We start from the raw sequence: 114060 nt of genomic DNA, 5'->3' as shown, positions 1-114060 counted from the left end.
GCCGTTTCCACCGCCGCCAGGCCCTTGCCCTGCACGTCCCCCACGATCACCCGGATACCGTGCGGCGAGGCCACCACTTCGTACAGGTCGCCTCCGATCCGCGCCTCGGCGACGGCAGAGGTGTACGACACCGCCGCCTGCAGCGGGCCCGCGGTCAGCGGCACCGGCCGTAGCAGCACCCGCTGAGCGACCTCGGCGATCGACCGCACACTGGCCAGCTCCACTTCCCTGCGCGAGCGCATCACGGCGGCCGTGATGCCGACGCCGGTGACGCCGGCCACCGCGGCCAGCGCGGTGTATCCCCGACGCTCCTCGAACAGACCGTCGTACAGCCCCAGCCCCACACAGAGCACGAGCGCCACCAGCCCGAAGACGGCCGTACGACGCCACCCGCCGACCAGACCGGAGAAGGCGGGTCCGAGCGACACAAGGGGCAGGAAGCCTACGCCCGGCCCCGCGACCACGTCCGCGACCGCCACCACCGCCATCACTACAACGGGCATGGAGGACAGCACCGTCGATGTCGGTGGCGGCTTCGTATCGGTCATGGCGTACTCCAGGATGTCGAGGCGCTCAAGAGCCGCCCCTCACTTCCGTGGGCACGCCTCCCCCTCACCTTTAGACTATGCAAAGGTGGGTCGCGTGACACGGCTCTCAACCGTGGTCCTTTACTCAATCGAGTCCGAGAGCCGACATTTCCGACCACCCCCCGGAAGGCAACGATGGCCCCCAGAGACACCGCCTCCCCCCGCCCTCGACTCCCCGCCGGATGGCGGCGCCTGGGGTTTCGGTTGCCGATCCTTCTCTTTCGCGTGGGGCTCGGGCCGCTTCTCGGAAGACGGCTGCTCCTGCTGCACCACACCGGCCGCCTGACCGACCTCGACCGGCGGGTCGTCCTGGAGGTCGTGTCCCACGATGCGGTGACCGAGAGCTGGATCGTCGCCTCCGGCTTCGGGGCGCGGGCGGACTGGTACCAGAACCTGCGGCACCAGCCGAAGACCCTCATGCAGATCGGCAATCGACTGCACGCCGTGACCGCCCACTTCCTCCCACCCGACGAAGGTGCCGACATCATGGCGGACTACGCCCGGCGGCACCCTCGAACGGCCGGCCACCTCTGCGCCTTCATGGGCCTTCCCTCCGACGGCAGCGAGGCGTCGTTCCGCGAGGCGGGGCGCTCCGTCCCGTTCGTGCGACTCGACACCGCCCACGGGTTCGATGGGCGCGGACCCGGTCGTGCGTGACGCCCTGGATCGTCATCCGCGGCGCCGGGCCGCGGCGGCCACAGGCGGTGACGCGCCTTCGCGAGAGAGATGCGAGCCGTCTTCGGAAGGGATCACGGCTTGCGCGAAAAGGTCCGAACCACTGGCGATCCGTTTTTGCACTGTGCAATGATTCATTCGGGGGGTCGAGCCGACGGTCGCTTGCCGTCCGGCGCCCAGGAGTGACACCGGCAACGTTACGCGGCACGGGGCGGCATACCGGCCGTCGGCGGCCCCTCCTCCAGTGCCCCGTGGCTGACTGCTCCGGGTTGGACCGGCCTGCCTTCCACGGATCAGGACGGCCTACCCTTTGGCAACCGTACCGCGCAGGAACACTTCGCCCCGGCACTCGGCATGTGGGCAAGAGGGGAAAAGGCAACCGTGACCATGCACGGAGAGGGCGGCAACCCAACGCCCGAAGAGCCCGACGGCACGTCGCACGTCCCCGACGAGGTCTGGCTCAAGTTCCTCTCGGACACCGAGTGCGCCATACGCGCGTCCGCCCCCAAGGAAGCCTCCGCACGGGAGCGGGCGCCAGGGTGGCCCGCCGCCGCGGCTCCCGACACCTCGAATCGGTGGAGTCGGCACCGCGATCCGGCGATCGGACGGGCGGACTCCGTTGGTGACCTGTGGCAGCCGGTGGAAGCGTCCCGACCGGCTTGGCGGGACCTCGACAGCCGAGGCAGACTCCGACGCGTCGGCAGCCTGATCGTCACGGCCGCCGCCATAACACTGGCCCTGATCGCCTGGTCCCAGATGGCCACCAGTGCGGGAACACCGCACCACGGGCCGGGCGACATCACCTTGCAGCAGTCCGAAGAGGCTCCCGGCGAAGTACCTGCGGCGCCTTCCTTCCCGACCGGGCGGGTCTCTCCGGAGCCCTCGTCGTAGGCCCCACCGATTCGGGTCATCGCCGATCCCCCGGGACGAGGCCTCACCTGAGCGCTCCCGAACCTCACAACAGGGCTTCGCCGAGCGGCATACGGCTGACGTAGTCGACGAGGACGGCGCCGAGGGCTCCTTCGACGCGCACCGCCCTAGTGAGCGCGACGTTGATTCAGGTGATGCCCACCGAGGTGCGGCGGCGGCCGGTCGTCCGCAGCGGGCAGGCCACCGGATCGCCGCCAAGGGCGGTGCCGCGCCACATGTCGTGACAACACACAGCGGCTTCACTTGGGTGGCAAGCCCGCCGCGAAGGCACGTCCCTCGTCGACCCAGGCGGCGAGCGCCGCGTCCTCCGCGACCGCGGTGCCGTCCACCACGACCCAGCCGCGCATCGGGCGACCGGTCATGTCGAAGATCCGCGCCCCCGGCCGGGCCAGGGCCGCGTCCGTCGCATCCGGGCCGACCCTGACCATGAGGTCGTCGCCGGTGACCCCCACGGCCATGTTGCCGCGGTGGAAGAAGGCCAGCCCGCCGAACATGCGCTTCTCGCTCATCTCCGCGTCCTGGCCCAGCCGTTCCCGGATCCGTTCGGCCAGCCCTTCGTCGTACCCCATCGCCGTCTCACCCCGGTCCCGTCGGCATCGGGCCAGCCGCCGAGACCAGGTCCGGCGGCGCGGGAGGGTCGAACGCGGCGACCCGCGGCACATTGTCGATGCGGCGCCCCAGGAGGTACGCCGTGCGGGTGACCTCCGCCGCCACGTCAGAGCCGCCGCCTTCGGCCTCGCGGGTCAGCTCGGCCGTCACCTCGATCGTCATGCCTTCACCTTCCTCGCTCCCGCGCGATGTCACCACCCGGTGAACGGGAGACGGTTGAGGACGAGGGCTGATACGCCAGGACGGTGAGCCGGGCCAGGCGTCGCGGAGCATACGGCCGTCCGGGCCGGATTCCGGCGTTTCGGCGCGGGTCGTGTACCGGTGTGCAGGGTGTGCCGGACCTACGGTCGAGCCATGACATGGTCTCCCTCCACGCCGGGCTTCTGGCGCAGTTCCCCGCGCGTTCCGTGCCCGATCTCGGTGCCCGGCTCTGTCCTGCCCGGTGGCACGGCGCTGTGCGTCACGGGGCTGGTGTCCCACACCGCCCCCAACCCGAACCTGGCATCCGTGTACGACCGGCTTCCGGAGAAGGGGATCCTCGGCATCACACTGTTCCTCGACCTGGGCCGACTTGGCAGCAGGCCCGGTCCGATCCGGTCTTCCCGCGCCCGGATCAGCCGACCGTCCTTCCGCGCGCTGTTCAAGACGGTCCCGTGCGCCGGGTTCGACGCGCCGGAGACGGGTGTGCCCGCGGCACCTGGCATGCTGAACGCCAGGTGCTCGGCCCGCAGCACGTTCGGAGACCTCTGATGCGCCGGCCCCGGATTCCTGTCGGCAGCCCGTTCCAAATTCTGCTGCTCGCCGCCTCGTTCGCCCTGGCCGGCTATGCGGGCGTTCGCCTCCTCTCCGACGACTGGCTCATGGTGGGGGCTTGGTTCGTCGGGGCGGCGCTCGTGCACGATCTCGTCCTGCTGCCGTTGTACGCGATGGCGGACCGGGCCGTCGTACAAGGGCTGGGTGCGGTCGGCCACCGGGAGTGGGTGATGTACGTCCGTGTCCCGGCGGCATTTTCCGGACTGCTCCTGCTCGTGTGGTTTCCGCTGATCAGCGGGAGGGTGGAGCAGTCCTACCGGATCGGAACCGGACTGTCCCCGGACGGCTTCCTCACCCGATGGCTGCTGATCACCGCCGTGCTCTTCGCCGGCTCGGCGCTGCTGCTCGCTCTGCGGCTGCGCAGGGCGGCGAAGCAGCGGCCTCCGGAGATCCACTGACCCACGTAAGTCCACCGCTTGGGGCGTGCGAGCCGCAGCAGGGCCGGGGTGCCGAGCCTCGCCCAGGGGAAGGCGCCGTCGGACCCGGGGCTGTCGAAGACGTCGACGACCTGTACCTCGACGCGCTCGTCGATGTCCACCGCAGCAGTCTCGGCGATCAGGAGGCCGCCAGGGCAGAGGAGCGCGGCGACCCGGTCCAGCAGGACGCGCGGGTCGCCGCCGATGCCGATGCTGCCGTCCATGAGCAGGACGGTGCCCCAGAGTCCCTCGCCGGGCAGCGGATCGAAGACGGAGCGCCGCAGTGCCTCGCCGCCCAGCCGTACGGCGCTGTGGACGGCGGTCTCGCTGACGTCGATGCCGAGGCCGGTCCGGCCACGCGCGGCGAGTGCTGCGACCAGCCGCCCGGGGCCGCAGCCGACGTCCAGCACCGCACCCTCACACCGGTCCAACACGTCCAGATCGACCGGGTCGGCGTGCGCGCACCAGCGTTCGACGTCGAGGGGCAGCAGCCAGCCGTCGGTGCGTCGCAGGAACAGCGGGCCACGGCCGGCGCGCAGAGCCGTCGCGTAGGGGTCGGCGCCCGCCCAGGCCGCGGGCGACGTGGTCATCGTCACGTCGCCGCTCGGTACCGGGACGGCTGGGCCGGGAACTTCCCGTACTCCGGGTCGGTGGTCACGGCTCTCACCCTACGAAAGAGAGCGGCGCATATCTGTCCGTGCTCCTTGCGAGTCGCGGATGCCGGGGCGCAGGGAACCGGTGGACCCGACCTGCAACGGAAAAGCGTGCAGAGCCCGAAAGACCTCACGGGCTCTGCACGCCGTCAGTTACCGGACTAGTACTTCGGGTTGTACACCCGCCCCTGCTCCTGGCAGACCTCGTCGTCCCCGTCGGAGTGGTCACGGGCTCGGCGCAGACCGCCTTCTGGAGACAGATGCGATGCGCAGTCCGAAGCGGGCCCAGAGCAACCGTTGAACCAGCAGTGTGAGGATGCCGGCGATGGCCATGCCCGCGAGGTTCACGCCGAGCTGCTTGAGTGACGCCCCCACCTCTCCCCAATGTGCCAAGGGGATGGCAACGGCGATGTTGCCCGCAGCCGGTACCGTCGTGACGGAGATGAAGACGCCGACCAGTGCGGAGGACTTCCCCGCGGTCAGCGACAGGATCCCGGCGATGCCGGCCAGGAGCGCCACGATGAAGGACCAGCGGTCGGGATGCGCGATGAACTGCGTCATCGGCCTGTTGTCCAGCATCTCCGGCGTGATCCAACCGAGGAGGCGGCTCACGCCGGCGCACGCTGTGGTGACGGCGATCGCGACGGCGAAGCCGACCACCAGCGCACGTACGGCAGCGCCCATCAGTGCGGGCCGGCGCCGCAACATGCCGAAGCACAGGGCGGCCACCGGGCCGAACTCGGGACCGAGCACCATGGCGCCGACGATCAGAATCGGCTGGTCCAAGAGCACTCCGATGCCCGCGATTTGCGTGGCCAGAGCCAGAAACGCCAGATAGGACCAGCTCAACCGGGTATCGGCGGTGACGCGGGCAGCCAACTCGTCCCAGACCACGGCGTCCTGCGGGTCGCCCGGCGCGGCCTCCTCGGCTTGCTCAGCCGCTGCCGAGATGGAGAGGTCGATCTGTTCGACGGTGATCGAGCCGCTGTCCCTGAGCCCCAGTTCTCGTAGCTCGTCGAATACTGCGTTGGCAGCTTCCCTGGCGAGACTGAACTCGACCACGTCGCCCTCGGGCGAGGTGGCGGCGCCGAGGAACTTCACGACATTGACGGCTCCCGGACAGCCCAGAGCGATCCGGAGCACCTCTGCCGTCAGGTGGGCGGGGCTGATGACTCGTACATGCAACACGCCCCGCATTGTGCCCGGTGCTGCCGAGTCTCCCGCACCTTCTGTTGCCTGCCTCAGACCTGCATTGCCGGTGTCAGAGTTCCTTCGCCGGCCAGTCCAGCAGCCGTGCACCGATCACCGCGGTCTGCAGCATGTATCGGTGGGCCGGATCGGCGGGATCCGCGCCGGTGAGTTTGTGGATGCGCTCCAGCCGGTAGGTCAGGGCCCGCACGCTGAGCGACAGACGCCGGGCGGCCTCGGCGGCCACGCAGCCCGAATCGAAGTAGCTGATGAGGGTGCCGAGGAGAGGCTCGGCGCCACCGCGAGCCGTGGTGAGCGGGCCGAGGGTGCTCACCACGAGGTCGGCCATGGCTTGCCGGTCACGGGTCAGAACGGGGTACACGAGCAGGTCGGCGGCGCGCAGGACCGGGTCCTCCAGCTCCAGACGTTCGGCCAGTTCCAGGGCGTTGAGCGCCTCTTCGTACGAGTGGACGACTCCGCCGGGGCCGGGTTGTGCACGGCCGATGGCGACCTGGCCGCCGTCCGTGGCCGCGTGCGCCTGCTTGGCGAAGTACGCGAGGACCTCGTCCTGGTGGCCGGGGGCGATGCACAGGATGCGGCCGTCCTTGGTGGTGAGGAGGACGCTGCGGTCGCCGAAGCGGGAGATGAGCGCGCGTTCCACCCGCTGGGGAACCTTGTCGCCTTCGTCGTAGGCGGTGGGGCCCTGGGCCACGGCTACGGCGTGGGCGTGCGAGAGACGCAGACCGAACCGTTCGGCGCGCTCGGCGAGGCGCCCCAGGTCGGCGCGTCCGTAGAGGAGGTCGTCGATGAACTCCCGGCGGGCGGCCTCCTCCTGACGCACGGCGTGGCGTTGGGCCCGTTCGTAGCCCTCGGAGAAGGCGTCTATGACCTGGTGCAGGGCGGCCAGGGCGCTGTCGGCCGTGCCGGGAGCGGTCGGCCACGCCGCGCGGGCGGCACTGAGATGGGCGCTCACGAGGGCCCGCAGCCCGTGGCCCGCGTCCGCCGCCTGCTCACCGAGCTCCCTGCGCGAGGTGAGCTCTTCCCGGGTGAGGCGCCGCCCGGTGGCCGAGACCTCGGCCAGAATCCGGGCACAGCCCTCCACATAGTGCTCGGAAATCTCCCGCTCCGTCACAGCGCCCCCAGGGTTCTTAACGCGCCGATGACGGTTCCTTAGCGGTTCACCGGCATGCAGACCCTAATGAACGTTGCCGGAAACCGGCAATGCGTGGGCGTGCCCCCGCCGTGCACCATGAACCGCGGGGAGCACTGCGGAGGGCTCCGGTGCCGGACACCGGCAGGTGTCCGGCACCGGAGCTCGCGTGCGGCCACCGAACACGGCTGACGAGCACTGCGGGCGGAAAGGGGGACCAGCCCATGCGGACGTTCCTGGCGGTCGCCACCGGCCTGCCCACGATCTTGCTGACAGCTGCCCTTGTGGTGATGCTGTGCTTCTGGTTCCTCGTCGCCGCGGGCTTCACCACCGCCTACAGCTTCGACGCGGACCTCGACCTTCGCGCGTGGGGCATGGACGGCGTACCGGTGGCGATCGCCATCTCCTCGCTGACCGTTCTCGCATGGGGCATGAGCGTCGGCGGGACCCTCGTCCTGGTCGTGTTCACGTCGCCGGGTCCCGTCACCGGACTGCTGCGCATGGTCGTGCCGGTCCTTGCTCTGCTCGCCGCTTGGCAGCTGACTCGCCTGTTCGTACGGCCCCTGCACCGTCTCTTCCCCGATGAACCCGGTCCGGTGTCCGGCCTCGGCCCGGCACCGGACCGGGACCGCTTGGACCACGCGGCCTGACGCGCGGCGCCACCGGGCTGCGGCTCCGCCCTCTTGCCTGAGCGTCACCTTCCTTATGCGTCACCTTCCTTATGCCTCAAGGACGTATGCCATGAATGCCATCACCCTGGGCGCCGGCGTGCTCATCGCCGTCACCACACTCACCCTCCTCGTCGTCTCTCAGCTGTTCCGCAAGGTGGAGCAGGGCAAGGCGCTGATCGTCTCCAAGCTGCGCAAGGTCGATGTGACCTTCACCGGGCAGGTCGTTCTGCCGGTGCTCCACAAGGCCGAGGTGATGGACATCTCGGTGAAGGCCATCGAGATCACGCGGACCGGCAAGGACGGGCTGATCTGCCGGGACAACATACGCGCCGACATCCGGATCACGTTCTTCGTCAAGGTCAACAAGACGGTCGAGGACGTCATCAAGGTCGCCCAGGCGGTCGGCACCGCTCGGGCGAGCGACCGGGACACGTTGCAGGAGCTGTTCCACGCGAAGTTCTCCGAGGCGCTGAAGACCGTCGGCAAGCAGCTGGACTTCACCGACCTGTACACCAAGCGCGACGAGCTGCGGTACCGGATCATCGAGGTCATCGGCGTCGACCTGAACGGCTACCACCTGGAGGACGCGGCGATCGACTACCTGGAGCAGACGCCGCTGACCCAGCTCGACCCGGCCAACGTCCTCGACGCCCAGGGCATCCGCAAGATCACGGAGCTGACGGCCATCGAGCACGTGCGCACCAACGAGGCCCAGCGCACCGAGGAGAAGGAGATCACGCGGCAGAACGTCGACGCCCGCGAGGCCGTCCTGGAGCTGGAGCGCCGGCAGGTCGACGCGGAGACCAAGCAGAAGCGGGAGATCGCGACCGTTCGGGCCCGGGAGGAGGCCGAGACGGCGCGGGTGGTGGAGGAGGAGCGGCTGCGGGCGCAGGCCGCTTTCCTGGCCACCGAGGAGAAGCTCGGCGTGCAGCGTGAGAACCAGGCCCGCGAGGTGGCCGTCGCCGCGAAGAACCGCGAGCGGGTCATCGCCGTCGAGAACGAGCGCATCGAGAAGGACCGGCTCCTCGAAGTCATCGCCCGGGAGCGCGAGACGCAGCTGACCCGGATCGCCGCCGAGAAGGAGGTCGAGGCGGAGAAGCGGGAGATCGCCGAGGTCATCCGCGAGCGGGTCGCGGTGGACCGTACGGTCGCCGAGCAGGAGGAGTCCATCAAGAGGCTGCGGGCCGTGGAGGAGGCGGAGCGGCAGCGGCAGGCCGTGATCATCGCCGCCGAGGCGGAGGCGCAGGAGAAGCTCGTCAAGGACATCAAGGCCGCCGAGGCGGCCGAGCAGTCGGCCACGCACCGCGCCGCCGAGGAACTGACACTGGCCGAGGCCCGGTTGAAGACGGCCGACCTCGACGCCCGCGCCAAGCTCCGCCTCGCCGAGGGCGTCCAGGCCGAGGCGGCTGCCGAGGGGCTCGCGGCGGTCCAGGTCCGTGACAAGGAGGCCGACGTCATCGAGAAGGCCGGCCGCGCGGAGGCCGAGGCGGCGCAGGCCCGGATGAGGGCCGAGGCGGAGGGCACCAAGGCGCAGGCGCTCGCCGAGGCCGAGGGCATCGGCGAGAAGCTGAAGGCCGAGGCGGCCGGGCTGACCGAGAAGGCGGCGGCGATGGCTGCCCTCGACGACGCGTCCCGCGGTCACGAGGAGTACCGCCTGCGTCTGGAAGCCGAGAAGGACATCAGGCTCGCGGGCCTGGACGTACAGCGCCAGGTCGCCGAGGCGCAGGCCACGGTGCTCGCCACCGGGCTGGAGAGCGCCGACATCAACATCGTCGGCGGCGAGTCGGTGTTCTTCGACCGGCTGATGTCCTCGATCGCGCTCGGCAAGGGCGTCGACGGCTTCGTCCAGCACTCCGAGACCGCGCGGGCGCTGGCCGGGCCCTGGCTGGACGGCACTTCCAGCTTCACCGACGACCTGAGCGGCATCCTCGGCTCGGTCTCCACCTCCGACGTGCAGAACCTGACCGTATCGGCGCTGCTGTTGAAGCTGATGCGGACCGGCGGAGCCGACTCCGGGCAGCTCCAGCAACTCCTCGACAAGGCCGGCGAGCTGGGACTGGCGGACAAGCCGCTCACCGCCCTCAACGGCAAGGCCGTCCACGCCTGACCCGCCCTCGGTCCGGAGCCGTCGCGCAGGGGGCGGCTCCGGACCGTTTGCTCTTTTCGACTTCCTGAGAGGGAACCATGACGACCGGCCCGGACACCGCCACGTACGAGCCCTTGGACGCAGGTGCCTACGAGGTGCTGCGCGACCGTCTCACCACGCAGGCCGCGGAGCTCGCCCGCCGCACCGAGGCGCTCAACGCCCGCCGCGGCGAGGAGTTCGGCTCGATGCGGCTGGAGCTGACCGGCACCGAGCGGTTGCGCACCGAGCACGCCGTGGTGCCCCGGGACATCGTCGCCATCGGGGAGACGCTGCTCTTCGGTTTCAACGCGGTCCCGAGCCGCGAGGCGGACACCGGCGTCGGCGATGTGCTGACCCTGCACGACCGCACCCTTGGGCGGCTGCCCGACGAAGCCGTGCCCGGCCTGCTCGACGACCCCGCCTTCGTGCGGGAGTTCGCGGCCCTGCACCGCTACTACCGCCAGGCCCGGCTCCTCCGTCTCCGCCTCGTCGAGGACAAACTGCTCGCCGTCTTCCGGACCGGAGAGAAGACGGACGACATCCGCGTCCTGCGCTGGACCCTGTCCGCCGACGGCCAGGTCACCTTCCTGGACGCACGCGGCGACCGCGACCACGTCCTCCCGCCCTCCCACGACGTCGGCTGGACAGCGACCACCCGTGAGGACCACGTCCTCGGACGCCATCCCCATGTCTCCATCGGTGGCGAGGTGTTCGTCTCCACCGTCGGCGGCACCCTCACCGTCAAGACCGCCGACGACACCGAGACCGGGGAGGGCATCCACACAGAGCCGGTGGCCGAGCCGCTGCAGTCCCTCGCGGACGCGGACGTCGCCCACGCGCGCGTGGGCGCCCTGATCCTGCTGCGCGTCCGTCCCTACAAGGAGGACACCGACCGCCACCTGGTGTTCAACACCCTGACCAGGACAGTCGTACGCCTGGACGACATCGGCAGGGCCTGCCGCCGCCTGCCGGACGACCAGGGCGTCGTCTTCCCCGGCGGCTACTGCCTGGCCGCCGGCACCCACAAGACGTTCGACCTCGACACGGCGGACCTGGAGTTCGAGCGGGAGATCCGCTCCCCGAACGGCGAGGACGTGCTGTACGCCTTCCACGCGCGCGCCGAGGGCCGCAGCCTGCTCCTGCCCTACAACACGATCCGCAAGGAGATGGCCGCGCCGCTGCCCTGCCACGGCTGGGCGCTCCTGGACGACGGCGCGCTCGTGGTCCTGCGCGCCGACGGTGAGGAGCCACAGCGCATTCATCCCGCACAGCTGTGGAACTCCCCGTACGCCTCCGACACCCACGCCGCCGCCCAGCCGGTCGGCACCGGCCCGCTGGCCCGCGTCGGCAACGCCGACCTCGTACGGGGCATCTCCGACTGCCTGTCCATCGCCGGTGCCGTCGCCGAGACGGCCCCCACCAGCGAGGTGTACGAGGCGCTGGTCGCCGCGTGCGTCCGGGTGGCGGACACCCACCACTGGCTGGCCGACCCCCGACTCGGCGACCTGCACACCCCGCTGGCACAGGTGCGTGCCACGGCGGAACAGGTCCTGGCAGAGTTCGAGACCGTTCAGACCCTGACCCGGCAGGCCGCCGACTCGCTCGACGAGGCGGCGGACCGGATCGCCGCGGTCGTACGACGGCTGCGTGGTGAGGCACCACGCGCGGCCACCGCCTGGGTCACCGGGCTGACCGAGCTCCGCCGGGCGCAGGGCCACCTGCTGACGCTCAGGGAGATGCGGTACGCGGACACCGCCCGCATCGACGCACTCGCGTCCGCCACCGAGGCGGACCTGGCCGCGTTCGGGCAGCGGGCCGTCGCCCACCTGGCGCGCGAGGACGCGTTCGCCGGCCACCACTCGGACGTCGAACGGCTGGTCGCGGACACCGAGGCCGTCACCACCGCCGCCGAGGCCGGGCCTCTCGTGTCCCGCCTCGACGAACTGACCGAAGGAATGGGTGTGGTGACCGAGGTGGTCGCCGGGCTCGACATCGGTGACGCCACGGTCCGTACGTCCGTGCTGGAGCGCATCGCCGAGGTCCTCGGCGGAGTCAACCGGGCCCGCGCCGTCCTCGAAACCCGTCGTCGCTCTCTCCTCGACCAGGAGAGCCGGGCCGGGTTCGCCGCCGAGGTCGCGCTGCTGGGCCAGGCCGTCGCCGGGGCCCTCGCGGTGGCCGACAGCCCCGACGCGTGCGACGAGCAGCTCGCCCGCATCCTGGTCCGGGTGGAGGGCCTCGAATCCCGGTTCGCCGAGTTCGACGACTTCCTCGACGTCCTTACGGACAAGCGCGACGAGGTCCATGAGGCGTTCTCCTCACGCAAGCAGACCCTCGCCGACACCCGGGCCCGTCACTCCGAACGACTGGCCGACTCCGCGGCCCGCGTCCTCGGCACGGTGGTCCGCCGGGCGGCCACCCTGACGGACGCGGACGCGGTGACGACGTACTTCACCTCCGATCCGATGACCGTCAAGGTCCGCCGGATCGCGGACGAACTGCGCGACCTCGGTGACCACGTGCGGGCCGAGGAACTGGACGGCCGCCTCAAGGCCGCCCGGCAAGAGGCGCTTCGCGCCCTGCGGGACCGCACCGACCTGTACTCCGACGACGGCCGCGCCCTGCGCCTGGGCCACCACCGTTTCGCCGTGAACACCCAGCCCCTCGATCTCACCCTCGTCCCCCACGGCGAGGGGCTGGCCTTCGCGGTGACCGGCACCGATTACCGCTCGCCGGTCACCGACCCCGACTTCACCACCACCCGCCCGTACTGGGAGCGTCCCCTGCCCTCGGAGTCCCCCGAGGTCTACCGCGCGGAGCACCTCGCCGCCCGCTTGCTGGACGAACACGGCCCCGAGACCCTCGCGGAGGCCGACCTGCCGGTCCTCGTACGGCAGGCCGCGGAGTCTGCGTACGACGAGGGCTACGAACGCGGCGTCCACGACCACGACGCGACGGCGATCCTCACCACGCTCCTGCGCCTGCACGACGACGCGGGCCTGCTCCGCCACGAGCCCCGCGCCCGGGCGGAGGCCCAGCGATTCTGGGCGCACGGGACGACGGCCGAGGCGCGGGACAGCTGGACCCGGCGCGCGATGTCGCTGGCCCGGGCCAGGGACACCTTCGGCCGCACGCCCGCAATCGCCGATCTACGGGCGGAACTGGCGGAGGCGATCGGAGGCGAGCGCGCGAGCAGCGCCGCGGCCTACCTGTTCGAGGAGCTGACCACCGGACCCGCCGGCTTCGTCATCAGCGCCGGAGCCCGCACCATGCTCGACAAGTTCCGCCGCACCGTGGGCACGTCCACCTACGACGACGACCTCACCGCACTCACCGACCTGACCGTCCGCGAGCAGCTCGTCGAGGCATGGCTCTCCTCGTACGCCTCCTCCACCGGCCTGGACATCACGCCCGGCGACCTGGCGGAGGCGGTAGCGGCAGAGCTCTGCCCGGACCTGGTCCGGTACGAGTCCGACGCGGCGTTGACCGCGACCGTCGACGGGCTGCTCGGTACGCACCCGCGCGTCACCGGCCGCACGCTCACCGTCCGCATCGACGAACTCCTGGCCCGTACAGAGCACTTCAGACTCCACGAGGTCCCCGCCCACCGTGCGTACCAGCGCCGCCGGACGGCCCTGGTCGCCGCCGAGCGCACACGGATCCGACTGGACGAGTACCGGCCACGGGTGATGTCCGCTTTCGTGCGGAGCAAGCTCATCGACGAGGTGTACCTCCCCCTCATCGGCGACAGTCTCGCCAAGCAGCTCGGCACCACGGGCGAGGCCAGGCGCACCGACACCGGCGGTCTGCTCCTGCTCATCTCCCCGCCCGGCTACGGCAAGACGACCCTCATGGAGTACGTCGCCGACCGGCTCGGCCTGATCCTGGTGAAGGTCAACGGCCCGGCGCTCGGCCACACCGTCACCTCGCTCGACCCGGGGCAGGCGCCGAACGCCACCGCCCGCCACGAGATCGAGAAGATCAACTTCGCCCTGGAGGCGGGCAACAACACCCTCCTGTACCTGGACGACATCCAGCACACCTCCGCGGAGCTGCTGCAGAAGTTCATCCCGCTGTGCGACGCCACACGCCGTGTCGAAGGTGTGCGGGCCGGCCAGCCGCGGACCTATGACCTGCGCGGCAAGCGGTTCGCCGTGTGCATGGCCGGCAACCCCTACACCGAGTCCGGCAGCCGCTTCCGCGTGCCCGACATGCTCGCCAACCGAGCCGATGTCTTCAACCTCGGCGACGTCCTGACGGGCAAGGACGAGGCATTCGCCCTCAGCTTCACCGAGAACGCCCTGACGTCGAACCCGGTGCTCGCCCCACTGGCCGGCCGCGCACGCGCGGACCTGGACCTCCTCATCCGGCTCGCCCGAGGTGACGGGTCCTCCCGCGCCGACCGTCTCACCCACGCGTACTCCCCCGCCGAGCTGGAACGGATCCTGGCCGTCCTGCGCCACCTGCTCACGGCCCGGCAGACGGTTCTGGCGGTGAACGCGGCCTACATCGCCTCGGCGGCCCAGTCGGACACCTCTCGCACGGAACCGCCCTTCCAGCTCCAGGGCTCCTACCGCAACATGAACAAGATCGCCCAGCGCATCCAGCCCGTCATGAACGACACCGAGCTCGCCGCACTCATCGACGACCACTACACGGCCGAGGCCCAGACCCTCACCGCCGGCGCCGAAGCCAACCTCCTCAAGCTGGCGGAGCTGCGCGGCACCCTGACGGCGGAACAGGCGGTCAGGTGGACAGAGGTGAAGGCGGCCTACGTCCGCTCCGAAGCGCTCGGTGGGCCGGAGGACGCCCCCCTTTCCCGAGCGGTGGCCGCGCTCGACCTGCTCGCCGACCGGATCGCCGCGATCGAGACAGCCATCGACCGGGCGGCAGACCCCCGCCACCTGTCGGCGAACGCCCGGGCCCTGGATGCGGCGGGGCAGCAGGCTGAATAGACGGGTGGGCCGTTCCGGCACCACCGCGCCGACGCCAGACCCCCGCCGCAATGGCGGGGAGGGTCAGTCCCTGCGCCCCGTCCACCCGGAACCCGCGCCGCGCGCTCCGCCCCGGGGCGGTCGGCCGAGGAGTTCGGCCAATCCCTGTCGGGTGGCGGCGAGGACCACCCGGTCACGGGGCCGTAGGACATAGCCCGGGTGGACGTCCCATACGAGCCCGGCCGAACGGTCGGAGTCCTCGTGCGCCGGGTTGGCGGCGAGGTCGGGGAGTCGGTCGTCCGGGGCGGCGGTGTCCAGGGCGAGGACCCGCCAGCCACCGGCCCGGAAGGACTCCGCGACGGTACGCCCCTCCAGTTGAGGGTGTCCGGCCACGTTGAGGGCCGCGAAAAGCAGCACGCGGCGTTCGACCGGGATCGCGCCGAGGATCTGGCGGCCCATCATGGCCCCGGCGAAGGCGGGCGCCGCGAGTGTGGAGACGCTGCGGCTGCGGGTGAGGGCCTGCGGGTGGGCCGCGCGCAACGTGCGGTACACCGCGGTGGCGAACTCGTCGTCGTACAGGCGCAGTGCGACCCGCAGGTCCGGCTTGACGGAGCGTGCGTACAGGGCCGCTTCGAGGTTCGTGGTGTCGCTGCTGGTGAGGGCGAGCAGGGCGTGCGCGCGGTGGATCTTGGCCGCCTCCAGGACGCCTTCCTGAGTCACGTCGCCCAGGACGGTGGGGACCCGGAGGCGGCGGGCGAGAGGCAGGCCACGCGCCTCCGGGTCCTCCTCCACGCACACCACAGGGATGTCGAGTTCCCGCAGCCGGGCCAGGACACGGGTGCCGATCTTGCCGAGACCGAGCAGGACGACATGACCGGACAGACCGCGGGGCGGGCGTCGTAGTGCCGAGACGGTGCGGAAGGTGCCGAGCCCTTCAAGAACGGCCGCGAGCAGGACGGGGAGCAGCAGCAGTCCGGTCAGGCCGGACAGGAGTTGGAGCACCTGGCGGGCGGTGGGTTCGCCGGTCGCCGGGTCGCCGATCGCGAACAGGTCCAGCAGGGTGAGGTACGCGGCGTGCAGGGGGTGGTAGTCGGTGGTCAGCCAGCTCGCCACGGCCAGGCCCAGCACACTGGCCACCAGTCCTGCGAGCGACCAGCGGAGTCGACGCGAGAACAGGGAGGCGAGTGGAAGCCCCCGCCCTGCCAGGCGTCCGGGGGCGGAGGCGGGGCCGGTGTGGGCGACCGTTTCAAGGACGACCGTGCCACGGCCCGTCGCGGCGGCGACGGCGTCCATGTCCGGCAGCAGCATCGGTCCGTCCTGCCCGCTCGCGTCCGAACCCTCCGCTCCCGCTGGGTCGGTGGTGGTCGACGACAGCAGGGCCAGCGTGCACAGTCCGGGGTCGGCCACCTCGCCGCGACCTGGCGGGGTGCGTTCCACCGCCCGTAACAGGAGTCCGTCGGCCTGGACCACCTTGCTGGTGCCGGCGACCGCGGTGGCCGCGAGCGCCGGCGCCGACGTGTCCGCGTCCGACAGGACCGTGGTGGATGTGTCCAGGGCATCAGGGTCCAGGCCGGGGGCAGCCAGGGCGGCGGCCTGGTCGAGGAGTTCTTCCAGGTGCTGGCCGAGCTTGCGGTTGTAGAGCCTGATCACCAGACGCAGCCGGGGGTTGAGCCGACGGGCGGCGAGGGCCGCCTGGATGTTGGCCGCGTCGTCGTCGTGGACCAGCGCGAGCGCGGCTGCCTCCCGCACGCCGGCTTCGACCAGCACCGCCTCCGTGATCACGGGCGCTTCCAGCATGCGGGGAGCCGCTGCGCTGCCGCCGGGCGCGTCCGCCGTACGATTCATGACGGCCTGCATCCGGCCGAGCAGGGCGGACGCACGCGTCAGGTTCGTGGCACCCGTGCTGTCCATGGTCGGAACGACCAGAGTGACCCGTTCCCGGTACACCGTGGTGAGTTCGGCCGCCAGGCGTCCCGCGAGAGCGTCGTCACCACATACGATCATGTGCCCCGGCCGGGGCTCGCCGGGCGTCGGCTGAGCGAACAGGGCCATGTCGTCGCAGTCCTCCGGTCGAACGGGCGCGCAGCGAAAGCGTGATTACCGGGTGCGGGACAGGCTCAGGCACCCACCTCCTGAGACTGACCGGTCGTACGCGATGCCGCCTCAGCGTCGCTCTCCGGCACGCCGGCGATGTCCTCGACGTGGAAGAGCCGTGCGATCGGTACGTCGGTGGAGCTGTGCGCGATGATCGAGAAGGCGATGCAGACGGCGATGAGAGTGAACGCCTCCTCGCCCTGCGGGATCCCGGCCTGGAGCACCAGCAGCCCGTACACCACCGAGGCGAAGCCCTTCGGTCCGAACCATGCCGCCACCAGCTTCTCCTGGCGTGTGAACCGCGTGCCGAGCAGCGACAGCAGCAGCGAGGCCGGGCGGATGAGCACGATGGCGAGGACCACCGCGACGTAGCCGCCGAAGGACAGGTCGCCGAAGAGCTGTGGCGTCAGCAGCGCGCCGAACACGAGCAGGGCCGCGAACTTGGCCAGCTCCGCCAGCGCTTCGCCCAGCGGCTCGAACGCTGCCTTCGCTTCCGGGGAGCGTGCGGTGAGCACGGCTCCCGCGGAGAACGCGGCGAGGTAGGGGTTCGCGTGCGTGAGGTGGCACAGGGCGTACAGGATCACGCCGATCGCGAGCGGCAGCAACGGCTGCAGCTTGGGCTCGGCGCCCAGCAGCCGGAACCGTACGAGCTCGTTCACGATGAACGGCAGGGCCACTCCGAAGACCAGCCCGAGGACCAGTTCCAGGGCGATCTTCCCGGGCGACGCCTCGGCATCGCCGGCTGTCGGCCCGGCCGCCGCGATGAGGATGAGTACGACCGGCAGGGCGAGCCCGTCGTTGATGCCGCTCTCGACGTTCAGCAACTGCCGCAGCTTGGAGGGGACTTCCTTGCGCCCGACGATCGCCGAGGCGAACACGGGGTCGGTCGGCGCGAGAACGGCCCCGACCAGGAACGAAGTCGTCCAGTCCATCCCCGCCACGAAGTGCGTGATCAGAGCCATGCCGACGAAAGCGAGCGGCATGCCGAGCCCGAGGGCACGCGCCGGGTTGCGCCAGTTCTGACGCAGCTTGGGGAAGGAGACGTGCATGCCGTCGGTGAACAGCACGGCGAACAGCGCGAGGTCCGCTGTCACGGACACGATCTCACTGTCCGGGGTGATGTGGATCAGCCCCAGAAACCCGTCACTGACGAGCGCCCCACCGACCAGGAAGAGGAACGACGTGGAGAGCACGGTCCGGGCGGCGAGCCCGGACAACAACACCGCGATGAGCAGCGCCACACCGAACACCACAACGAGCACCATGACCTGGCCCCCCGATCGACGAAGAGTTCTCTGTCCACACCGCCGACCAGACTTCCCGGCACACCGGTGACGATCTTACACTTCCTTTACGCGTTCCTGACAGGTCCTTGATGCGCACTCCAGGACGGCAGAACCTTGCCGGATCCCGGCAATCCGGGGGCAGCATGCGGACCGTCAGCGCTCAGCGCGTCGGCCCATGACCTGGGCCACCAGGAGACCGGCGAGCAGAGCCCACGCCGCCAGGCCGTACCCGCCGTACGCCCAACCCGCGGCGCCGACGACAAGAGCTGTCAGCGCACCGCCGGCCAACGCGACTCTGTCCGCGAGGAAAGCCCACTCCCGCCGTGCGCTGCCGGGATCCCGCAGCTCCAGCACCGCGGTCTTGATGACCAGGACCGCGGCGACGACGAGTGCTGTGACCAGCGAAGGTTCCACACCCCACCCCCCTTCGGGTCAGCGTTCGGCGGTGGCGTCGACTTGGTAGATGTCGGGGATGCCGTCGTGGTCGTCGTCGCGGTTCTCCTCCTCGCAGAGGCGCCGGTAGACGGCGTTGCGACGCTTGAGCAGTATCGCCGCCAACACGGCTGCCGTCAGTGAGCCGATGAGGACCGCGGCCTTCACGGGGCCGGCAGCGGCAGGGTCGGGGAAGGCGAGTTCGCCGATCAGCAGGGCGACGGTGAAGCCGATCCCGGCCAGTGCCGAGAGGGCGAAGACGTCGGCCCAGGCCAGTTCGGGGTTGAGCCTGGCGCGGGTGAAGCGGGCAGCCAGGTAGGTCCCGGCGAAGATCCCGACCGTCTTGCCGACGACAAGTCCGAGTACCACACCGAGCGGTTCGGGCCTGGTGAACACGTCACTCAGGGACGCGGCCGAGACGCTGACGCCGGCGGCGAAGAGCGCGAAGAGGGGGACGGCGACGCCTGCGGAGACCGGGTGCAGCAGGTAGGAAGTGCGCTCGCCGGGAGAGCGATCCTCGTCCTTGTCGCGGGTGGTGCGCAGGATGAGGCCCATGGCCACACCGGCGACGGTGGCGTGGACGCCGCCGTTGTACATCAGCGCCCAGATCGTGAGTCCGAGCGGGGCGTACCACCACCATCCGCGGACGCGGAACCGCTGCAGCAGGTAGAAGACGACCAGTCCCGCGAACGCCCCGCCGAGGGCCAGGAAGTTCAGGTCGCTGGTGAAGAAGACGGCGATGACCAGGATGCCGCCGAGGTCGTCGACGACGGCGAGGGTGAGCAGGAAGGCGCGCAGCGCGGCGGGCAAGTGTGTGCTGAGTACCGCGAGTACGGCCAGCGCGAAGGCGATGTCGGTGGCCATGGGCACCGCCCAGCCGTCCGGACTGCCGCCCCCCGTCGAGGCGGTGAGTGCGTAGAACGCGGCAGGGATGATCATGCCCGATACGGCGGCGATGACCGGCAGGGCGGCGGTGGCGGGGGTGCGGAGCTCACCGACGACCAGTTCACGCTTCAGTTCGATGCCCGCCACGAGGAAGAAGAGCGTGAGCAGGCCGTCCGCGGTCCAGTGCCCGACGGAGAGGTCGAGGCCGAGGGCCGGTATGCCGAAGTGGAAGTCGCGTATTCGCTCGTAGGTGTCGACCCACGGGGTGTTCGCCCACACCAGCGCCACCACGGCCGCGCCCAGCAGGACCAGTCCGCCGACGGTCTCCGTCCTCAGGGCCTGGGCGATGGCCGTGCGCTCCGGCAGCGGCAGGAGGCCGAGGAAGGGGGAACGTTCGCGCGGCGCGGCAGCCATGAAGGAGTCCTCCGGGGATCGTCTTTCGGGCATACGAGCCCCTGACGCCGACCAGACTTCCCGGCACACCGCGCGTCGGTCGCAGGCCTCCGAGGTCTGCGCGTTGACGCGTTCTTAACACCCTAACTGGCGCGATTCCGTTTCGCCAGGTGCCCTTTCACCTGCGGAAACAGCGGGGCAGGGAAGGACGAGCGGGCCCGTGTCCACCAAGGCGCGAGGTGGACACGGGCCCGCTCAGAAGCCGGGCCGCGGGGGCGGTCAGACGGTGGTCTTCACCGACTCCTCGTCTTCGTCGCCGTCGGTGATCTCGCCGGCCTTGCGGGCACGGACGAACTCGAGGAAGGAGTTGAGTTCACGCTTGACGACCGGGGCCAGCAGGTACAGGCCGATGATGTTGAAGACCGACAGCAGGAAGAGCGCGGAGTCGGCGAGGCTGATCAGCGAGTCGAGGGACATCAGGGCGCCCAGGATCACGAACAGGCTCCAGATGGCCTTGAAGACGGTCTCGCTGGCCTTGCTCTTGCCGAACAGGTACGACCAGGCCTTGAGGCCGTAGTAGCCCCAGGTCAGGATCGTGGAGAAGGCGAACAGCAGCACCGCGATCGTGAGCACGCTCGGGAACCACGGCAGTACGGTCTCGAAGGCGTCGGAGGTGATGGTGACGCCACCGATGCTCTTGCCCTCGCGGGCCTCGCCCCAGCTGGCCGGGTCGGCGATGACGATGGTCAGCGCGGTCATGGTGCAGATGACGACCGTGTCGATGAACGGCTCCAGCAGCGCGACGAGGCCCTCGCTCGCGGGGTGCTTGGTCTTGACCGCGGAGTGCGCGATCGGGGCGGAGCCGAGGCCGGCCTCGTTGGAGAACGCGGCGCGCTGGAAACCGACGATCAGGGCACCGAGCACACCGCCGGCGACACCGTCCGCCTCGAACGCGCCCTGCAGGATGGTCTGGAAGGCGTCGGGCACCGCGGTGACGTTGCCCAGGATGACGACCAGGCAGGCCACGATGTAGATGCCGGCCATCGCGGGCACGAGGCGGCTGGTGACCGAGCCGATGGAGCGGATGCCGCCGAGCAGCACGAGACCGACGAGCGCGGAGACGACCAGGCCGAAGAGGACGGCGCCGGCGGAGGAGGCCAGGAAGCCGTCCTCGCCGCCGAAGGTCGAGGAGATCTGCGCGTAGCTCTGGTTGGTCTGGAACAGGTTGCCGCCGAACAGACCGAAGAACAGGATCATGATCGAGGCGGCGACGGCCAGCACCTTGCCGAGCTTGGCCCCACCGTTGCCGAAGCGCTCCTTGAGGCCCTTGGGCAGGTAGTGCATCGGGCCGCCGGAGACAGTGCCGTCGGCGTGCACCTCGCGGTACTTCACACCGAGGGTGACCTCGACGAACTTGGTGGCCATGCCGAGCAGGCCGCAAAGGATCATCCAGAAGGTGGCACCGGGGCCGCCGATGGACACGGCGACGGCCACACCGGCGATGTTGCCGAGGCCTACGGTGCCGGAGACGGCGGCGGTCAGGGCCTGGAAGTGGTTGACCTCACCGGCCGACCCCTTCTCGTCGTACTTACCGCGCACGACGTCGAAGGCGAGCCGGAACTTGCGGAGCTGTACGAACCCGAACCAGCCGGTGAAGACGAGACCCGCGACCACGAGCCAGGCCACGATCAGAGGAAGGTCGGTCCCGCCTACGGGGACCGCGTAGAAGACGACTTCCCCGAGCCACGTGGCTATGGGCTCGAAGAATCCGCTGACTGCTTCGTCGACGGACGTGGTGATGGAGTCGAGTGACACTATGGCTACCTCGGTGGCGCGGGGACGGGCGCAGAAACCTGCGCCGCGGGAAGAGCGGTCTTTGAGCGAACGCCGTTGTCCGATCGGCGACCCGGGATGACGTATCCGTGGACTCGGAATGTCACGGCCCTGGTCCGTCGTCGGCACATTCACCGACGTTCCGCACAGCGACGATGGGTCGCGCCGCCGGCGGATTTGCGAAGTTCTACCACGCCCTTTATCGAAAATTTAGTGATGCATGTCACATCTCCGGCCGCAATCGCGAAAGCTCCAGGCGACGAGATCAGACCGTTATCCGGAAACGGAAGTCCGTTCATCGGACACATACCTCTGTGCGACGAGGCCGTGACGGCGCGCCCACTCCGGACCACCGGTCGTCGCCGGTCTCGCGGCGGACAGGGCGTAGAGGGATCGATCTCATGCTTGACGGATCGCGCCCGTTCATCCGGGGGCGACATGGCCGGCCGCGTAACGAGCCCTGGACATCAGTCTGCCTGGGACGGCGTACCGGCAGGGCACCTGCGGAGGGTACACAGGAGCGAAGTGGCGAACCAAGATCCCAGGCGCGCGAAGGGAGTCGTCCGAGCTCCTTGACCAACTGGCCGGACAGGCCGCTAAGGTGGCGATGAGTCGATCATGGTTTGCTGACGTGCAGTCCTCATGTATCAGCGCGTCACATGCCCGGGGGAAACGATGAGTTCTGGCACAGGTGACGTACGTCCCGCATCCGCACCGAGCACAGGCCCGGACCCACGTACCGCATACCGAATGCCGACGCCTGACGCGGACAGGACGTGCGGGACATGGATCTCGCGCCCGGCACCCGTCCCACGGGCCCGGGGAGCGGTGGAATCCAGGCGATGCCGAGCGGCGGCAATGGCGGTGTGCAGACCACCGGGTTCAGCGGGGTCGACGATCCGGTGGCGCTGAACCGAGCCGGTGAGAACTCCAGCCAGCTCGCGGCGAGGCGGCGACGGCCCCTTCGGCGACCAGAACGCCCATATGCCCCCAACTCGGACACGCTGATCCGCATGATGCGCCGGATCTCCGAGGACCCGGAGGCCTACGGCACCATGCACAAGGCCGACACGGCGTACATCGCCAAGCAGATGGAGGACAACGGCGGCAACACCGCCGACTCCGTACCGACGACATCCCCAGGTCCCGGGCCCGGCAATGGCGCTCGGACGTCCTGCTGCACCTCAAGGGCACCGTCGGCAGCCCCCCGTCCTACGAGGCCGACGCCGCGCGGCACATCGCGGACAGCCGGCAACGGGGCGTCATCGAGGAGGCCGACGCGGATCAGACCCTGTTCCTCCAGAACGACAGCACACGGATCATCAGGATCTGGACCACCGCACGCGGCGAAGACATCGACTCCAAGGCGGTGAACGTCCTTCAGGACAAGGCCGCGAACGGCGCCGGTACCAGCCTCGCGGAGACGCGGAAACCCTGCGATGCACCAGGAGTCCCACGGAACGCGGGCAGATTGCGAAAGCAACGGAATCCGGAGGGCTCCTACCGTGCAGGGCTGCCGGCCACCCGCCGACGCCGTCTGCTGCTCATCTCCCCCAGCGACAGGATGACGACCGCCAGGTTCAGTGGGAACGCGATCGTATTCGCCACCGCCGGCATGTCGAAGGCGCGCAAGAGGCTCGCTGAAGCAGCAATCAGGAAAAGGGCGAGCGGCAAGAGCCTGCGCCACACCGGTAGTTCCTGCATCCGGGCGACCGCGACGGAGCACCAAAGGGTGAGGCAGAAGAAGGCGACCCCGAAAGCGACGACTGCGGGAAGCATGCGTATCTCCATCAGGGGAGCCGAGGCCATCCTCAAGAACGAGGTGATCTACGGCATCGCGAGTGAGGGTCAGGCAGGTGATGCTCCGCGACGCCGGTCGCGGAGCACCACACTATGCACTATGACGTCCTCGCCATCTGCAGCGGCGGGAGGGACAGGTCTTCCTGCGGAGCGTCAGACGACGAATACGGCCTGTTCTCCCGCGCTGTCGGCGTCACTCAGGGCGGCGAGGTACCGCTCGGCGTCCAAGGCGGCGGCGCAGCCGGAGCCGGCCGCCGTGATCGCCTGGCGGTAGGTGTGGTCGACCACGTCGCCCGAGCCGAAGACGCCGGGGATGTTCGTACGGGTGGAGGGGGAGGCGACCTTGAGGTAGCCCTCGTCGTCCAGGTCGAGCTGGCCGGTGACCAGGTCGGTGCGCGGGTCGTGGCCGATGGCGACGAACAGCCCGGTGGCCGGGAGTTCGGACGTCTCGCCGGTGACGGTGTCGCGCAGGGTGAGTCCGGCGAGCTTGCCGCCGTCATCGTGGATCTCGGCGACTTCTCGGTTCCAGGCGAAGGAGATCTTCGGGTCGGCGAAGGCGCGGTCCTGCATGGTCCTGGAGGCCCGCAGCGTGTCGCGGCGGTGGACGATGGTCACGGAGCGGGCGAAGCGGGAGAGGAAGGTGGCTTCCTCCATCGCCGTGTCACCGCCGCCGACCACCACGATGTCGTGCTCGCGGAAGAAGAAGCCGTCGCAGGTCGCGCAGTACGAGACGCCGCGGCCGGAGAGTGCGTCCTCGCCGGGCAGGTTCAGCTTGCGGTGCTGCGAGCCGGTCGCCACGATGACCGTCTTCGCCCGGTGGACCGTCCCTCCGCTGTCGGTCACGGTCTTGACCAGGCCGGTGAGGTCGACCTCGACGACGTCGTCCGGGACGAGTTCGGCGCCGAAGCGTTCGGCCTGAGCCCGCATGTTGTCCATCAGCTCGGGGCCCATGATGCCGTCACGGAAGCCGGGGAAGTTCTCCACCTCGGTCGTCTGCACCAACGCACCGCCGGCCGTGACCGCGCCCTCGAAGACCAGCGGACTCAGCGAGGCGCGGGCGGTGTAGAGGGCGGCGGTGTAGCCGGCGGGACCGGAGCCGATGACGATGACGTTGCGTACCTCGCTGCCGCTCACGCCGTCTTCTCCGGCGCGATCTCCTTGATCAGGCCCTCGACCAGCACCTTGATCTCGTCCCGGATCGGGCGGACGGCCTCGACGCCCTGGCCCGCCGGGTCGTCCAGCTGCCAGTCCAGGTAACGCTTGCCGGGGAACACGGGGCAGGTGTCCCCACAGCCCATGGTGATGCAGACGTCCGACTCCTTCACCGCATCGACGGTCAGCATCTTGGGGACCTCGGCGGAGATGTCGATGCCGACCTCGGCCATGGCCTCGACGGCGGCGGGGTTCACCCCTGCTCCCGGGTTGGAGCCGGCCGAGCGGACCTCGACGCGGTCCCCGGCCAGATGGGTCAGCCACGCGGCGGCCATCTGGGAACGGCCGGCGTTGTGGACGCAGACGAACAGCACGGAGGGCTTGTCGGACATCAGAGGTCTCTCTTGTCTCGTAACAGAACGGGCATGTCATGTCAGCACCCGATGGTGTCAGTCACCGCTGATGTGACAGTATCAGTGCATGATGACGTCAGTCGACACTGATCTGATCCGGGTTCTGGCCGACCCGCTCAGGCTCCGGATCGTGACCCTGCTCGCCGAAGAGACCCTGTGCACCACCCACCTCGTGGAGGAGACCGGAGCCCGGCAGACCAACCTCTCCAACCACCTGAAGGTGCTGCGCGAGGCCGGGGTCGTCGAGACGGAGCCCTGCGGCCGGTACACCTACTACCGGCTCAAGCCCGATGTCATCGCTTCACTCGCCGGTCAGTTCGCCGACCTGGCCGAGTCCGCTCGCGCCGCCGCACAGAACAAGAGGGCCTGCCCGTGACCGCCGCCGAAGCCGCCCCGCCCACGGAGTCCGCCTCGGCCGCACCCGAGCCCGAGTCCGTCGCTTCAGCACCGGGTGCCACCCCGCCGCGTACCCCGCTCGTCGCCCGGGCCGCGGCGGAACTCATAGGCACCGCCTTGCTGGTGGCGGTCGTGGTCGGGTCCGGTATCCAGGCCACCGAACTGACCCAGGACGTCGGCCTGCAGTTGCTGGCCAACTCCACGGCCACCGTCTTCGGCCTCGGCATCCTCATTCTCCTGTTCGGCCCTGTCTCCGGCGCCCACTTCAACCCTGTGGTCACGCTCGCGGAGTGGTGGACCGCCCGGCGCGGTGGCGCCGGCGTCACGCTGCGCGAGGCGGCCGTCTACCTGCCCGCGCAGATCACGGGGGCCATCGCGGGGGCGATCCTGGCCGACGCCATGTTCGGCGAACCCCTCGTGAAGTGGTCCACCCACGACCGCTCCGCCGGACACCTGCTCCTCGGCGAGATCGTCGCCACCGCCGGCCTGATCCTCCTGATCTTCGGCCTGGCCCGCGCCGACCGCCTCCAGTACGCACCCGTGGCCGTCGCCTCCTACATCGGCGCCGCCTACTGGTTCACCTCGTCCACGTCCTTCGCCAACCCGGCCGTGACCATCGGCCGCGCCTTCACCGACACCTTCGCGGGCATCGCCCCCGGCTCGCTCCTGGGCTTCATCGGCATGCAACTCATCGGCGGCATGGTCGGACTGGCCCTGGTGGCCCTCGTCTTCATGCCGGGCCGCACAGCCTCCGAGTGACACGTGCTGCCCCTGGCGTCCGGGGTGGAGCACGGCCCGGGTGCCCAGGCGGCGGCGCACACCGCCGCCGCCACCTGGGGCTGTCCGACTTCGTCTTCCCGTCGGCCTGCGCCGAGAAGTGCTCCGGGCGGCGCGAAGTCGCCGCACTCCAGGACAGCTCCTGGACATCCCGGCCGACATGTGTGAAGTGCCCGCCGACGAGTGCGCGTGGCTCCGGCGCCGTTCCATCGACCCGTCCGGCGCCCGTCAGCCCGTCTTCGGATGTGCCACGCGCTCCGGCCGCGAAGTGCGGCGGTACACCCGGTTCTGGACCCTCCGCCTGCTGACCCTGCCTGAGCGCGGCCGCCAGCTCACACTCGGACCTCGGCGCTCGATGAGCACGACGTCCCGTCACGGCCGTGATCCCAGGTCGATGAACCCGTACCGCTGAGCTGCCGTGTCAATGGCTGCCGGCGAGTTCGCCCGTGAGCTTGCCGTGGAGGTCGGCGCTGGGGTCGTTGAGGCCGGTGATCTCAACGGTCTTGCCGCGCTGGGCGTACTTCGTCTCGATGGCGTCGAGGGCGGCGACGGAGGAGGCGTCCCAGACATGTGCGGCGCTGAGGTCGACGACGACCTTGTCCGGGTCACCCGCGTAGTCGAACTGGCCGACCAGATCGTTGGAGGAGGCGAAGAAGAGCTCACCCGTCACCCGGTAGACGACCGCGCTGCCGTCGGGGTCGGTGACGGCGGTGACCTCGGCGAGGTGGGCGACGCGCTTGGCGAAGATGACCATCGCGGTGATGGAGCCGACGACCACGCCGATGGCCAGATTGTGCGTGACGACCACGCAGGCGACGGTGACCACCATGACGGCGATCTCACCGGCGGGCATCCGCTTGAGGGTCTTCGGGGCGATGGAGTGCCAGTCGAACGTCGCGAACGACACCATCACCATCACCGCGACCAGGGCAGCCATGGGGATGTCGGAGACGACCGGCCCGAAGACGATGCACAGCACCATCAGGAACGCGCCCGCCAGGAACGTCGACAAGCGGGTTCGGGCACCCGACACCTTCACGTTGATCATCGTCTGGCCGATCATGGCGCAGCCGCCCATCCCGCCGAAGAAGCCGGTGACGATGTTCGCGATGCCCTGGCCGATCGACTCGCGGGTCTTGTCGGAGTGGGTTTCAGTGATGTCGTCGACCAGCTTGGCAGTCATCAGCGACTCCATCAGGCCGACCAGCGCCATCGCGAAGGCGTACGGGGCGATCGTCGTCAACGTGTCCAGGGTCAGCGGTACGTCGGGCAGGCCCGGCACCGGCAGGGAGGACGGCAGGGCGCCCATGTCGCCGACGGTCGGCACCGCGATGGCCGCGGCGACGGTGATCACGGTCAGGACGACGATCGAGACGAGCGGGGCGGGGATCACGGTGGTGACCTTGGGGAAGAACACCATCAAGGCCAGACCGCCGATGATCAGTGGGTACACGGCCCACGGCACGTCGGTCATCTCGGGGACCTGGGCCATGAAGATCAGAATGGCCAGCGAGTTGACGAAGCCGACCATCACCGAGCGGGGGATGAACCGCATCAGCTTCGCCACGCCGAGCGCGCCGAGGACCATCTGGAACAGACCCGCGAGGATGACCGCGGCGACCAGGTGGCCGAAACCGTGTTCGCGGTTGAGGGGTGCGATGACGAGGGCGACGGCACCGGTCGCGGCGGAGATCATCGCCCGCCGTCCGCCGACGACCGAGATCACCACGGCCATGGTGAAGGAGGCGAACAGGCCGATGGCCGGGTCGACACCGGCGATGATCGAGAAGGAGATCGCCTCGGGGATCAGTGCGAGGGCGACCACCAGGCCGGCGAGGACTTCGGTGCGCCAGACCTTCGGATCGGAGATCCAGTCCGGCTTCAGGCCGCGCAGGCGCGCGGTCGGGGACACGGCAGTGGCAGCAGAAGGCAAGGGAGACGGAACCTGTCGTGCTCGGGCACACCCCTACGGCGGGCCGGGGCGTGCGGGAGGATGCGGAGAGGCCGGGCCGGCACCCCGCGGGTGGCTCCGCGCAATGCGGAGCCGGAAGTCGAAAACGGCAAGAGCGGAGTCCGCGCGGCGGTGCGGACTCACATACGGGGGCCAAGCGTCACGGCGGGCAGGCGGCGGCGCCGGGCGTCAGGGGCTCGCGCACGCTTCCCTCCTGCAAGAATCGGACTTTCGCCGGGGGCGCCATCGGACCCGACACGGCAGCGGCCGGGAGGGACCGCCCCTGACCACCAGCAACCCTACCCTAACGTTAGGGTAGGGATCGGCGGCGCATGCCGGGTCGGGACCGCTGACGACGACAAGGGCCAGAGGATCACGGGCGTGGACGGCAAGCACATGCAGATCGGCGAGGTCGCTGCGCGCACGGAACTGTCCCTGCGCACGATCCGCCATTACGAGGAGACCGGCCTGGTCGTCCCCTCCGCACGCTCCCAGGGCGGCTTCCGCCTCTATGCCGAGGCCGACGTCGCCCGACTCATGGTCATCCGCCGCATGAAACCGCTGGGCTTCACCCTGGATCAGATGCGCGACCTGCTGGACGCGATCGACCGCCTCGACTCCGACGCGGATCTCGGCGCGGGAGAGCGCGACGCTCTGCTGGAGCGCGTCCGCGACTACGAGCGGACCGCCGTCGAGCAGGTGGAGAGGCTGCGCGTCCAGCTCTCCCGGGCCGAGGACTTCGCCGCCACCCTGCGTCGCCGTCTCGAAGCCCCAGAACCGTCACGGACATCGGGTTCTCAGGGGCTCTGACGCCTGGGTGCGCCCGCGGTTGCGGGTTGCCTTCAGGCCGAGGTCGGCACGATGGTCAGCAGCTTGCCCATCGCGGCCAGCACCGACGGCTCGACCCGGTAGTAGACCCAGGTGCCACGCCGCTCAGAGGTGAGCAACCCGGCCTCCTTGAGCTTCTTCAAGTGATGGGAGACGGTCGGCTGGGACACCCCGACATCGGAGATGTCGCATACGCAGGCCTCGCCACCCTCGTGCGAGGCCACCGCCGAGAACAGCCGCAGACGCACCGGGTCGCCGAGCGCTTTGAACATCCGCGCGGCCGTCTCGGCCTCCTCCGCGGTGAAGGGGCGCTCGGTCAGCGGAGGGCAGCAAGGAGCCACGACCTCGGAGACCTCGCGATCCAGCAGCGGCAGCACCTTCGCATTCGACATGCATCTATGTTGACACACATCGACCAGCCCGGCGAGGGCCACCCCCACCCGGATTCGACAGATGTCTATGTTGACGAACGTCTAATCAAGTGCCATCCTGGCCGGGCAGGACATCGACAAACATCGAAGCAAAGGGGAAACTCGTGGCTGCGCCCATGAACAACACGCCGTCTGCGGACCAGCTGCCCGTTGCGGTCATCGGAGCCGGCCCGATCGGCCTGGCCGCGGCCGCCCATCTTGTCGAGCGCGGCATCGAACCCCTTGTCCTGGAAGCCGGCTCCGCCGCGGCCAGTGCCGTACGCGACTGGGCCCACGTCCGCCTCTTCTCGACCTGGGGCGAGGTGGTCGACCCGGCCGCCGAGAAGCTGCTCGCCCCGACCGGCTGGGTCCGCCCCGACCTCTCCACCTACCCGACCGGCGGTGACTGGGCCAAGCACTACCTGCAGCCCCTGGCCGACGCCCTCGGTGGCAGGGTCCGCTACGGCACGACGGTCACCGGCGTCGCCCGCGCCGGCCGGGACCGCATCGTCGACGCCGGCCGCGACGAGCAGCCCTTCACCGTGCACGTCCAGTCCTCCGACGGACACGAGGAACGGATCGCCGCGCGCGCCGTCATCGACGCCTCCGGCACCTGGTCCGTCCCGAGCCCGATGGGCGCGGACGGCCTGCCCGCACTCGGCGAGAAGTCCGCGGCCGACCGCCTCTCCTACCGCGTCCCGGACCTCAAGGACCCGGCCGTGCGCGCCCGTTATGCAGGCAGGCGCACCGCCGTCGTCGGCTCCGGCGCCTCCGCCTTCACCGCCCTGGCGCTCCTCGCCGACCTGGCCAAGGAGGAGGACGGCACGCACGCGGTGTGGATCCTGCGCCGTGGCATCGGCGCGAACACCTACGGCGGAGGCGAGGCCGATCAGCTTCCCGCCCGGGGCGCCCTGGGCCTGCGTGCCAAGGAAGCGGTCGAGTCCGGCCGCGCGAGCGCGGTCACCGGCTTCCGTACGCAGGCTGTGGAACGCGACGGCGACCGAGCCATCCTCATCGCCGATGACGGCCGTCGCCTCGACCCGGTCGACGAGGTCGTCGTCCTGACCGGCTTTCGCCCGGACCTGTCCTTCCTCTCCGAACTTCGTCTCGGCCTCGACGAGCGCCTCCAGGCACCCGCCGCCCTGGCCCCGCTGATCGACCCGAACGTCCATTCCTGCGGCACGGTCTACCCGCACGGGGTGAACGAGCTCTCCCACCCCGAGGAGGGCATCTACATGGTCGGCATGAAGTCGTACGGCCGTGCCCCGACGTTCCTCGCGATGACCGGCTACGAGCAGGTCCGCTCCGTCACCGCCGCGATCGCCGGCGATCGTGAAGCCGCCGAGCGCGTCGAGTTGACCCTCCCGGAGACCGGTGTCTGCGGCGGCGCCGGACTGTTCGACGAGCCGGCGAGCGCCGAACAGTCCGGCGGCGGATGCTGCGCCACCCCCACCACCCTCCAGATCGGCACCGGAACACGGGCCACCGCCTCCGGCGACTGCTGAACACTCAACCCACTGAAGGACGTTCGCCTTGGTGCCCCCGTACCACGCATCCTCCGCCTCGCCGCGAAAATCGGTCCGGTATCGAAGGCCGAGGGGGGTGACCGTCACGCCGCACGGCTCATGGCCGTCCCCACGTCAGCCGGAAGGCGCCGTGGTACGGCGGTCGGCCGCCCGCAAGGTCACGGTGGCCGCGACGCCCGCGACGGCACCCCAGAGCAGTGCGGCGGGCACCCCCTCACCGAGGCCGGACGCCACGTACAGCAGCCCCGAACGCATCCGTGTCCCGTCCATGGCCATGCGCAGCGTCTGTGCGGCCAGCAGCCCCAGGACGACCGCGCAGACCCCGCCCGCCGCCATCGCCCAGACGGACGCCCTGGTGAGCAGCCCGGGCAGCCACCGCAGGGCGCACCAGACCACGGCGAGGAGCAGGACGTCCCCCAGCCGGTACAGGAGCCAGTCACCGAGAGGTGCGCCGCCCGGACCGGACCACCCTCCGAGCAACAGCCACTGGCGCAGCAGGTCACCTGGCTCACCGAGCAGCCCGCCACCGGTGAAGGCCGTCTGGAGCATGGCGGCGTTCGACTCGTACGACAGCACGATCAGGGACACCGAGACCACCACGGTCCCGACGGTGGCGGCCAGCAGGGCGGGCCGCGCCGGAACGTTTTCGCGCGGCTGGGGTTCGGCGTCCTTCAGCGCCAGCCGCGCCACGAGCACCGTCCATGCCGCTGCGGCCAGCGCCACCGGCACCACGATCGGACGCCCGGCCGAGGACAGGGACGCCAGCTGCGGCAGGAACCGGTAGCTGCCGTGTCCCCCGGCCGCGATGAGCCAGGGGGCCGACACCGTCACCGCCAGGGTCGCCGCCACCAGCCCCCAGGCCCACAGCGCGAGCAGTACGGCCCACGTCCGGCCGCGCTCCGGGGGAAGCCGCCGGATCAGGAGGAGCACCCCGGCCGTGTAGAAGACGAACAGGGCGCCGTAGCGGATCTGGATCGCTGTGTGGTGCAGGCCGAGATAGCGGGAAGCACCTGTCCCGTCGAGGTAGCCGCCCGCGGTTCCGCCGGAGGGTTCGTAGGCCCAGGGCAACAGCCAGTTCTCCAGGCCGACGACGGCCTCACGGCCGAGAACGCCGGTTGCGCCCTCCAGACGCAGCGCGTCGACGCTCGCTCCCGCCCACCACAGGAGCAGCGTCACCATCACCCCGCCCGCCACCGCCGGTGTCACCGCGCGCCGGTACTCCATGTCCTGCCCCCGTGTTCGCTTCCCGTCGCCACGACCCACCCTGGCCACACCGGGGACCTTACGGGGCCACGGTCACATGTGGATCACGACCTCGCATTCCCCTGTGCGCACCGCCGCTCCGTCCGGCCTTGTTCCTGAACGCCGCCGGACCGCGACTGTCGTGATCTGGGCAGTGGTGGCCGCCGAGTTCGTCCTGCGCTGCGCCCGGGCCGTGCAGCCGATGGCGATTCCTCAAGGATTCATCTCGGTCCTGCGATGCGGCAGTTCCTCATCGACAGCGGCACAACGCGGCGCCGTGATCGAGGTGCACAGTGCCATCGAGAGCCCTGGAAGCCTCAGGGCGGTCGCTGGGCTCAACCCCCGGATGTCTGTTCTCGGCGCGGCACCTGGGACTTCGCAGCCTCGGCCTCCGCCTTGGCGTCGCTCACCGCAGCGGCCGCCTGCTTCTCGACTTCGTCGGCAGCCGATGCGGCGTCGAGCGAAGCCGTCCAGCCCGCACCGAGCTCCGGAGTCCGGCCTTCGTGCGACGTGTCCTCGGAGTCGGCGGAGGCTGCTTTCTCAGGTTGCGCGGGACCGGGAGGAACAGCCGTCGACTGATCGCCGAACGCATGAGTGACAGTCCGAACCGCCTCGGTCAGCTCCCCAGGGATCACCCAGAAGGTGTTGTTGTCGCTGCGGGCCAGGTGCGGAAGTGTCTCCAGGTACTTGTAGGCCAGAACCTTCGGGTCGGCGTTGTTGCGATGGACCGCCTGGAAGACGAGCTCCACCGCCTTCGCCTCCCCGTCCGCCCGCAAGATCATGGCTTGCTGCGTGCCCTGCGCCTCCAGGATGTCCTTCTGCTTGGTGCCCTCCGCGGTAAGGATCTTGGCCTGCCGCTCCCCTTCAGCGTGCAGAATGGCCGCGCGCTTGTCTCGCTCGGCCCGCATCTGCTTCTCCATCGCCTCCTTGATGGTGTGCGGAGGGTCGATGGCCTTGATCTCGACACGGTTGACGCGGATGCCCCACTTGCCGGTGGCATCGTCGAGAACGGCGCGGAGCCGGGAGTTGATCTCCTCACGCGAGGTGAGCGTTTCCTCCAGGTCCATACTGCCGATCACGTTACGCAGCGTGGTCACGGTGAGCTGATCGATCGCCTGCAGATAGTCGGCAACCTCGTAGGCCGCCGCCCGCGGGTCCGTGATCTGGTAGTAGAGCACGGTGTCGATGTTCACCACGAGGTTGTCCTCGGTGATCACCGGTCGGGGGTCGGACGAGTAGACCTGCTCGCGCACGTCGAGTTTGGTGTTGACGCGATCCGCGACCGGCAGAACCAGATTCAGGCCGGGCTGCAGCGTCCGGCGGTATCGGCCGAACCGCTCGATGTTGTAGCGGCGCGCCTGCGGGACGATCCGTACCGCGGAGGCCACCAGGAAGACAACGACAATGGCCGCCACAAGAATGGGGATGACAACTGGATCCACGGTGCCTCCGTCACGTCGCTATGTGTCAACCGTTCACGGAAGGAGTTCACGGGGGTACACGATGGCTGTGGCGCCTTCGATCTCCATCACATCGACGAGTGCTCCCACTGGGATCACCAGGCTCTCATCGAGGGCGCGGGCGGACCACTCCTCGCCGGAGAGTCTGATCAGGCCACGGGTCGCGGAGACCTCCTGCATGACCTCGGCTCGCTTGCCTATCAGCGCGTCCGTTCCCTCGCGCGTGAGGGGTTGCTGGGTCATGTGCCGCAGAGCGACAGGACGGACGAGGAGCAGACCCGCCGCCGCCGCTCCCGCCAGGGCCAGAAGCTGGCCGAGAAGACCGACGCCCACACCGGCGACCACGGCGGCAACCAGCGCGGCGCCCGCCAGCAACCCGAAGACCAGTGTCAGGGTGAAGAACTCCACGACACCCAGTGCCGCGGCGGCGAGCAACCATACGAACCACGGCATCGAATCGCCCTCCTTCATGGGCTTACTCAGCAACTACCTCCCGGACCACAGGGCGAAACAGATCCGAGAGCTGTGGTGCCGGATCGTTGCGCGCCTGCCCTGCGAACTGTTCCAGCGGGTGCTGCCGGCGGGGCCGTCGCGGTCTCGGGCGGTGGCCGGAGTCGGCGGGGCGACCGTGAAGTGATTGCCGCGATCGTGTTCGTGCCGACCTCGGGCCGCAGAGGCATCGAGCCGTCCGCGACCGCAGGCGCACCAAATGAGTGACCCCTTAGGAGCGAGCTGTCCGCGTACGGTGCGGGCTCAGTCGCGGTCGCGTTGGCAGGCGGCCAAAAGGAACAGCCAGATCTCGCTCACGGTCGGGAAGCACGCGATGGCATGCCCTACCTATCAACGATATCGCGTTTGCGATGCCATCGTTAGTATCAGTGATACGCTCCGAATGTTTTCATCGGAAACGCGACGTGGAGGAGCATCGCATGTTCGACCGACTGCGGTTGATCGCCTTGGAAGAGCACGTGGCCCTGCCGGCGATCATGGAGGCATGGTCGCGGTCCGGGGTGCCGGAGCTGCCGAACCTGGGGTTCGGTGACAGCCCCGTCGCCCGGCGACTCCGGGACACCTCGGAAACGAGGCTCGCGCACATGGACGACCAGGGAGTCGACCTGGCAGTGCTGTCGATCTCGTCACCGGGCGTGCAGAACCTGCCAGACTCAGATGCGGTCGCCGTGGCCCGCGACACCAACGACCAGCTGGCGGCGGTTGTAGCGGGCAGCCCCGACCGGTTCCGGGCGTTCGCCGCGATCCCGACGCAGTCGCCGTCGGCCGCAGCCGCGGAGCTGGAGCGGGCGGTCACCGAGCTGGGCTTCCCCGGCGCCATGCTCTACGGGCGCACCGGATCCAGGCTCGCCGACGACCCCGGGTACGACGAGCTGTACGCCACTGCCGAGCGGTTGCGGGTCCCGCTCCACTTCCATCCGCAGATGCCGATGCAGGCGGTGACGGACGCCTACTACTCCGACATCGGCCCCATCGGGACCGCGCTGGCAGGGCCCGCGATCGGCTGGTACTACGACCTGGGCGTGCAGTACCTGCGGATGATCTTCTCCGGCGTCTTCGACCGGTACCCCGATCTCCAGGTGATTGCCGGCCACTGGGGAGAGGTCGTGCTCTTCTACCTCGACCACACCGGGTTCTTCGCCGACGCCGGCGGCCTGGCCCGCCCGCTCGCCGACTACTTCAAGCAGAACTTCTGGGTCGCCGGCAGCGGTACCGTCAGCCCCCGCTACCTCCGCTGGACAGCCGAAGTCGTGGGGACAGAACGGATGCTGTACTCCACCGACTACCCCTTCACCTACGGATTCCGCCCTGGCGGCTTCCCCTTCGTGGACACCAGCGCCGGCGTCGCCCGGTCCTTCCTGGAGAACGCCCCTTTCACCGACGAGCAGAAGGCCGACATCGCACACCGCAACTGGGAGCGCCTCACTTCCCGCGCCTCGCAGCACATCGGGTGACCTGGCGCAAGGGAAGTACTCCGCAACTTGCCGGCACGATTGCCCGGGCCGGCAGCTGAGCAGGTCAGGCCCAGGACGTCACGGGCGTGAACGAACTGTCCTGACGGAACAGATCCGTGCCGTCCGCCCGGTCCACCCGCAGTTGGTAGTTGTAGTGACGCAGGTAGTGGCCGGGAAAGTTGTACGACTCCCAGCGGATCGAGCCGGTCGCCGTACCCGTGCGGGCGATGAACGTGGCGTCCTCGGCGAACGTCGACGTGCCGTCGTCGGTGTCGAAGCGGGCGCGGAAGTCGTAGTGGCGAAGGTACTGCCCGGACGCGTCGCGGAAGGAGTAGCCGTTCCCGTCGGCGAGGCCGGCCACGACGGTGAAGGTCGACGCCTGCTTCTCGGCGGTGGTGCTGGAGCCGCTGACCACGAGGAGGTTGAGCAGGGAGGACTGGGTCTGCCAGTAGCGGGCGGTGTAGTTGCCGGACCGGAAGGAGCGGGTGACGTTCCTGGCCAGGGCCGGGCCGCCGGAGACGGTCTCCTTGATGACCGTGAAGTGGCGGGCCGTTCCGGAGACGGCGGGCAGGGCGGCCGGGGCGGACCAGGTGGCGAAGGTGTCGTAGCTGTCGCTGTAGTAGTAGGTGCCGTCGCCGTAGCCGTCGAAGAAGAGCCGCCAGCCGCCGTTGTCGAGCTGGATGAGGGCAGGACCCTCTCGGTAGCTGCCCCAGCCCGCCCAGTCGCCGGTCCTGGAGATCGTGTAGGGGCCGGTCAGAGAGGTGGCCGTCGCGTACTCGATGTACTTCGTCGTCTCGTTCTTCGTGAAGGCGTGGTAGATGGAGCCGGTCCGGACGAGGAACGTGTCGATGTGGTTCTTCCCGATGCCGGCCAGCGCCACCGGTGAACTCCACGTGGTCAGCGCGGAGTTGGTGGCCTTCAGCAGATACGGGGTGAAGATCCACTCGTCGTCGGTGGTGGAGCAGGACACGATGACGTTCACACTGCCGTCGCTGTCGACGAACCACTCCGGCGCCCAGGCGCGGGAGAGTCCCGCGATCGGGACCGTGTAGTCGTACAGGAAAGTCCAGTTGACCCGGTCGGTGCTGCGCGCGAAGCCGATGGTGGTGCTGGTGTCCTGCCAGGTGTGGGTCGTGTAGGTGATGTAGTAGTAGCCGTTGGTGTGCCTGAAGAGGCTCGCGTCGCGGATGCGGTTGCCCGGCGGCGTGTAGGCGGAGGCGCGGGCCAGGCGGAAGTCGGCCGCGTCGTCCGACTGATAGACGTTCACCGTCCCGTCGTTGCTGTTCAGGAACGGCACGATGGTGTACCGGGTGGCCGAGCCGCTCGGTGGCGCGGCCGCCGTCGCCGTGCCGAGCAGGCCCGGGGCTTCGCCCAGGGCCAGCGCCGAGGCGGGCAGGACGGCCATCGCGCGGAGCAGGGTGCGGCGGGACGGACTGTGGGGGCGTGTGGTCACGTGCGGCTCTCCCTACGACTCAAGGGACGACTCCGAATCCACGTATGCCGGCCATGTCGTTCGTCGTTTCGAACGTGGTTCGGGAATTCGATCAGAAAGTAGGGGTGGCGTCCGGGCGCGTCAATGGTTTGCGCACGCGGAGGCGGGGGCCTGGGAGAAACCTGTGGAGAACCTCGGAGCCGCACCGGGCGAAAACGTTCCGCCGCCCACCCACCGGAGGTTACCGTTCGGTAGACAACGTCGTCCCGGAGGTGCCCGTATGACGCCCGACCGTGCCGCAGGCCTCGCCGAGTCCGCCCGTGCGCTGGCCGACGGGGAGGTGACGTCGCGGACCCTGGTCGAGGAGGCGCTCGCACGGATCGAGGCGACGCAGGGGTCCCTCAACGCCTTCCGGGTGGTGCGGGCCGAGGCCGCGCTCGCCGAGGCCGAGGCCGCCGACCGGGAACTGGCCGCCGGAGTGCGCCTCCCGCTCCTCGGCGTGCCGGTCGCGGTGAAGGACGACACGGATGTCGCGGGCGAGCCCACCGCGTTCGGCTGTTCGGGCCAGTTCCCGCCCGCCGCGGAGGACGCCGAGGCGGTACGGCGGTTGCGCGCGGCGGGTGCCGTGATCGTCGGCAAGACCAACACCTGCGAGCTGGGGCAGTGGCCGTTCACGGAGGGGCCCGCCTTCGGCGCGACCCGCAATCCCTGGCACCGGGACCACACTCCGGGCGGCTCGTCGGGCGGCTCGGCCGCCGCCGTCGCCGCCGGACTCGTCCCGGCGGCCCTCGGCTCGGACGGCGCCGGCTCGGTGCGGATCCCGGCGTCGTGGACCAACCTGATCGGCATCAAGCCGCAGCGCGGCCGGGTCTCCACCTGGCCGCGCGGCGAGTCCTTCAAGGGCATCACGGTCAACGGCACACTCGCCCGCACGGTCGCAGACGCCGCCCTGCTGCTGGACGCCGCCGCCGGCAACCACGAACTCGACCCGCACCGGCCGCCGTCGATCGCCGCCTCCCGGGCCGTCGGCCGCGACCCGGGCCGGCTGCGGATCGCGCTCGCCCTCAAGCCTCCGTTCACGGCCCTGCCCGCCCGGCTCGACCCCCGGGTGCGGGCCAGGATCGTCGAACTCGGTGAGAAACTCGGCGCGTTGGGACACCACGTCGAGGAGGCCGATCCGCCCTACGGCCAGATCGGGCTCACGTTCATCCCGCGCGCCACGGCCGGAATCGCCGAGTGGGCCGACGAGGTGCCCTCCCCCGCGCTGCTCGACCCGCGCACCAGGAGCGCCGCCCGCCTGGGCCGGCTCCTTCGCGGGGCCCCGCTGCGGGCGGCCCGGCGCGCGGAGGCGGTCCTGCACGGTCGTATCGGCAGGTTCTACGAGTCGTACGACGTCGTCCTCGCGCCCACGACGGCCGCTCCCCCGCCCCGGATCGGCGCGATGCTCGGCCTCGGCGGCTTCGCCACCGACCGGGCGATGATCGCCGCCTGTCCCTACGCCTGGCCGTGGAACGTGCTGGGCTGGCCCGGCGTCAACGTCCCCGCCGGATTCGCGGGCGAACTGCCCGTCGGCGGCCAGTTGCTCGGGCCCGCGAACAGCGAGCCGCTGCTGATCTCGCTGGCCGCGCAGCTGGAGGCGGAGCTGCGGTGGCACGAGCTGTGGCCGCCGCAGCAGGACGAGGCGGCGCCGAGCGCGGTTGCCTAGAGACATCGACGTCCCGCCCCCAGGCCCTGCTCTGTGACCATGGACAGCCAAGGGGCTCGCGGAGGCGGAGGCCGTCAAGGCCCGTGCCGCCGCCCTCGCCGAGAACCGGGAGCTCGCTCGTCCCGCAACTCACCGAGAGCCGGCCGGAGACCGGCCGGGCGGGCGCGTCCGCGTTCGGCAACGTCGACAGCATGGTGGTGCTCAACGGCGCCGACGGCATGGCCGGCATGTTCGCCAGGGCGCTCCGCATCGGGCGGCACGGGGCTCGGCCCGGCGCGCCGGCTGCTCGCGTCGATGAACCAGGACGGGCAGGTGCCGGAGGGCAACTCGCCGCTCAACGGGCTCGTCCAGAAGGTGCCGACGGACGAGCAGTGCGGTTTCCCGTCTGATGTCGACCCTTCACGCTCGGCTCACGGGGGCAGCCCCTAAAGTGCCCCCGTGAGCACGTACACCGACGAGAACGTCCCGGGCCGCTACGGTCCCACCGCCACGACCGAGGCCGACCCGCGCGCAGTGGGCAGGGTGCGCACCGAGTACTCCCCCGCGCACGACGGCGACCCCGACCCCGGGGAGATCGTCTGGACCTGGGTCCCCTATGAGGAGAACGACGGCCGGGGCAAGGACCGCCCGGTGCTCGTCGTCGCGCGGGAGCCCGGTGGGACCTTCCTCGCCGTGCAGCTCTCCAGCAAGCGGCACGACGGGGATCGCGAGTGGGTGGCGATCGGCAGCGGCCCCTGGGACCGCACGGGCCGTGACTCCTGGGTGGACGTGGACCGTATCCTGCGGCTGCACGAGCGGGGCATGCGCCGCGAGGCGTGCGCCCTGGACCGAGGGCGGTTCAACCTGGTCCGGAAGCGGCTGCACGAGCGCTACGGCTGGACCTGAGCGCCGACGGCGCCGTTCACGCCCCGGGGAAGGCCCGGGCGAACGCCGCTCGCACCGGGCTGTCCGGCGTGCGGTCGAGGATCCCGAACACCACCTGCTCGAAGGCCCCGGCGAACCTCCCGCCGGGCCCGAGCAGTTCACGGAACGCGCCCGCCACCTGCGCGGGGTCGTTCTGGAACACCCCGCAGCCCCAGGCGCCCAGCACCAGTCGCCGGTACCGGTGTGCGGCGGCCGTCTCCAGCACGCGCTCGGCCCGTGCCGCCAGCGCCCGCGGCAGCTCTGCCGCGCGCCCGGGTTCCGTGCGCCGCACGACGCCCGCGTTGGGCGCGGCGGCCGTGAGGAAGCCTGCCGTGTACGGCTCGTCCAGCAGTCCGCCACGGTCGTCGCGGAAGACGGGCACCCCGGGTGAGTGGATGACACGGTCCGTGTAGAACGGGTCGCGGTGGGCGCGGTGGTGGTCGTAGAACGCACGGACCCCGAGCAGGCAGGTATGCAGGGCCGAGGCCCGGCACAGGGCCTCCTCCTGGGCCTGGGCGCCGTTCAGATAGCCGCCGCCCGGATTGCGGGCCGAGGCGAAGTTCAGTACGGCCGTGTCGCCGCCGAGCCGGCGGGCGGCCTCCAGGCTGCTCTCGCCCGTGACCTCGAAGGACGTCTCTCCAGCGGGGATGCGGGGCACGTCCACCGGCTCCGGCCCGTACATCCGGGTGGCCGAGCGTGCCGCCTCGGTCGCCGCCGCGACGGACACCTCCCGGCCGTCCGGGGCACGGTAGGTGCCCGCCGCCACGATCTGTTCCGTCTGCTGCGCGATACCGCGCAGGCGCGCGCTCACGGCGCCACCACCCGACAGCTGCGGACGCCGGGCGTCACCACCGCGCGCCGCGCTGTCATACGGCCGCTGCGGCCGCCCTCGATCTCCCCCGCCGTGCTCACCCGTGCATCCTGAGCGATGCTGGTCATGCGGTGCAACAGAATTCCCGGGCCTCACAGCCGACCGGAAGAACGACCGGGAAAGCCCCTGCCAACGCCCGGAGAGCGGATATTACCGCCCCGGAACGTGCCGGTACGCACCCTTGTGCGAATCGACGCGAGGGTCTTGGGTGGGTCGAGTGTGCCGGCCCGGCCCACAAGATCAGGGCCGGTGGCACTCTGGACTCTCAGGAGGATCCCGACATGTCCGATTCGGTAAGTGACTGTACGGAGCGGCCCCGCACCGCAGTCACCGAAGCCGAGGTGGAGGCCCTGGTCCGGGGCATCTGCTTCAAGACCGGCCCGCCCCGCACCCTCGGGGTCGAGGTGGAATGGCTAGTCCACGAGCTGCGCAGTCCGCAGCTCCCCGTCACACCCGAACGACTCGAAGCGGCCTACGCCGCACTGCGTACCGTGCCTCTGAAGTCGGCGCTCACCGTCGAGCCCGGCGGCCAGCTGGAACTGAGCTCGCCGCCCGCCGCCTCGCTGATGGAGTGCATCGGTACCGTCTCCGCCGACCTCGACACCGCCCGCGCCGTACTGCGCGAGCACGATCTGGATCTGGTCGGCGTCGGCAACGATCCCTGGCACCAGCCGCGGCGCTTCCTGCGCCAGCCGCGCTATGACGCCATGGAGACCTGCCTCGACCGCGCCGGCCCGGCCGGCCGCGCCATGATGTGCACCTCGGCCTCGGTACAGGTGTGCCTGGACGCCGGCTACGAGGAGCCCGGACCGCTCGGGCACGGCCGGCGCTGGTGGCTGGCGCACCAGCTGGGCGCGGTCCTGGTCGCGGCCTTCGCGAACTCGCCGCTGGCCGGGCGCGAGCCCACCGGCTGGCTCTCCACCCGGCAGTTGCTGTGGATGGAGATAGGCCCGGACCGCGCGGGCGCTCCCCCGCTGGACGGCGATCCAAGGGCCGCCTGGGCCCGGCACGTCGTGGACTCGCCGGTGATGTGCGTACGGCAGGACGGCGACGTCTGGGACGTGCCCGAAGGCCTGTCGTTCCGGGAGTGGACCAGATCGGGGGCGCCCAGGCCGCCGACGCAGGAGGATCTGGACTACCACCTCACGACGCTGTTCCCGCCGGTCAGACCGCGGGGCCATCTGGAGCTGCGCATGATCGACGCGCAGCCCGGCGAGGACGGCTGGATCGTGCCGCTCGCCGTGACGACCGCGCTGTTCGACGACCCGGAGGCCGCCGAGACCGCCTACCGGGCCGTGAAGCCGCTGGCCGAGCGCGCCCTGTCGCAGCCGGCGCCGCACAATCCGCTGTGGCTCGACGCGGCCCGCTCGGGCCTCGCCGATCCCGAGTTGCGGGAGGTGGCGGACGTCTGTTTCGCGGCGGCGCTGGAGGCCCTGCCCCGGCTGGGCGCCACCAGAGAGGTCACGGACGCGGTGGCGACGTACCGGGACCGCTATGTCGCGCGGGGGCGCTGCCCCGCCGACGACCTGCTGGACGAGCTCTACGGCACGGACCGCACTCTGCTTGGGAAGGACATCCGCACATGACCGACCCCGCTGTCGACGCCGACACTCTCCGCGAGCGGGCGCTGACCACCCTGACCACCGCCCGTGCCCGCACCACCCTGCTCACCTCCTGCGTGGAGGAGCCCGACCTCACCGCGCAGCACTCGCCGCTGATGTCACCGCTGGTGTGGGACCTCGCCCACATCGGCAACCAGGAGGAGATGTGGCTCCTGCGGGCGGTCGCGGGGCGGGAGGCGATGCGGCCCGAGATCGACGGCCTCTACGACGCCTTCGAGCACCCGCGCGCCGAACGCCCCTCGCTGCCGCTGCTGCCGCCCGCCGAGGCGCGGCACTACGCCTCCGAGGTGCGCGGCCGGGTGCTGGACATCCTGGAGAGCACCCCGTTCGACGGGACGCGGCTGACCGAGGCGGGCTTCGCCTTCGGGATGATCGCGCAGCACGAACAGCAGCACGACGAGACGATGCTGATCACGCATCAGCTCCGCAAGGGCCCGCAGGCCCTGACCGCCCCGGACCCGGACCCGGTGCCCCTGTTCACGGGGCCCTCCGAAGTCCTGGTTCCCGGCGGCCCGTTCACCATGGGCACGTCCACCGAGCCATGGGCGCTGGACAACGAACGCCCGGCGCACCGGCGCCAGGTGCCGGCGTTCTACATGGACACCACGCCGGTGACGAACGCCGCGTTCCAGGCGTTCATCGCGGACGGCGGCTACGACACCGAACGCTGGTGGACGCCCGAGGGCTGGGCGCACATCCGCCGGCACTCGATCCACGCCCCGCTGTACTGGCAGCGGGACGGCAAGCAGTGGCTGCGGCGCCGCTTCGGCGTCACCGAGGTCGTCCCGCCCGACGAGCCGGTGCTGCACGTGTGCTGGTACGAGGCCGACGCCTACGCCCGCTGGGCCGGGCGCCGGCTGCCCACCGAGGCGGAGTGGGAGAAGGCGGCCCGGCACGACCCGGCCTCCGGCCGCTCGACGCGCTACCCGTGGGGCGACGCCGACCCCGCGCCGGAGCACGCCAACCTCGGCCAGCGCCATCTGCGGCCCGCGCCCGCCGGGAGCTACCCGGAGGGCGAATCGCCGCTCGGCATACGTCAGTTGATCGGTGACGTGTGGGAGTGGACGGCGAGCGACTTCCTGCCGTACCCGGGTTTCCAGGCGTTCCCGTACAAGGAGTACTCGCAAGTGTTCTTCGGGCCCGAGTACAAGGTGCTGCGCGGCGGCGCGTTCGCGGTGGACCCGGTGGCCTGCCGGGGCACCTTCCGCAACTGGGACTATCCGATCCGGCGCCAGATCTTCTCCGGATTCCGTACGGCCCGCTCCGCGGGGGACGCCTGATGTGCCGTCATCTCGCGTACCTCGGGCCCCAGGAGCCGCTCGGCCGGCTCCTCGTGGAGCCGCCGCACAGCCTGTACCGCCAGTCGTGGGCACCGCGGCGACAGCGGTACGGGACCGTCAACGCCGACGGTTTCGGGGCCGGTTGGTACGCCGACGGCGATCCGGCCCCGGCCCGCTACCGCCGGGCCGGTCCCATCTGGGCGGATGTGTCCTTCGCCGATCTCGCCCGGGTCGTGCGCAGCGGCGCGCTGCTCGCCGCCGTACGGGACGCGACGGTGGCGGGAGCCGACGGGGAGGCCGCGGCGGCGCCGTTCGCCGCGGGCCTCTGGCTGTTCAGCCACAACGGCGCGGTGAAGGGCTGGCCCGGCTCGATGGCCCCGCTCGTCCCCGGTGTGCCGCCCGTGGAGCTGCTGTCGATGGAGGCCCGCAACGACTCCGCGTTCGTGTGGGCGCTGGTCCTCGCACGGCTGCGCGGCGGCGACGAGGCCGGGCAGGCGCTGGCCGACACGGTCGTGGAGGTCGCCGAGGCGGCCCCCGGCTCCCGGCTCAACCTGCTGCTCACCGACGGCGAGAGCATCGCCGCGACCGCCTGGGGCGACACGCTCTGGTATCTGACCCGGCCCGGCGGCGGCACCGTCGTGGCCTCCGAACCCTACGACGACGATCCGCACTGGCGGGAGGTCCCCGACCGCACCCTGCTCGCGGCGAGCCGTACCGACGTTCTGCTCACCCCGCTCAAGGATCCCGGCGACACCCTGGTACCCGCACCACCGAAGGAGCCCCGCACGTGAGTCCGTTCCTTCTCACCCGCAACCTGCCCGAGCACGCCACCGACGCCGCACTGCGCGCCGACGTCCTCAAGGGCCTGACCGGCACACCGAAGACGCTGCCGCCGAAGTGGTTCTACGACGCCGAGGGCAGCGAACTCTTCGAGAAGATCACCGAGTTGCCCGAGTACTACCCCACGCGGGCCGAACGCGAGATCCTCGTCGACCGGGCCGGCGAGATCGCCGCGGCCACCGGCGCCCGCACCCTGGTCGAACTGGGCTCCGGCTCCTCCGAGAAGACGCGGTTCCTCCTCGACGCGCTGACCGGGCTGCACACCTACGTCCCCGTCGACGTCAGCGAGAGCGCGCTGACCCTGGCGGGGCAGGCGCTGATCGAGGAGCGGCCGGGGCTGGACGTCCATGCCCTGATCGCCGACTTCACCGGCGGAATGGCCCTGCCGGACACGCCTGGGCCCCGGCTGGTGGCGTTCCTCGGCGGCACGATCGGCAATCTGCTGCCGGCCGAGCGCTCGGTGTTCCTCGCCTCCGTCCGCGCCCTGCTCTCCCCTGGTGACGCGCTGCTGCTCGGCACGGACCTGGTCAAGGACGAGAAGGTCCTCGTGGAGGCGTACGACGACGCCGCGGGCGTGACGGCCGCGTTCAACAAGAACGTCCTGACCGTGATCGACCGCGAGTTGGGCGCCGACTTCGATCCCGGTGCCTTCGAGCACGTCGCGGTCTGGGACCGGGACAACGAGTGGATCGAGATGCGGCTGCGCTCCCGTACGGCGCAGACCGTGAAGGTGCCCGCGCTGGACCTCGCCGTACACTTCGCCGCCGGCGAGGAGATGCGTACCGAGGTGTCGGCGAAGTTCCGCCGCGACGGTGTCCGCGCGGAACTGTCGGCGGCCGGGCTGGAGCTGGCGCACTGGTGGACGGACGGTCAGGGCAGGTTCGCCCTGTCACTGAGCGTGGCGCGGTGACCGACGGCTCGCGCGTTGCCCCTCCTTGGGGCACCGTGGAGTGACGCGTGTGAGAGGAGCACCCACATGTCGAACCACACCTACCGGGTCACCGATATCGTCGGCACCTCGCCGGAGGGCGTGGACCAGGCCATCCGCAACGGTATCGACCGCGCCTCGCAGACCTTGCGCAACCTGGACTGGTTCGAGGTGACCGAGGTGCGCGGCCAGCTCGAAGAGGGGCAGATCGCGCACTGGCAGGTGACCATGAAGGTCGGCTTCCGCCTGGACGAAGCCGGGTAGCACGCCGGGTTCGCCCCCGGTCCCGGGTCCTCAGGTCCGCCCCTCCCGCTCCTGCGCCGACTTCAGCGCCGCGGAAGGGGCGGTCCATCGTGCCCGTACGACGGTGAAGCCGGCCCGTTCGGCGTCCTCGCACACGAGCTCGTCGTCGTCCACCAGCACCCGGATCTCTCGGCTGCGGGCGAGGCGGTTCAGGATCTCCAGCTTGGTGCGCCGGGCGGGCCTGCGGTCGTCGTTGCGCCGCATGTACACCCGCCCTTCCGGCAGCCCGTGCGCCAAGAGCCAGTCGAGCGTGTCGCGCCGGCAGCGCTCGGGGCGCCCGGTCAGGTAGACGACCTCGCACTCCGCGCCGCTCGCCCTCGCCATCGCGACCCCTTCCTCGATGGGCGGGTCCTGCGGGGCGGCCGCGAAGAAGGCGTCCCAGTCACGGGGCTTGCGCTCCAGGAAGCGCTGCCGGTGCGCCGTGTCGGCGAGCGTGTTGTCGAGGTCGAACACGGCGAGCGGGGGTTTGTTGCTTTCGGTCACACCGCTCAGCCTAAGAGACCGCCGCGACAGGCCCTTGGAACCGCCCTTTCAAACCGCGGCTCCTCGGTGGGCTCCGTCGCCCTGAACAGCGCGGTGTGGGGCCCCGAGTGCAGAGCTGATCGCGGAGCGGTCGGGGCATCGTCCTGAGCGGCCGGCGGCGACTTCGCGCACGCCGCCCAGGACTTCGCCACGTCAGGTGCCGAGCGCCGCGAGCACCACCGACCTGGCCTCCTCCTGGACCCGGGTCAGGTGGTCCGGGCCGAGGAAGGACTCCGCGTAGATCTTGTAGACGTCCTCGGTCCCCGAGGGGCGGGCCGCGAACCAGGCGTTGTCGGTGGCGACCTTGATGCCGCCGAGGGCGGCGCCGTTGCCGGGGGCCTCGGTGAGGACCGTGGTGACCGGCTCACCGGCGAGGGTGTCGGCGGTGACCTGGCGCGGGGACAGCCTGGCGAGCAGCGCCTTCTCCTCGCGGGTGGCCGGGGCGTCGACGCGCGCGTAGGCGGGGGCGCCGAAGCGGTCGGTGAGCTGCGCGTAGTGCTGCGACGGGGTCCTGCCGGTGACCGCCGTGATCTCGGAGGCGAGCAGGGCCAGGGTGATGCCGTCCTTGTCGGTGGTCCACACCGAGCCGTCGCGGCGCAGGAAGGACGCGCCGGCCGACTCCTCGCCGCCGAAGCCGAGGCTGCCGTCGGACAGGCCGTCGACGAACCACTTGAAGCCGACGGGGACTTCGACCAGCGGGCGGCCGACGTCGGCCGCGACCCGGTCGATCATGCTGGACGAGACCAGGGTCTTGCCGATGCCGGCGCCCGCGGGCCACTGCTCCCGGTGCGAGAAGAGGTACGAGATCGCCACGGCCAGGTAGTGGTTGGGGTTCATCAGGCCGGCGTCGGGGGTCACGATGCCGTGCCGGTCGGCGTCGGCATCGTTTCCGGTGGCGATGTCGTACCGGTCGCGCTGTTCGATGAGCGAGGCCATGGCGTACGGCGAGGAGCAGTCCATGCGGATCCTGCCGTCCCAGTCCAGCGTCATGAAGCGCCAGGTGGGGTCGGTGAGCGGGTTCACGACGGTGAGGTCGAGCCCGTGCTGTTCGGCGATGCGGCCCCAGTAGGCGACCGAGGCGCCGCCGAGCGGGTCGGCGCCGATCCGTACGCCCGCGGACCTGATCGCCTCCAGGTCCAGCACGTTCGGCAGGTCCGCCACGTACCGGCCGAGGAAGTCGTGGCGGCCGGTGCCGGGGGCGGCCAGGGCGCGGGTGCAGGGGATGCGCCGTACGTCCTTCATGCCACCGGTGATGATCTCGTTGGCGCGGTCCTGGATCCAGGAGGTCGCCTCGGAGCCGGCGGGGCCGCCGCTCGGCGGGTTGTACTTGAAGCCGCCGTCGGCGGGCGGGTTGTGCGAGGGGGTGACGACCACGCCGTCGGCGAGGCCGGAGGTGCGACCGCGGTTGGCGGTGAGGATGGCGTGGGAGACCGCCGGGGTGGGCGTGTACCCGTCGGTCTGGTCGATGAGGACGGTCACGTCGTTGGCGGCGAAGACCTCCAGAGCCGTGATCCGGGCCGGCTCGGACAGGGCGTGGGTGTCGGCGCCGAGGAAGAGGGGGCCGTCGGTGCCCCGGGCGGTGCGGTACTCGCAGATGGCCTGGCTGGTGGCGGCGATGTGGTCCTCGTTGAACGCCGTCGCGAGGGCCGATCCTCGGTGCCCCGACGTGCCGAACGCCACTCGCTGCCCGGGGTCGGCCGGGTCGGGGTGCAGCGCGTAGTACGCCGTGACCAGGCGGGCCACATCGATGAGGTCCTCGGGCCCGGCGACCTGCCCCGCTCGCTCGTCCTGCATCTCCCGGCTCCTCCGCAAGGGTCGGTTGGGTACGGCCCTCATTCTCCCCTGCCGGGGCCGCGGGGACGCGCACCGGGCACCCGTTGTGGCACGCGTCCCGTGGACGCGACGATGCGGGCCGCGAGCGAGGGGACACCGACGTGAGGCAGGACGACCAACGGCCACTCCCTGCGCCGCACCCGGCGCGGCTTCGGCGTCCGCGCGACGCTCCTTCCTCGCCGGTGGTCTCCTCCGCACCGGGCCCGTGCCACCCGGACTCCGACTTCGCCTGGTTCCCGCTCCGGAACCCGGGCGTCGCCTCCATCCCGGCGGGCTTCCTGATCGGCTGGCTCGGGACCGTTCTCGGCGACCGGCGGCAACCGCAGGACGACACCGCTTACAAGGAGTTCGAGGTGAGGATGCCGGTGGGCGCCAAGGAGTAATTATTAATGGGATCCATTTTCATGTAGCGTCCTCGGTGTTCACTCACCCGGCTCACCGAGGAAGTCCCCATGGCCGTTCCCAAGCGGAAGATGTCCCGCAGCAACACCCGCCACCGCCGCGCCCGGTGGAAGGCGGCCACGCCGTCGCTGGTACCCGTGACGATCGACGGCGTACGCCACCTCGTGCCGCAGCACTTGGTGAAGGCGTACGAACGCGGACTGCTGCGCCCCGAGGACTGACCATGACCAGGCGGCGCCCGTCCTGCCTATGCTGGTGGGGGCCGGTTCTGCTCGCCGAGCGCGAGGAGGGAGCCGCGGGTGACCGAACGGACGATCGACAGGGCGGCCGCGGACACCCTGCGGCAGGCCAGGGACGCCGTCGCGCGTGAGGCGTGGGCCGAGGCGTACCGGCTGCTCGACGGCCTGGACACCGCATGTCTCACCGCCGACGACTGCGCCGCGTTCGCCGACGCCGCCTGGTGGACCAGCCGGATCGAGGAGTCGATCGTCCACCGGATGCGGGCCTACGCCGGTTATGTCGCGGCGGGTACGGCCCGGCGGGCCGGGCACATGGCCTGGCTGCTGTTCTACGAGCACCAGTTGGCGGGGCGCGCGGCCCTGGCCGCCGGCTGGCTGCGCCGGGCGCGGCGGCAACTGCACGACCAGCCCGAATGTGTCGAGCAGTGCTATCTCGCCTGGGTCGACACGGAGGACGCCCAGCGGCGCGGTGCCTTCGACGAGGCGATGACGGCGGCCCGGCACATGGCCGCGATCGCCCGGCGGGGCGGCAGCCCGGATCTGCTGGCCATGGGCGTGCAGGCGCAGGCGGGCGTGCTGGTGGCCCAGGGCCGCGTCGGCGAGGGACTCGACCTGCTGGACGAGGCGATGTGCGCGGCCATGGCGGGCGAGCTCAGCTCCTTCTTCACCGGCTGGGTCTACTGCCTGGGCCTGCAGCAGTCCATGGCCTGCGTCGATCTGGAACGCGCCGCCGAGTGGACCGACGCGGCCATGCGGTGGTGCGCGGCGATGCCGGCCGAGAACAACTTCCGCGGACTGTGCCGGGTGCACCGCGTGCAGGTGCTGGAGCTGCGCGGCGCATGGTCCGAGGCGCTGGCCGAGGCCGAGCGGACCTGTGTGGAACTGCTGCCGTACGAGCGGCGGTCGGCCGCCGAGGCGGTCTATCTGGTGGGCCAGATCCAGCGGCGGCGCGGAGAACTCGCGGCGGCCGAGGAGTCGTACGACCGCGCCCATGAGCTCGGCCGGGACCCGCAGCCCGGTCTGGCGCTGCTGCGGCTGGCCCAGGGGAAGGCCGATGCCTCGGCGGCCACCCTGCGGCTCACGCTCGCCGACGCGGGCGAGGCCGGCGGACTCGACCGGTGCGCTCTGCTCGCGGCCCAGGTGGAGGTGGGTCTCGCGCTGGGCCGCACGCCCGAGGCGCGCAACGCCGCCGGGCAGCTGCGGACCCTGGCCCGGGACTGGCAGCGCCGGGGCGGCTCACCGGCGACCCCGCTGCACGCGAGCGCCGCGGCGGCTGCCGGGGCGGTGGCCTTCGCCGCCCGTGACCTCGACCGTGCGCTGCCCCGGCTGCGCCGCGCGCTGGCGCTGTGGCTGGAGCTCCGGGTGCCGTACGAGGCGGCCCAGGTGCGGATGACCCTGGCCGCCGCCGACCGGGCCGCCGGGGACGCCGAGGGGGCGCGGATGGAGCTGCGGGCCGCCGAGCAGGAGTTCCGCCGGCTCGGTGCCGCACCCGACGCCCGCCGGGCCGCGGCCCTGCTCGCGGACGTACGCCGACGGCGGCCCGGCGGGCTCACCGAGCGGGAGATCCAGGTGCTGCGGCTGGTCGCGGCGGGCCGCACGAACCGGGCCGTCGCCGCGGAGCTGGTGATCAGCGAGCACACCGTGGCCCGGCATCTGAACAACATCTTCGCCAAGCTCGGCGTGTCCTCACGGGCGGCGGCGACGGCGTACGCCTTCCGGCACGGCCTCGCCTGAGACCGTCCACCGGCACGGCGGCCTCGCCCGGCACCCGCCCATGGGCCGTTCTGCCCATGCCGGTCCGCCGGCGATGGGCGATTCCGGCGATGAGACCGGCGCCGCCGCGGCGTAGACCGGAGAGGTACCCCTTCCCGACCAGGAGCGGAAAGCAGGTGGGGTCATGGCCACCTACACACCCACACTCGACGACCGGCTGCTGGACCGGCTGCGCGGAGCGGTGCGCGGGACCGTCGTGGAGCCCGGCGATCCGGTCTACGACGAGGCCCGCAAGGTCTACAACGCCATGCACGACCGGCGGCCGGCGATCATCGTGCGGGCCGTCGACACGGGCGACGTCATGGCCACCGTCGACTTCGCCCGCGAGCAGGGCGTGCCGCTCGCCGTGCGCGGCGGCAGCCACAGTGTGCCCGGCTACGGCACCTGCGACGGCGGCGTCGTCCTCGATCTCGGCCTGATGCGCGGCATCCGCGTCGATCCCGGCACCCGCACGGCGTGGGTGGAGGGCGGCTGCACCTGGGCGGACGTCAACCACGCCACGCACGCGTTCGGGCTGGCCACCACCGGCGGGATCGTCTCCACCACCGGCGTGGGCGGTCTGACGACCGGCGGCGGCCTCGGGCATCTGGCCCGGCGTTGCGGTCTGGCCTGCGACAACCTCGTCTCGGTCGACCTGGTCACGGCCGACGGATCCTTCGTGACCTGCACGGACGAGCAGCACAGCGACCTGATGTGGGCCGTGCGCGGAGGCGGCGGCAACTTCGGCGTCGTGACGTCCTTCGCCTACCGGCTGCACCCGATCGCCGACATCCTCGGCGGGCCGACCTTCTTCCCGCTCGACGCGGACGTGATCCGCGGGTACCGGGAGCTGGTCGCCGAGGCGGACGAGCGGCTCGGGGCGGTCTTCGTGGTGGGCCTCGGACCGCCGGTGCCGTTCCTGCCGGAGCGCTGGCACGGGCGTCCGGTGTGCGGCATGGTCACCTGCTGGACCGGGCCGCGGGACGAGGACGACCGCATCCGGGAGCGGGTCGCGGCGCTCGGACCGGTGCTGGGCCGGCATCTGGAACGCATGCCCTACCCCGTGATCAACACCCTCTTCGACGATCTGGTGCCGGCCGGGCTGTACCACTACTGGAAGGGCTCCTTCACCCAGAGCCTGCCCGACGGGGTCGTCGACACCCTGGTCGAGTACGGCGCGACCACACCGTCCATCCAGAGCGTGACGGTCGTCTTCCCCATCGACGGCGCCTGTCACCGGGTCGGACCGGAGGAGACCGCCTTCTCCTACCGGGACGCCGACTACGCGATCGCGCTCAGCCCGACGCTCGCCACCCGGGAGGACTGCGAGGCCCAGAAGGACTGGGTGCGCGCCTTCCACCGGGGGCTGGAACCGCACTCCCTGGAGGGCGGCTACGTGAACTTCATGGACGCCGACGACCAGGACCGCGTACGGGCCAACTACCGCACGAACTACGGCCGTCTGCGCGACCTGAAACGGCGCTACGACCCCGGCAACCTGTTCCGCCTGAACCACAACATCGCGCCCTGAGAACCTGTGGGAACCGCCGCCGGGGACCGCTGAGGAATCCTGGCGGCTCCCGGGTGTTGAACCCTGTATGAGCTCCGTGATCGCCGCGACCCGCTTCTCCGTCCTCGACCGCTCCCGTACCCGCGAGGGCCGCACGAACGCGGAGGCATTGCGGGACACCGTGAGGCTGGCGCGGGAGGTCGAGGCGCTCGGCTACCACCGGTTCTGGGTCTCGGAGCACCACGGCGTGCCCGGCGTCGCCGGTTCCGCACCCACGGTGCTGGCCGCCGCCGTGGCCGGTGCGACGCGTACCATCCGGGTCGGCACCGGCGGGGTGATGCTGCCCAACCACCGGCCGCTGATCGTGGCCGAGCAGTTCGGGGTGCTGGAGTCCCTCTTCCCCGGCCGTGTCGACATGGGGCTCGGGCGGTCCGTGGGCTTCACCGACGGCGTGCGCAAGGCGCTGGGCCGGGACAAGGGGGACGCCGAGGACTTCGGGGCGCAGCTCCAGGAGCTGCTCGGCTGGTTCCGCGGCACCTCGCCGACCGCGGTGCACGCGCGGCCCGCCGAGGGCCTGACCGTGCCGCCGTTCGTGCTGGCCATGGGCGAGGGCGCGGACATCGCGGCCCGCGCGGGCCTGCCGATGGTGATCGGTGACCTGCGGAACCGGGAGAAGATGCGGCGGGGCATCGACCACTACCGCGACCACTTCCGGCCCTCCGTGTGGGCGGGCGAGCCGTACGTCGTGATCTCCGGCACGATCGCGGTGGCCGGCACGCCCGAGGAGGCCCGGCGGCTGCTCGTGCCGGAGGCCTGGTCGATGGCTTACTCGCGCACCCACGGCACCTTCCCGCCGCTGCCGCCCGCCGAGCGCGTCGAGACGCTCACCCTGACCGGCAAGGAGCGCGGCTTCTACGAGGGCGGACTCACCGGCCACATCGCCGGCACGGAGGAGCAGGTCGCGCACGAGCTGGAGACCGTGCTGAAGGAGACCGGGGCGCAGGAGGTGCTGGTCACGACGAGCACGTACGACCGTGCGGCGCTGCTGGACTCCTACCGGCGGCTCGCCCGGATCGCCGAGGGGTGACCCGGGCGGACCGCCGGACGGTGCGTCAGTCCGGGTCGCGCGGGTCGAAGGACCTGGTGTCGATCGTCAGCGGCCTCGGGAACGCTGCGGCCACCGAATCCCAGGGCGTGAACTTGAAGTCGGTGCCCTCCCGCTCGCCGTCCGCGGGCGTCGCCTCACCGTCGTGGGTGACCAGCAGGCCCTTGGGGAAGGACCGGCCCAGCGGGACGTTGACCACGCTCGTGCCGTCGGAGTGCTGCACACCGTCGGTGGCGGCGCCGTCCGTGACGGCGAACGAGCCGAGGTAGTCGTTGCGGCCCTGACGCTCGTACACGGCGAAGGTGTCGTCGCCCTGGCTGGAGGCGAGCAGATATCCCTTGCCGTCGGCGGCGTGGTAGATCGTGGCGCCCTCGGCGTCGGCACCGAGGTGCTCACCGCCGAAGCCGGGGTCGTGGGCGGTGTCGATGACGCACTCCTCGTCTTCGGCGTCGTAGGTCCAGGGCGTGCCGTACTCCCGCACCCGGTCGATGAGCCGGGGACGCTCGAACTCCTCGTCGTCGAGTTCGACCCGCCACAGCCCGACGTCCTCCTGGGCGGCGTACAGGACGTGCTTCTCCTGGTCGACGACCATGCCCTCGACCTGCGCGTGGTCGCCGGGGTCGGCGCACGGCGTCCAGCTCTTGCCGTTGGGCAGGGTGAAGGAGCCGGGCAGGTCGAGGGTGTCAGCGGTGCGGTAGCCGACGCGTCCGCCGCGGTCCTGCAGGCGCAGCAGCCGTACGCGGGTCTCCGAGCGGCGCGACACCACGACGTAGGCGTGGTCGTCGTCGCTGAAGGCGGCCAGGCCGTAGGCGGTGCGCTGGTCGTCCACCTCGGTCTCGCTCGTGGAGAAGACCGGCGCGGCGTTCGCCGCCGTGACGTCCCGCAGCGGGGGCCGGCCCGCGGCCACGGCCGCCGGGTCGATGGCGTAGGCCCGCACGCGGTCCCGGCCCCGGTCGCTGACCAGGGCCAAGTCGGTCTTCTTGCCGCCCAGTTCGAAGCCGTACACGACGTCGACGTTGTTGAAGCGGCCCGGCGCGGCGTCCTCGCCCGGCGCCGCGGGGGCGGCCATGTGCTGCAGGCGCCTGCCGTCCAGGTCGTAGACGTCGAGGCCGGCCTCCTTGAGGGTGCCGATCACGAGGCTGCGGCCCGGGTCACGGGGGTCGACCCAGACGGCCGGGTCGTCGGCGTCGGCGTTGCCGCCCGCCTCGTCGTCGTACACGGCGGGGGTCTCCACGCGCGCGGAGACGGAGACCGGCTGCGGCGCGGAGGCGCCCGTGACCATCAGCAGCGCGGCGGTGAGAGTGCTCAGAGCGGAAGCGCTCACGATACTCCTCGGTAGGAAGAGAGACTGGCGCGACGCTATGGGCGACCGGTGTGGGCGAGCCGACGCCGTCGTGAACAGCAGATGGCTCATGCCGGCTCCCCGTCTGGTTCGCATACAATCGCGGGGTTTGCCCGACCCCTGACGGCCCACCCTCCGGAGCGTCTGCCCCATGCATGCCCCGCACGACCCGAACGTCCGTGTCCGAGGCGCCCGCGAGCACAACCTCAAGGGCGTGGACGTCGACATTCCGCGGGATGTGCTGGCCGTGTTCACGGGCGTGTCCGGGTCGGGAAAGTCGTCGCTCGCCTTCGGCACGATCTACGCCGAGGCCCAGCGCCGCTACTTCGAGTCGGTCGCGCCGTACGCCCGCCGGCTGATCCACCAGGTCGGCGCGCCGAAGGTCGGTGAGATCACCGGCCTGCCGCCCGCGGTGTCCCTCCAGCAGCGCCGCTCGGCTCCGATGTCGCGCTCCTCCGTCGGCACGGTCACCAACCTCTCCAACTCCCTGCGGATGCTGTACTCCCGGGCCGGTGACCGTCCGCCGGGCGCCGAGCGCCTCGACTCGGACTCGTTCTCGCCGAACACCGCGGCCGGGGCGTGCCCGCAGTGCCACGGGCTGGGGCGGGTGCACCGTACGACCGAGGAGTTGCTGGTCCCCGATCCGGCGCTGTCGATCCGCGAGGGCGCGATCGCCGCCTGGCCGGGCGCCTGGCAGGGCAAGAACCTGCGCGACATCCTCGACGCGCTCGGCCACGACGTCGACCGGCCCTGGCGTGAGCTGCCCGCCGAGGCGCGGGAGTGGATCCTGTTCACCGACGAGCAGCCGGTCGTCACCGTGCACCCGGTGCGTGACGCGGACCGTATCCAACGGCCGTACCAGGGCACGTACATGAGTGCCCGCCGGTATGTGATGAAGACGTTCTCCGACTCCAGGAGCCCGACCCTGCGGGCGAAGGCGGAGCGGTTCCTGGCGGCCGCGCCCTGTGCGGCGTGCGGCGGCAGCAGACTGCGGCCCGAGGCGCTGGCGGTGACCTTCGCGGGGCGCACGATCGCCGAGCTGGCGGCGCTGCCGCTGATCGAGCTGACGGATGCGCTGGAGGGCGGCACCTCGGAGACGGCGCGTGTCCTCACCGAGGACCTCAAGTCCCGTATCGGGCCGGTCGTCGAGCTCGGCCTCGGCTACCTCAGCCTGGACCGGGCCACGCCCACCCTCTCGGCGGGCGAGCTCCAGCGCCTGCGGCTCGCGACCCAGCTCAGGTCCGGGCTCTTCGGTGTGGTGTACGTCCTCGACGAGCCGTCCGCGGGACTGCACCCGGCGGACACGGAGGCGCTGCTGCGGGTGCTGGCGCGGCTGAAGGCGGCCGGGAACACGGTGTTCGTGGTCGAGCACCACCTCGACGTCATGCGGGGCGCCGACTGGCTGGTCGACGTGGGGCCGCGGGCGGGTGAGCACGGCGGGCGGGTGCTGCACAGCGGTCCGGTGGCCGGGCTGGCGACGGTGCCGGAGTCGGCGACGGCACGCTTCCTCTTCGACGACTCTCCCGCCGCCGCACGTCAAGTACGCTCCCCGCACGGCCAGTTGAAGGTGGGACCGGTGACCCGGCACAACCTGCGGGGAGTGACCGCCGAGTTCCCGCTCGGCGTGTTCACGGCCGTCACGGGCGTCTCCGGCTCGGGGAAGTCGACGCTGATCGGCGAGATCACCGAGGACCTGGTGGGTGTGGGGCGCCTGGTGTCGGTCGACCAGAAGCCGATCGGCCGCACCCCGCGCTCCAATCTGGCCACCTACACCGGCCTCTTCGACGTGGTGCGCAAGGTGTTCGCGGCCACCGACGAGGCGCGGACGCGTGGTTACGGCGTCGGACGCTTCTCGTTCAATGTCGCGGGAGGGCGCTGCGAGACCTGTCAGGGCGAGGGGTTCGTCAGCGTCGAGCTGCTGTTCCTGCCGAGCACGTACGCACCGTGCCCGGACTGCGACGGGGCCCGCTACAACCCCGAGACGCTGCAGGTGGCGTACCGGGGACGGAACATCGCGCAGGTGCTGGATCTGACGGTGGAGAGCGCGGCGGAGTTCTTCGCGGACACCGCGACGGTGGCCCGCGCTCTGCACACGCTCCTCGACGTGGGCCTCGGCTACCTCCGGCTGGGGCAGCCCGCCACCGAGCTGTCCGGCGGCGAGGCGCAGCGGATCAAGCTGGCGAGCGAGTTGCAGCGCGGCCGGCGCGGCCACACGCTGTACCTCCTCGACGAGCCGACGACCGGACTGCACCCGGCCGACGTCGAGGTGCTGATGCGCCAGCTGCACGGGCTCGTCGACGCCGGACACACCGTCGTCGTGGTCGAGCACGACATGTCCGTCGTCGCGGGCGCGGACTGGGTGATCGACCTGGGGCCGGGCGGCGGTGACGCGGGCGGACGCATCGTGGCGGCGGGTCCGCCCGCTCGGGTGGCACAGGAGACGGGGAGCGCGACGGCTCCCTATCTCGCCCGGGTCATGCCGTGAGGGGCTCGCACGCCGGGGCCGTCGACACCGGCTGATCCGCCCCGGCGACGGGCACGGCCCGCTGCTGCCGGGGAACCCGGACCAGACACTCCCGCGGCAGCGCGGACGCCTCGGCCGCCTCGGCCAGGGAACGGCGGTCGAATCGGCTGCCCGGCACGATCGGCTCCCTCACCTCCGCCTCCGCGACCAGTTCGCGTGCCCTGACCACCCGCCACACCGACGCCAGCAGCGAGTCGTCCCCGACGAAGGCGGCGGCCGTGCCGGACGCACCGCCCGCGAGGCGGTAGCGCAGGCGCACCGGCTGCACGGGGACGCCCGCGTCGAGGGCGGCCTGGAAGGCGGCGCGGCGGAAGCTGCCCTGGGCCCGGCCGCACCAGGTGCTGCCCTCGGGGAAGACGGTCACCGCCTGGCCGGCCCGCAGGGCCGCGGCGATCCGGTCCACCGTCCGCGGCAGGGCCCGGATCCGGTCCCGGTCGATGAAGAGGGCACCGCTGCGCGCGGTCAGCCAGCCCGCGACCGGCCAGCCACGGATCTCCGACTTGGCGAGCATCCGGGCCGGGCGCACGGCGGCGAGCAGCGGGATGTCCAGCCAGGAGACGTGGTTGGCGACCAGCAGCAGACCGCCCCCGGGTGCCGCGGGGCCGGCGATCCGTACCCGGACCCCCGCGGCCCGTACGACCCACCGGCACCAGCGGCGGACCGTTCCGGCGGGGATCCTCCCGCCGAGCGGCATCGCCGCACAGCCGACGACCAGCAGGAGCAGGACCGCCACGATCCGCAGGGCGGCCAGGGGCGCGGCCCTGGCCGGTCCCGTCGCGTCGATGCAGATCCGTGGCGTGCAGGGGGCACTTGGCCGCCAGAGGGTTCCCGCGTCGGCCGCGTGGCTCGTGGTGCCCGCGGCCGGGGTGCCGGCCACGGGGGCGATCGCCGCGGGGACACCCACGGCACCGAGGGAGGTGGTGCTCATGGCCGCCACGCCCGTCACGCCGGCACGAGGGAGAGGAAGTGCCGCAGATAGCGCGAGTTGACCCGGCGCATCGACAGCAGCACATACAGGTCGGCGACCCCGAACTCCGGGTCGTGCGCGGCCTCGCCGCACACCCAGGCGCCCAGGCGGATGTAGCCGCGCAGCAGGGCGGGCAGTTCGACGCGGGTGGCGGGGACCGGCGCGGTCGGCTGCCAGGGCCGCAGCGGTCGTACCCGGTACTCCTCCGGGGCCAGGTGCTTGGCCTGCACGCGGTCCCAGGTCGCGGCGGCCAGGGTGCCGCCGTCCGCGAGCGGGATCGAGCAGCAGCCGGCGAGCCACTCGTGGCCGCGGTCGACCATGTAGCGGGCGATGCCGGCCCAGATGAGGCTGATCACGGCGCCGTCGCGGTGGTCGGGGTGGACGCAGGAGCGGCCGACCTCGACCAGATTCGGACGGAGGGAATCGATGCGGGTGAGGTCGAACTCGCCCTCGGAGTAGAGTCGGCCCGCGACCGCGGCCCGCTCCGGCGGGAGCAGCCGGTAGGTGCCGACGACCTGTCCGGACACCTCCTCGCGGACGAGCAGGTGGTCGCAGTACGCGTCGAAGGCATCGATGTCGTGACCCGGCTGCGGGGTGGTCAGCAGGGCGCCCATCTCGCCAGCGAAGACGTCGTGCCGCAGCCGCTGGGCGGCGCGCACGTCATCCTCGTTGCGGGCGAGTCCCACGGTGTAGCGGGTGGGTGCCGTGGGCTGCGGGGGACGGTCGACGGTCAGTACGCCGGTCATGGCTTACTCCTGGTCACGGGCCGGGGACGGCGAGCGGCGGGCAGATGCGAGCGGTGCTGTGTGCCGCCCCTGTTCTTCCTATGCCGGTTGGCGTACGCGTGACCTGTGCCAGGAGCGCGGATGTGCGGATGCTGAACGGCGTGGGCCGGTACCGGTCGTCCACATTCCGGTGCCCGTCCGGTCAGCCGGAGGGTCCGGCGCCGTTCACTTGGCGGGTGCGGGAAAGGCGAGACGGGGCCGGGGAGCACCTCCCGACCCCGCCCGTCCGCACGTGACGGCGAACGTTCACTGCAACGCCCCAAGGGGCGCGGGACTGTATCGATGTCCCGCTCCGCCGCGTGGGCGCGACAAGCCACGACGAGCCCGCGCCCGCCGAACCACCGTCCCCGCTACGGCGCTACCGCTTCACCTTCCGAGTGGCCCGCAGCCACTCCTTGTTCATGCCGGTGATGGACATGAGCGGAATGCCCTTGGGGCAAGCCGTGGCGCACTCGCCCGCGAGGGTGCACCCCCCGAACCCCTCGTCGTCCATCTGCGCCACCATGTCCAGCACCCGCGTCTCCCGCTCGGGCGCCCCCTGCGGCAGCACGTTCAAGTGGTTGATCTTGGCGGAAGTGAACAGCATCGCCGCCCCGTTGGGACAGGCCGCCACACACGCCCCGCAGCCGATGCACTCCGCGTGCTCGAAGGCGAGGTCGGCGTCCGGCTTCGGCACGGGCGAGGCGTGCGCCTCGGGAGCCGCGCCCGTGGGCGCCGTGATGTATCCGCCGGCCTGGATGATCCGGTCGAACGCGGACCGGTCCACGACCAGGTCCTTGATCACCGGGAACGCCGACGCCCGCCACGGCTCGATGTCGATCGTGTCGCCGTCCTCGAAGGACCGCATGTGCAACTGGCAGGTCGTCGTCCGCTCGGGCCCGTGGGCGTCGCCGTTGATGACGAGCGAGCAGGCGCCGCAGATGCCCTCGCGGCAGTCGTGGTCGAAGGCGACCGGGTCCTCGCCCTTGAGGATGAGCTCCTCGTTGAGGGTGTCGAGCATCTCCAGGAAGGACATGTCGGAGGAGATGCCGTCCACCTCGTACGTGGACATGGCGCCGTCGGCGTCGGCGTTCTTCTGCCGCCAGACGCGCAGGGTGAGCTTCATGCGTAGCTCCGCTGGGTGGGGTGGACGTACTCGAAGACCAGGTCTTCCTTGTGCAGCACGGGAGCGGCGCCCGTGTCGGTGAACTCCCAGGCCGCCGCGTAGGCGAACGCGTCGTCCTTGCGGGCCGCCTCGCCCTCCGGCGTCTGCGACTCCTCGCGGAAGTGGCCGCCGCAGGACTCGTCGCGGTGCAGCGCGTCCAGACACATCAGCTCGGCGAGCTCCAGGTAGTCGACGACGCGGTTGGCCTTCTCCAGCGACTGGTTGAACTCCTCGCCGGTGCCCGGGACCTTGATCCGGCGCCAGAACTCCTCGCGGATCTGCGGGATGCGCTCCAGCGCCTTGCGCAGGCCGGTGTCCGTGCGGGCCATGCCGCAGAACTCCCACATCAGCTCGCCGACCTCGCGGTGGAAGGAGTCCGGGGTGCGGTCCCCGTCGACGGCGAGCAGGAGGCTGAGCCGGTCCTGGGTGTCGGCCAGCACCTCCTGGACGACGGGGTGTTCGTCGGTGACCTGCTCGTGGTGCGGGTTGCGGGCGAGGTAGTCGTTGATGGTGGCCGGCAGCACGAAGTAGCCGTCGGCCAGGCCCTGCATCAGGGCGGAGGCCCCGAGCCGGTTCGCGCCGTGGTCGGAGAAGTTGGCCTCACCGATCGCGAACAGGCCGGGGACGGTGGTCTGGAGGTCGTAGTCCACCCAGAGGCCGCCCATCGTGTAGTGCACGGCCGGGTAGATGCGCATCGGCACCTCGTACGGATCCTCGTCGGTGATCCGCTGGTACATGTCGAAGAGGTTGCCGTACTTGGCCTCCACGGCCTTGCGGCCCATGCGCTCGATGGCATCGGCGAAGTCGAGGTAGACGCCCTGACCGCCGGGGCCCACTCCCCTGCCCTCGTCGCAGACGTTCTTCGCGGCGCGGGAGGCGATGTCGCGGGGCACCAGGTTGCCGAAGGACGGGTAGATGCGCTCCAGGTAGTAGTCGCGCTCGTCCTCGGGGATCCGGTTCGCGGGACGGTCGTCGCCCTTCGCCTTCGGCACCCAGATCCGGCCGTCGTTGCGCAGCGACTCGCTCATCAGCGTCAGCTTGGACTGGTGGTCGCCGGTGCGCGGGATGCACGTCGGGTGGATCTGCGTGAAGCAGGGATTGGCGAAGTAGGCGCCGCGCCGGTGCGCCCGCCAGACGGCGGTGGCGTTGGAGTTCATGGCGTTCGTCGACAGGTAGAAGACGTTGCCGTAGCCGCCGCTGGCGAGGACGACGGCGTCCGCGAAGTACGTGTCGATGCGGCCGGTGATCAGGTCGCGCGCCACGATGCCGCGCGCCTTCCCGTCGATGACGATCAGGTCGAGCATCTCGGTACGGGGATGCATCTCGATGTTGCCCGCGGCGATCTGCCGGCTGAGGGCCTGGTAGGCGCCGAGGAGGAGCTGCTGGCCCGTCTGGCCGCGGGCGTAGAAGGTGCGGGAGACCTGCACGCCGCCGAAGGAGCGTGTGTCGAGCAGACCGCCGTACTCGCGGGCGAACGGCACGCCCTGCGCCACGCACTGGTCGATGATCTCGACGGAGATCTGCGCGAGGCGGTGGACGTTGGACTCGCGGGCCCGGAAGTCGCCGCCCTTGACGGTGTCGTAGAAGAGGCGGTGGACGGAGTCGCCGTCGTTGCGGTAGTTCTTCGCCGCGTTGATGCCGCCCTGGGCGGCGATGGAGTGGGCGCGGCGCGGGGAGTCCTGGTAGCAGAACTGGACGACGTGGTAGCCCTGTTCGGCGAGGGTGGCCCCGGCGGAACCGCCGGCCAGGCCCGTGCCGACCACGATCACGGTGTGCTTGCGCCGGTTGGCGGGGTTGACGAGTCTGGCCTCGAAGCGGCGGGTGTCCCAGCGCTCGTCGACGGGGCCGGCGGGGGCTTTGGTGTCGAGGACCGGTTCGCCGGTCGTGTACTCGGCGTAGGTAGACATGTCAGCTCACCAATCCAGTCATGACGCCCACGGGGACGGCGATGAAACCGACCGTGAGCAGCAGCGCGAGGATGCCGGCCGTGGCCTTCAGGGCGCGGTCGCGGGTGCGGCTGCCGGCGCCGAGGGTCTGGGCCGCGCTCCAGAAGCCGTGCCGGATGTGCAGGCCGAGCGCGAGCATCGCGACGATGTAGATGACGTTGCCGTACCAGGTGGAGAAGGTGTCCACGACGTTCTGGTACGGGTGGCCCTGCTGGAAGCCGCCGGAGTGCACGGTGCCGGTCGTCAGGTCCAGGATGTGCCAGACGATGAACAGGCCGAGGATGATGCCGCCCCAGCGCATGGTGCGCGTGGCGTACGAGGCGCGCGGCTTCTTGTGCGCGTACCTGCTGGGGCGCGCCCTGATGTCGCGGCGGCTGAGCTGGTAGGCCGAGGTCGCGTGCGCGACGACGGCGACGACCAGCACGATCCGCACCAGCCACAGCGTCCACTCGTAGTGCATGAACGGCTCGCCGACCGTGCGCAGCCAGTGCGCGTAGTGGTTGAACTCGCCCGCCCCGAAGAAGATCTTCAGGTTTCCGATCATGTGGACGACCAGGTACAGCAGCATGATCAGCCCGCTGACCGCCATCACGGTCTTCTTGCCGACGGTGGAGTCCCACACCGTGCGTGCCATGGACGGCCGTCGATCCGTCCGCGTTGCCAGAGCCATGGGACACGACGCTAGGGCCGAACGGCCCCATCGGTCCAAGACATGGTCCGGCTCGTTTCAATAGCCGACGCCTATGCTGGGTGGATGCAGTTCCAGCAGCTCCAGTACTTCGTGGCGGTCGCCGAGACCCGGCACTTCACCCGGGCCGCCGACCTGGTGCACGTCGCGCAGCCCTCGCTGTCGCAGCAGATCAAGGCGCTGGAGCGGGAGTTGGGCGCGGACCTGTTCCTGCGGGCGCGCGGCAACATCTCCCTGACCGACGCCGGAGAGGCCCTGCTCCCGCTGGCCCGGCGTATCCTGGCCGACGCGGACACCGCGCGGCACGAGGTGCAGGAGCTGGTGCAGCTGCGCCGCGGCCGGGTCCGTCTCGGCGCGACGCCGAGCCTGTGCACGGGCCTGCTCCCGGACGTGCTGCGCGCCTTCCACGACCGCTATCCCGGCATCCAGCTCCTGATCGAGGAGGGCGGCTCCCACGATCTCGTACGGCAGCTCGCTCGCGGCGCCCTGGACCTGGCCCTGGTCGTGCTGCCCCTGCCGACTCCGTCCCCGGCGCTGACCACGGTGGAGCTGCTGCGCGAGGACCTCGTGGTCGTCTCCTCCCCCGAGGCTCCCCGGCCCGGCCGAGGCCGGCGCACCGTGCGCATCGCCGATCTGGAGGGCGAGCGTCTTGTGATGTTCCGGCACGGCTACGACCTGCGGGAACTGACCGTCGCCGCGTGTCGTGCCGAGGGCTTCGAGCCGGATTTCGCGGTGGAGGGCGGGGAGATGGACGCGGTGCTGGGGTTCGTCCGGGCGGGGCTCGGCCTCGCCGTCGTACCGCGCATGGTGGCGGCGCGGTCAGGCCGGGGACTGCGGGTCACCCCGCTGGCCAGGCCCGGTCTGAACCGGACGATCGCGCTGGCCCACCGCAGCGATGTGGCGCCGCCGCGGGCCGCGCGGGAGTTGCAGCGGATGCTGCTGGAGCGGTGAGCGTCAGGAGCGCGTGGCCAGGAGGTCCGGCATGCCGATGCGCTCGTAGAAGTCGGCGCGGACGGCGTCGGCGACGTCGCTGACCCGCTCCGAGCCGTCGTCCGCCGGGTCGATGGTGGTGCGGAACGGGCGCTCGCCCTTCGGGGTGTCGACGATGCGGACGATGGCGCGGGCGACCTCCCGGACGTCGGCGTCGGCCGGCGACAGGGCGGCCAGCGCCTTGCCCACCTCGTCCAGCAGACCGGCGTACAAGGCGTCGTACGCCTCCGCGGTGGCCGTGTCCTGCGGGTGCATCGCGTGGGCGAAGTGATGGGTGCCGGAGGTGAAGGAACCGGGGACCACGATGGCCGTGTCGATGCCGAAGCGGCTCAGTTCGACCGCGTAGCTCTTGGCCAGGTGGTCCATCGCGGCCTTGGCACCGAAGTAGGGGCCGAGGTAGGGCGGGGTGCCGCCGTAGGTGCTGGACGAGCCCACCCACAGCAGCAGGCCGTCCCGCCGCTCGCGCATCCCGGGCAGGACCGCGCGGTTGACGCGCTGCGTGGACACCACGTTGGTGTCGTAGATCTCGGCGATCTGCTCCGGCGTGAAGGACTCGGTCGGGCCGAGCACCATGTGCCCGGCGTTGTGCACGACGACGTCGATGCGGCCCGCCTCGGCCACGACCTGCGCGACCCCGGCGTCCACGGATTCCTGACCGGAGACGTCGAGTTCGACGGCGCGCAGCGCGACACCGTGCTCATCGGCGTAGGCCCGGGCATCGGCGACCGCCGGGGCGTTGCGGCCGGTGGTCTGCCGTATGCCGCCGTAGACGGTGTGTCCGGCGTCGGCGAGAGCTCGGGCGGTCAGGGCGCCGAAACCGCTGGAGGCACCCGTGACGAGGACGACGGAGGGCATGGCGAACTCCTTGCTGGGCGTGCGGGAAGGTGTGAGGGCTTGCGAGCGGGTGCGGACCGGTGATCCGGCGGGTCAGCCGAAGGTGATCACGCTGCGGCCGCGGGCGGTTCCGTCGGCCATCGCGTCGAGCGCGGCCGGCGCCTGCTCCAGGGTGATCGGGGTGACCTCGGGCAGGATGCCGTGGGCGGCCGAGAAGGCGAGGGTGTCGCGCAGGTCGTGCGGGGAGCCGGACGGGGAGGCGGCCACGTGCAGCCGGTTGAGGATCATGGGCGGGGTGGGCAGGGTGAGCGGCTCGTTGCCGTAGCCGAGGAGCAGCAGGGTGCCGTCGGGGGCGAGACCGCCCAGGGTGGCGGCGGCCGCGGCGGTGGACGGGGCGGCGTTCAGGACCACGTCCGCGCCGCCGTCCCAGCCCTTCAGGGCATCGGCCGGGTCGGACTCGTCGGTGGCGACGAACAGCTCCGCGCCCAGGGCCTTGGCCTGGTCCTCGCCGCGCCGGGAACGGCCCACGACGGCGAGGCGGGCGCCCATGGCGACGGCGTAGCGCGCGGCCAGGGCACCGACTCCGCCGAGGCCGACGACGGCGACCCGGGAACCGGCCGTCGCGCCGGCCTGCCGCAGACCGTTGAAGGCGGTGAGGCCGGCGCACATCAGCGGCGCCGCGGCCACCGGGTCGAGGCCCTCCGGCAGCGGGGTGACGAAGCCGGCCTTGAACAGGGCGTACTCGGCGTAGCCGCCGTCGGCCACGATGCCGGTGATCCGCTTGCGGGGGCACAGGATCTGGTCGCCGCGCACGCAGTAGTCGCAGTGCCCGCAGGAGTCGTACAGGAACTGGGCGCCCACCGCAGTGCCGACCTCGGGGAAGGTGACGCCCTCGCCGACGGCGGTCACCACGCCGGTGATCTCGTGGCCGGGGACGACGGGGTACCGGGCGAAGGGGTAGTGGCCGCGCAGCAGGTTCAGGTCGGAGAAGCAGACCCCGCAGGCGGTGACCTTGACGAGGACCTCGCCGGCGGCGGGCTGGGGGACGTCGAGGTCGTCGAGGGCCAGCGGGAGGTTCGGGCCGGTGGCGACAGCAGCACGCATCGCGGGCTCCAAAGGGGGATCGGGGAAGTACTCCGGTGAATTCCTGGTACGTCCGAGTCTGTGAGCCCTCTTCGGCCGCGTCCAATGCCGGTTGCGGCCCGATTGATGCCCGGGCGGCATCGGCGCAGGTCTACGCGGTGCCCCGGACCCGTGCGGCGGCGTGCACGGTCTCGACGAAGCTGGTGACGAGGTGCGAGGGGCGCGCGGCGTTCCAGGCCAGGGACACCTGCCCGGGCGCCGCGTCGGCCACCGGGACGTAGGCGATGTCGGACCGCGGGAACGCGGCCGCGACGGAGCTCGGCACGAAGGCCATGCCGCGTCCGCCGCGGACGTAGCCCAGCAGTTCCTCCATGTCGTGGAAGGCGGGGCCGTGACCGGGCCGGGTGCCGTCGGGGCGCGGATCGGCGTTCCAGACCGCCGACCAGGCCTCGGTGGCCTCCGCGTACTCCAGGACGGGTTCGTCGGCGAGGGCGGCCAGCGCGACCTTCGCGTCCTGGGCGCGGGGATGGTCGACGGGCAGGACGGCGGCGATGTGCTCGAGGTACAGCGGCAGGAGGTCGATGCCCTCGGTCTCCAGCGGCGGCCGTACGAACCCGACGTCGACGCTGCCGTCCAGCAGGGCCCGTGCCTGGCTCCACCAGCGCAGCCGGACCAGCTCGATGGACACGCGGGGGAAGCGCGCCGAGAAGGCGTTCAGGGCGAGGCCGACGTCCGTGCCGAGCATGAACCCGACGATCAGGGCGTTGTCGCCCGTGCCGATGCGCCGGGCCCGTTCCTGGGCGGCCTCCGAGGCGGCGAGCAGTGCCTTGGCGTCGCGCAGGAACTGTTCACCGGCCGGGGTGAGCGCGACGTCGCGGGTGCTGCGGGTGAACAGCTCGACCCGCAGCTCGTGCTCCAGCTGCCGCACCTGCCGGGACAGCGCGGGCTGGGTGACGTGCAGGGCGATTGCCGCCTGGCCGAAGTGCCGGCGCTCGGCCACGGCGACGAAGTAGCGCAGCTTGCGCAGATCCAGATCGATCGGCTTCTCGGCCATGGCGGGCCCTGCCTTTCCGCTCACCGACCGGGCGTGCCGCACCGCCGTCGATGCTTCTCACGCTATACGACCGGCGGGAAGCCGCACGGGGCGGGGAGCCGCTCGCTCCGCACCCCGCACGGCTGCCGGTGCCTCAGCCGGTCGCGTCCACCAGTGCCAGTTCGTGCAGGCGCTCCGGCGGGCCGGGGCGGGCGTAGTACCAGCCCTGGGCCGTGTCGCAGCCCAGTATCCGCAGCTGCTCGGCCTGGGCGCCGGTCTCCACGCCCTCCACCGTCACCGCGAGGTTCAGGCTGTGCGCCAGGGAGACGATGCCCTCGACGATCTTGAGGTCGACGGGGTCGGCGGGGAAGCGCTGCATGCTCTGGGTGAAGGAGCGGTCCAGCTTGAGGATGCTGACCGGCAGCCGGCGCAGGTTGGCGAGGTTGGAGTAGCCGGTGCCGAAGTCGTCCAGGGCGATGTCCACGCCCATGCCGGCCAGCCGCCGCAGGGGCTTGAGCAGGGCGTCGTCGGCGCCGATGAGGGCCGACTCGGTGACCTCCAGGCAGAGCGCGTCGGGTGCCATGCCCGCGCGCTCCAGGATGTCGACGGTGTCCTGGACGAGTCCGGGGTGGGTGAGCTGGCACGGCGAGAGGTTGACGTTGATGCGGAACGGCCCGGCGTCGTCGTGGCGTTCCCGCCACGCGCGGGCCTGGCGCACCGACTGCTCCAGGACCCAGCGGCCGAGCGGCACGATGAGTCCGGTGTGCTCGGCGAGCGGGATGAACCGGTCCGGGCCGAGGACGCCGTGCTGCGGATGCAGCCAGCGCACCAGGGCCTCGGCGCCGCGCACGCTGCCGTCGCCGAGGTGGACCAGCGGCTGGTACTCGATGAAGAACTCGCCCCGGTCCAGGGCCGTCGGCAGCGCCGTGGTCAGTCCGTGCCGGGTGATGGCGCGGGCGTCGGCCTCCTCGTCGGCCAGCTCGAAGCGGTTGCCGCCCGCCGACTTGGCCCGGTACATCGTGATGTCGGCGCTGCGCAGCACCTCGGCCGGGCTGCGTTCGCCCGCCGGGCCCTCGACGATGCCGATGCTGCCGCGCACGGTCAGCTCGCGGCCGTCGACGCTGATCGGGGCGACCAGTACGTTCATGATCCGGGCGGCGAGCTCGTCGACCTCGCGCTCGGTGTCGGGGCCGGTGGTCAGCGCCACGAACTCGTCGCCGCCGAGGCGCGCGACCATCTCGCCGGGCGCGGTCGCGCAGGACTGGAGGCGGTCGGCGACCTCGACGAGCAGCCGGTCGCCGGCCGCGTGGCCGAGGCTGTCGTTGACGGTCTTGAAGCCGTCCAGGTCGAGGTAGCAGAGCCCGAACCGCTGACCCTTGCCGGCGCCCAGTGCCTTCTCCAGGCGTTCGAAGAAGAAGGTGCGGTTGGGCAGTCCCGTGAGCGCGTCGTGGGTGGCCTCGTAGCGCAGCCGCAGATTGAGCAGCCGGCGCTCGGTGGTGTCCTCCATCAGGGCCAGCTGGTACTGGGGTTCGCCGTCGGCGTCGCGCAGCAGGGAGACCGTGAGGTTGGTCCACAGGACCGTGCCGTCGGGGCGGTAGAAGGCCTTTTCGACGTGGTAGTGCTCGCGCTCGCCGCGGACGAGCTCGTCGTAGAGCTTCCAGGTCTGCGGCGCGTCCTCGGGGTGCGTCCACTCCTTGACGTTGCGGCTGCGCATGGCCTGCTCGGAGACGCCGAACATGCGCAGCAGGGCGCCGTTGACCTGCAGCATGTTGCCCGCCAGGTCGGCGATGCCGATTCCTATGGCCGCGCCCTCGAACACCGCGCGGAAGCGGGCCTCGGTGTCGTGCAGCGCCTGGGCGACCACGCCCTGCGCCTTGAGGGCGGCAGCGGAGATCGCCTCCTGCTCGGCGAGGGTCCGCTCGCGCAGCGCCTGGGCGAACCCGGCGGCCATGGCGTGCTGGAGCCGTCCGGAGCGGGCCCGCAGGTCCTCCTGGTCACCGCCGTCGCCGCAGTACAGCACGAGGTAGGCGTCGACGCAGTCCAGTGAGCGGCTCAGCGCCTCGGGGTCGGTGCAGTGCGAGGCGATCAGCGCGGCGCCGACCGCCCTGCCCTCGTCCGCGTCGAACGCCCTGGCTCTGAGTGCCTCGCTCAACCGCCGGGCGAGCGGCAGCAGTTGTTCCTCGAACTCCGGCCGGGTCGACGACGTCGAGGTCACCGGGAAGACCGCCCGGCTCCAGATCGTCGCGAACCGGCGCAGTCTGTCCTCCGGCCCGTCCGGCCCCGCGCTCACGCGGTACGCCCCACGCCGGCGAACCCGGAGAAGGCCCACGGATCCTCGTCGTCCGGTGTGGTGTCGGGCCGCCAGCGCGGCATCGGCACCAGTCCGGGTTCCACCATGTCGTACCCCTCGAAGAACCGCGTGATCTCGTCGCGCGAACGCATGATCAGCGGGTTGCGAATGTCCTTGTAGACGTCGACCGTGCCCTTGGCCCGCTCCTCGGGCAGCGGGATCCCCTCGTAGGAGGCATGCGTGAGCACCAGCATGCTGCCGGGCGCGAGCGCGTCGCGCAGCTCGGCCACCGCCTCGTACGGCTCGTCCTCGTCCTCCACGAAGTGCAGTATGGCAACGAGCAGCAGCGCCACTGGCCGGTTCAGGTCGATCAGCCGCTCCACCTCGGAACTGGACAGGATCTCCTGGGGCTTGCGCAGGTCCGCGGCGACAATGTCCGCGTCGTCGTTGCCCGCCAGGACCGCCTGGCTGTGCGCGACGGCGACCGGGTCGTGGTCGACGTACACCACACGTGCGCCGGGACGTTCCGCCTGGGCCACCTCGTGGACATTGCCGAACGTCGGGATGCCGGAGCCGATGTCCAGGAACTGGGTGATGCCCTCGTCGAGGGCGAAGCGCACCGCGCGGCGCATGAACGCCCGGTTGGCCTGCATGATCTTGGGGAGGCCCGGCATGAAGTCCATGGCCTTGCGGGCCGCTTCCCGGTCGACCTCGAAATTGTGCGAACCGCCCAGATAGTAGTCGTAGATCCGCGAGACGCTGGGCACCGAGATGTCGATGCTCCGGGGAGCCCAGGCGGGACGCTCCATCTATCTCTCCAAGGCGTAGGCGATCCGGTGTTCGAGCTGAGGCTACTGATCGCCCGCCAAAGGAGCGAGCGGAAACGGAAATTGACCATCCGTTCCCGGTCACTGCCAGCGGCACGTGCCGAATTGACGCCCCTCGCACCCTCTACGAAAAGTATCCGAAGCATTCCACAGAGTTCCGAACCATGGCGAAAGAAGGCGAAGAACCCCGGTGAATGCAGGCAAACCGGCCCGCCCCCTGCGCGTGGAGCTCAGGGGGCGGACCGGTGAGTCGGCGCGCCGGCCGTTCGTCCGGCACTCTCGCGTCCTCGTGACTCCCTTCCATGGACCTTCTCGACCGGGTGGGGCGATCAACCCTGGGGAGGTGTGATCCTCACTGTCCCGGCGCGCCGACCGGCTTGCCGTCCGGGCGGATGGCGAACCAGGTGCCGCCGACGCCCTGACCGTTGGTGTCGCCGGGCTTCTTGTCCCCGGCGAAGGTGTAGATCGGAACGCAGTCGATGGTCTGCTGCTTGATGCCGTCGGGCCGGTCGAAGACCACGTAGCCCTGGCCCCGGGGACCGGAGCCCTTGAGGTCGATGCCCTCGGTGTCCTCGGCGTCGACCGGCGCGATGACCGGCCACTTCTCCAGGCACTCGCCGGTGCACGCCGTCTTCATCGGCCAGGGCGAGTCCTTCATGAAGCGGTAGACCGTGTGACCGTTCTTGTCGATCACGATCTCGCCGAGCTTGGAGTCCTTGCGCGTGGACAGGCCGGGCAGGTCGGCGTCCTCGCCCTGTGCCTTCTTGCCGGTGGGGGCGAGCGCGTACCAAGTGCCGCCCACACCCTGTCCGTTGACGTCACCGGCCTTGGTGTCCTTGGCGTAGCGGTAGGCGGGCCAGCCGTCGATCGTCAGCTGCTTGGTGCCGTCGGTGCGGGTGACCGAGCCGAGCTTGTTCTTGTCGATGCCCACGCCGGCCGTGGCGTCGTCCGCGGGGACCGGCGGCCACTTGGTCGCGCAGTCGCCGTCACAGTTCGACTTGGGCGGCTCGGCGACGTCCTTGTCGAAGCGGTAGAGGGTCATTCCGTCGCTGTCGGTCAGCAACTCGCCGAGTTCCGCGTCGGTGGCCACGGCGAGTTCACCCGCCGAGGCGGCCTGGGTGCCGGTGCCCTCCTGGCCCGCCGCGCCCGCGTCATAGCCGGATCCCAGGCCGGTGCCGCTTCCGGAGTCACCGGCCGCGGCCGTGGCACCCACGTTCTGGCTGCTCGCCGGCGGGGCGGTTTCCGAGCCGCATGCCGTCGTCAGCGCCGCCACCGCCACGGCGCTCACCACGAGCGAGGCGCTCCGCCACGAGGTCTTCATCTTCAACTCCCCATACTCACAAGGGTGTTGCAGCGCCCTGCTGCGCCGCCGCACGACAAGAGGTACGCACGAAAGCCACTCTCGTGTTCAACCGGCGCACGAATTTCTTTACGGAACCTGTGACGGCGCCCTCGTCACAGCTGTGAACAACCGCGTCACCGCGGTGCCGAGGCACGCCTCCCGTCGCACGCGTGTGCGCCCCGGCGGTCACGTCCACGCCCCCTGATCGAACCTTTCGAGGGGCGCACGTCGCCCGTTCGGGGCATCCCACCCGCTCTCCGGCACGTCGGTGCGCGCAGTGGCCTCAAGATCTTCGTCGTGCATGCACTCGAACCGACCCAATCCACCCTCACCACAAGGGTGTTGACGGTGGTCACGCTGACCTGGCTCCTGGTGTCGGCACCGTCCGGGGCGGCCGTGGCCACGTCCTGCGCGTACGTCGGCACGGGGCCGGACGGCGCACAGGTCGTCGCGGTCACCGAGACCGGGCCGGACGGCGCGCGGGCGGTCGCGGTGGCCGGCCCCGACACCTGGCCCACTCCCCCGCAGTGCCCGACACCGACCCCGACACCCAGCCCCACGCCGACGCCGACGCCCTCGCCGCCACCGCCGCCGAAGACGACACCGGCACCCAAACCCACGCCCACCCCGCCGCCGAAGCCCACGCCCACCCCGAAACCGAAACCGAAGCCGCCGCCTCCGCCCCCGGCGAAGCCGGCTCCGCAGCCCGCGCCGCCCCGCGCGCGGCCGGCTCCCCGACCGACGCCCGCTCCGACGCCGAAGCCGTCGGCCAAGCCCGCCCCCACTCCGTCCGCGACCCCGGTGCGCTATCCGCCGTACCGCGCCACCCCGCACAAGCGGGCCGTGCACCGCGCCCAGTCGCCCCTCACCTTCGTCCTGCTCATCGCGGTGCCCGCCATCGCCGCCGTCGCCGCGCTCCGACCGCGCTGACCCTGGAGGCCCCTCTTGCCGGAATGGCTTGTTCTCACCCTCGCGATGCTCGCCGCCTGCTGCGTGGTGGTCGTCATCACCCTCGTCCGGCACCGCACGGCCCCGGACGACGAGGATCCCTCCGAGACCCCGGACGTCATCGAGTACATGACGATGTGGATCGGCGTGGTGTACGCCATCGTGCTGGGCCTGGCCATCGCCGGGGTGTGGGAGGCCCGCAGCGCCGCCCAGGACCACGTCCAGGCGGAGGCCGTGGCGCTGCACGAGGTCTCCGAGCGGGTCCGGGTGTATCCGGCCGATGTACGCGACCGTATTCGGGACGATGTCAACGCCTATGTCGGACACGTCGTCACCAAGGAGTGGAAGCACATGACGGAGCACGGCGCGGTCACCGACCGCGGCACCGAGCTTCTGCGGCGCATCCGCGAGGACGTCACCGACTACCGACCCGGGTCGGACTTCGAGGCGCAGGCGTACCAGCCGCTCCTCGACCAGGTCACCGCCGCCGACCAGGCGCGCCAGTCCCGCGCGAACTCCACCGGCGACACCATGCCGGGCGTGGTCTGGTTCGGGCTGCTGGCCGGTGGTGTCGTCACCATCGGGATGGTGTTCGCCCTCCAGATCCGGCGCACGGCCCGTGAGCTGATCCTCGCCGGGCTGTTCTCCGCACTGATCGCCTTCCTGCTCTTCCTCATCTGGGACTTCGACGATCCCTACAGCCGCGGTGTGACGGCGTCGACGGAGCCGTTCCTCGCACTGTTCCCGAACTCCATGCGCTGACCGGCCCGCACGGGGGGGGGACGGCGGCGACCAGCGGCACCCGATGTGAAGCCGCCACACCGCCGCCGTCACCCGCTCGCGGACACGCCGTCCCCTGAGCGGCCCACAGGAATGCCCCATTCGTACGACACCGATCGCGCGGCCGTGCGCACGTTCCTAGCGTTTCGCTCACCGAGGTGCATTTCTGGCGCAAGCGGAAAAGGTCCGCGACTGCTCCTCGGGGACCGGAGGACACCATGCGTGCGATACGCGTCGCTTCTGCCGCGCTGCTCGGGGTCAGCGCCCTCGCCGTGACCGCTCCCGCCGCGCAGGCGCAGAGCGACAACTCCGGCTTCTGGGCCACCGTCCGGCCCACCACCGTCATGCCCGGCGAACACGTCCGGCTGCGCGCGACGGGCTGCGAGCAGAGCGTGACCGTCTCCTCCGGGGTCTTCGACACGGTCACCATCCCCCGGGGGCGGACGACGGCCTGGGCCAGGGTGGACCGGGACGCCCGACGGGGCGCCGTCTACGAAGTGTCCTTCTACTGCGGCACCTTCTGGCAGAGCGTCGACCTCACCATCGCCGGCGGCAGACCCGACCGACCCGACCGGCCCGATCGCACCGAGCACCCGGAGCACGGGGTTCGTGCGGGCGAGGGCGGCACCTTCGCCGGGCTGGACCTGAAGGAGATCGGCCTGGGCGCCGCGCTCATCACGGCCGCGCTCGGCACCGCGTACCACCTCTCCCGGCGCCGCACCGACGAGGACGGCTCCTGACGCCGGCACCCACGCACTCAGACCTTCGCCCCGGATCCCATGGTGGGGATCCGGGGCGAAGGTCTGAGCTCGTGCGACCTGTCTCCTGCGGTGGACCGTCCTGGGCGGACGGCTGACCTCGAGCGTTCCGGACGGACAGCGGATCAGATCCGCTTCTCCGCCCGGCGCCGCATCCAGAACACCGCGCCGCCGACGACCGCCACGGCGATCAGCCCGCCGCCGATGGCCATGTCGGTGGGCGTCGCGCCCGTGGAGGTGCTGCCGCCGAGACCGCCGCGGACGCCGCCGATGACGGTGAAGGCGTTGGGGCGGGTCAGGGGCCGGCCGGCGCCGGTGCAGTGCACGGTAATGCTGTGGGCACCCGGCCGCGCGTTCCTGTCGATCGTCGCGGTGCCCTTGGCCGTGCTGCCACCGACGGGTGACAGGGTCGTGGGCTTGAACGCGTCCGAGGTCGCGGTGCCGCCTCGGTGACAGCCGTCGACGGTGATGGTCAGCTGTCCGCCGCGAGCGATGACGCTGGGCAGGGCGACGATGTTGCTGGGGCCGACAGGCGGCATGCCGTCGCGTGCCGCGGCCACCGGGGCGGCCAGACCGAGGGCGGCGACCGCGGTGGCGGCGGCCGCCAGGGTACGAGTGCTTCGCATGTGATCCTCCGCGGAAGACGCCCCGGGAACCGTCCCCGGTATCGATCGGCGAGAAAGCGCCTCCCAGAAAGACCCTCAGTTGCCCTGCCCGGCGCCGCATTTCGGCGATGGTCCGTCCTGGTGAGGGGACACGCCGGGGGACGACCCCGCAATCGGAATTGCCGCAGGTCACGGACCGTCAGAATTTTCCGGCCCCTGGCAACTCGGATGGCGCACCGAAGGAGTTCGCACCACCCGTTCGTATCTGCCCCGTCGCCGGTTTCGCCTGCGGGACCTAGCGTTTCCGTATGCGCGAATGACGTGGCGACGGCCGCGTCGAGAGGGGAAGTCGAATGTCCGGTTTCGAGGTGGCCGAAGAGGAGGACCGGCGGAGGAAGCGTGCTCCCTGGGGCGTGATAGCGCTGGTGCTGCTGACCGGTCTCGCGCTCGTCCGCAACGGTTCCGGCGAGTTCGACGTGGGCCCGCCGCAGCCCGCCTCGGCGGCCGCGGCGGACCGGCAGCTGCCGGACCGCGTGCTGGACCGGGCCGCTCAGCCGCTGTCCTTCGCCCTGCCGGACCGGGTGCGGATCCCCGCGATCAACGTCGACGCGCCTACGATCCCGGTCGGCCTGGACCCGGACGGCTGGGTCGGCGCGCCCCCGCCGGAGGACCCCAATCTGTCGGGCTGGTTCACCGGCTCGGTCTCCCCCGGCGAGAAGGGCACCGCGGTGGTCGTCGGTCACGTCGACAATTTGCAGGGGCCCGCCGTTTTCTACGGCCTGGGCTCACTCGCGAAGGGAAATCGCGTCGAGGTCCTGCGCAAGGACGGAAAGACGGCCGTATTCGAGATCTACGGCGTCGAGGTGTTCCAGAAGGACGACTTCCCCGGAGACCGGGTCTACGCGTCCAAGGGAACCGCAGAATTGCGGGTCATCACCTGTGGCGGCGGTTTCTCCAAGCAGACCGGTTACGACGGGAACGTCGTCGTTTTCGCCAGCCTGGTCGAGGTCCGCTGAGCGTTCCCCGACCGGGCGGCGCAAGCCGTCACGCGTAGTGCCGTTCCGGGACGGTGACGTGGTACCCGGAGTCCAGCAGTCGCGGCAGATAGAAGCGCAGGGCGCTCACGCTCTGCGAGCGGTCGCCCCCGGCGTCGTGGGAGAGCACCACGACGCCGGGGGCGGCGCCGTTCTCGACCCGGTCGACGATCCTGCGGGTGCCGGGGGTGGTCCAGTCCAGGGTGTCGACGGTCCAGGCCAGCGGGTCCATGCCCAGTTCGGCGCCGAGTTGGAAGGCGGCGCGGTTCCACGCGCCGTAGGGGGCGCGGAACCAGACGGGTCGTTCGCCGCAGGAGTCCTCGACGACGTCGCTGGTGCGCTCCATCTCCCTGCGGATCGCGCGGCGGCTGAGCCGGGTGAGCAGCGGGTGGGACCAGGTGTGGTTGCCGACCACATGGCCCTCGTCGGCCATCCTGGCGACCAGGTCCGGGTTCTCGGCGACCATCTCGCCGCACACGAAGAACATCGCGCGGACGTCGTACTCGCGCAGGGTGTCCAGGATGTGCGGCGTGTAGCGGGCGTCGGGGCCGTCGTCGAAGGTCAGCACCATGCGGCGGCCCCGCCCGGAGACCTGGAGCATGGGCGCGTGGCGGACGAGGGTGCGGCGCGGGGCGGCCTTGGGCGGGCCGAATCCCGTGAGCGGCTGGAGGCGGTACGAGGAGGGCTTGAGCGCGGAGCGCGCCTGCGGGCCCGCGGCCGGGGTGGGGACCGGGGCGGCGGCGCGCCGGACCGGCTCGTCGCCCGCGAACGTCGTGAACAGCCCGGCGGTGCCGGCGGCTCCGACGGCGGCGGCGCCGGCGAGCAGCGCGCGGCGTCGGGTGAGCAGACGCGGGGGCAGCTGATCCTTCGTCATGACTCATGGGTCGCCCGGTGAGAGACCGACGCACCAGTACGACACCGGAACGGCCGCGCGAGAGCACCCGCACGGACCCGTTTCCCCTCGGCCGCCCGGGGCACCGCTCAGCGGCGGCGGACCAGCGGGAACGGCAGGGTCTCCCGGATCGTCAGGCCGGTGAGGAACATGACGAGCCGGTCGACGCCGACGCCGAGCCCGCCGGTGGGCGGCATGGCGTACTCGAGGGCGTCGAGGAAGTCCTCGTCGAGTTCCATGGCCTCGGGGTCTCCCCCGGCGGCGAGCAGGGACTGGGCGGTGAGACGGCGGCGCTGTTCGACGGGGTCGGTGAGCTCGGAGTAGGCGGTGCCCAGTTCGGTGCCGAAGGCGACGAGGTCCCAGCGCTCGGCGAGCCGCGGGTCCCCCCGGTGCTGCCTGGTGAGCGGGGAGACGTCGGTGGGGAAGTCCTTGTAGAAGGTGGGCAGGTGGGTCTTCTCCTCGACCAGGCGCTCGTACATCTCCAGGACCACGTCGCCGTGGCCGTCGTCGGCGACGTACGGCACGCCGACGCGGTCGCAGTGGCGGTGCAGTCTGAGCAGCTCGGTGCCGGGGTCGATCTCCTCGCCCAGCACCTCCGAGATCGCGCCGTACACCGTCTTGACGGGCCACTGCCCGGAGATGTCGTACTCCTTGCCGTCCTTGTGGGCGACCGGCGTTCCGAAGGCGGCGCGTGCGCAGCCCTGGATCAGCTCGCGGACCAGGTCGAGCATGACGTCGTAGTCGGCGTACGCCTGGTAGGCCTCCAGGATCGTGAACTCGGGGTTGTGCTTGTAGTCGACGCCCTCGTTGCGGAAGGTGCGGCCCATCTCGAAGACCTTCTCCACGCCGCCGACGCACAGCCGCTTGAGGTAGAGCTCGGGGGCGATGCGCAGGTAGAGGTCGAGGTCGTAGGCGTTGATGTGGGTGGTGAAGGGGCGGGCGTTGGCGCCGCCGTGGATCTGCTGGAGCACCGGGGTCTCGACCTCCAGGTAGCCGCGCTCCAGCAGGCCCTGGCGCAGGGCCTGGACGGCGGTGGAGCGGGCGCGGACCACGTCACGGGCGGCGGGGCTGGAGACCAGGTCGAGGTAGCGCATGCGGACCTTGGCCTCGGGGTCGACGAGGCCGCGGCGTTTGTCGGGCAGCGGGCGCAGGCACTTGCCGATCAGCTGCCAGGCGGTGACGAAGACGGTGGGTTCGCCCTTGTCGCTGGTGCCGGCCAGGCCGGTGGCGCTGATGAGGTCGCCGATGTCGGTGGCGGCGGTGAAGCGGTCGAGGGCGGCGCCGGAGTCCTTGCGGGTGAGGGCGAGTTGGTGGTCGCCGGACCAGTCGCGCAGCACGGCGAAGACGAGGCCGCCGAAGTCGCGGACCAGCATGACCCGCCCCGCGACGGTGACCTGTTCGCCCGTGCGGACCTCGGCGAGGGCGTGGGTGCGGGCCGGGATGCCGACGGGGTAGGGGTCGACGCCCTCGGTGCGCAGCCGGTCCAGGGTGCGGTGCCGGATGCGGACCTGTTCGGGCAGGCCCGCATCCGGCCCGGCCGCCCCGGCCTCGTCCCCTCCTTCGAGGCCGAGTGCCGCCAGCGAGGGCAGTCCCTCGGTGGTCGCGGGGCGGGGCCCGTTCCTCGGGTGCCCCTTTCTGCGGAGTTTGTGCAGCGACGGTACGGAGACGAAGCCTTCGGCGATGGCGGACGCCGTGCCGATGCGGGCGAGGGAGGCTGCTTCGCCGTAGCAGATGAAGCGGGGGTACCACTCCGGCTGGTACTTCGCGTTGGAGCGGTAGAGGGCCTCCAGCTGCCACCACTTGGAGAAGAACAGCAGCAGACGCCGCCACAGCCGCAGCACGGGCCCGGCGCCGATACGGGCGCCCTCCTCGAAGACGGAGCGGAAGACGGCGAAGTTCAGGGAGATCCTGCGGATACCGAGCTTGGGCGCCGCGTCGCACAGTTCGGCGACCATGAACTCCATGACGCCGTTGGGGGCTCCGCGGTCACGGCGCATCAGGTCCAGGGAGACTCCTTCGCGGCCCCAGGGCACGAAGGACAGCAGGGCGAGCAGTTCGCCGTCCCCGCCGAGGGCCTCCAGGAGGAGACAGTCGCCGTCGGCGGGGTCGCCGAGGCGGTCCAGGGCCATGGAGAAGCCGCGTTCGGTCTCGGTGTCGCGCCAGGCGTCGGCCTTGCGGATCACCTCCTCCATCTCCGCCTCGCCGAGGGTGGAGTGGCGGCGGATACGGCAGTGGGCGCCGGTGCGGCGGACGCGGTGGACGGCCTGCCGGGTGACCCGCATGTCGCGGCCGTCGAGGTCGAAGTCCTGCGGCCGCAGGATCGCCTCGTCGCCGAGCTGGAGGGCGCCGAGTCCGGCGCGGGCGTAGGCGGTGGCGCCGTCCTCGGACGCGCCCATCGCGGCGGGCGCCCAGGCGTGCCGGCGGGCCGCGGCCAGCCAGACGGCGATGGCGTGCGGCCATGCCTCCCGGTCGCCGACCGGGTCGCCGCTGGCGAGGCACACGCCGGCCTCGACGCGGTAGGTGACGGCGGCCTTGCCGCTGGGTGAGAAGACGACGGCCTTGTCTCGCCGGGTGGCGAAGTAGCCGAGGGAGTCCTTGTCGCCGTAGGCCTTCAGGAGGGCGCGGATGCGGGCCTCCTCGTCGTCGTGCAGGGCGGCCTCCATGCGCTGCGAGCGGAACAGCGTGGCGGCGGCGTTGAGGAGGGCGAGCGCGCCGAACAGGCCGAGCAGGAAGTACAGGGGGCGCGGCGGCCGCCCGTCGTAGGTGGTGCCGGAGACGAGACCGCCGCAGACCCGGTCGGCGGCCCAGGCCGGCCGCTGGCTCTGCGGCAGCGTGCCGGGGAACAGTTCGACGAGGCCCCAGCCGGCCAGGATGCCGATGACGAGTCCCACGAGCAGGACACCGAGGGCTCTTCGTACGGCCGCTTTGCGCGAGGCGGCGTAGAACTCCCCGCGGGCAACGATCAGCAGGGCGAGCGCGAGGCCGCACACGACGAGGGAGGGGACGGAGTCGGAGTAGTCGCCGACGACCGTGCCGAGGATGTCGGTGAGGACGAGCAGGCCCAGATAGACGACGACCAGCCACCAGGCGATCTTCTTGCGGGCGGCCGTCGCGGCGGCGAGCAGGAAGAGGAAGACGGCGTAGGCGAGGTTGGCGCTGACGGGGACGATGATCTGGTCGAGGGTGCGCACGACGGGGCGCAGCGCGACCCGGAGCGGCGGGATGAGGGCGAGCAGGGCGCAGAGCAGTCCGAGGGTGCCGAAGAAGGTCGCGAAACCTTCCGGCACCCTGCTCGTCCAGCCGTGTCCGGGCGGCCGTGCCGGGCCCGTGACGTCCTTGTCCCGCGCGGCCTCCGCGGTGGCACTCATGTTCCGACTGTAGGAAGCCCCGCGCCTCCTCGCCCGTCGAGCGTCCCGGCCGGCGGCGGGACCTGGGGCTTCCGATAGCCTCCTGCCGTGACGGAACAGCACTCGCACCGGTTCGAGCGGGGCACGGACGGGCCCAAGGTCATCGTGGTCGGCGTGGACGGCTCCGACTCGTCGTTGCGCGCGGCGGCGTACGCCGGTGGCCTGGCCCGACGGCAGAACGCTCTGCTCGCCGTCGTGTACGTGCAGCCGGTGGTGACGGCGGGCGCGGCGCTCGGGGCGCCGGTCGCGGAGACGACCAACGAGATCGCCGAGTCCCTGATCTCCTACATCCGGGAGGCCACGGAGCGGCTCAAGGGGATATTCGACGTCCGCTGGGAGTTCCACACCTTCCAGGGCGACCCCTACAACGGGCTGGTGAAGGCGGCGGACGACCTCAAGGCGGACGCCGTGGTGGTGGGCGCCTCGGAGCAGGCCGGGCACCGGATCGTGGGTTCCGTCGCGATCCGGCTGGTGAAGGCGGGGCGCTGGCCGGTGACGGTGGTGCCGTAGCGGCCCCGGCCCACCGGGCGGCGCCGTACCTCAGAGGGTCCGCAGGAAGTCGAGCACGATCTCGTTGAAGATCTCCGGCTTCTCCAGGTTGGGGTAGTGGCCGACGCCGTCGACGACCTCGGTGCGGCCGTCGTGGACGGTGCCGGCGAGGCGCTCGGCCGCGGCGAGCATGTCGGCGGGCTCCAGAGCGCCGTTGAGGGCGAGCAGCGGGACGGTGATCTCCGCCGCGCGGGCGAAGGTGTCCGGCACGGGCACGAACCAGTCCTTCTCACCGGGTGTGTGCTTGGCGAGCGTGCCACGGGCCATGTCCCGGATCAGCCGCAGGCTGCCTTGGTCGACGTCGGCGGCGGTGCGCTCCGGGCCGGGCAGGACCTGTACGAAGGCGTCGAGCCAGCCGTCGAGGTCGGCGGTTTCCAGAGCGCGGGCCATCTCGGTCTGGAGGCCGCGGGTCCAGTCGTCCGTGTACTGGAACTCCCCGGTCGCGGCACCGCAGGTGACGACGGCGCGGACGAGCTCGGGGTACTCCAGCACGGTGTTGGTGGCGATCAGGCCGCCCATGGACAGACCGACGAGGACCGCGGGGCCCGCGTCGAGGTGGCGCAGCAGGGCGGCGATGTCGTCGGCCCAGCGGAAGGGCCTGCTCGCGTTGGCGGAGGAGCCGTGGCCGCGTACGTCCGGGGCGATGACGCGGTGGCCGGCGGCGAGGGCCGGTATCTGGGCGTGCCAGACGCGGTGGTCGACGTATCCGGAGTGGAGGAGGACCACGAGGTCCCCGGAGCCGGTGTCGAGGTAGGCGAGGTCGCCGTCGGCTGAGGCGAAGGTGCGCAGGTCCGAAGCTTTCGTCACTGTCATCATGACAACCAAGGTGTCATTCTTCGAGTGATTTGGCAACCCAGGTGTCATGATGGCCCGGTGAACGACTCCGGCAAGCCCCTCTCCCCCGACGATCTCGGCCACCGGGTCAGCGAGGTCTTCGATCTGATCGGCGCGCTCTACCGGCGCGGCCTGCGCAAGCTCGAACAGGGCGAGGAGGTCGAGGGCGCGTCCGTCGGCGTGCGCTCCGTGCTGGTGCTGCTGCACAGATACGGACCCATGACGGTGCCTCAGATGGGCCGCCTCATGACGCTGACCCGGCAGTTCGTGCAGCGCATGGTCAACGACGCGCTGGCCAGGGGCTGGGCCGAGACCACGCCCAACCCCGCGCACCAGCGGTCCTCGCTGATCCGCATCACGGACGAGGGCGAGGCCGTCATCACCGCGATCCTCGCGCGCGAGCACGCCCTGAACCGGCAGGTCGGCGGCGAGCTGACCGAGGCCGAGCTCCAGGCGTGCGTGCGCGTGCTGAAGGAGATGCTGAAGACCTTCGACCACGTCGAGGCGGACTGACCTACTCCCCCATCGTCAGCCCGTCGTCCCCCGCGCCCCGGCTGAGCACGACCTCGCGGATCCGGTCCCGCACGCCGCTCAGTTCGGCGCCCTTGGCGATGGCCTGGTTGAGGTTGAGCACCCGCCCGGCGTCGATGTCGAACAGTTGCGGCACGAACTCGGCCTTCGACACCTCCCAGCGCCCACCGGCCTTCGTCGGCGGATCGAAGCGGAACCGGGCGAGGGTGGACTGGTTGCCGCGCGGGTCCTGCACGCCCTGCGAGTTGTACATCGCGCCGGCGACCTGATCACCCATGCCGTAGACCACCCAGGTGCCGTTCACCTTCTCGTACGCCTGCGGGACATGGGCGTGGGTGCCGAGGATCAGGTCGATGTCGGGGCGGTCGCCGGTGCGGGCCGCGGTGAGCTCACGGGCCAGGCTCAGCTGGTCCTCGTCGGGCGCGTCCTGCCATTCGGTACCCCAGTGCATCGACACGACCACCACATCGGCACCACCCTTCCGGGCGGCCCGCGCGTCCGCGACGATCTTCCCCCGGTCGATCAGATTGACCGCCCAGGGCTGCCCCGGCGGGAGCGGGAAGTCGTTGACGCCATAGGTGTACGCGAGGTGCGCGACCTTCGCGCGGCCCGCGCGCATGACGGTCACGCTGCGCGCCTCGCCCGAGGTGCGGGCCGTGCCGGCATGCCGCACCTTCGCCTGATCGAGCGCGTTCAGCGTACGCAGGATGCCGGCGGCGCCGTCGTCGAGGCTGTGGTTGGAGGCCGTCGAGCAGCCGTCGTAGCCGGCGGAGGCGATGCCCCGGGCCACCTCCGGCGGGGACTTGAAGAGGGGATAGCCGGTGTACTCGCCGTTCTCGCCGTAGACGGTCTCCATATGACACAGCGCCAGATCGGCGCGGGAGACCACGGATCGCACACCGGCGAACATCGGGCGGAAGTCGTACCCCTTGCCGCCCGCGTCGAAGCGGGCACGATCGATGACCGGGGTGTGCGGGAGGACGTCCCCGGAGGCGACGAGGGTGAAGCCGCGGGTGCCGGCGGAGGGTGCCGGACGTCCTGCGACCTCGCGGTTGTGGGCCTGGCAGGCGGCACCTGCGACAAGCACGGCCGTGACAGCGATGGCCACAAGCCGACTGCGTGCGATCATCAGCTCACCCCTTGTGGTCGTATATACGCACCAAAATAGGTACGAAATAGAGCACGCTCGCAAACAATCCGGCCGCTTCCATTAGGCCGTCCGGCCCGACCCGGCTTGCGGAAGGGACCGTTCACCGAACCGTTCGCCGACGCGATCGACCGTCCGCCGCAGATCCGTGTGAGCGCCCTGTCCCCGAACTGCCGCCTGCGATGCCATACGGCCATGACGGCCGGAACCACCTTCACGAACGGGACGACCGCCGAGCACGAGCTCGCCGCACTGCAGCGGGAGCACGGCCGGCCCCTCTTCGCGCTCCTGCTCCGGCTCTGTGACGGCGACCGACAGCGCGCCGAGGATCTCGTGCAGGAGACGCTGGTGCGCGCCTGGCAGCATCCCGAGGCCCTGCGCGCCGACGACTTCGACTCGGTGCGGCCCTGGCTGCTGACCGTCGGGCGACGCCTGGCGATCGACGCGCGGCGGGCCCGGCAGGCACGGCCGCCGGAGGTCGGCGACGCGATCCTGGAGAACGCGCGCGTGATCTCCGACCACGCCGAGCGGGCCGCCGAGATGCTCGACGTCCGCGAGGCTGTGAAGACACTCACTCCCGAGCACCGTGAAGTCCTGGTGCTCGTGTACTTCCAAGAGGCGAGTGTTGCGGAGGCCGCGGAAACCCTTGGTATTCCGCCCGGTACGGTGAAGTCCCGCGCGTACTACGCGCTACGCGCCCTGCGTCGGGTGCTTCCCGGATACGCGGCCGACCTGCGGTGAAACCGAAGGCTTGGTCAAACCTCCGTAAAGCGCCTTGCTGAACACCCCGGTTGAGTAATCGGCTGTCCTCATCCGTGTTCCGGATTGGGCAAGGGCCCAGAGCCCCGGGGTAGGGCGACGCACTCACCGGAGGAAGGCAGGAAGGGATGCTGCACAGAGGTCAGGAGAGCACGGACGGCACCGGTGGCGGTGAACTCACCGTCCCCATGGCGTGGTTGTACGCCGAGTACATCGCCGACGAGCTGCTGCGCACCGGCGATCTGATGCCGCCGACGTCCTTCGAGTTCCGCGCCGGGCGTGACGCCCTGGCGCTGACGATCTTCCTGTCCGACACCGACGGCGAGCTGTCCGGCATCCGGGTGGTGACCCAGCTGGAGACCTGGCTGTCGCTGACGGCCTACGACCAGCCGTGGCAGGACTGGGTGAGCGAGCGCATGGCGGGCCTCGCGGCCGAGGCGACCGACTCCGGGGGGCCCGCGCCCGACCTGGAACTCGCCGAGGCGGCCTGGCGCTGGCTCGAGGAGACCGAACTGCTCGCGCCCGATCTGAACGCCGTGCCGGGCGGCGGTGCGCCGGTCGGGGAGGACGAGGGACCGAAGGTGTGGACGCCGGCGTGGCAGCTCGGACTGCCGCTCGGGCACCTCGCCATCCACCTTTTTTGAGTTCTTTTCTCCTCGGACCAATCCTCGACGCCGACCGCTCCGAATCCCTTGGTTGCGATTCTCCAAGTGGCTTGAGTGATTCGACTGTCTGGTGCGTACCAGTGGGCGCAAGGAGTAACACACCCCACACCCAACGGCACGAGGATTCGGCATGAGGTCCCTGGAGAGGCATCGCGACGTCGCCGCGTACGCGCTCGGCGTGCTGAACGAGGCGGAGGCGTTCCGCTTCGAGGACCACCTCATGGAGTGCCCCCGCTGTGCGGCACACGTGACCGAGTTCGGGCCCATCACCCGCCAGTTGATGCTGTACCGGCGCTCCACGCCCCAGTTCGTGCACCCCATGGCCAAGCCGGGCCCGCAGATGCTGAACCGGCTGCTCGAAGCGGTGGCGGTGCGCCACCGCGCCCGGCGCCGGCGCACCCTGTACGCCGTGGCCGCCTCCGTGGTGATCGCCCTCGCCGCCCCCGGCGTCGCGATCATGGCCGGCGGCGACGACAGATCCGTACAGGTGGTCGAGGCGACCGACGAGCGGTCAGGGGTGTGGGCACAGGTCACGACCGAGAACGAGATGTACGGCAGCCAGGTGGAGCTGAAGGTGAAGGACGGCGCGGGTCCGCGCCCCTGCCATCTGATCGCCATCGGCCGGGACGGCTCGGAGGAGACCGTGACCAGCTGGTCGGCGGCCCATCACGACGCCCGTGAGAACACCATGATGGGCGCGTCGGCGATGCACAGCGACGAGATCATGCGCTACGAGGTGCGCACGTCCGACGGCGAGCACCTGGTCACGCTCAACCCACGGTAGCCCTCCCCCACCGGGATACCGGCTACTTGAGCAGCCGCGACATCCTCCGGTCCGCCAGCGGCTTCCCGCCCGTCTGGCAGGTCGGGCAGTACTGGAGCGAGGAGTCGCTGAAGGAGACCTCGCGGATGGTGTCGCCGCAGACCGGGCAGGGCTCGCCGGTGCGGCCGTGGACGCGCAGGCCGCTCTTCTTCTCGGCCTTGAGACGGCCGGCCGCCAGCCCCCGCGAGCGCTCGACCGCCTCGGTGAGGGTCGTCCGCAGGGCCTCGTACAGCCGCGCCGTCTCCTGCGGGGTCAGCGTCGCCGCCAGCTTGAACGGGGACATCCTGGCCGCGTGCAGGATCTCGTCGCTGTAGGCGTTCCCGACCCCGGCGAGGAGGCTCTGGTCGCGCAGGGCGCCCTTGATCCGGCGGCGCTCGTCCTTCAGCAGTGCCGCGAACCGTCTCTCGTCGAAGTCGTCGGCCAGCGGGTCGGGGCCCAGCCGGGCCACGCCCGGGACCTCCTGCGGGTCCTGCACGACGTACACCGCGAGGCGCTTCTGCGTGCCGGCCTCCGTCAGGTCGAAGCCGGCACCGGTCTCCAGGGCGACGCGCAGCGCCAGCGGGCCCTTGCCGGGGCGGGGCATGCCGCTCGGGAGCCGGTCCTTCCACTGGAGCCAGCCCGCGCGGGCCAGGTGGGTCACCAGATGCGGGCCGTCGGCCGTCGCCAGGTCCAGGAACTTGCCGTACCGGCGCACGGCGGTGACCTCGTGGCCCTCGACGGAGGTGACGGGCGGGTCGTACGTCTTGAGGACACTGATCGCGACGGGCAGCACCCGCACGATCTCGTGCCCTACCAGGTTCTCGGTCAGGAAGTCCTTGAGCGCTTCCACCTCGGGGAGTTCCGGCATACGTCCAGAGTGCCATCCGGCACCGACAGCGCCAGGTGCCTCAGGGCCGCTCCGGCAGCACGAACTCGCACCACACCGCCTTGCCGCCGCCCCGCGCCTCCACGCCCCACACGTCCGTGAGCAGGTCGACCAGGAGCAGCCCGCGGCCGGAGACGCCCGACTCCCCCGCCTCGCGGCGGCGCGGCAGGGCGCTGGAGGAGTCCTCGACCTCGACGCGCAGCCGGCGTTCGGAGCCGGCGAGGACCCGCAGGGTCACCACGGCCGAGCCCTCGGTGTGCATCAGGGCGTTGGTGATGAGCTCGTCGGCGACCAGTTCGATCTCGTCCGTCCGCTCCGCGGCGCCCCAGGCGCGCACCGCGGCGCGGATCATGTGCCGGGCCGCGGTGAGGGCCTCGGGGTCACCGGGTGCGACGTGCTGCTGGAGCCGGCCGCCGGGCTGGGGGGCGTCCAGGACGCGGCGACGCAGCAGGAGCAGAGCCACGTCGTCGTCGCCACCGCGTTCCTCGGCCACGTCGATGAGGCGGTCCGCGAGATCGCGAACGTCCTTCGGGCCGGTGGCGATGAGCGCGGTGAGGGTCTGCATGCCGTCGTCCAGGTCGGTGCCGGGCTGTTCGACGAGGCCGTCGGTGCACAGCAGCAGGGTGTGGTCGGCGTCCAGCTCGATCGTGCCGACCGGGTATTCGAGCTGCCCGAACTCCGCGGACAGGCCGAGCGGCAGCCCGCCCTCGACGGAGACCCGGCGGCAGGCGCCGCCGGGCTCACGTACCAGGGGGTCGATATGGCCGGCCCGCACCACCTGCACGACACCGGTGGACAGGTCCGCCTCGGCGTACAGGCAGGTCGCGAAGCGGTCGGTGTCCAGCTCGTGCAGGAACACCGAGGCGCGGGCCATCACCGTGGCCGGGGTGTGTCCCTCGGCGGCGTAGGCACGCAGGACGATGCGCAGCTGGCCCATCACGGCGGCGGCGTGGGTGTCGTGCCCCTGGACGTCGCCGATGACGGCGCCGACCCGGCCGCCCGGCAGCGGGATCAGGTCGTACCAGTCGCCGCCGATGTCCCGGCCGAGGGAGGCGGAGCGGTAGCGCACGGCGACGTCGGCGCCGGGCACGCTGGGGATGGTGCGCGGCAGCATGGCCTGCTGCAGGCCGGAGGCGAGGTCCTTCTCCTGCTCGTAGAACATGGCCCGCTGCAGACTCTGCGCGATGCTGCTGCCGAGGGCGACGAGGACGTTGCGCTCGTCGGTGGTGAAGCCACGCCGGTCGTTGTAGAGCAGGCCGATGGCGCCGATGGGCCGGGCCTGGGCGATCAGCGGCATGTACGCGGCGGACGTGATGTGCAGGTCGGTGATGTGCGGCCAGAGGATCGGGTAGCTGTCCTCGAACTCCTCCGGCGACTCGATGAACCGCGGGCTGAGGGTCCGTACGACCTCGCTCATCGGGTACTGCTCGTCTATTCGGGTGATGAGGGTGCCGGGCACGAAGCTGCCGGAGGGGCCCTCGGCGACCAGCCGGATGCGGCCCGCCTCGACCAGGCCCATGACGAGGCTGGTGGCGCCGAGGTGGGTGAGGCCGTGGGTGTCCTTGAGGACGTCGATCACGTCCTGGATGGTGCGGGCGTGAGCGAGTGCGGCCGTGGTGAGCTGGACGACGCTGGTCTGCTGGCGCCGGGCCTCGTCGTCGGCGGCCTGCTCGCGCCGCTGCTCGATCTCGGCGAGTTCTTCGGTGGCCTCGCGGACGATGCCGACGATGCGGCGCGGGCGGCCCGTCTCGTCGCGGCGGATGTAGCCCTGGGTGTGGGTCCAGCGCATGGTGCCGTCGCGGCAGCGGATGCGGAAGTAGGTGCCGTAGTTCTCGCTGCCGTCCTTCATCGCCCGGGAGACCAGGCCGTCCAGCCGGTAGCCCTCCGGCGGCGGCACCCGGACCGCCAGGGTCGCCGGATTGCCGTCGTATTCGTCGGGGCGCAGGTCGAAGACCTCGTGGGCCTGGGCGTCCATGTGGAAGACGCCGTTGTCCAGGTCCCAGTCGAAGGTGCCCATGTGGTTGAGCGCCAGGATCGGGTCCGGGTGGGCGGGCCAGTCGTCCGGGAGTGACAGGGCGCTCGCTCCCCGATCAACCATGGGCCCACCTTGCCAGGGTTTGCCGGATTCTTCGACTGGGGCGACGGAACCGCCCTCGCTCATCGTGCCGGTCCGTTCCCGGCGGCGGCCAGTGCCCGTTCCTCAATCTCGGTGGAGATTGAACCTGATCCGGCGGCCCGGTGTGCTCATGGGCATCGTGCCGGACACAGCTTCTTGATCCGAAGCGTTGGACCAGGTGAGGGGAGCCCGAGTGCCCAGGAGTCGCGGCCGGTGGGCACTCGGGACGACCGCGATCAGCGGACGCTCGTGTCCGTCGTCTCTGGAGCCTTTCGTGCGTTGTTCCTGAGATTGGCGAAGGGCAGAGCCCCTCCGTGGAGTTCCTTGAACTCGTCGATCAGGTCCTGTTCGGCCTCAGCCGCGTCTTCCTCGGCCATCGGCCGCCAGGCGACGAGCAATGCGTCCGAGTCGGCGAGCTGCCAGATGTAGCGGCCGCCCCAATGTCCGGCCAGCAGACCGGTGCCATGGCGGCGGTAGTCGGCAAGCCGTTGGTTCAGACCGTCCTGACCCGCGGCTTTGCCGATGTACAGGACTGTTGCTCCGTCCACCCAGGCATCGCGGAGCTTGTCGACCGTCACGGACGGGTCGCGGCCCTTGAGATGTCCGGCAGGGCTGGCCGGGCGGAATGCCGGCGGTGAGGTGTCTGTGCGGATCACCGCGTAGATTCCGTGCCCCGTGGGGACGTTGCTGTCGGGTAGCGAACGGAACGGAACGAAGCCGCGGAAGCCGCGTTCGGTCAGGGTCTTCTGAGTCATCTCAGGGGTCGGGCTCATGCCAGGCATCGTGCCAGGCGCCACTGACAGTCCTCGCCGGCCCTGTTGCGCGCAGCCTCCGTCGCGCCCTCGGCCAAGACCACCGGACGCCTCATCGGGCGTTGTCAGTCGTGCCCGTTAGGGTCCCTGGAGACGGCGCAGGTCGATGTTGGAGGAAGTATGGCGAGACGGATGCGTGAAGAGAAGTTCCGGTTGGAGCAGGAACGGGGGCGGTATGACGCCCATGTCCGTCCGGTCAACGAGATGGTCGACGTACTGCGCGGGCAGGACGGACGGGGCTGGATGCCGCATGTCGCACCATGGCACGGGGGAGCCGAGGGGCGCGTCCTGTCGATCCTGCGGGACCCCGGCCCCATGACCCAGGACGGTGTCGGCTCGGGATTCCTGTGTGTGGAGAACGACGACCCGACGGCGGAGCTCCAGGCCCAGATCTTCGAGGAGGCCGGGATAACGCCGCGTGACGTCACTCCCTGGAACGCCTACCCCTGGTACATCAACCGCTCGCCGAACGCGGCGGAACTCCAGGCTGGTGCCGAAGTCCTGAGACGTCTGCTGGACCTGATGCCGAAGACTGAAGTCGTGCTCCTCCAGGGCAACGAAGCCCAGGACGTGTGGCGTCGCCTGCTCAGGACGCATCCCGAAGCCGTCCGCGACAGGACCTTGGAAGTGGTCAGCACCTACCACCCCGGCCGGCAGGCCCTCTTCGTACGAGACCCGGAGGAGCGCGCCCGCCGTGCCCAGCACCGAATCGACTCCTACCAGAAGGTCGGTGACGCGCTCCGCGGCACAGGCGGGCAGTTGTAGAGGCTCTGTTCTCCACGCGCTGGCTACCGTGTCCCGGATGACGGGGACGAGCGAAGGACGAGCCGCAGACCGCGACGGCCGGGGACCGTCCCGTCGAAGACGTCGGTGACGCTGCCGAAGATGCTGCCGGTCGCGCCGGGATCGTCCGGGATCAGCCCACCGCCGTCGGGCGTGTCCGGGCCGTCCGGGACGGCCTCGGGGCCGGCCTCCTCCGAGGGGCCGGGGGAGGTCTCGGGCTCGGTGCGGGAGGCGGGGGCGCCGGGCTCTTCTGGCGGGGAGGCCTGAGTGCGGCCGGGGTCGGCAGAGGTGGGCGGGGCCGTCGGGCTGACGGTGGCCGTGGGGCAGTCGGCGGGCCCGCGGCCGGGATCCGAGGGGGCGGCGGCCTGGATGTCGTCGGTGGCGCCGGGGGTGACGGTGGCGTCCGGGGGCACGCAGTCGGCCGGCGTCCGCTCCGGCGGCGAGGCGGGCTCGCCGGACGGGGACGCGCTCTCGTGAGGGGGCCTGGGCGTCGGCGTGCCGCCGTCGTGTCCGGGCCGATCCGGCCGGTGCGGGTCCCGGTCGGGAGGCATCGGCTTCGCCGGCGGTACGACGTGGTCGTGGTCGTGCCCCCGATGGCCGACCGGCCGCTCGATCCAGGTGTCGTCGACGACGTCGATGATCGTGATGTCGGTGATCACCTGGGGCGCCGGTGCCACCACGACCACCCGGCACGGCTCGTACCCGGACCAGCCCCGCCCGCCGACGCCGCTGTCACCCCGGGTCCCGACGGGCGGGGCGAGCGGGTTGCCGCAGGCGCAGCGGACGCGCGGCACTCCGTGGCCGTCGACGAGGACGGCGGTGCCCGCCTGGAGGACGGACTGGTAGCCGGTGCCCATCCCGTCGCGGAACCCGTGGTCGGTGACCCGGGTGTCCGCCCGCAGCACGACCGAGGTCAGACTGCGCAGATAGCCGGGTATCGACGACTGGGAAACACCCGCGGCCCGGGCGAAGACGCGCGCCCTGGTCCGGTCGGCGGCGAGGGCGTCGATCTGCCGCTGGACGTCGCAGCTTCCGGCCCCGCGGGTGCCGCCGTACAGGCCTGGTGTCTCGCCGGACAGGGACCGGTGCCCGGTGTGCACCGACTGCGGCGTTCGGGTGAGCGGCGAGGCGGCGGCCTCGGTGGTCGCCATGGAGTCCGTGAAGGGATCGGGGCCACGGTCGGCAGCGGGCTGGAGGAGGAGTTCCTCGCCGGATGCCGTGTTCGCGTCGCCGCTGCCGACGCAGCCGGCGACGAGGACTGCCGCCGAGAGCGCACAGGCCGTGACGATGGTTCGGGTGGGTGTCCGCACCACGTCCTCCCGCCGGTCGTCGGGAAATTCGGCACCCTTGTCTGCTTCACTCACATGGGTTACGCAAGCGGAGAGGTGGTATACGGAGAGTCACCCGGGTGGTGGGGCGCGACAATGAGGAGAGGAGGCGTACGGCGGTGGACTGGTTCGTCGCACCGGACTACTGGACGAGCCGGCTGGTGTTCCAGCGGGCCCTGGCCGGCGTGTACCTCGTCGCGTTCCTGACGGCTGCCCTTCAGTTCCGGGCGCTGATGGGTGAGCGGGGGATGCTGCCCGTGCCGCGCTTCGTGGCGCAGGTGCGCTTCCGGGCGGCCCCGAGCCTGTTCCAACTCCACTACTCGGACCGGTTCTTCGCCGGCTGCGCCTGGTCGGGCTGCGCGGTGTCGGCGGCGCTGCTGGCCGGGGTGGACTCGTTGGTGCCCCTGTGGGCCGCGATGCTCCTGTGGCTCGTCCCGTGGGCGCTGTATCTCTCGATCGTCAACGTCGGCCAGACCTGGTATTCGTTCGGCTGGGAGTCGCTGCTGCTGGAGGTCGGCTTCCTCGCCGTGCTGCTGGGCAACGACGAGGTGGCGCCGCCGGTCGTGGTGCTGTTCCTGCTGCGCTGGATCCTGTTCCGCGTCGAGTTCGGGGCGGGCCTGATCAAGATGCGCGGCGACGCCTGCTGGCGGAAGCTGACGTGCCTGGACCACCATCACGAGACCCAGCCGATGCCGGGCCCGCTGAGCTGGTTCTTCCACCATCTGCCGAAGCCGCTGCACCGCGTCGAGGTGGCCGCCAATCACTTCACCCAACTCGTCGTGCCCCTCCTCCTCTTCACCCCGCAGCCCGTCGCGACGGCCGCAGCAGCCCTGATGATCGTCACCCAGCTGTGGCTGGTGCTGTCGGGCAACTTCTCCTGGCTGAACTGGATCACCATCGTCCTTGCCCTGTCGGCACTGGCTTTCCCGAGCGATCCGCCGTCCGTGCCGGACGCGCCGCTGTGGTACGAGGTGGTGGTCCTGGCGGTCGCCGCCCTGCTGCTGTTCCTCAGCTACCGCCCGGTCGCGAACATGATCTCCCGCCGCCAGGTCATGAACCGCTCGTTCGACCCGCTTCATCTGGTCAACACCTACGGCGCGTTCGGCAGCGTCAGCCGTATCCGCTACGAGGTGGTGGTCGAGGGGACGGCCGACGACGTGCCGCGTGAGGACTCGGACTGGCGGGAGTACGAGTTCAAGGGCAAGCCGGGCGACCCCCGCCGCTGGCCGCGCCAGTTCGCGCCCTACCATCTGCGGCTGGACTGGCTGATGTGGTTCGCCGCCCTGTCCCCCGCCTACGCAGGCCCGTGGTTCGGCGCCCTGGTGGAACGGCTCCTGGAGAACGACCGCGACACGCTCAAGCTCCTGCGTCGCTCCCCGTTCCCGCCCGACGCCCCACCCCGCCACATCCGCGCCCGCCTCTTCCGCTACCGCTACACGACCTGGCGTGAGCTCCGGGAGACGGGCGCGTGCTGGGAAAGGACCTATGTGCGCGAGTACCTGCCGCCCACCCGGCTGGCGGGGATCGCTCAGAAGTCGTGAGGTTCAAAGGCCCGCCGGAATGGGATCGCCATGGCCGGTGAGCAGGATCGGGTCAGGGTCGTCACGCCCGATGACCGCAGGCCGGGGCCCCGTACCGCGGGGATGGACCGGCAGGAGGCGTTCGCCACCGAGGGCACCTGGCCGGGATTCGTCCGCACCGAGGCCGGCATGGTCTCCGGCCGGCACCACCACGGGGAGTGGGAATCGGTGATCTACGTCCTCACCGGCGCGCTGAGAATGGAGTCCGGCCCGGACGGCGCGAACACGGTGGAGGCCGGCCCCGGTGACTTCATCCACGTCCCCAAGGGCGCCGTCCACCGGGAGAGCAGTCCTTCGGCCGAGCCCGCCGACATCGTCGTCGTGCGAGCCGGCGCCGGAGGGAAGTCGACCTTCAACGTCGACGGGCCGGAACGGAGCTGAGAACGAACGGGCCGTCTCGCGCGGGGCGCCGTCAAAGACCGTAGACGTGGGCGGCGGTGCCCGCGAAGACCTGTGCGCGTTCGGCGTCGGAGAGCGCGGCGGTCAACTCCGTCGCCGCGGCCAGCACTTCGCCGTACGTCGCCGCGAGTGTGCACACCGGCCAGTCCGAGCCGAACATCAGGCGCCCGGCGCCGAATGCCTCCAGTACCGCGTCGGCGTACGGGCGCAGGTCGGCCACCGTCCAGTCGGTGAGGTCGGCCTCGGTGACCAGGCCGGAGAGTTTGCAGGCGGTGTTGGGGAGCGCGGCGAGGGCTTGGACGTCGCGGGTCCACGGTGCGCGGGCGCCGGAGGCGATCGGTGGTTTCCCCGAGTGGTCCAGGACGAAGGTGAGTCCGGGGAGGTCGGCGGCCGCCTTGATGCAGGCGGGGAGCTGGTGGGGCAGTACCACGAGGTCGTAGACCAGGCCCGCCTCCGCAACGGCCGCCAGTCCGCGTCGTACGTCCGCGCGCAGCAGCCACTCCGGGTCCGCCTCGCCCTGCACCTGGTGGCGGATGCCCTTGAGGTACGGGCCGCCGGGCAGCTCGCGCAGCCTGGACAGCTCGTCGGCGATGTCGGGACGGGTCAGGTCCGTCCAGCCGACGACTCCCGCGATCAGCTCGTGCTCGGCGGCGAGCGCCAGGAACTCCGGGGTCTCCTCCGGCACGGTGATCGTCTGCACCAGGACGGTACGGCCGACTCCGGCCGCCCGCGCCTCGGGGGCGAGATCGTCGACACCGAAGTTCCTTCGCAGCGGCTGGAGTTCGGGCCCCGTGATCCAGTCCTGGTCGCGCACCGACAGGTCCCACACGTGGTGATGGGCGTCGACGATCGTCACGGCAGCTCCCACACGACGGGCAGGCCGGCGTCCGCGCCCTCGTCGGAGTAGTCGTGCACCACGTCGAGCAGCTCGACCATGCGGGCCTGCCAGGCCACGTTGACCGGCGGCTCCTTCAGCTCGGCGAGGAGACGGCCGTAGTCCTCGCAGTCCAGGACGTGGAAGACGTCGGTACCTCCCCCACGCTCGAATGCGCTCGCGCGGGGGGACCCCCACCGCCAGATCGTCCAGGAGGTGGCACCCGCGGCCCGGATCGCGTCCGTGAGCTCGACCGGCACCTCCCGGTGCGCCGCCTCGTAGCGGTCGGTCCGGTCCGTGCGGACCTTGGTGTGCGGGGCGACCCTCATCGCGGCTCCTTGTCGGACAGCAGGCCGGACTCCAGCAGTTCCTGCCAGAACTCCATCGGTACCTCCGTCGCGAACTGCTCGGCGCAGTCCCGGACCTCGTCGGCCGACCGGGCTCCCACGAGCACGCTCGCGACGGCGGGGTGCGCGGCGCAGAACGCCAGCGCGGCGGCCCGCAGGGTGATGCCGTGGCGGTCGGCGAGGGACTTCATGCGCAGCGCGCGGTCCAGCAGCTCCCGCGGGGCTCGTGCGTAGTTGTACGTCGCGTCCGGCCTCGGATCCGCCAGAAGACCGGAGTTGAAGGCTCCGCCGACGACGACGGACGTGTGGCACTCGACCGCCACGGGCAGCAGATCGTCGAGCGCGCTCTGGTCCAGCAGCGTGTAGCGGCCCGCGCACAGCACCACGTCGACATCGGTGTCGGTGACGAAGCGGGTCAGCATCTCGGTCTGGTTCATCCCGGCACCGATCGCCCGCACCACGCCCTCGGAGCGCAGCTTCTCCAGGGCCGGGTAGCCCTCGCGGAAGGCCTGTTCGGAGTGGTCGTCGGGGTCGTGGAGGTAGACGACGTCGACGCGGTCGAGGCCGAGCCGTTCCAGGCTGGCGTCGAGGGCGCGTCGTACGCCGTCCGCGCTGAAATCCCAGACGCGGCGTCGGTCGGCGGGGACCGCGAAACCATCGGCCAGGTCGTCGCCCGTCGCGTCCGGCACCGGTTCCAGACGGCGGCCGACCTTGGTCGAGACGGTGTACGCCGCGCGCGGATACTCCCGCAGGGCCGCGCCGAGGCGGCGTTCGGACAGGCCGAGGCCGTAGTGCGGGGCCGTGTCGAAGTGGCGGATGCCCGCGTCCCAGGCGGCGGCCACGGCCTCGCGCGCCTGTTCCTCGCCGACCTCGGTGTACAGGTTGCCGATGGCGGCCCCGCCGAAGGCCAGCGGGCTGACCTCGACGTCGGTGCGACCGAGCCGGTTCACCGGCCCACCGGCCTCAGGCGCAGGCCCTGCATGCCGCCGTCGACGGCGAGGGCGGTGCCGGTGGTGGCGCCGGAGAGCGGGCTCGCCAGGTAGGCGACGGCACCGGCCACCTCGTCCGCCGACACCAGGCGCCCGGTGGGCTGTCGGGCCTCCAGCGCGGCGCGTTCGGCGGCGGGATCGGCGGCGGCGTCCAGGAGGCGGCCGACCCAGGGGGTGTCCACCGTGCCCGGGTTGACACAGTTGACGCGGATGCCCTCACGGACGTGGTCGGCGGCCATGGCCAGCGTGAGCGAGTACACGGCGCCCTTGGTCGCGCTGTACAGCGCCCGCTGCGGAAGCCCGGCCGTGGCGGCGATGGAGCAGGTGTTGACGATCGCCGCGCGGGACGACTCCCTCAGGTGCGGGAGGGCGGCCCGCGACACCCGGACCATGCCGACGACATTGACGTCGTGGACACGGTGCCACTCGGCGTCGTCGTTGTCCTCGACGGTGCCCCGGGCGCCGATGCCGGCGTTGTTGATCAGCACGTCCAGTCCGCCGAGGTCGGCCACGGCGGCCGCCACGGCCTCGCGCACGGAGGTGTCGTCGGTGACGTCGGCGCGGAAGGCGAGCAGGGACTTGTCGACGCAGGACGGATCCAGGTCGAGGACGGCGACCTTGGCGCCGCGGGCGGCGAGGAGGTCGGCCGTGGCCCGGCCGATGCCGGAGGCGCCTCCCGTCACCAGCGCCTTGAGACCGGCGAAGTCGCTCATACCGCGTGCCCCTTCTTCTCATCGCGGTCGGCGGCCCAGAAGGCGCCGTCCGGGAACGTGTACCGCGCGATCGACTCGGGCCGCATGGCGGCCGAGAAGCCCGGCGCGGTGGGTGCCGTGTAGTGACCTTCCCTGATCACCACCGGGTCGAGGAAGTGGTCGTGCAGATGGTCGACGTACTCGATGACCCGGTCCTCGGTGGTGCCGGTGACCGCCACGTAGTCGAACATCGACAGGTGCTGGACGAGTTCGCACAGCCCGACACCGCCCGCGTGCGGGCAGACCGGTACGCCGAACTTGGCGGCCAGCAGCAGGATGGCGAGGTTCTCGTTGACGCCGCCGACACGGGCCGCGTCGATCTGGAGGACGTCGAGGGCGCCGGCCTGGAGGAGCTGCTTGAAGACGACCCGGTTCTGCACGTGCTCGCCGGTGGCCACCTTCACCGGGGCGACGGCCTCACGGATGGCCGCGTGGCCGAGGACGTCGTCGGGGCTGGTGGGTTCCTCGATCCAGTACGGGTCGAACTCCGCGAGGGCCTTGGTCCAGCGGATCGCCTCGGCCACGTCCCAGCGCTGGTTGGCGTCGATCGCCATGCGGATGTCCGGCCCGACGGCCTCGCGGGCGACACGGCAGCGCCGTACGTCGTCCTCCAGGTCGGCACCGACCTTCAGCTTGATCTGGCGGAAGCCGTCGGCGACGGCCTCGGCGGCGAGCCGGCCGAGCTTGTCGTCGTCGTAGCCGAGCCAGCCGGCGGAGGTGGTGTAGGCGGGGTAGCCGCGCTGCAGCAGCCGGGCCGTGCGTTCCGGCGCGCCCTCGCGGCCCCGGCGCAGCAGGGCGAGTGCCTCCTCGGGGGTGAGCGCGTCGGAGATGTATCGGAAGTCGATCTGCCGGACGATCCACTCCGGGTCGGCGTCGGCGAGGAGCCGCCACACGGGCTTGCCGGCGCGCTTGGCGGCCAGGTCCCACACGGCGTTCATGACCGCGCCGATCGCCATGTGCATCACGCCCTTCTCGGGGCCGAGCCAGCGCAGCTGGCTGTCGCCGATCAGGTCCCGGTTGAGGATCCCCGGGTCCCCGCACAGCTCCTCGACGGGCTGGCCCACGACATGGCCGCGCAGCGCCTCGATCGCGGCGACCTGGATCTCGTTCCCCCGCCCGATGGTGAAGGTGAACCCGTGCCCCTCGTGGCCGTCCGCCGCGTCGGTGCGCAGCACGACGTAGGCGGCCGAGTAGTCGGGGTCCGGGTTCATCGCGTCGGAGCCGTCGAGCTCGCGCGAGGTGGGGAAGCGGATGTCATAGGTGTCGACCGCGGTGACGCGGGTGGGGGTGCCGGGGGCCTGGGACACTGAAGTCCTTTCCGTCGAGGGGCGGTTGGCGGCCGTGGTCAGTCCTGGGCCCGGCCCGTGGTGACACGGGCGATCATGAGGGCGATCAGGATGATTCCGCCGTAGATGGCCTGGATCCAGAACGACGGGACCTGGGCGAGGGTGAGCAGGTTCTGGACCACGCCCAGCAGGAGTACGCCCGTCAGGGCGCCGAACATGGTGCCCTTGCCGCCGTCGAGGCTGATGCCGCCGATCACCGCGGCCGCGAACACGGTGAAGATCATGTTGTTGCCCTGATTCGCGCTGATCGCGCCGACGTAGCCGGTCTGGATGATCCCGCCGACGGCCGCGAGGGTGCCCGCGACGACGAACACGCCGAGCATCACGCGCTCGACCCTGATGCCGGCCGCGCGGGCGGCGTCCGCGTTGCCGCCGATGGCGTACAGGGCGCGTCCGATGCGGTGGTACTTGAGGACGAGACCGGCGACCGCGAAGGCGGTGGCCGCCAGCCACACCGACATCGGGATGCCGATGAACGTGGTGGTGGCCAGGGAGTAGAAGCTCTCGGGCATCCCGAACAGGGTCTTGCCCTTGGTCGCGCCGACCAGCAGCCCGCGCAGGACGATGAGCATCGCGAGGGTCACGATGAACGCGTTGAGCCTGAACTTCACGACCAGGATCCCGTTGAAGGCACCCACGGCCGCGCCCACCAGGAGGACCGCCAGCAGGGAGAGGGCGGCGGGGAGTTCGGTGCCCCAGCCGGACTGCGCGGCGGGCAGCACGAGCAGCGCCCCGACGGCGGGCGCGATGCCGACGACGGATTCGAGGGACAGGTCGAACTTGCCGGTGATCAGGACCAGCGACTCGGCCAGCACGACCATCGCGAGCGCGGCGGACGCGCCGAGGATCGAGATCAGGTTCCGCTCGGTGAGGAACGAGTCGTTGACCACCGCGCCGAGCACCAGGAGCAGCAGCAGCGCCGGGACGAGGGCGAGTTCACGGGCGCGGCGGAGCAGGACGGTCCTGGCGGCACGGGCGTCCGGCACCTTCAGGGGCAGGGCCGGCGGGGCCTTGGTGTCAGCCATGGTGGTCCACTCCTTCGATGGAGGCGATCAGCTCGTGGTCGCGCCAGCCCGCCGGGTGCTCGGCGACGACACGGCCGTGGAACAGGACGAGGACGCGGTCGCAGCGGCGCAGGTCGTCGAGTTCGTCGGAGACGACGAGCACGGCGATGCCGTCCTCGCGGGCGCTGTCCACCCGGGCCAGCAGGGATTCCTTGGACTTCACGTCCACGCCCGCGGTGGGGTTGATCAGCACCAGCAGCCGGGGGTCGGAGGCGAGAGCGCGGGCCATGACGACCTTCTGTGCGTTGCCGCCGGACAGGTCGGAGACGGGCTGGTCGGGGCCCTCGGTGTGGATGTCGAGGCGCTCGATGAGGGCGGTGGCGAGACCGCGCTTGCGTTCGGTGCCGACGAACCCGAAGCGGCCGAGCCGTTCCAGGACGCTCATGGTGGCGTTGTCGCCGATGGTCATGCCGGCGACGAGGCCCTGGTCGTGCCGGTCGCGGGGCACGCAGGCGACGCCCGCGTCGAGGGCGGCTCCCACATTCCCGAACGGCAGCCGCTCTCCGCCCAGTTGTGCGGTCCCGCCGGTCGGGGTGTGCAGCCCCGCGAAGGACTCGGCGAGTTCCACCTTGCCGCTGCCGCTGATCCCGGCGAGCCCGACTACCTCGCCGCGGCGGACGGTGAGGTCGATGCGGTCGTACGCCGGTGAGGTGAGCCCGCGGGCTTCGAGCAGGACGGGGGCGTCGTGGTCGACGTCCCTTGGGTCCACGGCCTGGTCGGCGATGGCCTCCAGGGACTCCCCCGCCATGGCCTCCACCAGGGCCCGGCGCGGGAGTTCGGCGACCGGGGCGGTGGTGATCCAGCGGGCGTCACGCAGGACCGTGACGGTCTGGCAGACCTCGTACACCTCCTGGAGGTGGTGCGAGATGAACAGGAACGTGACGCCGGAGTCCTGGAGCGCCCGCATCCGTGTGAACAGCCGCTCGATCTCGCGGTTGTCGAGCTGCGCGGTGGGCTCGTCGAGGATGATGAAGCGGGCGCCGAAGCTGAGCGCCCGTGCGATCTCCACCATCTGACGGTCCTCGACCTTGAGGTCGGCGGTGCGGGCCTGCGGGTCGACGTGCACGTCCCAGGTGGCGAGGAGTTCGGCGGCCTCGGAGCGCAGCTTGCGCCAGCTGATGAAGCCGCGGTTGAGCGGCTGCCGGTTGATGTACAGGCTCTCGGCGACCGTCAGCTCGGGGACGACGGTGGGCTTCTGGTAGACGCAGGCCACCTTGCGGCGCCAGGCGTCCCGGTCGGCGAGCGGGGGCGCGGGCTCGCCGTCGAAGCGGACCTCGCCCTCGTCGGCGGCCTGGAGTCCGGTGAGGATCTGGACCAGGGTCGACTTGCCGGCGCCGTTGCGGCCGACGAGGGCGTGCGACTCGCCGGGCAGGACGGTGAGCCGTCCGTCGGCGAGGGCGGTGGTGGGACCGTAGCGCTTGACGATGTCCCGCGCCTGTACGAGTGGCGTCGTCATTTGACCGTGTTGCCCCAGAGCTTCGGGTCGTCGACGTTGTCCTTGGTGACCAGCGGCGCGGGCAGCTGATCCTCCAGGATGCCGCTGGGCAGCTTCACGATGGTGGAGTCGTGGTCCGTCGGGCCGGGCTGGAACGTCTTCCCCTCCATCGCCGCCTTGATGTAGTACATGCCGTACTGGGCGTACAGGTCGGCGGGCTGGGAGACGGTCGCGTCGATCTCGCCCTTGCGGATGGCGTCGTACTCCTGCGGGATGCCGTCGTTGGAGACGATCGTGATGTGCCCGTCCTGTCCGGCCTTCTTCAGCATCCCCTTGGACTTCAGGGTCTGCAGGGTCGGGGCGAGGTAGACGCCGCCGGCCTGCAGGTAGATGCCCTTGATGTCGGGATTGGCGTTCAGGAGGGTGTCCAGTTTGGAGGCCGCGGCGTCGGACTCCCACTTGGCCGGTATCTCAAGGACCTTGAGCTTCGGGAAGTCCTTCTTCACACAGGCCCGGAAGGCCTCGGAGCGGTCGCGGCCGTTGACCGAGGCGAGGTCGCCCATGATCTGCACGACCTTGCCGGAAGGGATCCGCTCGCCGAGGTACTGGCAGGCCTTCTCGCCGTAGGCCACGTTGTCGGCGCGCACCACCATCGCGACCTTGCCCTTGTCGGGCGCCACGTCGACGGCGACGACCGGCACGCCCTTGCGCTCGGCCTGGTCGAGGCCGGCCTCGATGGCGGCGCTGTCCAGCGGGGCCACGACGAGGCCCTTCACGTTCTGGTTGAGCTGGTTGTTGATGTCGGTGATCTGCTGGGACGGGTCGCTGTTGGAGTTGACCGTCTTGAGCGCGTCGACGCCCTCGGAGTCGGCCATCTTCGGCACGTAGTCGTTGTACGACTGCCAGAACGGCGACGTCAGCAGGGGCAGGATCACCCCGACCTTGCCGCTGCCGCCGCCTTCGGCGCTCGACGCGCCGGTGTCCTTGGTGCTGCCGCAGGCGGCGAGCACGAGCGAGGCGCCGGCGAGAGCGCACACCGCCCCGACCTTCCGTGACCTGTTCTGCTTCCGCGCTGTAGTGCCGGGCATCTGGCGGCTCCTCGTTGAGCGTGTTCGAGCACATGGTTCGAGCAGATGCCCGCATATTTATCAGACCACTTCCGGGAAAGAACACCCTCCAGCGGCACATTTTCCGGCATCGAGACTGTATTGGTCCGACCACCTCGCTGGTTAGACTGCGCGCACCGGTGACAGGAGGAACGGCGTGAACGTGGACGAGACGGCCCCGCAGAAGGGCACCGTGACGCAGCGCGCCATCGAGCGGATCAAGGCGATGATCGCGGAGGGGCGGCTGGAGCCCGGGCAGCGGCTGCCGACCGAGCGCGATCTGGCGGCGCAGCTCGGCATCTCCCGCAGCTCGATGCGGGAGGCGATCCGCGCGCTGACGGTGCTGGGCGTGCTGGAGGCCCGGCACGGTTCGGGCATCTACGTCACCCAGCTGGAGGCCGGCGACCTTCTGGAGACGTTCGGTGTGGTCGCCGATCTGTCCCGGGGCCCGCGGCTGGTGGAGCTGCTGGAGGTGCGCCGCGTCCTGGAGTCGACGGCGACGGCCCTGGCGGCGGCGCGGATCACGCCGGACCAGCTGTCGGAGGTCGAGAAGCACCTCACCGCGATGAACGCCACGGACGACCCGGAGGAGATCCTCGCGCACGACCTGGCGTTCCACCGCGAGATCGCGGTGGCCGCGGGCAACGACACCATGGCGGCGATCCTGGAGGGCCTGTCCTCCCGCACCTTCCGCGCCCGCGTCTGGCGCGGCTACCAGGAGGAGGGCGCCTTCGAGCGCACCCGTCGCGAACACGCCGCGATCCACCGGGCCCTGGTCGCCCGCGATCCGGAGGCGGCGAGGGCCGCGGCGGCCGCGCATGTGGGCGAGGTGGAGGAGTGGCTGCGGGCCCAGCTCGGCTGACCGGGGCGGCCCCCCTCACCCGGGAGGTGCGAGGAACCGCCCCGCTCCCGGCTGCGCTAGGCCTTCACGTCGAAGCCGTGCTCCCGTCCGAGCCTCTGAAGTGACGTGAAGCCCGGAATGCCGTTGGCGTCGTCGCCCGTGAACCCGCAGCGGCGCTGCCAGGCGGCGTACGCCTTGACGGTCGCGGTGCCGAAGTGGCCGTCCGCGAGGCGCGCGGCGAGGAGGCCCTCCGCGACGAGTGCCTTCTCCACGGTCCTGACGCCCGCGTACGACACGGGCGTTCCGGCCCGGGCCGGGTCGTTCAGGGCGGCCGCGACCACCTTGGACACGTCGATCACCGGTCGCGGACCGGGCTCGGGCGTCGAACCGCCGGGACGCGGGGCGCCCTTCTGCACCCAGGCGTACAGGTGCTTGCCGGGGCACTCCGTGGCGAGGCCGTCCCGGTGTCCCTTGATCTCGTTGCCGGCGCCGTGGCGGCGCAGCAGCTCGATGCCGTCGCGGATGGCCCCGAGCATCGCGTCGGTCGGCCTGGTCAGCCCTTCCGAGCCGACCAGGCCCATGATGGCGTAGTGGCCGCGGTTGAGGTCCTGGTTGCCGTTCGCCCCGGTGCGCCTGCCGAGGCCGCGGCCCTCCAGGAGGAAGCCGTGCGGGCAGGCGCCATAGTTGTAGGCGATGTCCGAGTAGTTCTCCTTCTTGTTCGCCAGGTGGTCGACGCGGATCTGCTTCCACTCGGCGATGCACAGGTCGTGGTCGTCCAGCAGCTGGACACTGACCGGTGCGCCTTCGTAGTGGACCTTCACGCCCTTGGTCGAGGTCTGCGTGGGTGCGGCGGATGCCGGCCAGCCGAGCTGAGCTCGCGTGACAAGCTTCAATTGTGCCTCCAGGGCGTGATGTGACACCGACCCCCTTGAGTGTGGGCACAGTTGCTTGATCACCTCAGGCCGACGCGCCACCGCTACCCGTTCGTGCGCCTACGAGCGGCGCAACCGCAGCGTGACCAGCTCGAAGGGGCGCAACCGCAGCGCGACGCACGCCCCTTCGCGCGGCGGCGGCTCCGGCAGCGGACGTTCCAGCAGATCCGTCGCCGCGACGTCCGCGACCTCGAAGTCCGCCGTCAGCGTGGCCCGTGTCCGGCCGCCGTGCGCCTCGTGGAGGCGGACCACCACGTCCCCGCTGCCGTCGTCGGCCAGTTTCACCGCCGTGATCACGACGGCGTCCCGGTCCACCGTCACCAGCGGGGACACCTCTGTCCCGCCGGTGATCCGCCGCTGCGGCAGATTGATCCGCCAGCCCTCACGCACCGCGTCCGCGATGCCCGCGCCGGGCACCAGGGCGTGCCGGAACCGGTGAGCGCCCTGGTCGGTCTCGGGGTCCGGGAAGCGCGGGGCGCGCAGCAGCGAGACCCGGACCGTGGTGGTCGTGCCCTGGTCGCCGTCGGTGCGGACCGTGCGGGTCACGTCGTGGCCGTAGGTCGAGTCGTTGACGACGGCGGCGCCCCAGCCGGGCTCCTCGACATGGACGAAACGGTGGTTGCAGGCCTCGAACTTGGCCGCCTCCCAGCTGGTGTTGGTGTGTGTGGGCCGGTGGAAGTGCCCGAACTGTGTCTCCGAGGCGTACCTCTCCGCGTGCACGTCGAGCGGGAACGCCAGCTTCAGGAACTTCTCCGTCTCGTGCCAGTCGACCTCCGTGTCGAACAGCAGCCGCTTGTCTCCCGGCGCGAGCGACAGGTGCTGCGTGACTCGGGAGTCGCCGAAGGTCCGGGTGACCCGCACCGAGGCCCCGTCCGCACCGGGCGCGAGGTCGTCCACGCCGGTCAGGTCGGTGACGGTGTGGCGGTAGAACGCGTCGACGTCCCAGGCGTCCCACATGTTCGGGAAGTCGGGGTGCAACTGGAGAAGACCTGCGGCGCCGCCCGGCGGGATCGTCTCGCGGTCGCCCTCGACGTCGTACGCCGACACGACCAGGCCCCGGGCGTCGATCTCGACGCGCAGCAGGCCGTTGTCGAGGACGAAGCCGCCGTCGGGGCGCGGTGCGAGCGACGTGCGGCCCTCGGTCATCCGGGGCCGTGCCCCGCCCGCCGGGACGCCTTCGCGCGGGTGCGGGGCGGAGTTGAAGACGAGCTCGGTCGTGCCCTCGCCCGCCAGGGCGCGCTGGGCCGCGTCGATGACGGCGTTCAGCTCGCCCGCGAGGCGCTCGTAGGTGGCGCGTGCCTCACGGTGCACCCAGGCGATGGACGAGCCGGGCAGGATGTCGTGGAACTGGTGCAGCAGCACCGTCTTCCAGATCCGGTCCAACTCCTCGTACGGGTAGGGGAATCCGGCGCGCACGGCGGCGGTCGCGGCCCACAGCTCGGCCTCGCGCAGGAGGTGTTCGCTGCGCCGGTTGCCCTGCTTGGTCCTGGCCTGGCTGGTGAGGGTGGCGCGGTGCAGTTCGAGATAGAGCTCGCCGACCCAGACGGGCGCGTCGGTGTACTCGGCCTCGGCCTTGCGGAAGAAGGCGTCCGGGGTCTCCCAGACGACGGTGGCCGAGCCCTCCAGGTCGCGCAGCCGGGCCGACTTGGCGATCATCTCGCGGGTGGTGCCGCCGCCTCCGTCGCCCCAGCCCGTGGGGGCCAGGGAGTGCCGGGCCGCGCCCTTGTCCTTGAAGTTGCGGGCCGCGTGGGCGATCTCGCTGCCCTTCATGGAGCAGTTGTAGGTGTCGACGGGCGGGAAGTGCGTGAAGATCCGGGTGCCGTCGATGCCCTCCCACTGGAAGGTGTGGTGCGGGAACTTGTTGGTCTGGCTCCAGGAGATCTTCTGCGTCAGCAGCCACTTGGAGCCCGCCGCCTTGATGATCTGCGGCAGTCCCGCGGCGAAGCCGAAGGTGTCGGGCAGCCACGCCTCGTCGTTCTCGATGCCGAACTCGTCGAGGAAGAACCGCTTGCCGTGCACGAACTGCCGGGCCATCGCCTCGGAGCCCGGCATGTTGGTGTCCGACTCCACCCACATGCCGCCCGCCGGTACGAACCGGCCGTCGGCGACCGCCTTCTTCACCCGCGCCCACACCTCGGGCCGGTGCTCCTTCACCCACGCCCACTGCTGGGCCTGGGACATGGCGAAGACGAAGTCGGGCTCGTCCTCGATGAGCGCGGTCATGTTGGACGTCGTACGGGCCACCTTGCGCACCGTCTCGCGCAGCGGCCACAGCCATGCCGAGTCGATGTGCGCGTGTCCGACGGCGCTGATGCGGTGGGCGGACGGCACGGCGGGCACGGCGAGGACCTCGGCGAGCTGCTCCCTGGCCCGCGCCGCGGTGCCGTTCACGTCCTGGAGGTCGATCGCGTCGAGCGCCCGCTCCACCGCCCGCAGGACGTCCCAGCGCCGCGCCGACTCCACCGGCAGCTCCGCCATCAGCTCGCCGAGCACCTCCAGGTCGATGACGAGCTGCCAGACGTTCTCGTCGAGGACGGCGAGATCCATCCGGGTGAGCCTGTACTGGGGTTCGCTGCCGGCGGTCTCCTTGTCGCCCAGCTGCGTGGGCAGGAAGGGGTGGTAGTCGAGGATGACGGGGTTGGAGGCCGCCTCGATGTGCAGCCGCACCTCCTCGCCGCCCGCCACCGGGGCGCCGACGCGCACCCACTGGTTGCGGGGGTTGAGGCCCTTCACCGGGGTGCCGTCGGGCCGGTAGACCAGGCCCTCGCACTGGAAGCCGGGCATGTTCTCGTCGAACCCGAGGTCCAGCAGGGCCTCGACGGTCCTGCCGGCCCACGCCTCGGGCACGGTCCCGGTGACCCGGAACCAGCTGGTGCCCCACGGAGCACCCCAGCGGGCGCCCACCTCGATCGGCTCGGGTTCGGCCGCGAGTCCCTCGGCGACGGGCACCGGCTCGCCGGGCGCGTGCCACACCGCCACGTCCAGCGGCACGGACTCGGGGTACACGGCGGGGCGGATGCGCTCGTCGAGGACGCGCCTCAGGCGGGCTTCGACCAGGTTGCGGTCGTCATGCATGCGGGGTGCTCCGTAGGTCGTCCGGGCGGGTGATTACCAGCGGTGGGTGACGGTCACGGGGGCCGACGTGGTGTACAGCTCCCCTACGGCACGCAGTTCGAACCGTGCCTCCTGCTCGCCCTGTTCGGGCTTGAGGCCGCCGAGGAAGTACGCGCTCTGGCAGGTGCCCCCGAGGAAGCGCCGGGTGCCGTCGGGCAGGAAGCGGTGCAGGGTGTGGTGGCGTACGTCGCCGGATGCCGGATTCCAGGCCAGGCGCAGGTCGCCGCCCGAGGCCGCGGTGACCCGGAAGCCGGTGGGCGCCGTGGGGGTCTGCGGGGCGTTGCGGACGGCGAGGCCGCCGAGCCGCCACCGCACAGCACCGCCGTCGGCCGAGGTGAGCCGGACGCCGATCGCGCGCAGGGTGCCCGACAGACCGGTGAGCCGCACGGTCGTGGTCTGCCAGCCACTGTCCGAGGTCACGGTCAAGGGGTAGTAGGTGTACGGCGGTGTCGCCCCGGGCGTGGTGGGCTCGGCGGTGGCGACGGCCAGGTCGGCCCTCACGGCGCCCGTGTCCGTCCGGTGGGTCAGCTCGACGACCGTGTCGGCGGTGATCGGCAGTCGTGTCGCATACACGTCCAGTACGGTCGGCCGGTCCAGTGCCCCGTCGACGAGCACACTGCTGCCGCCGCGCCACGCGGCCGCGAAGTCGAAGGTCACCGCGGGTCGCCGACCGTCGGTGTGCACGACCCAGCGGCGGGACGGCAGCCGGTCCTGGAGGCCCAGATGGTTCCAGGCCGCGTCCGACGTCACCTGCCCGTCCTCGTACCAGCGCAGCCCGTGCCCGGTGTTGAAGACGCTCGCGAACGGCAACGAGGTGACCGTGGACCGGTCGGCCACCGAGACGGCAGGCGCGCGCCAGCTGTCCGTGGCGTCCGGCCGCGAGGGGTCCAGTGACCGCCCGGTCCAGAAGTGGTCGTCGGCGGCGTGGAAGTCGCCCGGCGTCCGGCCGTCGGCCGGCAGGTGGTTGCGGGTCCACTCGGGCCGGTAGAAGCCGAGCGACACGACGTGCGCCTTGTCGCGGGGCACGATGGCGTCCCAGTTCACGGACGAGTTCCAGCCGTTCGACTCGACGTCGACGCCGGCCCACAGCTCGTAGCGACTGCGGCCCAGTTGACCGGCCCGCTGCCCCGAAGAGGTCAGTTTCGCGGCCGTCCAGCGGAAGTCGACGAACATGTCGTCGGCGGCCTGGAAGAACGCCTCGTTCTGCGCGTTGAGCGCGCCCTGCCAGCTCACGCTGCCGTTCACGGTCATCGAGTCGTACCAGGTGACCCGCTGCCCCTTGGCCCCGGCGAGCGATTTCAGCTCGCGCAGGAAGCCGAACATTTCGGTGCCCAGGGCGGTGTTCCCGCCGCTGGTCTCGGCGTTGACGAACCACCCGTCGAAGCCGTACGCCGCCGCGACCGCGACCAGCCGGTCGGCCAGCGGATACCGTCCGGCCGCGTCCTTCTGCACCAGGTCACGGGTCCACTGCAACTGCCCGCCGTAGGCGACCGGCGGCAGGAAGATGTTGCCGAGGACGGGCACTCCGTGGCGGTGGGCGGCATCCACGATCGGCGCGTTCGGGGCGAGGATCAGCCCCTCGCCGGAGGAGCCGCCCCAGAACACCAGCTCGTCGATGTACGCCCAGTGCGTGAGGGCGTAGTAGTCGGCGGTGGCGGAGCCCTGGGAGGGGTTGCTCGCGGTGGGCCCGAAGGAGACCAGGGACTGGATCCTGGCCTGGTCCGAGCGGGCGGTCGAGTTGGCCGGGGCCGGGGTGAAGCGCGGGGCGAGCGGCACCGTCGAGGCGTTGAAGGCGAGGTCCGCGTCGTCGGCGGGGCGCCAGGACTTCAGGCTGCGCCAGGTGATGCCGGTGCCCGGGCTGCCGGAGGGCAGCGAGTCCGGGTACCAGTAGGAGGCGTACGGCTGGAGGGCGGCGGCCCTGGGCCTCGGCGCCGCCACCGCCGGGGACGAGGGCAGCATCGCGGCCGTGGCGGCGGCGATGAGGACGGTGCGTCTGGTGGGTTTCACGAGCGGGTGCCTCCTTGTGGGGTGGGGAGTACCTGATCGGGAGCGACGACCTCGGTGATGCCGCGGGCCGCGAGGTGTTCCTGGTCGGCTGCGCGCACATCGAGGACGGTGGTGGGGCGGGCGCCGTCGGCGACCAGCCGGAAATAGGCGTCGAAGACCGGGCCGCCCGGTGCGCAGAGCGAGCGGGAGCCCGGATCGGCGGGGACGACCAGCGCCGTCGTGCGCGGCTCGGGCGTCCGTGGCTCCTCCCGGGCCGCCCGCTCCAGCACCCGGGCCGTGTCCTTCGGTTTGCGGTCGTTGGTCAGCAGGCCGAGCCCGTATTCGAGTGCGGGGAAGTCGGCCAGCTCACGGGAGACGTCGTGGGAGCACCACCAGGTGATGCCCCACAGGTCGGGGCAGTCCAGGGCGTTCTCGACGGTCGCCGCGGTGAAGGCGGCGGCGTGCTCGGGCGGGACCAGGGGCGCGGGCGCGCCGACCTCCTGGAGCCAGACGGGCCGATGCGGGTCGCCGGCCCACGCCTTGCTCAGCTCGACGAGCCAGGCGGCGTGGTGCTCGGACGGGACGGAGGTACGGCCGTGGCGCTGGGCGGTGCCGTTGAAGACCCAGGAGTGCACGGCCGTGACGGCGCCGCGGCGGGCCGCCTGGGCCGGCGTGAACGGCTGGTCGTCCTGGTACCAGGTGGCGTCGTACTCGGCGTGCAGATGCAGCCGGCCGGGGGCGCCCTCCTCGCAGGCGGCGAGCATGCGCGTGAGCCAGCGGTCGATCTCGTCCTCGGTGGCGCGGTCGGGATCCGGGTGCGGGCCCGCCGAGAACTGGTTGACCTCGTTGCCGAGGGTCATGCCGAGGAAGTTCGGCCGGTCGGCGAGGGCGGCGGCGAGGGTGCGCAGGTAGGTCGCCTGGCCGTCGAGGACGTCCGGGTCGGTGAAGAGGTTGCGGCGGTGCCAGGTCCTGGTCCAGGCGGGCAGGTAGTCGAAGCTGCTCAAGTGGCCCTGGAGGCCGTCCACGTTGACGTCGAGGCCGCGTTCGGCCGCGGCGTCGACGAGCTGAACGAGCTGTGCGACGGCCCTGGGGCGGATCAGGGTGCGGTTGGGCTGGAAGTACGGCCACAGCGGGAAGACCCGGATGTGGTCGAGGCCGATCGCCGCGATGGAGTCGAGGTCGGCGCGTACGGAGTCGAGGTCGAAGTCGAGCCAGTGGTGGAACCACCCTTCGCTCGGGGTGTAGTTGACGCCGAAGCGCACGGCAGAAGGCATGCGTGTCCTTGTCACGGAGGTACGACGGAGGTGCGTTGAGGCGGTGCGGTTCTCAGCCCTTGACCGCGCCCTCGCCGACACCGCGGAAGAAGTACCGCTGGAGACAGGCGAAGAGGGCGATCAGCGGCGCGACGGCGATGATCGTGCCGGCCGCGACCAGGCGTTCGTCGTTGGCGAAGGTGCCGTGCAGATAGTTGAGGCCGATGGTCAGGGTGAACTTGGACGGGTCGCTCAGCACGATCAGCGGCCACAGGAAGTCGTCCCAGGCGCCCATGAAGGCGAAGATCGCCACGACGGCGAGGGTCCCCTTCACCGACGGCAGCGCGATGCGCAGGAACCGCTGCCAGACGTTGGCCCCGTCGACGTAGGCCGCCTCCTCGATCTCGTACGGCAGATTCAGGAAGGCGTTGCGCATCAGCAGGACGTTCAGGGCGCTGATGCAGCCCGGCAGGACGACGCCGATGAGGGTGTTGTTGAGGCCGAGCTCCCGCATGGTCGTGAACTGGGCGATGATGATGCCCTCCACGGGCACGAGCATCGCCAGGATGAAGACGAGCGTGGCGACCTTGCGGCCCCGGTAGCGCAGCCGGGCGAGGGCGTAGCCCGCGAGTGCCGCGCCGACGCAGTTGGTGACGACGTTGGCGGCTGCGACCTTCAGCGAGTTGAGGGCGTAGTCCCAGACCGGGATGGTCTCCGAGACCCGCTCGTAGTTGTGCAGCGTCGGGTCGCCCGGCAGGAACTTCGGCGGGGAGCTGAAGATGTCCTCGGTGGGGCCCTTGAGGGAGGTCGACAGCTGCCAGAGGAACGGGCCGACGGTGAGGGCGAGTACGGCCAGCAGGAGCAGATAGCGCAGGGCGAGTTCCCAGACGCGGACGCGGCGGCCGTGTTCGTCGGTGACGCGGGGTTCGCGCCGGGTCACCGGCTCGGCGGGGGTGGGCCGTACCTTCTCCACGACGCTCATGACTCCTCCCTCCGGTCGGCGCGCAGCACGAGCAGCATCAGGGCGACGGTGACGACGAAGACGACGACCGAGATGGCCGAGGCGTAGCCGACGCGGCCGGTCAGGCCGGTGCCGGTGCGCTGGACGAGCATCACGAGGGTGGTGTCCTCGCCCGCCGGGCCGCCGCTGGGGCCCGCCATCAGGTACACCTCGGAGAACACCTTGAAGGCGGCGACCGAGGACAGTGCGCCGACCAGCACCATGGTGGAGCGGACGGCGGGCACGGTGACCGTGAGGAAGCGGCGGATCGCGCCCGCGCCGTCCACGGCCGCCGCCTCGTGCAGCTCTCGGGGCACGTTGGCGAGCGCGGCCAGGTAAATGATCATGTAGTAGCCGAGGCCCTTCCAGACCGTCACGGCCATGGCGCTCAGCAGGAGCAGCCACTGGTCGCTGAGGAAGCCGACCCGGCCGACGCCGATCGTCTCCAGCAGGGAGTTCACCAGGCCGCGCTCGTCGAGCAGCCACACCCAGATCAGCCCGACCACCACGATCGAGGCGACGACCGGGGTGTAGAAGGCGGACCGGAAGAAGGTGATGCCGGGGATGTTCTTCTGCACCAGGAGCGCGAGCAGCAGGGGCAGCACGACGAGGGCGGGGACGACGCCGAGGACGTACAGCGTGCTGTTGCGCAGTCCGATCCAGAACATGTCGTCGTTCAGCAGCTCGCGGAAGTTGGCCAGGCCCACGAACTCGCCGGGGATCAGGGTGCGGCGGTCGGTGAAGGCGTTGACCAGCGTGGAGAGGAACGGGTACAGGATGAAGGCGCCGGTGATCAGCAGGCCCGGGGCGGCGAACAGCCAGGGGCTGGTGGGCAGCTGGCGCCGCACCCGGGAGACGGTGGAGAGGGCCATCGCGTACTACCCCTGCTGCTGGAGCAGCGTGTTGCAGGCCTTGACAGCGTTGTCGAGAGCTTCCTTGGGGCTCTCCTTGCCCTGCAGCGCCTTGGCGACCTCGTTGCGCAGCTCGGTCTTCATCTGCTCGCTGAACAGCACGGGCGTGTAGTTGACCGCGTTCTTCAGCGACTTGGCGGCGGCGATCCGCACCCGTGTCTCGTCGGTGCCGTCCTCCTTGGTGAAGTACGGGTCGTCGAGCGAGCCGGCGGTGCTGGGGAAGATGGCGACCTGCTTGGCGAACGACATCTGGTGCTCGGCGTCGGTGACGTAGTGCGCGAAGGCGACCGCGGCGGGCGTGCGCTTGGTCTGCGCGTTGACCATCACGCCCATCACGTACATGTTGACGTGGCCGGTGCTGGTGATCTGGTCGGTGATACCGATGTTCTTGTACAGGTTCGGCGCCTGCTTCTTGAAGTTGCCGAGGTCGAGCGCGCTGCCGGGGTTCATGGCGACGGCACCGGTGAGGAACTTCTTGCCGGACGACTCGGGGGTGGCGGTCAGCGCCTGCGGGTCGAGGGCCTTGGCGTCGTACAGCTCCTTGTACTTGGTGAGGAGTTCGACCCCCTTCGCGTCGTTGAAGGTGAAGGCGGTGCCCTCCTTGTTCATCAGCTCCACGCCGTAGCGGCCGAAGTCCTCGACGGTGGGCACGTTGGCGAGGGTGGCGACCTTGCCGTCCGTCTCCTTCGCCATCTTCAGGGCCGCGTCGAAGACCTCGTCGTACGTCTTCGGCGGCTGCTCCGCGTCGAGGCCGGCCTCCTTGAACAGGGTCTTGTTGTAGAAGAGCGGGCCGGTGTTGAGGTACCAGGGGAAGGCGTACGTGCCCTGCATGCCGGGCACCTGGTGGCTGGCCCAGGCACCGTCCAGGTACTCCTTCCTGTACTTCCCGGCGGCCTTGTCGAGGTCCATCGCGAGGCCCGCCTTGGCGAGCGGGGCGACGAGGTCGGGCGAGACGTTGACGACGTCGGGGAGCGTGCCGCCGGCGGCGTCGGCGCTGATCTTGTCGGCGTAGCCCTCGGCGGGCTGGTCGATCCACTTGACGTTCGTGCCGGGGTACTCCTTCTCGAAGTCGGCGATCACGCCCTCGAAGTAGTCCTTGAAATTGGCGCGCAGGTTCCAGGTCTGGAAGGTGATGTCGCCCTCGACCTTGCCGGAGGCGTCGGTGCTGCCGCTGTCACCGCCTGACGAACCACAGGCGCTGAGCGGCAGCGCGACACAGACGGCGAATGCGGCAGCGAGGGCTCTACGGGATATGGGCACCGTGAACCGGCCTCCTTTGCGGACGGGTTGGTCGACGTGGCAGACCCTGCACGCCGCTCCACGGGCCCGTCAATGGCTCTCGCACAGCTAATTTCTTTAGTGACTAATGCGCATTAGGCTTGCCGAGCTGAACCGCATTAGAATCACGGCACTGAACCGCATTAGTGCATACTGCTCGGGGAATGTGCCGCCGGAATGGGGGGAGCACGATGTCAGGCAAGCGGTCACCGGCCCGGCGTCCGACGATGAAGGACATAGCACGGCACGCCGGGGTGTCGCAGAGCGCGGTCTCCTTCGCGCTGAACGGCAGGCCGGGCGTGTCGGAGGACACCCGGGACCGGGTACGGCAGGTCGCCGAGGAGCTGGGCTGGCGGCCCAGCACGGCGGCGCGCGCGCTGTCCGGGGAGGGCGCGGCGACGGTCGGCTTCGTGCTGGCGCGTCCGGCCGACAAGCTGGGGGTGGACTCCTTCTTCCTCCAGCTCGTCTCGGGCATCCAGGAGGTACTGGCGGAGCGCCATCTGGGGCTGCTGTTCCAGGTGGTGGAGGACGTCGCCGACGAGTGCGCGGTGTACCGGCGCTGGTGGGCCGAGCACCGGGTGGACGGCGTCCTGGTCGTCGATCCGCGCACCGACGACCCCCGCCCGGACCTCCTGGACGAACTCGGCCTGCCCGCCGTGGTCATCGGCGGCGCGCCCGACGAACGCCACCCGGGTCTGTCGACCGTATGGGCCGACGACGCGGGCGCGATGGCCTCCGTGGTGGACGGCCTGTACGCGCTCGGCCACCGGCGGATCGTGCACATCGCAGGCCTGCCGGGGCTCGCCCACACCGAGCGCCGTATCCGCACCCTGCGCGCCGAGGCGGGACGCCGTGGCCTGTCCGAGGTGCGGTCGGTGACCACCGACTACTCCGACGCCGAGGGCGCCGCGGTCACCCGCCGGGTCCTGGAGGGCACCGCTCCGCCGACCGCGCTGATCTACGACAACGACGTGATGGCCGTCGCCGGTGCCGCCGCGGCGGCCGAACTCGGCTTCTCCGTACCGGCGGACGTCTCGGTGGTCTCCTGGGAGGACTCGGCCCTGTGCCGCATCGTCAAGCCGTGGCTCTCCGCCCTGTCCCGCGACAGCGTGGAGTTCGGCCGTACCGCGGCCCAGGAACTGACCGCGCTGCTCGACGGCGGGCAGGCACGTGCCGTGCGGGTGCCCGTGCCGCGGTTGATCGAGCGTGGGAGCACGGGGGTGGCGCGGGACGCGTGATGCGCCCGTGGCATGGCCGTCCCGCGCCACCCCGTCACCCGCGTCAGAGGCGCAGCCCCTGGAGTCCCTCGTAGGCCGCCGTCACGATCTCCATCCCCGGGTGTCCTCGGCGGGTTCGCGCATCTGGTCGGTCACGTACAGCCTCGGGGTATATCGGTACAGCGGTACAGCGGTACAGCGGTACAGCGGTTTTCGGTGAGACTGATCTTGGCGTCCCCGCCGCTCCGGCCCGGGTGCAGAAGGCGGCGAGATCGCGGTCGGCCTCGTATGAGCCGTGGAGCGGGAGGCAGTCGAGCTACTCGGGAGGCAGTCGAGCTACTGGTGGACCTGCCAGGTCCGCTTGCGGAAGGTGGCGGCGATGCCCTGGCCGCAGGCGTGTTCGGCGAGGCCACGCCGCGGATCTTGGCGGCGAACAGACTCAGGGCCATGGCCTTGTCGGCCGGATAGCCGTTGCTCATGACCATGCCGATGGGGGGTGCCGGGAGCGGAGCCGTCGCGGGTACGGATCGCGCCGGGAGCGAGGTAGCGGGCGTTCAGGCTGACGCGCGCCACGTCGCCGGCGTTGGGGTTGGAGCGGTGCAGCAGCGCGACGCCCGGGAGGACGGCGTCGCCTGCCGCGACCGGGACGGGAACAGCGTCGCCAGGCCCGAACCCGGCCTCGGCCGGGGCGGCTTGGTCCGCGCGGCCGCGTCGCTGTCCGTGCCCGGCCTCCAGTTCATGCGACAGGTAGCCGAGTTCGTGGGAGCCGGTGGCGATGTGCTGGCAGCCGTCCTCCACGGTGGCTTCGGTGAGGGCGAGCCGGACCCGACACCGACGCTGCGGGCTCAACGCGTCACCCCGACAGGTCGCCAGACCGGGTTGCGGCACTAACCTGCGGTGGTGACCGGAACCGAGCTGGACGAGTTGATCGTTGCCGACGGCGCGGCGCTGCGCGCGTGGCTGCTGGACAACCACACCGCCTCTCCTGGCGTGTGGCTCGCCCTGACCAGGAAGGGCGGCTCCGTCACCACGCTGACCTGGCAGCAGGCGGTCGACGAGGCACTGTGCTTCGGCTGGATCGACGGGCAGGCCCGCAAGCGCGACGAGGAGAGTTCCTGGAGGCGGTTCACCCCGCGCCGGCCCCGCAGCGTCTGGTCCCAGCGCAACGTCGCCAACGTGGCCCGGTTGGAGGCGGCCGGCCTGATGCTGCCCGCCGGCCGCGCCGCGGTGGACGCCGCGAAGGCCGACGGGCGGTGGACGGCCGCCTATGCGCCGTCGTCGGAAGCGGAGGTGCCGGCCGACCTGCGGGCCGCGATCGCCGCCGATCCAGCGGCGCAGGCGATGTTCGAGGTGCTCACCAGGACCAAC

101 protein-coding genes (1 of these 101 only partly in view) are annotated in these 114060 nt (G+C 71.1%); 40 read left to right on the top strand and 61 right to left on the bottom strand.

What is annotated here, in order from left to right; genetic code table 11:
- Positions 1-548: the 5' portion of a PP2C family protein-serine/threonine phosphatase gene (locus AC3ETA_RS18500; protein WP_432194000.1), read on the bottom strand. It extends 541 nt beyond the left edge of the window; the window shows 548 of its 1089 coding nt (coding positions 1-548); the start codon lies at positions 546-548; its stop codon lies beyond the left edge, outside the window.
- Between the two features lie 174 nt (positions 549-722).
- Here AC3ETA_RS18500 and AC3ETA_RS18495 point away from each other — a divergent pair, with 174 nt between their 5' ends.
- Positions 723-1244 (top strand): nitroreductase family deazaflavin-dependent oxidoreductase, encoded by a 522-nt coding sequence (locus tag AC3ETA_RS18495; protein WP_432193999.1) that lies wholly within the window; start codon positions 723-725, stop codon positions 1242-1244.
- Between the two features lie 405 nt (positions 1245-1649).
- Positions 1650-2153: a hypothetical protein gene (locus tag AC3ETA_RS18490; protein ID WP_432194064.1), complete on the top strand. Its 504-nt coding sequence runs from the start codon at positions 1650-1652 to the stop codon at positions 2151-2153.
- A 278-nt stretch (positions 2154-2431) separates the two neighbouring features.
- Here AC3ETA_RS18490 and AC3ETA_RS18485 read toward each other — a convergent pair whose 3' ends face one another.
- Both AC3ETA_RS18485 and AC3ETA_RS18480 read right to left on the bottom strand, forming a co-directional pair.
- Positions 2432-2761 carry a TfoX/Sxy family protein gene (locus AC3ETA_RS18485; RefSeq protein WP_432193998.1) on the bottom strand — a complete coding sequence of 110 codons (330 nt, stop codon included), beginning with the start codon at positions 2759-2761 and terminating at the stop codon, positions 2432-2434.
- Positions 2762-2768: 7 nt separating this feature from the next.
- The gene (locus AC3ETA_RS18480; RefSeq protein ID WP_432193997.1) at positions 2769-2963 is read right to left on the bottom strand and encodes a hypothetical protein; all 195 of its coding nucleotides are present in this window, start codon (positions 2961-2963) and stop codon (positions 2769-2771) included.
- A gap of 192 nt (positions 2964-3155) precedes the next feature.
- Here AC3ETA_RS18480 and AC3ETA_RS18475 point away from each other — a divergent pair, with 192 nt between their 5' ends.
- Complete coding sequence (locus AC3ETA_RS18475; RefSeq protein WP_432193996.1) at positions 3156-3551, top strand: hypothetical protein; 396 nt, start codon at positions 3156-3158, stop codon at positions 3549-3551.
- Positions 3552-3867: 316 nt separating this feature from the next.
- Here the strand turns inward: AC3ETA_RS18475 and AC3ETA_RS18470 are convergent, their stop codons facing one another.
- The 3 genes from AC3ETA_RS18470 to AC3ETA_RS18460 all read right to left on the bottom strand — a co-directional run bounded on the left by AC3ETA_RS18470 (position 3868) and on the right by AC3ETA_RS18460 (position 7003).
- Positions 3868-4620 carry a class I SAM-dependent methyltransferase gene (locus AC3ETA_RS18470; protein WP_432194063.1) on the bottom strand — a complete coding sequence of 251 codons (753 nt, stop codon included), beginning with the start codon at positions 4618-4620 and terminating at the stop codon, positions 3868-3870.
- A gap of 288 nt (positions 4621-4908) precedes the next feature.
- Positions 4909-5784, bottom strand: a complete 876-nt coding sequence (locus AC3ETA_RS18465; RefSeq protein ID WP_432193995.1) for a DUF389 domain-containing protein — start codon at positions 5782-5784, stop codon at positions 4909-4911.
- A 160-nt stretch (positions 5785-5944) separates the two neighbouring features.
- Complete coding sequence (locus tag AC3ETA_RS18460; RefSeq protein ID WP_432193994.1) at positions 5945-7003, bottom strand: PucR family transcriptional regulator; 1059 nt, start codon at positions 7001-7003, stop codon at positions 5945-5947.
- A gap of 242 nt (positions 7004-7245) precedes the next feature.
- Here AC3ETA_RS18460 and AC3ETA_RS18455 point away from each other — a divergent pair, with 242 nt between their 5' ends.
- The 3 genes from AC3ETA_RS18455 to AC3ETA_RS18445 all read left to right on the top strand — a co-directional run bounded on the left by AC3ETA_RS18455 (position 7246) and on the right by AC3ETA_RS18445 (position 14769).
- Positions 7246-7671 (top strand): hypothetical protein, encoded by a 426-nt coding sequence (locus tag AC3ETA_RS18455; RefSeq protein WP_432193993.1) that lies wholly within the window; start codon positions 7246-7248, stop codon positions 7669-7671.
- Between the two features lie 91 nt (positions 7672-7762).
- Entirely contained in the window at positions 7763-9799 is a 2037-nt protein-coding gene (locus AC3ETA_RS18450) for a flotillin family protein (protein WP_432193992.1), read from the top strand.
- Between the two features lie 77 nt (positions 9800-9876).
- Entirely contained in the window at positions 9877-14769 is a 4893-nt protein-coding gene (locus AC3ETA_RS18445; protein WP_432193991.1) for a DNA repair ATPase, read from the top strand.
- A gap of 63 nt (positions 14770-14832) precedes the next feature.
- On the opposite strand, the gene AC3ETA_RS18440 is transcribed toward AC3ETA_RS18445, so the two are convergent.
- The 8 genes from AC3ETA_RS18440 to AC3ETA_RS18405 form a co-directional block, all read right to left on the bottom strand.
- Positions 14833-16800: a potassium channel family protein gene (locus AC3ETA_RS18440; RefSeq protein ID WP_432193990.1), complete on the bottom strand. Its 1968-nt coding sequence runs from the start codon at positions 16798-16800 to the stop codon at positions 14833-14835.
- 65 nt (positions 16801-16865) lie between these two features.
- A complete protein-coding gene (locus AC3ETA_RS18435; RefSeq protein WP_432193989.1) occupies positions 16866-18107 on the bottom strand; it encodes a cation:proton antiporter in 1242 nt (413 codons plus the stop codon).
- A gap of 174 nt (positions 18108-18281) precedes the next feature.
- Complete coding sequence (locus AC3ETA_RS18430; protein ID WP_432193988.1) at positions 18282-18542, bottom strand: hypothetical protein; 261 nt, start codon at positions 18540-18542, stop codon at positions 18282-18284.
- 18 nt (positions 18543-18560) lie between these two features.
- Complete coding sequence (nhaA, locus tag AC3ETA_RS18425; protein WP_432194062.1) at positions 18561-19859, bottom strand: Na+/H+ antiporter NhaA; 1299 nt, start codon at positions 19857-19859, stop codon at positions 18561-18563.
- A 258-nt stretch (positions 19860-20117) separates the two neighbouring features.
- Positions 20118-21653 (bottom strand): alanine/glycine:cation symporter family protein, encoded by a 1536-nt coding sequence (locus AC3ETA_RS18420; protein WP_432193987.1) that lies wholly within the window; start codon positions 21651-21653, stop codon positions 20118-20120.
- A 1518-nt stretch (positions 21654-23171) separates the two neighbouring features.
- Positions 23172-23450 carry a hypothetical protein gene (locus AC3ETA_RS18415; RefSeq protein ID WP_432193986.1) on the bottom strand — a complete coding sequence of 93 codons (279 nt, stop codon included), beginning with the start codon at positions 23448-23450 and terminating at the stop codon, positions 23172-23174.
- 174 nt (positions 23451-23624) lie between these two features.
- On the bottom strand, positions 23625-24605 hold the full coding sequence (trxB, locus tag AC3ETA_RS18410) for a thioredoxin-disulfide reductase (protein ID WP_432193985.1): 981 nt from the start codon (positions 24603-24605) through the stop codon (positions 23625-23627).
- Positions 24602-25015, bottom strand: a complete 414-nt coding sequence (locus AC3ETA_RS18405) for an arsenate reductase ArsC (protein ID WP_432193984.1) — start codon at positions 25013-25015, stop codon at positions 24602-24604. Before AC3ETA_RS18405 ends, trxB begins: the two co-directional genes overlap by 4 nt.
- Before the next feature lie 88 nt (positions 25016-25103).
- On the opposite strand from AC3ETA_RS18405, the gene AC3ETA_RS18400 reads away from it, so the two are divergent.
- Together AC3ETA_RS18400 and AC3ETA_RS18395 are read left to right on the top strand one after the other, a co-directional pair.
- On the top strand, positions 25104-25412 hold the full coding sequence (locus tag AC3ETA_RS18400) for an ArsR/SmtB family transcription factor (RefSeq protein ID WP_432193983.1): 309 nt from the start codon (positions 25104-25106) through the stop codon (positions 25410-25412).
- Positions 25409-26191, top strand: a complete 783-nt coding sequence (locus AC3ETA_RS18395; RefSeq protein ID WP_432193982.1) for an aquaporin — start codon at positions 25409-25411, stop codon at positions 26189-26191. Before AC3ETA_RS18400 ends, AC3ETA_RS18395 begins: the two co-directional genes overlap by 4 nt.
- A 439-nt stretch (positions 26192-26630) precedes the next feature.
- Here the strand turns inward: AC3ETA_RS18395 and AC3ETA_RS18390 are convergent, their stop codons facing one another.
- The gene (locus AC3ETA_RS18390) at positions 26631-28121 is read right to left on the bottom strand and encodes a SulP family inorganic anion transporter (RefSeq protein ID WP_432193981.1); all 1491 of its coding nucleotides are present in this window, start codon (positions 28119-28121) and stop codon (positions 26631-26633) included.
- Between the two features lie 420 nt (positions 28122-28541).
- Between AC3ETA_RS18390 and AC3ETA_RS18385 the strand changes: the two genes are divergently transcribed.
- Positions 28542-28970: a MerR family transcriptional regulator gene (locus AC3ETA_RS18385; protein ID WP_432193980.1), complete on the top strand. Its 429-nt coding sequence runs from the start codon at positions 28542-28544 to the stop codon at positions 28968-28970.
- 32 nt (positions 28971-29002) lie between these two features.
- On the opposite strand, the gene AC3ETA_RS18380 is transcribed toward AC3ETA_RS18385, so the two are convergent.
- Positions 29003-29380: an ArsR/SmtB family transcription factor gene (locus AC3ETA_RS18380; RefSeq protein ID WP_432193979.1), complete on the bottom strand. Its 378-nt coding sequence runs from the start codon at positions 29378-29380 to the stop codon at positions 29003-29005.
- Between the two features lie 155 nt (positions 29381-29535).
- Here AC3ETA_RS18380 and AC3ETA_RS18375 point away from each other — a divergent pair, with 155 nt between their 5' ends.
- Entirely contained in the window at positions 29536-30903 is a 1368-nt protein-coding gene (locus AC3ETA_RS18375) for an NAD(P)-binding domain-containing protein (protein ID WP_432194061.1), read from the top strand.
- A 135-nt stretch (positions 30904-31038) separates the two neighbouring features.
- On the opposite strand, the gene AC3ETA_RS18370 is transcribed toward AC3ETA_RS18375, so the two are convergent.
- The 3 genes from AC3ETA_RS18370 to AC3ETA_RS18360 all read right to left on the bottom strand — a co-directional run bounded on the left by AC3ETA_RS18370 (position 31039) and on the right by AC3ETA_RS18360 (position 34079).
- Entirely contained in the window at positions 31039-32148 is a 1110-nt protein-coding gene (locus AC3ETA_RS18370; RefSeq protein WP_432193978.1) for a hypothetical protein, read from the bottom strand.
- Positions 32149-32501: 353 nt separating this feature from the next.
- Positions 32502-33608, bottom strand: coding sequence for an SPFH domain-containing protein (locus tag AC3ETA_RS18365; protein WP_432193977.1), 1107 nt, complete (start codon positions 33606-33608; stop codon positions 32502-32504).
- A 33-nt stretch (positions 33609-33641) separates the two neighbouring features.
- Positions 33642-34079, bottom strand: a complete 438-nt coding sequence (locus tag AC3ETA_RS18360; RefSeq protein ID WP_432193976.1) for an NfeD family protein — start codon at positions 34077-34079, stop codon at positions 33642-33644.
- 476 nt (positions 34080-34555) lie between these two features.
- Between AC3ETA_RS18360 and AC3ETA_RS18355 the strand changes: the two genes are divergently transcribed.
- Positions 34556-35590 (top strand): amidohydrolase family protein, encoded by a 1035-nt coding sequence (locus AC3ETA_RS18355; RefSeq protein ID WP_432193975.1) that lies wholly within the window; start codon positions 34556-34558, stop codon positions 35588-35590.
- 64 nt (positions 35591-35654) lie between these two features.
- On the opposite strand, the gene AC3ETA_RS18350 is transcribed toward AC3ETA_RS18355, so the two are convergent.
- On the bottom strand, positions 35655-37043 hold the full coding sequence (locus AC3ETA_RS18350; protein WP_432193974.1) for a glycoside hydrolase family 43 protein: 1389 nt from the start codon (positions 37041-37043) through the stop codon (positions 35655-35657).
- Between the two features lie 259 nt (positions 37044-37302).
- Between AC3ETA_RS18350 and AC3ETA_RS18345 the strand changes: the two genes are divergently transcribed.
- Positions 37303-38727: an amidase gene (locus tag AC3ETA_RS18345; protein WP_432193973.1), complete on the top strand. Its 1425-nt coding sequence runs from the start codon at positions 37303-37305 to the stop codon at positions 38725-38727.
- Between the two features lie 438 nt (positions 38728-39165).
- A complete protein-coding gene (locus tag AC3ETA_RS18340) occupies positions 39166-39612 on the top strand; it encodes a type II toxin-antitoxin system PemK/MazF family toxin (protein WP_432193972.1) in 447 nt (148 codons plus the stop codon).
- 16 nt (positions 39613-39628) lie between these two features.
- On the opposite strand, the gene AC3ETA_RS18335 is transcribed toward AC3ETA_RS18340, so the two are convergent.
- Positions 39629-40441, bottom strand: coding sequence for a TIGR02452 family protein (locus AC3ETA_RS18335; RefSeq protein WP_432193971.1), 813 nt, complete (start codon positions 40439-40441; stop codon positions 39629-39631).
- Positions 40438-40569 carry a hypothetical protein gene (locus tag AC3ETA_RS18330; RefSeq protein ID WP_432193970.1) on the bottom strand — a complete coding sequence of 44 codons (132 nt, stop codon included), beginning with the start codon at positions 40567-40569 and terminating at the stop codon, positions 40438-40440. Before AC3ETA_RS18330 ends, AC3ETA_RS18335 begins: the two co-directional genes overlap by 4 nt.
- A 213-nt stretch (positions 40570-40782) precedes the next feature.
- Here AC3ETA_RS18330 and egtA point away from each other — a divergent pair, with 213 nt between their 5' ends.
- The 5 genes from egtA (at position 40783) to AC3ETA_RS18305 (ending at position 45435) form a co-directional block, all read left to right on the top strand.
- The gene (gene egtA / locus AC3ETA_RS18325; protein WP_432193969.1) at positions 40783-42087 is read left to right on the top strand and encodes an ergothioneine biosynthesis glutamate--cysteine ligase EgtA; all 1305 of its coding nucleotides are present in this window, start codon (positions 40783-40785) and stop codon (positions 42085-42087) included.
- Entirely contained in the window at positions 42084-43403 is a 1320-nt protein-coding gene (gene egtB / locus AC3ETA_RS18320) for an ergothioneine biosynthesis protein EgtB (RefSeq protein WP_432193968.1), read from the top strand. Before egtA ends, egtB begins: the two co-directional genes overlap by 4 nt.
- Positions 43403-44194, top strand: a complete 792-nt coding sequence (egtC, locus tag AC3ETA_RS18315; RefSeq protein WP_432193967.1) for an ergothioneine biosynthesis protein EgtC — start codon at positions 43403-43405, stop codon at positions 44192-44194. Before egtB ends, egtC begins: the two co-directional genes overlap by 1 nt.
- Positions 44191-45153, top strand: coding sequence for an L-histidine N(alpha)-methyltransferase (gene egtD, locus AC3ETA_RS18310; RefSeq protein WP_432193966.1), 963 nt, complete (start codon positions 44191-44193; stop codon positions 45151-45153). Before egtC ends, egtD begins: the two co-directional genes overlap by 4 nt.
- Before the next feature lie 66 nt (positions 45154-45219).
- Positions 45220-45435 carry a dodecin gene (locus AC3ETA_RS18305; RefSeq protein WP_030950329.1) on the top strand — a complete coding sequence of 72 codons (216 nt, stop codon included), beginning with the start codon at positions 45220-45222 and terminating at the stop codon, positions 45433-45435.
- Positions 45436-45465: 30 nt separating this feature from the next.
- On the opposite strand, the gene AC3ETA_RS18300 is transcribed toward AC3ETA_RS18305, so the two are convergent.
- Both AC3ETA_RS18300 and pgm read right to left on the bottom strand, forming a co-directional pair.
- Positions 45466-45957, bottom strand: coding sequence for a phosphatase domain-containing protein (locus AC3ETA_RS18300; protein ID WP_432193965.1), 492 nt, complete (start codon positions 45955-45957; stop codon positions 45466-45468).
- 192 nt (positions 45958-46149) lie between these two features.
- Positions 46150-47790 (bottom strand): phosphoglucomutase (alpha-D-glucose-1,6-bisphosphate-dependent), encoded by a 1641-nt coding sequence (gene pgm / locus AC3ETA_RS18295; RefSeq protein WP_432193964.1) that lies wholly within the window; start codon positions 47788-47790, stop codon positions 46150-46152.
- Between the two features lie 221 nt (positions 47791-48011).
- On the opposite strand from pgm, the gene AC3ETA_RS18290 reads away from it, so the two are divergent.
- The 5 genes from AC3ETA_RS18290 (at position 48012) to AC3ETA_RS18270 (ending at position 52819) form a co-directional block, all read left to right on the top strand.
- On the top strand, positions 48012-48212 hold the full coding sequence (locus tag AC3ETA_RS18290) for a hypothetical protein (RefSeq protein ID WP_432193963.1): 201 nt from the start codon (positions 48012-48014) through the stop codon (positions 48210-48212).
- Between the two features lie 69 nt (positions 48213-48281).
- Complete coding sequence (gene rpmF / locus AC3ETA_RS18285; protein ID WP_432193962.1) at positions 48282-48452, top strand: 50S ribosomal protein L32; 171 nt, start codon at positions 48282-48284, stop codon at positions 48450-48452.
- Between the two features lie 78 nt (positions 48453-48530).
- Positions 48531-50204: a LuxR C-terminal-related transcriptional regulator gene (locus AC3ETA_RS18280; protein WP_432193961.1), complete on the top strand. Its 1674-nt coding sequence runs from the start codon at positions 48531-48533 to the stop codon at positions 50202-50204.
- A 163-nt stretch (positions 50205-50367) separates the two neighbouring features.
- Entirely contained in the window at positions 50368-51753 is a 1386-nt protein-coding gene (locus AC3ETA_RS18275; RefSeq protein ID WP_432193960.1) for an FAD-binding oxidoreductase, read from the top strand.
- A gap of 67 nt (positions 51754-51820) precedes the next feature.
- Positions 51821-52819, top strand: coding sequence for an LLM class flavin-dependent oxidoreductase (locus tag AC3ETA_RS18270; RefSeq protein ID WP_432193959.1), 999 nt, complete (start codon positions 51821-51823; stop codon positions 52817-52819).
- Between the two features lie 25 nt (positions 52820-52844).
- Here the strand turns inward: AC3ETA_RS18270 and AC3ETA_RS18265 are convergent, their stop codons facing one another.
- The gene (locus AC3ETA_RS18265) at positions 52845-54161 is read right to left on the bottom strand and encodes a phytase (protein WP_432193958.1); all 1317 of its coding nucleotides are present in this window, start codon (positions 54159-54161) and stop codon (positions 52845-52847) included.
- A 169-nt stretch (positions 54162-54330) separates the two neighbouring features.
- On the opposite strand from AC3ETA_RS18265, the gene AC3ETA_RS18260 reads away from it, so the two are divergent.
- The gene (locus AC3ETA_RS18260; protein ID WP_432193957.1) at positions 54331-56664 is read left to right on the top strand and encodes an ATP-binding cassette domain-containing protein; all 2334 of its coding nucleotides are present in this window, start codon (positions 54331-54333) and stop codon (positions 56662-56664) included.
- Here the strand turns inward: AC3ETA_RS18260 and AC3ETA_RS18255 are convergent.
- The 5 genes from AC3ETA_RS18255 to AC3ETA_RS18235 all read right to left on the bottom strand — a co-directional run bounded on the left by AC3ETA_RS18255 (position 56654) and on the right by AC3ETA_RS18235 (position 62179).
- Positions 56654-57631, bottom strand: coding sequence for a lysophospholipid acyltransferase family protein (locus AC3ETA_RS18255; RefSeq protein ID WP_432193956.1), 978 nt, complete (start codon positions 57629-57631; stop codon positions 56654-56656). The two genes, AC3ETA_RS18260 and AC3ETA_RS18255, sit on opposite strands and share 11 nt — an antisense overlap.
- A 14-nt stretch (positions 57632-57645) precedes the next feature.
- Positions 57646-58416, bottom strand: a complete 771-nt coding sequence (locus tag AC3ETA_RS18250; RefSeq protein WP_432193955.1) for a GNAT family N-acetyltransferase — start codon at positions 58414-58416, stop codon at positions 57646-57648.
- Positions 58417-58813: 397 nt separating this feature from the next.
- Positions 58814-59560 carry a succinate dehydrogenase/fumarate reductase iron-sulfur subunit gene (locus tag AC3ETA_RS18245; RefSeq protein ID WP_432193954.1) on the bottom strand — a complete coding sequence of 249 codons (747 nt, stop codon included), beginning with the start codon at positions 59558-59560 and terminating at the stop codon, positions 58814-58816.
- A complete protein-coding gene (locus tag AC3ETA_RS18240; RefSeq protein WP_432193953.1) occupies positions 59557-61506 on the bottom strand; it encodes a fumarate reductase/succinate dehydrogenase flavoprotein subunit in 1950 nt (649 codons plus the stop codon). The genes AC3ETA_RS18245 and AC3ETA_RS18240 overlap by 4 nt, the downstream gene beginning before the upstream one ends.
- A gap of 1 nt (position 61507) precedes the next feature.
- A complete protein-coding gene (locus AC3ETA_RS18235; protein ID WP_432193952.1) occupies positions 61508-62179 on the bottom strand; it encodes a succinate dehydrogenase in 672 nt (223 codons plus the stop codon).
- 120 nt (positions 62180-62299) lie between these two features.
- On the opposite strand from AC3ETA_RS18235, the gene AC3ETA_RS18230 reads away from it, so the two are divergent.
- Positions 62300-63184 carry a LysR family transcriptional regulator gene (locus AC3ETA_RS18230; RefSeq protein ID WP_432193951.1) on the top strand — a complete coding sequence of 295 codons (885 nt, stop codon included), beginning with the start codon at positions 62300-62302 and terminating at the stop codon, positions 63182-63184.
- Positions 63185-63187: 3 nt separating this feature from the next.
- Here the strand turns inward: AC3ETA_RS18230 and AC3ETA_RS18225 are convergent, their stop codons facing one another.
- From AC3ETA_RS18225 to AC3ETA_RS18200, 6 genes are all read right to left on the bottom strand, one after another.
- Positions 63188-64078, bottom strand: coding sequence for an SDR family oxidoreductase (locus tag AC3ETA_RS18225; RefSeq protein ID WP_432193950.1), 891 nt, complete (start codon positions 64076-64078; stop codon positions 63188-63190).
- 72 nt (positions 64079-64150) lie between these two features.
- A complete protein-coding gene (locus tag AC3ETA_RS18220) occupies positions 64151-65161 on the bottom strand; it encodes an alcohol dehydrogenase catalytic domain-containing protein (RefSeq protein WP_432193949.1) in 1011 nt (336 codons plus the stop codon).
- A 130-nt stretch (positions 65162-65291) separates the two neighbouring features.
- Positions 65292-66194 (bottom strand): LysR family transcriptional regulator, encoded by a 903-nt coding sequence (locus tag AC3ETA_RS18215; RefSeq protein WP_432193948.1) that lies wholly within the window; start codon positions 66192-66194, stop codon positions 65292-65294.
- 133 nt (positions 66195-66327) lie between these two features.
- Positions 66328-68463, bottom strand: coding sequence for a putative bifunctional diguanylate cyclase/phosphodiesterase (locus AC3ETA_RS18210; protein WP_432193947.1), 2136 nt, complete (start codon positions 68461-68463; stop codon positions 66328-66330).
- Positions 68460-69272: an SAM-dependent methyltransferase gene (locus AC3ETA_RS18205; RefSeq protein WP_432193946.1), complete on the bottom strand. Its 813-nt coding sequence runs from the start codon at positions 69270-69272 to the stop codon at positions 68460-68462. The genes AC3ETA_RS18210 and AC3ETA_RS18205 overlap by 4 nt, the downstream gene beginning before the upstream one ends.
- Positions 69273-69642: 370 nt before the next feature.
- A complete protein-coding gene (locus tag AC3ETA_RS18200; protein WP_432193945.1) occupies positions 69643-70611 on the bottom strand; it encodes an SCO0930 family lipoprotein in 969 nt (322 codons plus the stop codon).
- A gap of 318 nt (positions 70612-70929) precedes the next feature.
- Here AC3ETA_RS18200 and AC3ETA_RS18195 point away from each other — a divergent pair, with 318 nt between their 5' ends.
- From AC3ETA_RS18195 to AC3ETA_RS18185, 3 genes are all read left to right on the top strand, one after another.
- Positions 70930-71562: a hypothetical protein gene (locus AC3ETA_RS18195; protein ID WP_432193944.1), complete on the top strand. Its 633-nt coding sequence runs from the start codon at positions 70930-70932 to the stop codon at positions 71560-71562.
- A 15-nt stretch (positions 71563-71577) separates the two neighbouring features.
- Positions 71578-72342: a bestrophin-like domain gene (locus tag AC3ETA_RS18190; protein ID WP_432193943.1), complete on the top strand. Its 765-nt coding sequence runs from the start codon at positions 71578-71580 to the stop codon at positions 72340-72342.
- Between the two features lie 236 nt (positions 72343-72578).
- On the top strand, positions 72579-73100 hold the full coding sequence (locus AC3ETA_RS18185; protein WP_432193942.1) for a hypothetical protein: 522 nt from the start codon (positions 72579-72581) through the stop codon (positions 73098-73100).
- Positions 73101-73243: 143 nt separating this feature from the next.
- On the opposite strand, the gene AC3ETA_RS18180 is transcribed toward AC3ETA_RS18185, so the two are convergent.
- On the bottom strand, positions 73244-73744 hold the full coding sequence (locus AC3ETA_RS18180; RefSeq protein WP_432193941.1) for a hypothetical protein: 501 nt from the start codon (positions 73742-73744) through the stop codon (positions 73244-73246).
- A gap of 332 nt (positions 73745-74076) precedes the next feature.
- Here AC3ETA_RS18180 and AC3ETA_RS18175 point away from each other — a divergent pair, with 332 nt between their 5' ends.
- Entirely contained in the window at positions 74077-74739 is a 663-nt protein-coding gene (locus AC3ETA_RS18175; RefSeq protein ID WP_432193940.1) for a class F sortase, read from the top strand.
- Between the two features lie 28 nt (positions 74740-74767).
- Here AC3ETA_RS18175 and AC3ETA_RS18170 read toward each other — a convergent pair whose 3' ends face one another.
- Positions 74768-75631, bottom strand: coding sequence for a polysaccharide deacetylase family protein (locus AC3ETA_RS18170; protein ID WP_432193939.1), 864 nt, complete (start codon positions 75629-75631; stop codon positions 74768-74770).
- Positions 75632-75738: 107 nt separating this feature from the next.
- Positions 75739-79017 carry a bifunctional lysylphosphatidylglycerol synthetase/lysine--tRNA ligase LysX gene (lysX, locus tag AC3ETA_RS18165; protein ID WP_432193938.1) on the bottom strand — a complete coding sequence of 1093 codons (3279 nt, stop codon included), beginning with the start codon at positions 79015-79017 and terminating at the stop codon, positions 75739-75741.
- A gap of 87 nt (positions 79018-79104) precedes the next feature.
- Between lysX and AC3ETA_RS18160 the strand changes: the two genes are divergently transcribed.
- Positions 79105-79566, top strand: a complete 462-nt coding sequence (locus AC3ETA_RS18160; RefSeq protein WP_432193937.1) for a universal stress protein — start codon at positions 79105-79107, stop codon at positions 79564-79566.
- A gap of 30 nt (positions 79567-79596) precedes the next feature.
- On the opposite strand, the gene AC3ETA_RS18155 is transcribed toward AC3ETA_RS18160, so the two are convergent.
- Complete coding sequence (locus AC3ETA_RS18155; protein WP_432194060.1) at positions 79597-80412, bottom strand: alpha/beta fold hydrolase; 816 nt, start codon at positions 80410-80412, stop codon at positions 79597-79599.
- Between the two features lie 66 nt (positions 80413-80478).
- Between AC3ETA_RS18155 and AC3ETA_RS18150 the strand changes: the two genes are divergently transcribed.
- The gene (locus AC3ETA_RS18150; protein WP_432193936.1) at positions 80479-80952 is read left to right on the top strand and encodes a MarR family winged helix-turn-helix transcriptional regulator; all 474 of its coding nucleotides are present in this window, start codon (positions 80479-80481) and stop codon (positions 80950-80952) included.
- Between the two features lies 1 nt (position 80953).
- Here AC3ETA_RS18150 and AC3ETA_RS18145 read toward each other — a convergent pair whose 3' ends face one another.
- Complete coding sequence (locus tag AC3ETA_RS18145) at positions 80954-82099, bottom strand: CapA family protein (protein WP_432193935.1); 1146 nt, start codon at positions 82097-82099, stop codon at positions 80954-80956.
- Positions 82100-82312: 213 nt separating this feature from the next.
- On the opposite strand from AC3ETA_RS18145, the gene AC3ETA_RS18140 reads away from it, so the two are divergent.
- The 3 genes from AC3ETA_RS18140 to AC3ETA_RS18130 all read left to right on the top strand — a co-directional run bounded on the left by AC3ETA_RS18140 (position 82313) and on the right by AC3ETA_RS18130 (position 84325).
- On the top strand, positions 82313-82858 hold the full coding sequence (locus AC3ETA_RS18140) for a sigma-70 family RNA polymerase sigma factor (protein WP_432193934.1): 546 nt from the start codon (positions 82313-82315) through the stop codon (positions 82856-82858).
- A gap of 146 nt (positions 82859-83004) precedes the next feature.
- The gene (locus tag AC3ETA_RS18135; RefSeq protein WP_432193933.1) at positions 83005-83520 is read left to right on the top strand and encodes a hypothetical protein; all 516 of its coding nucleotides are present in this window, start codon (positions 83005-83007) and stop codon (positions 83518-83520) included.
- A 151-nt stretch (positions 83521-83671) separates the two neighbouring features.
- Positions 83672-84325 carry an anti-sigma factor family protein gene (locus tag AC3ETA_RS18130; RefSeq protein ID WP_432193932.1) on the top strand — a complete coding sequence of 218 codons (654 nt, stop codon included), beginning with the start codon at positions 83672-83674 and terminating at the stop codon, positions 84323-84325.
- A gap of 22 nt (positions 84326-84347) precedes the next feature.
- Here AC3ETA_RS18130 and AC3ETA_RS18125 read toward each other — a convergent pair whose 3' ends face one another.
- The 3 genes from AC3ETA_RS18125 to AC3ETA_RS18115 all read right to left on the bottom strand — a co-directional run bounded on the left by AC3ETA_RS18125 (position 84348) and on the right by AC3ETA_RS18115 (position 88142).
- Positions 84348-85211 carry an Fpg/Nei family DNA glycosylase gene (locus AC3ETA_RS18125; RefSeq protein WP_432193931.1) on the bottom strand — a complete coding sequence of 288 codons (864 nt, stop codon included), beginning with the start codon at positions 85209-85211 and terminating at the stop codon, positions 84348-84350.
- Between the two features lie 40 nt (positions 85212-85251).
- Positions 85252-87327, bottom strand: a complete 2076-nt coding sequence (locus AC3ETA_RS18120; protein WP_432193930.1) for a SpoIIE family protein phosphatase — start codon at positions 87325-87327, stop codon at positions 85252-85254.
- Between the two features lie 254 nt (positions 87328-87581).
- Entirely contained in the window at positions 87582-88142 is a 561-nt protein-coding gene (locus AC3ETA_RS18115) for a hypothetical protein (protein WP_432193929.1), read from the bottom strand.
- Positions 88143-88289: 147 nt separating this feature from the next.
- On the opposite strand from AC3ETA_RS18115, the gene AC3ETA_RS18110 reads away from it, so the two are divergent.
- A complete protein-coding gene (locus tag AC3ETA_RS18110; protein ID WP_432193928.1) occupies positions 88290-88922 on the top strand; it encodes a uracil-DNA glycosylase in 633 nt (210 codons plus the stop codon).
- Positions 88923-88945: 23 nt separating this feature from the next.
- Here AC3ETA_RS18110 and AC3ETA_RS18105 read toward each other — a convergent pair whose 3' ends face one another.
- Entirely contained in the window at positions 88946-90304 is a 1359-nt protein-coding gene (locus tag AC3ETA_RS18105; RefSeq protein ID WP_432193927.1) for a DUF6777 domain-containing protein, read from the bottom strand.
- Positions 90305-90387: 83 nt separating this feature from the next.
- On the opposite strand from AC3ETA_RS18105, the gene AC3ETA_RS18100 reads away from it, so the two are divergent.
- Both AC3ETA_RS18100 and AC3ETA_RS18095 read left to right on the top strand, forming a co-directional pair.
- Positions 90388-91809 (top strand): lipase maturation factor family protein, encoded by a 1422-nt coding sequence (locus tag AC3ETA_RS18100; RefSeq protein WP_432193926.1) that lies wholly within the window; start codon positions 90388-90390, stop codon positions 91807-91809.
- A 30-nt stretch (positions 91810-91839) separates the two neighbouring features.
- Entirely contained in the window at positions 91840-92229 is a 390-nt protein-coding gene (locus AC3ETA_RS18095) for a cupin domain-containing protein (RefSeq protein WP_432193925.1), read from the top strand.
- Between the two features lie 31 nt (positions 92230-92260).
- On the opposite strand, the gene AC3ETA_RS18090 is transcribed toward AC3ETA_RS18095, so the two are convergent.
- From AC3ETA_RS18090 to AC3ETA_RS18055, 8 genes are read right to left on the bottom strand one after another with little or no spacing between them, the layout of a single operon-like run.
- Entirely contained in the window at positions 92261-93103 is an 843-nt protein-coding gene (locus tag AC3ETA_RS18090; protein ID WP_432193924.1) for an amidohydrolase family protein, read from the bottom strand.
- Positions 93100-93450 (bottom strand): L-rhamnose mutarotase, encoded by a 351-nt coding sequence (locus tag AC3ETA_RS18085; RefSeq protein ID WP_432193923.1) that lies wholly within the window; start codon positions 93448-93450, stop codon positions 93100-93102. The genes AC3ETA_RS18090 and AC3ETA_RS18085 overlap by 4 nt, the downstream gene beginning before the upstream one ends.
- Complete coding sequence (locus AC3ETA_RS18080) at positions 93447-94418, bottom strand: aldo/keto reductase (RefSeq protein ID WP_432193922.1); 972 nt, start codon at positions 94416-94418, stop codon at positions 93447-93449. The genes AC3ETA_RS18085 and AC3ETA_RS18080 overlap by 4 nt, the downstream gene beginning before the upstream one ends.
- The gene (locus AC3ETA_RS18075) at positions 94415-95170 is read right to left on the bottom strand and encodes an SDR family NAD(P)-dependent oxidoreductase (protein WP_432193921.1); all 756 of its coding nucleotides are present in this window, start codon (positions 95168-95170) and stop codon (positions 94415-94417) included. Before AC3ETA_RS18075 ends, AC3ETA_RS18080 begins: the two co-directional genes overlap by 4 nt.
- The gene (locus AC3ETA_RS18070) at positions 95167-96516 is read right to left on the bottom strand and encodes an L-fuconate dehydratase (protein WP_432193920.1); all 1350 of its coding nucleotides are present in this window, start codon (positions 96514-96516) and stop codon (positions 95167-95169) included. Before AC3ETA_RS18070 ends, AC3ETA_RS18075 begins: the two co-directional genes overlap by 4 nt.
- Before the next feature lie 38 nt (positions 96517-96554).
- Complete coding sequence (locus AC3ETA_RS18065; RefSeq protein ID WP_432193919.1) at positions 96555-97580, bottom strand: ABC transporter permease; 1026 nt, start codon at positions 97578-97580, stop codon at positions 96555-96557.
- Positions 97573-99075: a sugar ABC transporter ATP-binding protein gene (locus AC3ETA_RS18060; RefSeq protein WP_432193918.1), complete on the bottom strand. Its 1503-nt coding sequence runs from the start codon at positions 99073-99075 to the stop codon at positions 97573-97575. The genes AC3ETA_RS18065 and AC3ETA_RS18060 overlap by 8 nt, the downstream gene beginning before the upstream one ends.
- Entirely contained in the window at positions 99072-100142 is a 1071-nt protein-coding gene (locus AC3ETA_RS18055) for a sugar ABC transporter substrate-binding protein (RefSeq protein WP_432193917.1), read from the bottom strand. The genes AC3ETA_RS18060 and AC3ETA_RS18055 overlap by 4 nt, the downstream gene beginning before the upstream one ends.
- Before the next feature lie 181 nt (positions 100143-100323).
- On the opposite strand from AC3ETA_RS18055, the gene AC3ETA_RS18050 reads away from it, so the two are divergent.
- The gene (locus AC3ETA_RS18050; protein WP_432194059.1) at positions 100324-101022 is read left to right on the top strand and encodes a FadR/GntR family transcriptional regulator; all 699 of its coding nucleotides are present in this window, start codon (positions 100324-100326) and stop codon (positions 101020-101022) included.
- A 56-nt stretch (positions 101023-101078) separates the two neighbouring features.
- Here the strand turns inward: AC3ETA_RS18050 and AC3ETA_RS18045 are convergent, their stop codons facing one another.
- From AC3ETA_RS18045 to AC3ETA_RS18015, 7 genes are all read right to left on the bottom strand, one after another.
- Positions 101079-101894 carry an N-acetylmuramoyl-L-alanine amidase gene (locus AC3ETA_RS18045; RefSeq protein WP_432193916.1) on the bottom strand — a complete coding sequence of 272 codons (816 nt, stop codon included), beginning with the start codon at positions 101892-101894 and terminating at the stop codon, positions 101079-101081.
- A gap of 99 nt (positions 101895-101993) precedes the next feature.
- Complete coding sequence (locus AC3ETA_RS18040) at positions 101994-105008, bottom strand: alpha-mannosidase (RefSeq protein WP_432193915.1); 3015 nt, start codon at positions 105006-105008, stop codon at positions 101994-101996.
- Between the two features lie 33 nt (positions 105009-105041).
- The gene (locus AC3ETA_RS18035) at positions 105042-107054 is read right to left on the bottom strand and encodes an endo-beta-N-acetylglucosaminidase (RefSeq protein WP_432193914.1); all 2013 of its coding nucleotides are present in this window, start codon (positions 107052-107054) and stop codon (positions 105042-105044) included.
- Entirely contained in the window at positions 107051-108307 is a 1257-nt protein-coding gene (locus AC3ETA_RS18030) for a glycoside hydrolase 5 family protein (protein WP_432193913.1), read from the bottom strand. Before AC3ETA_RS18030 ends, AC3ETA_RS18035 begins: the two co-directional genes overlap by 4 nt.
- 52 nt (positions 108308-108359) lie before the next feature.
- Positions 108360-109268 carry a carbohydrate ABC transporter permease gene (locus tag AC3ETA_RS18025; protein WP_432193912.1) on the bottom strand — a complete coding sequence of 303 codons (909 nt, stop codon included), beginning with the start codon at positions 109266-109268 and terminating at the stop codon, positions 108360-108362.
- Entirely contained in the window at positions 109265-110158 is an 894-nt protein-coding gene (locus AC3ETA_RS18020; RefSeq protein WP_030953551.1) for a carbohydrate ABC transporter permease, read from the bottom strand. The genes AC3ETA_RS18025 and AC3ETA_RS18020 overlap by 4 nt, the downstream gene beginning before the upstream one ends.
- Positions 110159-110164: 6 nt before the next feature.
- On the bottom strand, positions 110165-111457 hold the full coding sequence (locus AC3ETA_RS18015; protein ID WP_432193911.1) for an ABC transporter substrate-binding protein: 1293 nt from the start codon (positions 111455-111457) through the stop codon (positions 110165-110167).
- Positions 111458-111666: 209 nt separating this feature from the next.
- Here AC3ETA_RS18015 and AC3ETA_RS18010 point away from each other — a divergent pair, with 209 nt between their 5' ends.
- A complete protein-coding gene (locus tag AC3ETA_RS18010; RefSeq protein WP_432193910.1) occupies positions 111667-112713 on the top strand; it encodes a LacI family DNA-binding transcriptional regulator in 1047 nt (348 codons plus the stop codon).
- Between the two features lie 315 nt (positions 112714-113028).
- Here AC3ETA_RS18010 and AC3ETA_RS18005 read toward each other — a convergent pair whose 3' ends face one another.
- Positions 113029-113541 carry a phytanoyl-CoA dioxygenase family protein gene (locus tag AC3ETA_RS18005; RefSeq protein WP_432193909.1) on the bottom strand — a complete coding sequence of 171 codons (513 nt, stop codon included), beginning with the start codon at positions 113539-113541 and terminating at the stop codon, positions 113029-113031.
- Between the two features lie 51 nt (positions 113542-113592).
- Here AC3ETA_RS18005 and AC3ETA_RS18000 point away from each other — a divergent pair.
- Positions 113593-114060 (top strand): YdeI/OmpD-associated family protein (locus tag AC3ETA_RS18000; RefSeq protein ID WP_432193908.1); only part of this gene is annotated, 468 nt, incomplete at its 3' end.

It is taken from the genome of Streptomyces sp. bgisy027 (genome assembly GCF_057710365.1).
This window is presented reverse-complemented; position numbering and strand designations above follow the sequence as displayed.

Bases quoted from the DNA above. Each gene is read 5' to 3' on its own strand.
- AC3ETA_RS18495 (WP_432193999.1), top strand. From the start codon at position 723: ATGGCCCCCAGAGACACCGCCTCCCCCCGCCCTCGACTCCCCGCCGGA.
- AC3ETA_RS18490 (WP_432194064.1), top strand. From the start codon at position 1,650: ATGCACGGAGAGGGCGGCAACCCAACGCCCGAAGAGCCCGACGGCACG.
- AC3ETA_RS18485 (WP_432193998.1), bottom strand. From the start codon at position 2,761: ATGGGGTACGACGAAGGGCTGGCCGAACGGATCCGGGAACGGCTGGGC.
- AC3ETA_RS18480 (WP_432193997.1), bottom strand. From the start codon at position 2,963: ATGACGATCGAGGTGACGGCCGAGCTGACCCGCGAGGCCGAAGGCGGC.
- AC3ETA_RS18475 (WP_432193996.1), top strand. From the start codon at position 3,156: ATGACATGGTCTCCCTCCACGCCGGGCTTCTGGCGCAGTTCCCCGCGC.
- AC3ETA_RS18470 (WP_432194063.1), bottom strand. From the start codon at position 4,620: ATGACCACGTCGCCCGCGGCCTGGGCGGGCGCCGACCCCTACGCGACG.
- AC3ETA_RS18455 (WP_432193993.1), top strand. From the start codon at position 7,246: ATGCGGACGTTCCTGGCGGTCGCCACCGGCCTGCCCACGATCTTGCTG.
- AC3ETA_RS18450 (WP_432193992.1), top strand. From the start codon at position 7,763: ATGAATGCCATCACCCTGGGCGCCGGCGTGCTCATCGCCGTCACCACA.
- AC3ETA_RS18445 (WP_432193991.1), top strand. From the start codon at position 9,877: ATGACGACCGGCCCGGACACCGCCACGTACGAGCCCTTGGACGCAGGT.
- AC3ETA_RS18440 (WP_432193990.1), bottom strand. From the start codon at position 16,800: ATGGCCCTGTTCGCTCAGCCGACGCCCGGCGAGCCCCGGCCGGGGCAC.
- AC3ETA_RS18435 (WP_432193989.1), bottom strand. From the start codon at position 18,107: ATGGTGCTCGTTGTGGTGTTCGGTGTGGCGCTGCTCATCGCGGTGTTG.
- nhaA (WP_432194062.1), bottom strand. From the start codon at position 19,859: ATGGCTGCCGCGCCGCGCGAACGTTCCCCCTTCCTCGGCCTCCTGCCG.
- AC3ETA_RS18415 (WP_432193986.1), bottom strand. From the start codon at position 23,450: ATGCTTCCCGCAGTCGTCGCTTTCGGGGTCGCCTTCTTCTGCCTCACC.
- AC3ETA_RS18405 (WP_432193984.1), bottom strand. From the start codon at position 25,015: ATGTCCGACAAGCCCTCCGTGCTGTTCGTCTGCGTCCACAACGCCGGC.
- AC3ETA_RS18400 (WP_432193983.1), top strand. From the start codon at position 25,104: ATGATGACGTCAGTCGACACTGATCTGATCCGGGTTCTGGCCGACCCG.
- AC3ETA_RS18380 (WP_432193979.1), bottom strand. From the start codon at position 29,380: ATGTCGAATGCGAAGGTGCTGCCGCTGCTGGATCGCGAGGTCTCCGAG.
- AC3ETA_RS18375 (WP_432194061.1), top strand. From the start codon at position 29,536: ATGAACAACACGCCGTCTGCGGACCAGCTGCCCGTTGCGGTCATCGGA.
- AC3ETA_RS18370 (WP_432193978.1), bottom strand. From the start codon at position 32,148: ATGGAGTACCGGCGCGCGGTGACACCGGCGGTGGCGGGCGGGGTGATG.
- AC3ETA_RS18360 (WP_432193976.1), bottom strand. From the start codon at position 34,079: ATGCCGTGGTTCGTATGGTTGCTCGCCGCCGCGGCACTGGGTGTCGTG.
- AC3ETA_RS18355 (WP_432193975.1), top strand. From the start codon at position 34,556: ATGTTCGACCGACTGCGGTTGATCGCCTTGGAAGAGCACGTGGCCCTG.
- AC3ETA_RS18345 (WP_432193973.1), top strand. From the start codon at position 37,303: ATGACGCCCGACCGTGCCGCAGGCCTCGCCGAGTCCGCCCGTGCGCTG.
- AC3ETA_RS18330 (WP_432193970.1), bottom strand. From the start codon at position 40,569: ATGACCAGCATCGCTCAGGATGCACGGGTGAGCACGGCGGGGGAGATC.
- egtA (WP_432193969.1), top strand. From the start codon at position 40,783: ATGTCCGATTCGGTAAGTGACTGTACGGAGCGGCCCCGCACCGCAGTC.
- egtB (WP_432193968.1), top strand. From the start codon at position 42,084: ATGACCGACCCCGCTGTCGACGCCGACACTCTCCGCGAGCGGGCGCTG.
- egtC (WP_432193967.1), top strand. From the start codon at position 43,403: ATGTGCCGTCATCTCGCGTACCTCGGGCCCCAGGAGCCGCTCGGCCGG.
- AC3ETA_RS18305 (WP_030950329.1), top strand. From the start codon at position 45,220: ATGTCGAACCACACCTACCGGGTCACCGATATCGTCGGCACCTCGCCG.
- pgm (WP_432193964.1), bottom strand. From the start codon at position 47,790: ATGCAGGACGAGCGAGCGGGGCAGGTCGCCGGGCCCGAGGACCTCATC.
- rpmF (WP_432193962.1), top strand. From the start codon at position 48,282: ATGGCCGTTCCCAAGCGGAAGATGTCCCGCAGCAACACCCGCCACCGC.
- AC3ETA_RS18275 (WP_432193960.1), top strand. From the start codon at position 50,368: ATGGCCACCTACACACCCACACTCGACGACCGGCTGCTGGACCGGCTG.
- AC3ETA_RS18270 (WP_432193959.1), top strand. From the start codon at position 51,821: ATGAGCTCCGTGATCGCCGCGACCCGCTTCTCCGTCCTCGACCGCTCC.
- AC3ETA_RS18260 (WP_432193957.1), top strand. From the start codon at position 54,331: ATGCATGCCCCGCACGACCCGAACGTCCGTGTCCGAGGCGCCCGCGAG.
- AC3ETA_RS18255 (WP_432193956.1), bottom strand. From the start codon at position 57,631: ATGAGCACCACCTCCCTCGGTGCCGTGGGTGTCCCCGCGGCGATCGCC.
- AC3ETA_RS18250 (WP_432193955.1), bottom strand. From the start codon at position 58,416: ATGACCGGCGTACTGACCGTCGACCGTCCCCCGCAGCCCACGGCACCC.
- AC3ETA_RS18245 (WP_432193954.1), bottom strand. From the start codon at position 59,560: ATGAAGCTCACCCTGCGCGTCTGGCGGCAGAAGAACGCCGACGCCGAC.
- AC3ETA_RS18240 (WP_432193953.1), bottom strand. From the start codon at position 61,506: ATGTCTACCTACGCCGAGTACACGACCGGCGAACCGGTCCTCGACACC.
- AC3ETA_RS18235 (WP_432193952.1), bottom strand. From the start codon at position 62,179: ATGGCACGCACGGTGTGGGACTCCACCGTCGGCAAGAAGACCGTGATG.
- AC3ETA_RS18230 (WP_432193951.1), top strand. From the start codon at position 62,300: ATGCAGTTCCAGCAGCTCCAGTACTTCGTGGCGGTCGCCGAGACCCGG.
- AC3ETA_RS18225 (WP_432193950.1), bottom strand. From the start codon at position 64,078: ATGCCCTCCGTCGTCCTCGTCACGGGTGCCTCCAGCGGTTTCGGCGCC.
- AC3ETA_RS18220 (WP_432193949.1), bottom strand. From the start codon at position 65,161: ATGCGTGCTGCTGTCGCCACCGGCCCGAACCTCCCGCTGGCCCTCGAC.
- AC3ETA_RS18215 (WP_432193948.1), bottom strand. From the start codon at position 66,194: ATGGCCGAGAAGCCGATCGATCTGGATCTGCGCAAGCTGCGCTACTTC.
- AC3ETA_RS18205 (WP_432193946.1), bottom strand. From the start codon at position 69,272: ATGGAGCGTCCCGCCTGGGCTCCCCGGAGCATCGACATCTCGGTGCCC.
- AC3ETA_RS18200 (WP_432193945.1), bottom strand. From the start codon at position 70,611: ATGAAGACCTCGTGGCGGAGCGCCTCGCTCGTGGTGAGCGCCGTGGCG.
- AC3ETA_RS18185 (WP_432193942.1), top strand. From the start codon at position 72,579: ATGCGTGCGATACGCGTCGCTTCTGCCGCGCTGCTCGGGGTCAGCGCC.
- AC3ETA_RS18180 (WP_432193941.1), bottom strand. From the start codon at position 73,744: ATGCGAAGCACTCGTACCCTGGCGGCCGCCGCCACCGCGGTCGCCGCC.
- AC3ETA_RS18175 (WP_432193940.1), top strand. From the start codon at position 74,077: ATGTCCGGTTTCGAGGTGGCCGAAGAGGAGGACCGGCGGAGGAAGCGT.
- AC3ETA_RS18170 (WP_432193939.1), bottom strand. From the start codon at position 75,631: ATGACGAAGGATCAGCTGCCCCCGCGTCTGCTCACCCGACGCCGCGCG.
- lysX (WP_432193938.1), bottom strand. From the start codon at position 79,017: ATGAGTGCCACCGCGGAGGCCGCGCGGGACAAGGACGTCACGGGCCCG.
- AC3ETA_RS18145 (WP_432193935.1), bottom strand. From the start codon at position 82,099: ATGATCGCACGCAGTCGGCTTGTGGCCATCGCTGTCACGGCCGTGCTT.
- AC3ETA_RS18140 (WP_432193934.1), top strand. From the start codon at position 82,313: ATGACGGCCGGAACCACCTTCACGAACGGGACGACCGCCGAGCACGAG.
- AC3ETA_RS18135 (WP_432193933.1), top strand. From the start codon at position 83,005: ATGCTGCACAGAGGTCAGGAGAGCACGGACGGCACCGGTGGCGGTGAA.
- AC3ETA_RS18130 (WP_432193932.1), top strand. From the start codon at position 83,672: ATGAGGTCCCTGGAGAGGCATCGCGACGTCGCCGCGTACGCGCTCGGC.
- AC3ETA_RS18125 (WP_432193931.1), bottom strand. From the start codon at position 85,211: ATGCCGGAACTCCCCGAGGTGGAAGCGCTCAAGGACTTCCTGACCGAG.
- AC3ETA_RS18120 (WP_432193930.1), bottom strand. From the start codon at position 87,327: ATGGTTGATCGGGGAGCGAGCGCCCTGTCACTCCCGGACGACTGGCCC.
- AC3ETA_RS18110 (WP_432193928.1), top strand. From the start codon at position 88,290: ATGCGTGAAGAGAAGTTCCGGTTGGAGCAGGAACGGGGGCGGTATGAC.
- AC3ETA_RS18095 (WP_432193925.1), top strand. From the start codon at position 91,840: ATGGCCGGTGAGCAGGATCGGGTCAGGGTCGTCACGCCCGATGACCGC.
- AC3ETA_RS18085 (WP_432193923.1), bottom strand. From the start codon at position 93,450: ATGAGGGTCGCCCCGCACACCAAGGTCCGCACGGACCGGACCGACCGC.
- AC3ETA_RS18075 (WP_432193921.1), bottom strand. From the start codon at position 95,170: ATGAGCGACTTCGCCGGTCTCAAGGCGCTGGTGACGGGAGGCGCCTCC.
- AC3ETA_RS18065 (WP_432193919.1), bottom strand. From the start codon at position 97,580: ATGGCTGACACCAAGGCCCCGCCGGCCCTGCCCCTGAAGGTGCCGGAC.
- AC3ETA_RS18060 (WP_432193918.1), bottom strand. From the start codon at position 99,075: ATGACGACGCCACTCGTACAGGCGCGGGACATCGTCAAGCGCTACGGT.
- AC3ETA_RS18055 (WP_432193917.1), bottom strand. From the start codon at position 100,142: ATGCCCGGCACTACAGCGCGGAAGCAGAACAGGTCACGGAAGGTCGGG.
- AC3ETA_RS18040 (WP_432193915.1), bottom strand. From the start codon at position 105,008: ATGCATGACGACCGCAACCTGGTCGAAGCCCGCCTGAGGCGCGTCCTC.
- AC3ETA_RS18030 (WP_432193913.1), bottom strand. From the start codon at position 108,307: ATGCCTTCTGCCGTGCGCTTCGGCGTCAACTACACCCCGAGCGAAGGG.
- AC3ETA_RS18025 (WP_432193912.1), bottom strand. From the start codon at position 109,268: ATGAGCGTCGTGGAGAAGGTACGGCCCACCCCCGCCGAGCCGGTGACC.
- AC3ETA_RS18020 (WP_030953551.1), bottom strand. From the start codon at position 110,158: ATGGCCCTCTCCACCGTCTCCCGGGTGCGGCGCCAGCTGCCCACCAGC.
- AC3ETA_RS18010 (WP_432193910.1), top strand. From the start codon at position 111,667: ATGTCAGGCAAGCGGTCACCGGCCCGGCGTCCGACGATGAAGGACATA.